This is a genomic window from Streptomyces sp. NPDC005576 (assembly GCF_042871745.1).
In the GTDB taxonomy this organism is placed as follows: Bacteria; Actinomycetota; Actinomycetes; order Streptomycetales; family Streptomycetaceae; genus Streptomyces.
In genome coordinates this window covers 397834-513176 of sequence record NZ_JBIAJC010000001.1, presented here as the reverse complement: position 1 = coordinate 513176, position 115343 = coordinate 397834, and the positions used below count along the sequence as shown (strand labels likewise).

General features: G+C 72.3%; 93 protein-coding genes, 1 tRNA gene and 1 pseudogene (1 of these 95 running past the window's edge). 39 read left to right on the top strand and 56 right to left on the bottom strand.

Going from position 1 to position 115343, the window contains the following annotated elements:
- Nucleotides 1–10: 10 nt before the first annotated feature.
- Nucleotides 11–1534, bottom strand: coding sequence for a flavin monoamine oxidase family protein (locus tag ACFYPN_RS02235; protein WP_358759980.1), 1524 nt, complete (start codon nt 1532–1534; stop codon nt 11–13).
- 518 nt (nt 1535–2052) lie between these two features.
- On the opposite strand from ACFYPN_RS02235, the gene ACFYPN_RS02230 reads away from it, so the two are divergent.
- A complete protein-coding gene (locus ACFYPN_RS02230; RefSeq protein ID WP_389296456.1) occupies nt 2053–3063 on the top strand; it encodes a right-handed parallel beta-helix repeat-containing protein in 1011 nt (336 codons plus the stop codon).
- Nucleotides 3064–3268: 205 nt separating this feature from the next.
- Here ACFYPN_RS02230 and rpsA read toward each other — a convergent pair whose 3' ends face one another.
- Nucleotides 3269–4783 (bottom strand): 30S ribosomal protein S1, encoded by a 1515-nt coding sequence (gene rpsA, locus ACFYPN_RS02225; RefSeq protein WP_358759920.1) that lies wholly within the window; start codon nt 4781–4783, stop codon nt 3269–3271.
- A 430-nt stretch (nt 4784–5213) separates the two neighbouring features.
- Here rpsA and ACFYPN_RS02220 point away from each other — a divergent pair, with 430 nt between their 5' ends.
- Together ACFYPN_RS02220 and ACFYPN_RS02215 are read left to right on the top strand one after the other, a co-directional pair.
- Complete coding sequence (locus ACFYPN_RS02220; protein ID WP_389296455.1) at nt 5214–6026, top strand: class I SAM-dependent methyltransferase; 813 nt, start codon at nt 5214–5216, stop codon at nt 6024–6026.
- 304 nt (nt 6027–6330) lie between these two features.
- Nucleotides 6331–8955 (top strand): ATP-dependent RNA helicase, encoded by a 2625-nt coding sequence (locus ACFYPN_RS02215; protein WP_389296454.1) that lies wholly within the window; start codon nt 6331–6333, stop codon nt 8953–8955.
- Nucleotides 8956–9084: 129 nt separating this feature from the next.
- Here the strand turns inward: ACFYPN_RS02215 and ACFYPN_RS02210 are convergent, their stop codons facing one another.
- Nucleotides 9085–10812, bottom strand: a complete 1728-nt coding sequence (locus ACFYPN_RS02210; protein ID WP_389296453.1) for a lytic transglycosylase domain-containing protein — start codon at nt 10810–10812, stop codon at nt 9085–9087.
- Between the two features lie 270 nt (nt 10813–11082).
- Here ACFYPN_RS02210 and ACFYPN_RS02205 point away from each other — a divergent pair, with 270 nt between their 5' ends.
- Nucleotides 11083–12033, top strand: a complete 951-nt coding sequence (locus tag ACFYPN_RS02205) for a DUF4184 family protein (RefSeq protein WP_358759927.1) — start codon at nt 11083–11085, stop codon at nt 12031–12033.
- 78 nt (nt 12034–12111) lie between these two features.
- Here the strand turns inward: ACFYPN_RS02205 and polA are convergent, their stop codons facing one another.
- A complete protein-coding gene (gene polA / locus ACFYPN_RS02200; RefSeq protein ID WP_358759929.1) occupies nt 12112–14823 on the bottom strand; it encodes a DNA polymerase I in 2712 nt (903 codons plus the stop codon).
- Nucleotides 14824–14957: 134 nt separating this feature from the next.
- On the opposite strand from polA, the gene ACFYPN_RS02195 reads away from it, so the two are divergent.
- Nucleotides 14958–17231: an FdhF/YdeP family oxidoreductase gene (locus ACFYPN_RS02195; RefSeq protein WP_358759931.1), complete on the top strand. Its 2274-nt coding sequence runs from the start codon at nt 14958–14960 to the stop codon at nt 17229–17231.
- Nucleotides 17232–17321: 90 nt separating this feature from the next.
- Here the strand turns inward: ACFYPN_RS02195 and mptB are convergent, their stop codons facing one another.
- On the bottom strand, nt 17322–18818 hold the full coding sequence (gene mptB / locus ACFYPN_RS02190) for a polyprenol phosphomannose-dependent alpha 1,6 mannosyltransferase MptB (RefSeq protein ID WP_358759933.1): 1497 nt from the start codon (nt 18816–18818) through the stop codon (nt 17322–17324).
- A 285-nt stretch (nt 18819–19103) separates the two neighbouring features.
- Here mptB and ACFYPN_RS02185 point away from each other — a divergent pair, with 285 nt between their 5' ends.
- The 6 genes from ACFYPN_RS02185 to ACFYPN_RS02160 all read left to right on the top strand — a co-directional run bounded on the left by ACFYPN_RS02185 (nt 19104) and on the right by ACFYPN_RS02160 (nt 25887).
- Nucleotides 19104–19568, top strand: coding sequence for a hotdog fold thioesterase (locus tag ACFYPN_RS02185; RefSeq protein ID WP_358759935.1), 465 nt, complete (start codon nt 19104–19106; stop codon nt 19566–19568).
- A 600-nt stretch (nt 19569–20168) separates the two neighbouring features.
- Complete coding sequence (locus ACFYPN_RS02180) at nt 20169–21395, top strand: branched-chain amino acid ABC transporter substrate-binding protein (protein WP_358759982.1); 1227 nt, start codon at nt 20169–20171, stop codon at nt 21393–21395.
- 109 nt (nt 21396–21504) lie between these two features.
- Complete coding sequence (locus ACFYPN_RS02175; protein ID WP_358759937.1) at nt 21505–22434, top strand: branched-chain amino acid ABC transporter permease; 930 nt, start codon at nt 21505–21507, stop codon at nt 22432–22434.
- 5 nt (nt 22435–22439) lie between these two features.
- On the top strand, nt 22440–24236 hold the full coding sequence (locus ACFYPN_RS02170; protein ID WP_358759939.1) for a branched-chain amino acid ABC transporter permease: 1797 nt from the start codon (nt 22440–22442) through the stop codon (nt 24234–24236).
- Nucleotides 24237–24241: 5 nt separating this feature from the next.
- The gene (locus ACFYPN_RS02165; protein WP_358759984.1) at nt 24242–25174 is read left to right on the top strand and encodes an ABC transporter ATP-binding protein; all 933 of its coding nucleotides are present in this window, start codon (nt 24242–24244) and stop codon (nt 25172–25174) included.
- On the top strand, nt 25171–25887 hold the full coding sequence (locus tag ACFYPN_RS02160; protein WP_358759941.1) for an ABC transporter ATP-binding protein: 717 nt from the start codon (nt 25171–25173) through the stop codon (nt 25885–25887). Before ACFYPN_RS02165 ends, ACFYPN_RS02160 begins: the two co-directional genes overlap by 4 nt.
- Nucleotides 25888–25977: 90 nt before the next feature.
- On the opposite strand, the gene ACFYPN_RS02155 is transcribed toward ACFYPN_RS02160, so the two are convergent.
- Nucleotides 25978–26634 (bottom strand): response regulator, encoded by a 657-nt coding sequence (locus ACFYPN_RS02155; protein WP_358759943.1) that lies wholly within the window; start codon nt 26632–26634, stop codon nt 25978–25980.
- Nucleotides 26635–26734: 100 nt separating this feature from the next.
- Here ACFYPN_RS02155 and ACFYPN_RS02150 point away from each other — a divergent pair.
- A tRNA-Leu gene (locus ACFYPN_RS02150) sits at nt 26735–26809 on the top strand.
- Nucleotides 26810–26918: 109 nt separating this feature from the next.
- A complete protein-coding gene (locus ACFYPN_RS02145; protein WP_389296452.1) occupies nt 26919–27701 on the top strand; it encodes a transcriptional regulator in 783 nt (260 codons plus the stop codon).
- A 47-nt stretch (nt 27702–27748) separates the two neighbouring features.
- Here ACFYPN_RS02145 and pyk read toward each other — a convergent pair whose 3' ends face one another.
- Entirely contained in the window at nt 27749–29185 is a 1437-nt protein-coding gene (pyk, locus tag ACFYPN_RS02140) for a pyruvate kinase (RefSeq protein ID WP_358759946.1), read from the bottom strand.
- Nucleotides 29186–29540: 355 nt separating this feature from the next.
- Here pyk and ACFYPN_RS02135 point away from each other — a divergent pair, with 355 nt between their 5' ends.
- Complete coding sequence (locus ACFYPN_RS02135) at nt 29541–31367, top strand: bifunctional metallophosphatase/5'-nucleotidase (protein ID WP_389296451.1); 1827 nt, start codon at nt 29541–29543, stop codon at nt 31365–31367.
- A gap of 95 nt (nt 31368–31462) precedes the next feature.
- Here the strand turns inward: ACFYPN_RS02135 and ACFYPN_RS02130 are convergent, their stop codons facing one another.
- The 3 genes from ACFYPN_RS02130 to pepN all read right to left on the bottom strand — a co-directional run bounded on the left by ACFYPN_RS02130 (nt 31463) and on the right by pepN (nt 37217).
- Nucleotides 31463–32896 (bottom strand): lysine N(6)-hydroxylase/L-ornithine N(5)-oxygenase family protein, encoded by a 1434-nt coding sequence (locus ACFYPN_RS02130; RefSeq protein WP_389296450.1) that lies wholly within the window; start codon nt 32894–32896, stop codon nt 31463–31465.
- Nucleotides 32893–34293 carry a pyridoxal phosphate-dependent decarboxylase family protein gene (locus ACFYPN_RS02125; protein WP_389296449.1) on the bottom strand — a complete coding sequence of 467 codons (1401 nt, stop codon included), beginning with the start codon at nt 34291–34293 and terminating at the stop codon, nt 32893–32895. The genes ACFYPN_RS02130 and ACFYPN_RS02125 overlap by 4 nt, the downstream gene beginning before the upstream one ends.
- Before the next feature lie 422 nt (nt 34294–34715).
- Entirely contained in the window at nt 34716–37217 is a 2502-nt protein-coding gene (pepN, locus tag ACFYPN_RS02120) for an aminopeptidase N (RefSeq protein WP_389296448.1), read from the bottom strand.
- Nucleotides 37218–37363: 146 nt separating this feature from the next.
- Here pepN and ACFYPN_RS02115 point away from each other — a divergent pair, with 146 nt between their 5' ends.
- Nucleotides 37364–37804: a hypothetical protein gene (locus ACFYPN_RS02115; RefSeq protein ID WP_358759956.1), complete on the top strand. Its 441-nt coding sequence runs from the start codon at nt 37364–37366 to the stop codon at nt 37802–37804.
- A gap of 119 nt (nt 37805–37923) precedes the next feature.
- Here the strand turns inward: ACFYPN_RS02115 and ACFYPN_RS02110 are convergent, their stop codons facing one another.
- On the bottom strand, nt 37924–38271 hold the full coding sequence (locus tag ACFYPN_RS02110; RefSeq protein WP_358759958.1) for a chorismate mutase: 348 nt from the start codon (nt 38269–38271) through the stop codon (nt 37924–37926).
- A gap of 178 nt (nt 38272–38449) precedes the next feature.
- Here ACFYPN_RS02110 and ACFYPN_RS02105 point away from each other — a divergent pair, with 178 nt between their 5' ends.
- Complete coding sequence (locus ACFYPN_RS02105) at nt 38450–39340, top strand: hypothetical protein (RefSeq protein ID WP_358759960.1); 891 nt, start codon at nt 38450–38452, stop codon at nt 39338–39340.
- A 122-nt stretch (nt 39341–39462) separates the two neighbouring features.
- Here the strand turns inward: ACFYPN_RS02105 and ACFYPN_RS02100 are convergent, their stop codons facing one another.
- The 6 genes from ACFYPN_RS02100 to ACFYPN_RS02075 form a co-directional block, all read right to left on the bottom strand.
- Nucleotides 39463–40599: an oxygenase MpaB family protein gene (locus ACFYPN_RS02100; protein ID WP_389296582.1), complete on the bottom strand. Its 1137-nt coding sequence runs from the start codon at nt 40597–40599 to the stop codon at nt 39463–39465.
- Between the two features lie 83 nt (nt 40600–40682).
- Nucleotides 40683–41708 carry a polyprenyl synthetase family protein gene (locus tag ACFYPN_RS02095; RefSeq protein ID WP_358759986.1) on the bottom strand — a complete coding sequence of 342 codons (1026 nt, stop codon included), beginning with the start codon at nt 41706–41708 and terminating at the stop codon, nt 40683–40685.
- Nucleotides 41709–41847: 139 nt separating this feature from the next.
- Nucleotides 41848–42120: a polyprenyl synthetase gene (locus ACFYPN_RS02090; protein WP_358759964.1), complete on the bottom strand. Its 273-nt coding sequence runs from the start codon at nt 42118–42120 to the stop codon at nt 41848–41850.
- 326 nt (nt 42121–42446) lie between these two features.
- Nucleotides 42447–44198, bottom strand: coding sequence for a DEAD/DEAH box helicase (locus ACFYPN_RS02085; protein WP_358759966.1), 1752 nt, complete (start codon nt 44196–44198; stop codon nt 42447–42449).
- 184 nt (nt 44199–44382) lie between these two features.
- Complete coding sequence (locus tag ACFYPN_RS02080) at nt 44383–44586, bottom strand: cold-shock protein (RefSeq protein ID WP_003969786.1); 204 nt, start codon at nt 44584–44586, stop codon at nt 44383–44385.
- Nucleotides 44587–44935: 349 nt separating this feature from the next.
- Entirely contained in the window at nt 44936–45577 is a 642-nt protein-coding gene (locus ACFYPN_RS02075) for a helix-turn-helix domain-containing protein (protein WP_358759988.1), read from the bottom strand.
- Nucleotides 45578–45788: 211 nt separating this feature from the next.
- On the opposite strand from ACFYPN_RS02075, the gene def reads away from it, so the two are divergent.
- Nucleotides 45789–46478, top strand: a complete 690-nt coding sequence (gene def, locus ACFYPN_RS02070) for a peptide deformylase (RefSeq protein ID WP_358759968.1) — start codon at nt 45789–45791, stop codon at nt 46476–46478.
- A 160-nt stretch (nt 46479–46638) separates the two neighbouring features.
- On the opposite strand, the gene ACFYPN_RS02065 is transcribed toward def, so the two are convergent.
- Both ACFYPN_RS02065 and ACFYPN_RS02060 read right to left on the bottom strand, forming a co-directional pair.
- The gene (locus ACFYPN_RS02065) at nt 46639–47157 is read right to left on the bottom strand and encodes a pyridoxamine 5'-phosphate oxidase family protein (protein WP_358759970.1); all 519 of its coding nucleotides are present in this window, start codon (nt 47155–47157) and stop codon (nt 46639–46641) included.
- Nucleotides 47158–47338: 181 nt separating this feature from the next.
- Nucleotides 47339–48100 (bottom strand): VWA domain-containing protein, encoded by a 762-nt coding sequence (locus ACFYPN_RS02060; protein WP_358759972.1) that lies wholly within the window; start codon nt 48098–48100, stop codon nt 47339–47341.
- Between the two features lie 238 nt (nt 48101–48338).
- Here ACFYPN_RS02060 and ACFYPN_RS02055 point away from each other — a divergent pair, with 238 nt between their 5' ends.
- Nucleotides 48339–49250, top strand: coding sequence for a rhomboid family intramembrane serine protease (locus ACFYPN_RS02055; protein WP_358759974.1), 912 nt, complete (start codon nt 48339–48341; stop codon nt 49248–49250).
- A 214-nt stretch (nt 49251–49464) separates the two neighbouring features.
- Here ACFYPN_RS02055 and ACFYPN_RS02050 read toward each other — a convergent pair whose 3' ends face one another.
- The 3 genes from ACFYPN_RS02050 to ACFYPN_RS02040 all read right to left on the bottom strand — a co-directional run bounded on the left by ACFYPN_RS02050 (nt 49465) and on the right by ACFYPN_RS02040 (nt 56748).
- A complete protein-coding gene (locus ACFYPN_RS02050) occupies nt 49465–50925 on the bottom strand; it encodes a glutamate synthase subunit beta (RefSeq protein ID WP_358759976.1) in 1461 nt (486 codons plus the stop codon).
- Nucleotides 50918–55477: a glutamate synthase large subunit gene (gltB, locus tag ACFYPN_RS02045; RefSeq protein WP_358759978.1), complete on the bottom strand. Its 4560-nt coding sequence runs from the start codon at nt 55475–55477 to the stop codon at nt 50918–50920. Before gltB ends, ACFYPN_RS02050 begins: the two co-directional genes overlap by 8 nt.
- Nucleotides 55478–56013: 536 nt before the next feature.
- Nucleotides 56014–56748, bottom strand: a complete 735-nt coding sequence (locus tag ACFYPN_RS02040; RefSeq protein ID WP_358761101.1) for a VIT1/CCC1 transporter family protein — start codon at nt 56746–56748, stop codon at nt 56014–56016.
- A gap of 419 nt (nt 56749–57167) precedes the next feature.
- On the opposite strand from ACFYPN_RS02040, the gene ACFYPN_RS02035 reads away from it, so the two are divergent.
- Genes ACFYPN_RS02035 through ACFYPN_RS02005 form a run of 7 tightly spaced genes read left to right on the top strand, consistent with a single transcriptional unit; the run spans nt 57168 to nt 65086 of the window.
- The gene (locus tag ACFYPN_RS02035; protein ID WP_358761100.1) at nt 57168–58280 is read left to right on the top strand and encodes an ADP-ribosylglycohydrolase family protein; all 1113 of its coding nucleotides are present in this window, start codon (nt 57168–57170) and stop codon (nt 58278–58280) included.
- Nucleotides 58277–59563 carry an ADP-ribosylglycohydrolase family protein gene (locus ACFYPN_RS02030; protein ID WP_358761099.1) on the top strand — a complete coding sequence of 429 codons (1287 nt, stop codon included), beginning with the start codon at nt 58277–58279 and terminating at the stop codon, nt 59561–59563. Before ACFYPN_RS02035 ends, ACFYPN_RS02030 begins: the two co-directional genes overlap by 4 nt.
- Entirely contained in the window at nt 59508–60692 is a 1185-nt protein-coding gene (locus ACFYPN_RS02025) for an ADP-ribosylglycohydrolase family protein (RefSeq protein WP_389296447.1), read from the top strand. Before ACFYPN_RS02030 ends, ACFYPN_RS02025 begins: the two co-directional genes overlap by 56 nt.
- Complete coding sequence (locus ACFYPN_RS02020) at nt 60689–62089, top strand: ADP-ribosylglycohydrolase family protein (RefSeq protein ID WP_358761097.1); 1401 nt, start codon at nt 60689–60691, stop codon at nt 62087–62089. The genes ACFYPN_RS02025 and ACFYPN_RS02020 overlap by 4 nt, the downstream gene beginning before the upstream one ends.
- Nucleotides 62086–62970 carry a ribokinase gene (rbsK, locus tag ACFYPN_RS02015; protein WP_358761096.1) on the top strand — a complete coding sequence of 295 codons (885 nt, stop codon included), beginning with the start codon at nt 62086–62088 and terminating at the stop codon, nt 62968–62970. The genes ACFYPN_RS02020 and rbsK overlap by 4 nt, the downstream gene beginning before the upstream one ends.
- Nucleotides 62967–64178 carry a CaiB/BaiF CoA transferase family protein gene (locus ACFYPN_RS02010; RefSeq protein WP_389296446.1) on the top strand — a complete coding sequence of 404 codons (1212 nt, stop codon included), beginning with the start codon at nt 62967–62969 and terminating at the stop codon, nt 64176–64178. The genes rbsK and ACFYPN_RS02010 overlap by 4 nt, the downstream gene beginning before the upstream one ends.
- Nucleotides 64179–64228: 50 nt before the next feature.
- A complete protein-coding gene (locus ACFYPN_RS02005; RefSeq protein ID WP_389296581.1) occupies nt 64229–65086 on the top strand; it encodes an HpcH/HpaI aldolase/citrate lyase family protein in 858 nt (285 codons plus the stop codon).
- A 101-nt stretch (nt 65087–65187) separates the two neighbouring features.
- Here ACFYPN_RS02005 and lgt read toward each other — a convergent pair whose 3' ends face one another.
- From lgt to hisI, 11 genes are all read right to left on the bottom strand, one after another.
- Nucleotides 65188–66276 (bottom strand): prolipoprotein diacylglyceryl transferase, encoded by a 1089-nt coding sequence (gene lgt, locus ACFYPN_RS02000; RefSeq protein WP_389296445.1) that lies wholly within the window; start codon nt 66274–66276, stop codon nt 65188–65190.
- Nucleotides 66277–66376: 100 nt separating this feature from the next.
- Complete coding sequence (locus tag ACFYPN_RS01995) at nt 66377–67195, bottom strand: thioredoxin domain-containing protein (RefSeq protein WP_389296444.1); 819 nt, start codon at nt 67193–67195, stop codon at nt 66377–66379.
- Nucleotides 67196–67270: 75 nt separating this feature from the next.
- Nucleotides 67271–68134: a tryptophan synthase subunit alpha gene (trpA, locus tag ACFYPN_RS01990; RefSeq protein WP_358761092.1), complete on the bottom strand. Its 864-nt coding sequence runs from the start codon at nt 68132–68134 to the stop codon at nt 67271–67273.
- Nucleotides 68131–69417 carry a tryptophan synthase subunit beta gene (gene trpB, locus ACFYPN_RS01985; protein WP_358761091.1) on the bottom strand — a complete coding sequence of 429 codons (1287 nt, stop codon included), beginning with the start codon at nt 69415–69417 and terminating at the stop codon, nt 68131–68133. Before trpB ends, trpA begins: the two co-directional genes overlap by 4 nt.
- 165 nt (nt 69418–69582) lie before the next feature.
- Complete coding sequence (gene trpM / locus ACFYPN_RS01980; RefSeq protein WP_358761090.1) at nt 69583–69867, bottom strand: tryptophan biosynthesis modulator TrpM; 285 nt, start codon at nt 69865–69867, stop codon at nt 69583–69585.
- A 9-nt stretch (nt 69868–69876) separates the two neighbouring features.
- The gene (gene trpC, locus ACFYPN_RS01975; RefSeq protein WP_358761089.1) at nt 69877–70686 is read right to left on the bottom strand and encodes an indole-3-glycerol phosphate synthase TrpC; all 810 of its coding nucleotides are present in this window, start codon (nt 70684–70686) and stop codon (nt 69877–69879) included.
- Between the two features lie 129 nt (nt 70687–70815).
- The gene (locus ACFYPN_RS01970; RefSeq protein ID WP_358761088.1) at nt 70816–71367 is read right to left on the bottom strand and encodes a DUF2752 domain-containing protein; all 552 of its coding nucleotides are present in this window, start codon (nt 71365–71367) and stop codon (nt 70816–70818) included.
- Nucleotides 71368–71562: 195 nt separating this feature from the next.
- Complete coding sequence (locus ACFYPN_RS01965; RefSeq protein ID WP_358761087.1) at nt 71563–71814, bottom strand: HGxxPAAW family protein; 252 nt, start codon at nt 71812–71814, stop codon at nt 71563–71565.
- 196 nt (nt 71815–72010) lie between these two features.
- Nucleotides 72011–72661 (bottom strand): TIGR02234 family membrane protein, encoded by a 651-nt coding sequence (locus tag ACFYPN_RS01960; protein WP_389296443.1) that lies wholly within the window; start codon nt 72659–72661, stop codon nt 72011–72013.
- Nucleotides 72662–72728: 67 nt separating this feature from the next.
- Nucleotides 72729–74237 (bottom strand): anthranilate synthase component I, encoded by a 1509-nt coding sequence (locus tag ACFYPN_RS01955; protein ID WP_358761085.1) that lies wholly within the window; start codon nt 74235–74237, stop codon nt 72729–72731.
- Nucleotides 74238–74248: 11 nt separating this feature from the next.
- Nucleotides 74249–74644: a phosphoribosyl-AMP cyclohydrolase gene (gene hisI, locus ACFYPN_RS01950; RefSeq protein ID WP_358761084.1), complete on the bottom strand. Its 396-nt coding sequence runs from the start codon at nt 74642–74644 to the stop codon at nt 74249–74251.
- 85 nt (nt 74645–74729) lie between these two features.
- Here hisI and ACFYPN_RS01945 point away from each other — a divergent pair, with 85 nt between their 5' ends.
- Nucleotides 74730–75362, top strand: coding sequence for a TIGR03085 family metal-binding protein (locus ACFYPN_RS01945; RefSeq protein ID WP_358761083.1), 633 nt, complete (start codon nt 74730–74732; stop codon nt 75360–75362).
- A gap of 68 nt (nt 75363–75430) precedes the next feature.
- Here ACFYPN_RS01945 and ACFYPN_RS01940 read toward each other — a convergent pair whose 3' ends face one another.
- The 3 genes from ACFYPN_RS01940 to ACFYPN_RS01930 form a co-directional block, all read right to left on the bottom strand.
- Nucleotides 75431–77059: a cation acetate symporter gene (locus ACFYPN_RS01940; protein ID WP_358761082.1), complete on the bottom strand. Its 1629-nt coding sequence runs from the start codon at nt 77057–77059 to the stop codon at nt 75431–75433.
- 141 nt (nt 77060–77200) lie between these two features.
- The gene (locus ACFYPN_RS01935) at nt 77201–78535 is read right to left on the bottom strand and encodes a helix-turn-helix domain-containing protein (RefSeq protein WP_358761081.1); all 1335 of its coding nucleotides are present in this window, start codon (nt 78533–78535) and stop codon (nt 77201–77203) included.
- 206 nt (nt 78536–78741) lie between these two features.
- Complete coding sequence (locus ACFYPN_RS01930; RefSeq protein ID WP_389296442.1) at nt 78742–81522, bottom strand: LuxR C-terminal-related transcriptional regulator; 2781 nt, start codon at nt 81520–81522, stop codon at nt 78742–78744.
- A gap of 160 nt (nt 81523–81682) precedes the next feature.
- On the opposite strand from ACFYPN_RS01930, the gene ACFYPN_RS01925 reads away from it, so the two are divergent.
- Together ACFYPN_RS01925 and ACFYPN_RS01920 are read left to right on the top strand one after the other, a co-directional pair.
- On the top strand, nt 81683–82480 hold the full coding sequence (locus ACFYPN_RS01925; protein WP_358761080.1) for an alpha/beta hydrolase: 798 nt from the start codon (nt 81683–81685) through the stop codon (nt 82478–82480).
- 225 nt (nt 82481–82705) lie between these two features.
- Nucleotides 82706–83140 (top strand): hypothetical protein, encoded by a 435-nt coding sequence (locus tag ACFYPN_RS01920; RefSeq protein WP_389296441.1) that lies wholly within the window; start codon nt 82706–82708, stop codon nt 83138–83140.
- A gap of 92 nt (nt 83141–83232) precedes the next feature.
- Here ACFYPN_RS01920 and ACFYPN_RS01915 read toward each other — a convergent pair whose 3' ends face one another.
- The 9 genes from ACFYPN_RS01915 to hisD form a co-directional block, all read right to left on the bottom strand.
- Nucleotides 83233–84165, bottom strand: coding sequence for an alpha/beta hydrolase family protein (locus tag ACFYPN_RS01915; protein WP_389296440.1), 933 nt, complete (start codon nt 84163–84165; stop codon nt 83233–83235).
- 185 nt (nt 84166–84350) lie between these two features.
- Nucleotides 84351–85106: an imidazole glycerol phosphate synthase subunit HisF gene (gene hisF / locus ACFYPN_RS01910; protein ID WP_358761078.1), complete on the bottom strand. Its 756-nt coding sequence runs from the start codon at nt 85104–85106 to the stop codon at nt 84351–84353.
- Nucleotides 85103–85543, bottom strand: coding sequence for a RidA family protein (locus tag ACFYPN_RS01905; RefSeq protein ID WP_389296439.1), 441 nt, complete (start codon nt 85541–85543; stop codon nt 85103–85105). Before ACFYPN_RS01905 ends, hisF begins: the two co-directional genes overlap by 4 nt.
- Nucleotides 85540–86265: a bifunctional 1-(5-phosphoribosyl)-5-((5-phosphoribosylamino)methylideneamino)imidazole-4-carboxamide isomerase/phosphoribosylanthranilate isomerase PriA gene (gene priA, locus ACFYPN_RS01900; protein WP_358761076.1), complete on the bottom strand. Its 726-nt coding sequence runs from the start codon at nt 86263–86265 to the stop codon at nt 85540–85542. The genes ACFYPN_RS01905 and priA overlap by 4 nt, the downstream gene beginning before the upstream one ends.
- Nucleotides 86265–86906, bottom strand: a complete 642-nt coding sequence (hisH, locus tag ACFYPN_RS01895) for an imidazole glycerol phosphate synthase subunit HisH (protein WP_358761075.1) — start codon at nt 86904–86906, stop codon at nt 86265–86267. The genes priA and hisH overlap by 1 nt, the downstream gene beginning before the upstream one ends.
- Before the next feature lie 16 nt (nt 86907–86922).
- Entirely contained in the window at nt 86923–87090 is a 168-nt protein-coding gene (locus ACFYPN_RS01890) for a hypothetical protein (RefSeq protein WP_358761074.1), read from the bottom strand.
- Nucleotides 87087–87689 (bottom strand): imidazoleglycerol-phosphate dehydratase HisB, encoded by a 603-nt coding sequence (gene hisB, locus ACFYPN_RS01885; RefSeq protein ID WP_266710430.1) that lies wholly within the window; start codon nt 87687–87689, stop codon nt 87087–87089. The genes ACFYPN_RS01890 and hisB overlap by 4 nt, the downstream gene beginning before the upstream one ends.
- Complete coding sequence (locus ACFYPN_RS01880; protein ID WP_389296438.1) at nt 87686–88825, bottom strand: histidinol-phosphate transaminase; 1140 nt, start codon at nt 88823–88825, stop codon at nt 87686–87688. Before ACFYPN_RS01880 ends, hisB begins: the two co-directional genes overlap by 4 nt.
- Nucleotides 88822–90153, bottom strand: a complete 1332-nt coding sequence (gene hisD, locus ACFYPN_RS01875) for a histidinol dehydrogenase (protein ID WP_358761072.1) — start codon at nt 90151–90153, stop codon at nt 88822–88824. Before hisD ends, ACFYPN_RS01880 begins: the two co-directional genes overlap by 4 nt.
- Before the next feature lie 148 nt (nt 90154–90301).
- Here hisD and ACFYPN_RS01870 point away from each other — a divergent pair, with 148 nt between their 5' ends.
- The 4 genes from ACFYPN_RS01870 to ybaK all read left to right on the top strand — a co-directional run bounded on the left by ACFYPN_RS01870 (nt 90302) and on the right by ybaK (nt 94563).
- Nucleotides 90302–91915: an oxidoreductase gene (locus ACFYPN_RS01870; protein ID WP_358761071.1), complete on the top strand. Its 1614-nt coding sequence runs from the start codon at nt 90302–90304 to the stop codon at nt 91913–91915.
- Between the two features lie 200 nt (nt 91916–92115).
- Nucleotides 92116–93261: a hypothetical protein gene (locus ACFYPN_RS01865; RefSeq protein ID WP_389296437.1), complete on the top strand. Its 1146-nt coding sequence runs from the start codon at nt 92116–92118 to the stop codon at nt 93259–93261.
- A 5-nt stretch (nt 93262–93266) separates the two neighbouring features.
- A complete protein-coding gene (locus ACFYPN_RS01860) occupies nt 93267–94013 on the top strand; it encodes an LON peptidase substrate-binding domain-containing protein (protein ID WP_358761069.1) in 747 nt (248 codons plus the stop codon).
- Between the two features lie 49 nt (nt 94014–94062).
- Entirely contained in the window at nt 94063–94563 is a 501-nt protein-coding gene (gene ybaK / locus ACFYPN_RS01855; RefSeq protein WP_358761068.1) for a Cys-tRNA(Pro) deacylase, read from the top strand.
- A 57-nt stretch (nt 94564–94620) separates the two neighbouring features.
- On the opposite strand, the gene ACFYPN_RS01850 is transcribed toward ybaK, so the two are convergent.
- From ACFYPN_RS01850 to ACFYPN_RS01835, 4 genes are all read right to left on the bottom strand, one after another.
- The gene (locus ACFYPN_RS01850; protein WP_389296436.1) at nt 94621–95415 is read right to left on the bottom strand and encodes an ABC transporter permease; all 795 of its coding nucleotides are present in this window, start codon (nt 95413–95415) and stop codon (nt 94621–94623) included.
- Between the two features lie 100 nt (nt 95416–95515).
- On the bottom strand, nt 95516–96262 hold the full coding sequence (locus ACFYPN_RS01845) for an ABC transporter permease (protein ID WP_358761106.1): 747 nt from the start codon (nt 96260–96262) through the stop codon (nt 95516–95518).
- A 238-nt stretch (nt 96263–96500) separates the two neighbouring features.
- Entirely contained in the window at nt 96501–97484 is a 984-nt protein-coding gene (locus tag ACFYPN_RS01840; RefSeq protein WP_389296580.1) for an ABC transporter ATP-binding protein, read from the bottom strand.
- Between the two features lie 142 nt (nt 97485–97626).
- Complete coding sequence (locus ACFYPN_RS01835; RefSeq protein WP_389296435.1) at nt 97627–98886, bottom strand: NYN domain-containing protein; 1260 nt, start codon at nt 98884–98886, stop codon at nt 97627–97629.
- 236 nt (nt 98887–99122) lie between these two features.
- Here ACFYPN_RS01835 and ACFYPN_RS01830 point away from each other — a divergent pair, with 236 nt between their 5' ends.
- Complete coding sequence (locus ACFYPN_RS01830; protein ID WP_358761065.1) at nt 99123–99302, top strand: hypothetical protein; 180 nt, start codon at nt 99123–99125, stop codon at nt 99300–99302.
- A gap of 161 nt (nt 99303–99463) precedes the next feature.
- Here the strand turns inward: ACFYPN_RS01830 and dnaE are convergent, their stop codons facing one another.
- Nucleotides 99464–103003 carry a DNA polymerase III subunit alpha gene (dnaE, locus tag ACFYPN_RS01825; RefSeq protein ID WP_389296434.1) on the bottom strand — a complete coding sequence of 1180 codons (3540 nt, stop codon included), beginning with the start codon at nt 103001–103003 and terminating at the stop codon, nt 99464–99466.
- Between the two features lie 262 nt (nt 103004–103265).
- Between dnaE and ACFYPN_RS01820 the strand changes: the two genes are divergently transcribed.
- The 4 genes from ACFYPN_RS01820 to ACFYPN_RS01805 all read left to right on the top strand — a co-directional run bounded on the left by ACFYPN_RS01820 (nt 103266) and on the right by ACFYPN_RS01805 (nt 107625).
- The gene (locus tag ACFYPN_RS01820) at nt 103266–104603 is read left to right on the top strand and encodes a DUF2252 domain-containing protein (RefSeq protein WP_389296433.1); all 1338 of its coding nucleotides are present in this window, start codon (nt 103266–103268) and stop codon (nt 104601–104603) included.
- Nucleotides 104604–104675: 72 nt separating this feature from the next.
- Nucleotides 104676–105359, top strand: a complete 684-nt coding sequence (locus ACFYPN_RS01815; protein WP_389296432.1) for a hypothetical protein — start codon at nt 104676–104678, stop codon at nt 105357–105359.
- 78 nt (nt 105360–105437) lie between these two features.
- Nucleotides 105438–106253, top strand: coding sequence for a thioredoxin domain-containing protein (locus tag ACFYPN_RS01810; protein WP_358761061.1), 816 nt, complete (start codon nt 105438–105440; stop codon nt 106251–106253).
- Nucleotides 106254–106635: 382 nt separating this feature from the next.
- On the top strand, nt 106636–107625 hold the full coding sequence (locus ACFYPN_RS01805) for a zinc metalloprotease (RefSeq protein WP_389296431.1): 990 nt from the start codon (nt 106636–106638) through the stop codon (nt 107623–107625).
- Nucleotides 107626–107693: 68 nt separating this feature from the next.
- Here the strand turns inward: ACFYPN_RS01805 and ACFYPN_RS01800 are convergent, their stop codons facing one another.
- A complete protein-coding gene (locus tag ACFYPN_RS01800) occupies nt 107694–108272 on the bottom strand; it encodes a dienelactone hydrolase family protein (protein ID WP_358761104.1) in 579 nt (192 codons plus the stop codon).
- Between the two features lie 37 nt (nt 108273–108309).
- Between ACFYPN_RS01800 and ACFYPN_RS01795 the strand changes: the two are divergent.
- Nucleotides 108310–109451, top strand: a pseudogene (locus tag ACFYPN_RS01795) (mechanosensitive ion channel family protein).
- A gap of 52 nt (nt 109452–109503) precedes the next feature.
- Here the strand turns inward: ACFYPN_RS01795 and ACFYPN_RS01790 are convergent.
- From ACFYPN_RS01790 to ACFYPN_RS01770, 5 genes are all read right to left on the bottom strand, one after another.
- Nucleotides 109504–111090, bottom strand: coding sequence for a Na+/H+ antiporter (locus tag ACFYPN_RS01790; protein ID WP_389296430.1), 1587 nt, complete (start codon nt 111088–111090; stop codon nt 109504–109506).
- Between the two features lie 200 nt (nt 111091–111290).
- Nucleotides 111291–111782, bottom strand: coding sequence for a GNAT family N-acetyltransferase (locus ACFYPN_RS01785; RefSeq protein ID WP_358761058.1), 492 nt, complete (start codon nt 111780–111782; stop codon nt 111291–111293).
- Nucleotides 111779–112720, bottom strand: coding sequence for an RluA family pseudouridine synthase (locus ACFYPN_RS01780; protein ID WP_358761057.1), 942 nt, complete (start codon nt 112718–112720; stop codon nt 111779–111781). The genes ACFYPN_RS01785 and ACFYPN_RS01780 overlap by 4 nt, the downstream gene beginning before the upstream one ends.
- A gap of 103 nt (nt 112721–112823) precedes the next feature.
- Entirely contained in the window at nt 112824–113483 is a 660-nt protein-coding gene (lspA, locus tag ACFYPN_RS01775) for a signal peptidase II (protein ID WP_389296429.1), read from the bottom strand.
- 167 nt (nt 113484–113650) lie between these two features.
- Nucleotides 113651–114445: a TraR/DksA C4-type zinc finger protein gene (locus ACFYPN_RS01770; protein WP_358761055.1), complete on the bottom strand. Its 795-nt coding sequence runs from the start codon at nt 114443–114445 to the stop codon at nt 113651–113653.
- Between the two features lie 550 nt (nt 114446–114995).
- On the opposite strand from ACFYPN_RS01770, the gene ileS reads away from it, so the two are divergent.
- A protein-coding gene (gene ileS / locus ACFYPN_RS01765; protein WP_389296428.1) for an isoleucine--tRNA ligase crosses the window boundary here: on the top strand, nt 114996–115343 show its 5' end (the start). 2796 nt of this gene lie beyond the right edge of the window; 348 of the gene's 3144 nt are visible here — the first part of the coding sequence; it begins with the start codon at nt 114996–114998; its stop codon lies beyond the right edge, outside the window.

The following is a 115343-nucleotide window of genomic DNA, read 5'->3' as shown; positions in this document are numbered from 1 at the left end:
GGTGCGGAGGTCACGCGAGCACGCGGCTGTGCAGCGCGGTCACGGCCTTGCGGGCCGAGGTGAACGCCCCGTGCTGCCAGGCGTCGGTGTTGCTGAGGTAGTCGCCCGCGAAGTAGACGCGGCCGGCCGCCTTGTTGAGCGGGGCGAACGCCGCGGCCTCCGGACCCCCGGACAGCGAGTGCCAGGCGGCCTCCAGGTAGGGGGTCTGGCGCCAGTGGTGCGAGAAGGAGGAGGCCAGCTCCGTACGGTACTTCTCGCCGTGGATCTTGACGCCCTGGGCGAGGGCGCGGGCCTCCCGGTCCTTCGGGGCGAGGGCGGCGTAGGAGTCGGCGTTGGTACCGGTGTTGTAGTAGCCGATGATCAGACCGCGGTCGCCGTTGTGACCGTAGGACGGGTACCAGATGTGGGAGAGGTCCATGTCGGTCTCGGTGATGCCGCCGTAGATCCGGTGGTCGGTCTCCCACCAGCGGTTCTTGTACTCCAGGCCGATCTTTCCGGCCGAGGAGGGCCTGCATCCCTCCAGCGCGGTCTGGACGGAGGAGCCGAGGTTGTGCGAGGTCTTGGCCAGGATGTTCGGGGGCAGCGCGGCAATGCAGTAGTCGGCGTCGATGGTGCGGGTGCGGCCGTCCTGGGTGTAGGTGACGGTGACACCGTGCGGGGTGTCCCTGATGTCGGTGACGGCCGCGCCGGTTCGGATGTGGCGGCTGCCTATCGCCCGGGTCAGGGCTGCGGGTATCTGGTCCATCCCGCCGACGGGCTGGAACATCAGCATGGCCTGGTCGTACTCGAACTCGAAGGAGAAGTAGCGGCCCACGTTGGTCGAGAAGACCTCGGAGGCGGTCGGTACGCCCCCGAGCACCTCGCCCGGTGTACCGACGGCTGCGGGGTCGATGCTGTAGCCCCGCCGCGGGCTGCCGGTGTACTCGAAGGTGTCGCCGATGTCCCCGAAGTCCTTCAGGAACTCCAGGAGCTTCTCCTGGTCGTCGGCGGAGATCTGACGGTCCAGGGCTCCCATGTCGGTCGCCTTGGCGAGGAGTTCGGAGACATAGCCGTACATGTCGGCCTTGGCGGTGCGGTAGCGCATCGGGGCCTTCATCCCGGTGCGCTCGTTGAAGATGTAGGCGTTGGCGTTCACGTTGGTGAACACCTCCACCGGTACGCCGAGTTCGCGACAGTAGTCCAGCGTGACCATCCACTGGGGGATCCGGCCGGGGCCTGCGTTCATGTACTGCCCCTCGTGGAACTTCGCGGTCTGCGTGTTCCCGTAGAGGTCGGTGGTCGTGTCGCCGCCCCGGATGGTGGTGTTGCGGCCACCGGTGCGGCCCCGGGCCTCCAGGATCGTGCAGTCGTAGCCCGCCTTGCGCAGCTCGTAGGCCGAAGCGAGGCCGGCGATGCCGCCGCCGACGATGACGACCTTCGCGGCCGCCTTGCCCTTCAGGTTGAAATCGCCCTTGGTGGGCGCCGTGAAGGAGGGCTCACGGCTCGCGGCCTGGGCCGTGGGGGCCAGACCGAGGGCCCCCATGGTGGCGAACATGGCGCCCGCGCCACTGGTGAGGCCGACTTGGCGCAGGAAGTTGCGACGGCTCGAACCGGCTGCTGCACCGTTCGGCGTGCTGGATGTAGAGGTCATGTCCCGGCTCCTCGGTGGATCTTGGTGATGCCGGGATCCTGGCAAGTGCGTGTTACGGGTCGTCATTTACTCGTGTATCCCACACGTTTCTCTCTCAGGAGAATGCGAACCGATATTCGGGCAATGGTCCAGACCTTGACGCTCCTCGGAGCGCGCCCCTAACGTCTCTCGTCGGGATGAGGCTGGACCGGACCGGACCCGCCGGCTGGGCCGGAGAACGAGCCCGAGGCCGTGTGCCGCAGGGCGGAGGAGGGAGTCGACCGGAAGCGTCGTCGACCGACGGCACCGCCGCGAGGCGCGACACCGGGGCACGCGAGCCAGCGCGATCCGGACGAACGGCCCCGGCATCCCGGGGCAGCACGTACAGATCCTCGCCCCCGATTCACGTACGAGAAGACTGGACTCTCCGGGAAGGCACCTCCATGCGCACCCGCACCTCCACGCGAACCCGCACCTCCCTCGCACCGTTGCTCGCCGCCGCCCTCGTCACCTGCGGCCTCACGCTCGTCCCGGCCGGACCCGCCGGGGCCGCCACCACCGTCGGAGCCACCAGCGTCGACGCCCGCACCGTCGACGTCAGCACCGCGAAGCAGCTCAAGGCGGCGCTCGTGGCAGCCCTGCCCGGCGACACGATCCGCCTCGCCGACGGCGTCTACACCGGCAACTTCAAGGCGGCCCTCCCGGGCACGGCCGACGCCCGCATCACCCTGACCGGCTCGGCCGCGGCCGTACTCACCTCGAGCGGCGGCTACGGGCTGTACCTGAACGGCGCCTCCTACTGGACCGTGCGGGGCGTCACCGTGACCGGCGGCCAGAAGGGCATCGTGACCGACTCCGCGAACGGCGTGGTCATCGATTCGGTGACCGTCCACGACCTCGACATGGAGGGCGTGCACTTCCGGACGTCCAGCAAGGACGGGGTCATCCGGAACTCCTGGATCTACGACACCGGTCACGACGGGCGCGGCATGGGTGAGGGCGTCTACGTCGGCACCGCGGGCGACCTCACCGACAACAGCGACCGGGTCCTGATCGCCGAGAACGTCATCGGTCCGGGGGTCGGGGGCGAGAACGTCGACATCAAGGAGGGCACCACCGGCGCCCGGATCATCGGCAACACCTTCGACGGCAGCGGGCTCACCGGGGCGAACTACGACGACTCATGGGTCGACGTGAAGGGCAACGGCGTCCTCGTCCAGGGCAACACCGGCTCCCGGACGACCAATACCGGCTACGAGACCCACACCCAGCAGCCGGGCTGGGGCTGCGGCACGGTGTTCCGGGGCAACCACTCGGACCTCACCGGCGCCGTCGGCACCCCCCGGCTGGCGATCAACGTCACCGCGAACACGGCGGGCTGCACCACGACCGTGTACGCCGACAACACGGTGACCGGCGGCCTGGGCCTGACGAACATCGCCGTCACTCCCTGAGTCGTACGGACGGGCCTCGCGCGGACGGCCTCGCACGGAGGGCGCTCGTACAGCGGCCCTCGTACCGGCGGGTCTCGTACCGGCGGGTCTCGCACCGGCGGGCCTCCCGCGGAAACGCGTGAGGCCCGCCCCCCCGAAGGGGACGGGCCTCGTGCGTACCTACTACCGCTACCGCTGTCCGTCAGCGGCTGCCAGGGTCAGAGCTTCAGCTCTGGCCACCGGCCAGCTTCTCGCGCAGGGCGGCGAGCGCCTCGTCCGACGCCAGGGCGCCGGAGTTGTCGGCCGACTCCGAGGAGTACGAGCCGCCGCCACCACCGCTGCCGCCGGAGGCAGCCGGGGCGCCGGCCGGGGCAGCAGCGCCCTCGGCAGCGGCGGCCTCGTCGGCCTCGCGGGACTTGATGACCTGGGCCTGGTGCTGCTCGAAGCGCTGCTGCGCCTCGGCGTACTGCGTCTCCCAGACCTCACGCTGCGACTCGAAGCCCTCGAGCCAGTCGTTGGTCTCGGGGTCGAAGCCCTCGGGGTAGATGTAGTTGCCCTGGTCGTCGTAGGACGCGGCCATGCCGTACAGGGTCGGGTCGAACTCGACCGAGGCCGGGTCGCTGCCGAAGGACTCGTTGGCCTGCTTCAGCGAGAGGCTGATCCGACGACGCTCGAGGTCGATGTCGATGACCTTGACGAAGATCTCGTCGTTGACCTGGACGACCTGCTCCGGGATCTCCACGTGGCGCTCGGCCAGCTCGGAGATGTGGACCAGGCCCTCGATGCCCTCGTCGACGCGCACGAACGCACCGAACGGAACGAGCTTGGTGACCTTACCGGGGACGACCTGACCGATCTGGTGCGTCCGGGCGAACTGCTGCCACGGGTCTTCCTGCGTCGCCTTCAGCGACAGGGAGACACGCTCGCGGTCCATGTCGACGTCGAGAACCTCGACGGTGACTTCCTGGCCGACCTCGACAACCTCGGACGGGTGGTCGATGTGCTTCCAGGACAGCTCGGAGACGTGGACGAGACCGTCGACGCCACCCAGGTCCACGAAGGCACCGAAGTTGACGATCGAGGAGACGACGCCGGAGCGGACCTGACCCTTCTGCAGGGTGGTGAGGAACGTCTGGCGAACCTCGGACTGGGTCTGCTCCAGCCAGGCACGGCGGGACAGGACCACGTTGTTGCGGTTCTTGTCCAGCTCGATGATCTTGGCCTCGAGCTCCTTGCCCACGTAGGGCTGGAGGTCGCGAACGCGACGCATCTCGACGAGCGACGCCGGCAGGAAGCCACGGAGGCCGATGTCGAGGATGAGACCACCCTTGACCACCTCGATGACGGTACCGGTGACGATGCCGTCCTCTTCCTTGATCTTCTCGATGGTGCCCCAAGCACGCTCGTACTGCGCGCGCTTCTTCGAGAGGATCAGGCGGCCTTCCTTGTCCTCCTTCTGGAGAACCAGGGCCTCGATCTCGTCGCCGACCTTGACGACCTCGTTGGGGTCGACGTCGTGCTTGATCGAGAGCTCGCGGCTCGGGATGACACCTTCGGTCTTGTAACCGATGTCGAGGAGAACCTCGTCGCGGTCGACCTTGACGATGACACCTTCAACGATGTCGCCGTCGTTGAAGTACTTGATCGTCTCGTCGATCGCCGCGAGGAACGCGTCCGCGTCGCCGATGTCGTTGACCGCAACCTGCGGAGTGGTGGCGGTGGTCTCGGTGCTGCTCGTCATGTGGGAAAGGGCTCCGGTACGGACAGTGAGTCGTAGGTACTGCTACGCCGTGAGCCCGTATCGCCTCTGCAGAAGCCGGACAGCCGGGAAAGTGCCCGACCCGTCTCCGGGAGACACCTCGACAACCGAGGGGACATGCAACAGACGCGAGCGCGGCCTGCTAGGTCTGAGGCGCGCAGGCTCGCAGCGCAACTTGTAGCATACGGGGGCAGCCGGACACGGTCAATGCGCGAAGGCGCACACGCGGGGCACAAGGTGCCATATCCGGCACAACTCGGCCGCGTCGAGGTCCTGTCGGGCCCGTGTACGGTCCGGGAATTGCTCGCACACGCGTCGCCGGAAGCCGGCGCCCACGGCGGACACCCACACGGACCCTCCCCGCGCCCCGCCACGCGCGGCGGGGTAAAGGCAAACTACAACGACGGACACGATGAGCCAAGAGACCTACGGAACCGAACCCGAAGCGACCCGCCGCGCGGCGGACGACACGGAGAGCAGCCGGGCCAGTCGCGGCTGGTGGGACCGGAACGCGGACGAGTACCAGAGCGACCACGGGGCGTTTCTCAGCGACGACCGGTTCGTCTGGGGGCCGGAAGGGCTCGACGAGGCGGAGGCCGGGCTGCTCGGCCCCACCTCCGCACTCGCGGGCCGCGACGTCCTGGAGATCGGCGCGGGGGCGGCGCAGTGCTCCCGCTGGCTGGCGGCCCAGGGAGCCCGTCCGGTGGCCCTGGACCTCTCCCACCGGCAGCTCCAGCACGCCCTGCGGATCGGGGACGAGGTGCCGCTGGTGGAGGCGGACGCCGGGGCGCTGCCCTTCCTGGACGGCTCCTTCGACCTCGCCTGCTCGGCCTACGGGGCCGTCCCCTTCGTCGCCGACCCGGTCCGCGTCTTCCGCGAGGTGCGGCGGGTGCTGCGGCCCGGCGGGCGCTGGGTCTTCTCGGTGACCCACCCGATCCGCTGGGCCTTTCCCGACGAGCCGGGACCGGAGGGCCTCTCCGTCGCCGCGTCCTACTTCGACCGCGTCCCCTACGTGGAACAGGACGAGTCGGGCGAGGCCGTCTACGTGGAACACCACCGGACGCTGGGCGACCGGGTCCGCGACGTGGTCACGGCCGGCTTCCGCCTCGTCGACCTGGTGGAACCGGAGTGGCCGGAGTGGAACCACCAGGAGTGGGGCGGCTGGTCGCCGCTGCGCGGAAACCTCATCCCCGGCACGGCGATCTTCGTCTGTGAGCGGGACTGAGGCGATCTTCGTCGGTGAGCGGGACCGACCGGGCCGGTGTCGCACTTCTGCCCGACTGCGATCGCCGGCCACCACCTGCTGCTGCCGTGTCTGCGGGTAGCCGGAAGACACGGGCATGCACGGACTTACACGGACTTACACGGACAGACACTGACAGACAGCGGACAGCGGGCAGCGGGCAGCGGGCAGCGGGCATGGACCGACGCTGCTGGGGACTGCCCGGGACGCCCTCCCCCGCGTGGGGGAAGTGGCTCCCCCGTGCGGGGGTGGGGGGGCGCACGGGCGGCCGTACGACACTGGGTGCGTGATCCGAACCGATGCGCTGGCCGACCTGCCCGTCCGCACCGCCGTGCCCGCCCTGCGCCGGGCACTCGACGAGCGGGGCGCGGCCGTGCTCTGCGCGCCGCCGGGGACCGGCAAGACCACCCTCGTGCCGCTCGCCCTCGCCGGGCTGACCGGCGAGGGGCCCCCGCGCCGGGTCGTGGTCGCCGAGCCCCGCAGGATCGCCGCCCGCGCCGCGGCCCGCCGCATGGCCTGGCTCCTCGGCGAGCGGCCCGGGGGCCGCGTCGGCTTCACCGTGCGCGGTGAGCGGGTGGTCGGCCCGGACACGGTGATCGAGGTCGTCACCACCGGGGTGCTGCTCCAGCGCCTCCAGCGCGACCAGGAGCTTTCCGGCACCGACGTGGTGATCCTCGACGAGTGCCACGAACGCCATCTCGACGCGGACACCGCCGCCGCCTTCCTGCTGGACGTACGGGAGACGCTCCGCCCCGATCTGCGGCTGGTCGCCGCCTCCGCGACGACCGACGCGGAGGGCTGGGCCCGGCTGCTCGGCGACGCCCCGGTGGTCGGGGCGACCGGGATCTCCCACCCGGTGGAGGTCGTCTGGTCGCCGCCCACCACCCCGGTCCGGCCTCCGCACGGGATGCGGGTCGATCCGGCGCTGCTGGCGCACGTCGCCTCGGTGGTGCGCCGGGCACTCGCGGAGCGGGACGGCGACGTGCTCTGCTTCCTGCCCGGTGTCGGCGAGATCGCCCGGGTCGCCGGACAGTTGGCGGGCGCCGGGGCGGAGGTGCTCCAGGTGCACGGGCGGGCCCCCGCCGCCGTGCAGGACGCGGTCCTGGCGGGAGGCACCGGCGCGGGCCGGCGGGTGGTGCTGGCGACCTCGGTCGCGGAGTCCTCGCTGACCGTGCCCGGGGTGCGGGTCGTGGTCGACAGCGGCCTCGCCCGGGAGCCCAGGACCGATCACGCCCGGGGGCTGAGTGCCCTGACGACCGTGCGGGCATCGCAGGCGACCGGACGCCAGCGGGCCGGCCGTGCCGGACGGGAGGCTCCCGGTGCGGTGTACCGGTGCTGGACCGAGGCGGAGGACGGGTGGCTCGCCCGGTTCCCGGCCCCGGAGATCCGGGTCGCGGACCTGGCGGCGTTCGCCCTCCGGGCCGCGTGCTGGGGCGACCCCGGGGGCGTGCACCTCGCACTGCTCGACCCGCCGCCCGCAGGGGCGATGGGCGCGGCGCGCGAGGTGCTGACGGCCGTCGGGGCGGTGGACGCGGACGGGCGGGTGACCCGGCGCGGTACGCGGATGTCCCGCCTCGGTGTCCATCCCCGGCTGGCGCGGGCCCTGGTCGACGGAGCCCGGGAGGTCGGGGGGCGTCGGGCGGCCGAGGTGGTGGCCCTGCTGAGCGAGGAGCCGCCCCGCGAGTACGGGGACGATCTGGCGGCGGCCCTGCGTACCGCGCGCCGGGGTGGCGACGGATACGCCGCACGGTGGCGCCAGGAGGTGCGGCGGCTGTCGTCCTCGCTGGGCGGCGGGACCGAGGCCGGGGACGGGCCGGCGGGCGGTTCGGCAGGAAGCGGTTCGGCGGGGAGCGGTTCGTCAGGAAGCGGTTCGTCGGGGAGCGGTTCGTCGGGGAGCGGTTCGTCGGGCGGGGCCGCTCCGGTCACGGACGACGCCGCCGCCGGACTGGTGGCCGCACTGGCGTTCCCCGAACGGGTGGCGCGGGGCCGGGGCGGTGAGGCGTTCCTGATGGCTTCGGGGACCGGGGCGGAACTCCGTGACGGATCGGGCCTGCGCGGCTCGCCGTGGCTCGCGGTCGCGGTGGCGGACCGGCCCTCGCATGCCGCGTCCGCCCGGGTGCGGCTGGCCGCGGTGATCGACGAGGAGACCGCGGTGCTGGCCGCGGGGCATCTGCGGTTCCGGGGCGAGGAGGTCCGCTGGAGCGACGGCGACGTGGTGGCGCGCGTGGTGGACCGGCTGGGGGCGGTGGAGCTGGCGGTGCGTCCGTTGAAGCAGCCTCCCCCGGAGCTGGTACGGACCGCGCTCCTGGAGGGGCTGCGCCGGGAGGGCACCGGGCTGTTGCGGTGGACCCGGGACAGCGAGCAGTTGCGGGCCAGGCTGGCGTTCCTGCACGGGGCGCTGGGTGCGCCGTGGCCCGCGATGACGGACGAGGCGCTGCTGTCGCGCGCGCCGGAGTGGCTGGAGCCGGAGCTGTCGCGCGCGCGACGCCGTGCGGATCTGGGGCGGATCGACGCGGGACAGGCGCTGCGCCGACTGCTGCCGTGGGCGACCGGCGAGGCGTCCCGGCTGGACGAGCTGGCCCCTGAGCGCATCGAGGTGCCGAGCGGCTCGCGTATCCGGGTGGAGTACGGCGGTGAGCAGCCGGTCCTCGCGGTGAAGCTCCAGGAGCTGTTCGGACTGGCCGAGACGCCCTCGGTGGCCGGGGTGCCCGTGCTGGTGCACCTGTTGTCCCCGGCGGGGCGACCGGCGGCGGTGACCGCGGATCTGGCCTCGTTCTGGCGGGAGGGGTATCGCGCCGTCCGGGCGGAGCTGCGCGGTCGCTACCCCCGTCACCCGTGGCCGGAGGATCCGACGACGGTGGCCGCCACCCGGTTCACCTCGGCGCGGCTGAAGCGGGAGCAGCGGCCGTGACCGGGCAGGGCGGTCGGCAACGGTACGGCACGGAGGCCGGGTAGCGGTACGGCACGGAGGCCGGTACGGCCGCGCGCCCGTACCGGGAGTGCCTGCCCGGTACGGGCGCGCTGGGCGTGCTGAGCGGCGTCAGGCGGCCGGGGCCGCCTCCACGGTGAGCTCGATGTCGAGGACGGCGCCGCCCTCGGTGGTGATCCGCAGCTTGTACGTTCCCGCCGTACCGCCCGCGTGGATCTGCGGGAGGGAGAGCAGGCCGTCCGTGTCGGTCGTCAGGCCGGTGAGCGTGCTGACGACGGAGTCACCCTCACCCGTGAAGTGGGGGCCCTGGCCGTCCTGGACGGCTTCCCCGCCGCTGGTGAGGATCGTGGCGGTGGCGGCGACGCCGGAAGCGACGGCCCCGTCGAGGGTCGCCCTGACCTGGACACCGGCGAAGTCACCGTCCGGGGCGGCGGTCAGCTCGGTGCTGGTCGTCCGGGTGACCGTGTCGGCCCGGCGGGCGGTGACGGTCGCCGTGACGTCGAGGCTGAACCGCGTGGTGGTGCCTGCGACGGCGTGGATCCGGAAGTCGCCCGTGGTTTCGCCCGCGACGAGCGCCGGGGCGCCGGCGGTGCCGTCCGCCGCGGTGACGGCCTCGGCGGTCGTGGCCCCGCCGGCGAAGTGGGCGTCGGTGTCACCGCTGATCGTGAAGGTGACGGGGGCCTTGGCGAAGCCGTTGCCCTGGCCGTCGACGGCCCGCACGGTGACGCTCCCGGCGAACTCCTGGCCCGTCACGGCGGTCAGCGTGCCGGTGCCCGCGTCCTTGATGCCGGAGAGCTTGAGCGCCTGGGAGGGCGGGGGAGGCGTGGTGGTCGTGGGCGGCTTGGCGGGCAGGGTGCCCGCAGGGTTGCCGCTCGGCGGTGTGGTGGGGCTCGGGGAGGGCGAGGCGCTTCCCGGCTTCCCGTCCGTGGAGGGGGTGGGCGAGGGGGAGGACGGGTGGGAAGGCGGGGTCGAGGGCGACGGGGAGGCGGAGACCGGGCGGGTGGCGGGGGTGGTCGCCGGGCCGGGAGTGGTCGGCAGGACTCCGGTTCCGTCGGGCACCGGGTGCGCCCCGTCGTTGTAGTACTCGAACCAGGAACGCACGGTCGACAGGTAGGCGGAGGAGTGGTTGTAACTCAGCACCGCCCGGTCGATGTCGCTGCCGGTGGACAGGTCCCGGGAACCGGCGCAGAGGTAACGTCCGGCGGCGAGCGCCGCGTCGTAGACGTTGTTGGGGTCCTTGCGTCCGTCACCGTTGGCGTCCTGGCCCCAGGTGGCCCAGGTGGACGGGATGAACTGCATCGGCCCGACCGCGCGGTCGTGGACCGCGTCGCTGTCGTACGCGCCGTCGTCCGTGTCCTGGATGAGCGCGAAGCCGTTGCCGTCGAGGGCGGGGCCGAGGATCGGGGTGAGCGTCGTACCACTCGCGTCGACCTTGCCGCCCCGCGCCTGACCCGACTCCACCTTGCCGATGGCGGCGAGGAGTTGCCAGGGCAGCCGACAGGCCGGGTCGGTGCCGGCGATGGTCGACTGGGCCTGCTTGTACGCGCCGAGCACCGAGGCCGGAATGCCCGATTCGGCACTGCCGACGGGCAGACCGACCGAGACGGTCGGGGCGTTGGGAGTGGTCAGCGGCGGCAGGTCCGTGTGGTAGCCGTCGTTGCCGGTGGCGGCGCCCTGTTCGGGTTCGGCCGCGGTCGGCATGTCGGTCCCGCCGGGGGGCGTGGCCTGGGCCAGGGGGGCGCCGGGCGCCTGGGAGGCGGAGAGTGCCGCGACGACAGCGGCGGCCACCGCGGTGCTGGTGGCCCCTCTGCGCAGGCGACGGCCGAATTGTGCTGCCATATGGTCTGGTCCCTCCCCGATGACGGCTGTTCGCGCTCCCCAGCGCGAGGACTCCCGTGACCCTACGGCAACTTCTGATACTTCAACACAGACGATTGACCGGTTCTCACGCGTTTTTCACGATGTTCAGCACACGTTGTCCTGCCTCTCTCTACCCGAACGGGACAGCCTTTCCGCCGAACGGGCCTTCTTCAACCAGGAGATGCGTGGGCGGGCTCCCCGTGGGCAGGGGGTGCGTGGTCCGCACCGGCCCGTAAGCATACTGCCGTCATGCCGTTCACCCTCAGCCACGCCGCCGCCGTCCTGCCCCTCATCCGCCGGAGCGGCACCGCGCGCGGACCGCTGCTCGCATCGGCGCTCGTCGCGGGCTCGTTCGCCCCCGACGTCACCTACTTCGCGGACAGCGTGGTTCCCGGGGCCATGGAGTTCGGCAGCTTCACCCACTCCGCAGCCGGTGTGGTGACGGTCGACGTGCTGATCACAGGCGCCCTGCTCGCCCTCTGGCTGCTGCTGCGTGAACCCCTCGTCGCGCTGCTCCCCCCGTCCCGGCAGCCCCGGGTGTACGGGTGGGTGCGCGGTCGCCGGATGAAGGGCGGGCTCGGGGTCCGGGAGGCGGGGGCGTTCCTGCTCTCCGCCGTGGTGGGTTCGGCCACGCACGTCGTGTGGGACGCCTTCACCCACCACGACCGCTGGGGCAGCGAACTCCTGCCGTTCCTGGGCGGAAGCCTCGCCGGGCAACCCGTCTACCGGCTCGTCCAGTACGGCTCGTCGGCTCTGGCGCTCATCGCCCTCGCGCTCTTCTCCGTATCGGCGGTCTCCGCACCAGCACTGCCCGAATCGGCGCTCTCCGCACCGGCGCTCACCGAATCGGCCCGGCGGCGTACCGGCTCCGGGTCCGGGTCCGCGCCGGAGTGCGCGGCATCCGCCCTACCGGAGCTCGACCGGCGGGACCGCCGGGTGGCCGGGGCGGTCCTCGCGGGGGGCGTGCTGCTGGGCGGCGTGCACCGCTGCGCCCGTCAGTACGCGCACTCCGGGCACTCCTGGCGTCCCGGGTACCCGGGGTTCATCGACGCCGCGCTCGACTTCGTCCCCGCCGCCTGCTTCGGGGCCGGTTCCGGGCTCGCCGCAGGACTGGTGGTGTACGCGACGTGGGTGCGGCTGCGGGGGCGTGGACGGACGGGCACCCCGGACCTCCGCCGCCGCGCCCCGACGCGGACATGACGGAGGCCGGGCACGTCGTGCCCGGCCTCCGTCCCGCGAGAGGGCGCGCCCGGTCGGAGCGCGCTTCCTCGGATGCCGTCAGTGCGCTGCGGACTCCCAGTCGGTTCCCACGCCGACCGACACGTCCAGCGGCGCCCGCAGCGACACGGCCGACGCCATCTCGTGGCGCAGGATCCGCTCCACCTCGGCGCTCTCACCCGGTGCGATCTCCAGCACGATTTCGTCGTGGACCTGGAGCAGCATGCGCGATTTCAGCTCGGCCGCGGTCAGCGCACTGTCCACCTTGAGCATCGCGACCTTGACGATGTCCGCGGCGGTGCCCTGGATCGGGGCGTTGAGCGCCATCCGCTCCGCCGTCTCGCGCCGCTGGCGGTTGTCGCTGTTGAGGTCGGGGAGGTACCGGCGGCGGCCGAAGACCGTCTCGGTGTACCCGGTGGACCTCGCCTCCTCCACGACCCGGTGGAGGTAGTCGCGTACTCCGCCGAAGCGCTCGAAGTACGTGTCCATCAGGCCACGTGCCTCGCCCGCCTCGATGTTGAGCTGCTGGGAGAGCCCGAACGCGGAGAGACCGTAGGCGAGTCCGTACGACATGGCCTTGATCTTGCGCCGCATCTCCGGGTCGACGGCCGACTTGTCCACGCCGAACACCTGGGAGGCGACGGTGGTGTGCAGGTCCTCGCCGGAGGTGAACGCCTCGATCAGGCCGGCGTCCTCGGAGAGGTGGGCCATCACCCGGAGCTCGATCTGGCTGTAGTCCGCCGTCATCAGCGTCTCGAAGCCCTCGCCGACGACGAAGCCCCGGCGGATCGCGCGCCCCTCGTCCGTACGGACCGGGATGTTCTGGAGGTTGGGGTCGGTGGAGGAGAGACGGCCGGTCGCCGCCACCGTCTGGTTGAAGGTGGTGTGGATGCGTCCGTCCGCCGCGATCGTCTTGACCAGGCCCTCGACGGTGACCCGCAGCTTCGCCTGCTCGCGGTGGCGCAGCATGATCACCGGCAGCTCGTGCTCGGTCTGTGCGGCGAGCCAGGCCAGGGCGTCGGCGTCGGTGGTGTAACCGGTCTTCGTCTTCTTCGTCCTGGGCAGGCCCAGTTCGCCGAAGAGGACCTCCTGGAGCTGCTTGGGCGAGCCGAGGTTGAACTCCCGGCCCACCGCCGCGTGCGCTTCCTTTGTGGCCTGCTGCACGGCGCCCGCGAACTGCTGCTCCATCGACTCCAGATGGGCGCGGTCGGCGGCGATGCCGTGCCGCTCCAGCCGGGCCAGCAGGATCGAGGTGGGGAGTTCCATGTCGTGCAGCAGGTCGAGCGCGCCGACCTCACGGAGCCGGACGGAGAACGCGGCTCCGAGGTCGAGGACCGCGCGGGCCTGCGTCATCAGGGCGTCCGCCTCGGCGCGGTCGTCCGCGCCGAACGCCAGCTGCCCGTCCGCCGCGGCGGCCGGGGCCAGCTCGCGGTGGAGGTACTCGACCGCGAGGGCGTCCAGCGCGAACGACCGGCGTCCCGGCTTCACCAGGTACGCCGCGAGCGCGGTGTCCATGGTGACGCCCTCGATGTGCCAGCCGAGTTCGGGGAAGACCCGCATGGCCGCCTTGGCGTTGTGCAGGACCTTCGGCCGCGCCGGGTCGGCGAGCCAGGCGGTGAACGCCGCCTCGTCCGAGGGGTCCAGCTCCGTGGGGTCGAGCCAGGCCGCGGCCCCGCCGACCGCCGCGAGGGCGATCTCGGTGACGGTGCCGGTGCCGAGCGCCCAGGTGTCCACGGTGGCCATGCCCAGCGGCTGGGCGCCGTGCTCGGCCAGCCATGCGGCGACCTGTCCGGTGCCCAGCACCGTGCCGTCGAGCTCCACCCCGGCGGCGGGGGCGGGTGCTTCCTCCTCGGCCGCGCCGGGGTCGACGGCGAGCAGCCGCTCCCGCAGGCTCGGATTGCGGATCTCCAGGACGTCCAGCACGCCGGTGACGGCGTTGCGGTCGTAGGGGGCGCGCTCCAGCTCGGCGGGGCCCTTCGGGAGCTCCACGTCGCGCACCATCTCGGTCAGCCGGCGGTTCATCCGCACCGAGTCCAGGTGGTCGCGGAAGTTCTGTCCCGCGACGCCCTTCACCTCGTCGGCGCGCGCCACCAGCTCGTCGAAGGACCCGAACTGGTTGATCCACTTCGCGGCGGTCTTCTCGCCCACCTTGGGGATGCCGGGGAGGTTGTCCGACGGGTCGCCGCGCAGCGCGGCGAAGTCCGGGTACTGGGCGGGGGTGAGGCCGTACTTCTCCTCGACCTTCTCCGGGGTGAAGCGGGTCAGCTCGGAGACACCCTTGGTGGGGTAGAGGACCGTGACGTTCTCGGTGATGAGCTGGAAGGAGTCGCGGTCGCCCGTGACGATCAGCACCTCGAACCCGGCGGCCTCCGCCTGGGTGGCGAGGGTGGCGATCACGTCGTCGGCCTCGAAGCCGTCGACGGCGAACCGGTCGGCGTGCATCGCGTCCAGCAGCTCGCCGATCAGCTCGACCTGCCCCTTGAACTCGTCGGGCGTCTTCGAGCGGTTCGCCTTGTACTCGGGGAACTCCTGGGAGCGCCAGGTCTTGCGGGACACGTCGAACGCCACCGCGAAGTGGGTGGGCGCCTCGTCGCGCAGCGTGTTCGCCAGCATCGAGGCGAAGCCGTACACGGCGTTCGTCGGCTGCCCCGTCCCGGTCGTGAAATTCTCCGCGGGCAGGGCGAAGAACGCCCGGTACGCCAGGGAGTGCCCGTCCATGAGGAGCAGGCGCGGTCGGTTGTCTGCCGTCTTCTTCGATGCTGTCTCAGCCACATACCCGATCCTGCCACGGCCCGCCGACATCGAGGACCGCCCGCGGCTCCCGTCGCCCCCTCCTTCCGGGGGCGCCCTCCGACGCCATGACAGGATCGAACGGGAGAGACCCACGCGCTCGAAGGGGAGAGACCATGGCCACGAAGCCCCCGACCGGAGACCCGGTCCAGGACGCCCCGCAGGTGCGCGAGGCCCAGCACGCCGCCGCCGGACTGCCCGCCGTCGCCCACTCGCTGCTCATGGCCCAGCAGCAGATGGGGGTGGCCCGTACCGCCCGGACCCTCCTCAGGGTCAATCAGAAGAACGGCTTCGACTGCCCCGGCTGCGCCTGGCCGGAGGGCGACGAACGCCACACCGCGGAGTTCTGCGAGAACGGTGCCAAGGCCGTCGCCGAGGAGGCGACGCTGCGCCGCGTCACCCCGGAGTTCTTCGCCGCGCACCCGGTCTCCGACCTGGCCGGCCGCAGCGGGTACTGGCTCGGCCAGCAGGGCAGGATCACGCATCCGATGTACCTCCCCGAGGGCGCGGACACCTACGAGGCGATCGGCTGGGACGACGCCTTCGCCATCATTGCCGAAGAACTCCGTGCGCTCGGCTCCCCCGACGAGGCCCTCTTCTACACCTCCGGCCGCACCAGCAACGAGGCGGCGTTCCTCCTCCAGCTCTTCGCCCGCGAGTACGGCACGAACAACCTCCCGGACTGCTCCAACATGTGCCACGAGTCGTCCGGCTCGGCGCTCGCGGAGACCATCGGCATAGGCAAGGGCAGCGTCTCCCTGGAGGATCTCCACCACGCCGATCTGATCATCGTCGCCGGGCAGAACCCCGGCACCAACCACCCGCGCATGCTCTCCGCCCTGGAGAAGGCGAAGAACGCCGGGGCGAAGATCATCTCGGTGAACCCGCTGCCCGAGGCGGGACTGGAACGCTTCAAGAACCCGCAGACCCCGCTCGGCATGATCAAGGGCACCGCTCTCACCGACCTCTTCCTCCAGATCCGTCTCGGCGGCGACCAGGCTCTCTTCCGCCTCCTCAACAAGCTGGTCCTGGAGACCGAGGGCGCCGTCGACACCGCGTTCGTCGACGAACACACCCACGGGTACGAGGAGTTCGCCCGCACCGCCCGGGAAGCCGACTGGGAATCCACGCTCACCGCCACCGGGCTGGAGCAGGCCGACATCGAGAAGGCCCTCGCCCTGGTCCTCGCCTCCGAGCGCACCATCGTCTGCTGGGCGATGGGCCTCACCCAGCACAAGCACTCGGTGCCCACCATCCGCGAGGTAGTCAACTTCCTCCTGCTGCGCGGGAACATCGGCCGCCCCGGAGCCGGGGTCTGCCCGGTGCGCGGCCACTCCAACGTCCAGGGCGACCGCACCATGGGCATCTACGAGCGCCCCGCACCCGCCTTCCTCGACGCCCTCGACCGGGAGTTCGGCATCACCTCGCCCCGCCACCACGGGTACGACGTGGTCCGCGCCATCCGCGCCCTGCGCGACGGCGACGCCAAGGTCTTCTTCGCTATGGGCGGCAACTTCGTCGCCGCCACCCCCGACACCGAGGTCACCGAGGCCGCGATGCGCCGCGCCCGCCTCACCGTGCACGTGTCGACCAAGCTCAACCGCTCCCACGCGGTCACCGGCAGCCGCGCCCTGATCCTGCCGACCCTCGGCCGCACCGACAAGGACGTCCAGGCCGGCGGCAAGCAGTTCGTCACCGTCGAGGACTCCATGAGCATGGTGCACGCCTCCCGCGGCAACCTCGCCCCGGCGAGCCCGCACCTGCTCTCCGAACCCGCCATCGTCGCCCGCATGGCGCGCGCCGTACTCGGGCCCGGTTCGAGGACCCCCTGGGAGGAGTTCGAGAAGGACTACGGCACGATCCGCGACCGCATCGCCCGCGTGGTTCCCGGCTTCGAGGACTTCAACGCACGCGTCGCCCGCCCCGGCGGATTCACCCTCCCGCACGGCCCGCGCGACGCCCGCCGCTTCCCGACCGCGACCGGCAAGGCCAACTTCACCGCCGCACCCGTCGAGTACCCGGAACTCCCGGCGGGCCGACTGCTGTTGCAGACCCTGCGCTCCCACGACCAGTACAACACCACGATCTACGGACTCGACGACCGCTACCGCGGCATCAAGGACGGCCGCCGCGTCGTCCTCGTCAACCCCGACGACGCCCGCGAACTCGGCCTCGACGACGGCGCCCACACCGACCTCGTCAGCGAGTGGAAGGACGGCACCGAACGCCGCGCCCCCGGCTTCCGGATCGTCCACTACCCCACCGCCCGGGGCTGCGCCGCCGCCTACTACCCCGAGACGAACGTCCTGGTCCCGCTCGACTCGACCGCCGACACCAGCAACACCCCCGCCAGCAAGTCGGTCGTGGTGCGCTTCGAGAACTCCGGCTGACCCGGACCCACGGGCGGCCCGGCGGCTCCTCACCGGGGCCGCCGGCTACGGACCGGAACGGGCGGGCCGCCCCGTACCGGCCCGGCGGCCTCAGACCGGGGCGGCGCCGGTGGGAAGGCCGTCGCGCACCGGGTCCGCGCGGCGGGGACCCGGCACTCCGAACCCACCGTCGCCCCCACCCCCGGCCCGGTCCGCCACGGCCTCCCGGCGCAGCAGCAACAGGCCCACCACCGCGACGGCCCCCATCACCGCGAAGCCGGCCCACGGCGTCGAGCCCGAGGGGTGCGTCTCGTACACCAGCGCCGCCGAGAGGACCGCCAGCCTCCGGCCTGCGACCCCCCGGCACGCCCGTACGGCGATGAACGGCACCCCCCACAGGACGTACCACGGCTGCACCATCGGGGAGAGCACCACCAGTGCCGTCAGTGCCAGGCCCAGCGCCAGTACGGGGTCCAGGCGGCCGACGGCCGCGCGGCGTCCGAGACGTACGACGAGGACGGCCGCCACGGCGAGTCCGAGGAACCGTACGAGCGACTGCACCGCGTCCTGGTCCGCCACGGTCGTCAGGCGGGCGAGCGCGCCGAGGCCGGCCCCGAGGTCGCTGGAGAGGGAGAGCCAGGTGTGGATGCCCGCCGCGACGCCCTGCGTGCGCAGCCAGCCGAAGCCGGTGCCGCTCACCGCGGAGACCGCGAGCACCGTCGCGGCGGCGACCAGGCCCGGCCCGAAAAGTCCGGTCACGATCCGACGGGCGGGCGAACCGGCGGACCCCCTCCCCACCACCACGCCGACGAACAACAGGGCCAGCGCGGCCGGTGACTTGACCATCATCGCCAGTCCGATCAGTACCGCGCCGAACACCCAGCGCCCCCGCAGCGCGCAGACCGCGCCGGCCAGCGCGAGGCCGGCCATCAGCCCGTCGTTGTGCGCTCCGCCCACCACGTGGACGAGAAGCAGGGGGTTGAGCGCCGCGAGCCACAACGCGCCGCTCTCGTCGGCCCCGTACTCCCGCGCCAGGCGCCGTACCGACCACACGATCAGCAGCAGCGCCGCCACCGCGACCAGTCTCAGCGCGAGGACCGCGGGGACCAGGGTGCCACCGGTGAGCGCCACCGCGCCCCGTGCCAGCAGCAGGAAGAAGGGGCCGTACGGAGCGGGGGTGTCGGTCCAGTTCCGGCCCACGCTCGCCGCCGCGTCCCCGGCGGGTCCCGCCGGGTCGAGGACCGCGGGACCCTGGCTGTACACGTCGTGCCCTTCGAGGACCATCGCCCCCTGCGCGACGTAGCTGTACACGTCCGCGCTGTACAGGGGCGGCACCAGCAGCAGCGGCGCCACCCACCAGGCGAGCGTCACCAGCGTGTGCCGTACGCCGGCCCCGGTCCGGCCGTACGCCCACCAGGCGACGAGAAGGACGGTGAGTCCCGCGTAGGCGAGGGCGGCTCCGGCCGTCGTCACCGCCGGGCCCCGGTCCGTCCACCAGCCCCAAGGGTCGTGCGCCGGAAGGCTTCCGGCGACCCAGCCGCCCGCACCGACCGCCAGCGAACCGGCCAGTCCCAGCCGACGACATCCCACGACACCCAGTCCCCGCATCGGGCCAACCTATCGAACCGACGTGAACGCCCACATCCCCCAGCGGCCGGCCGGGGACGACCGGCGGACCGGAATCCGGCCGGAATCAGCTGTCCCGTTCCGTCATGTGCGTCATGTGCCGTCACGTGCCGTCACGTGCCGTCACGTGCCGTCATCGACCGGAACCGTCGGGAATCGTCCGGAACCGTCCGGGACGGCGGACCGTCGCCTAAGCACGCGCTCAGTGGTCTCTGATAAGAACGGAGCGCACAGCGAAGACACCACCGGACGAACGGAGCCGAACCCATGGGCGACCAGAGCGCACCCGTCTTCCCGCAGGACGTCATCGAGGAGTACGCCGCCCTCGGTATCGACCTGCCCGCCCTCTTCTCCGCCGGCCATCTCGGCGAACGGATGGGTGTGCGGATCACCGAGGCGTCCGCGGACCGCGTCGTCGGCACCATGCCGGTCGAGGGCAACACCCAGCCCTACGGGCTCCTGCACGGCGGGGCTTCCGCGGTGCTCGCCGAGACCCTCGGCTCCGTCGGCTCCATGCTCCACGGCGGCGCGGGGAGGATCGCGGTCGGCGTCGACCTCAACTGCACCCACCACCGGGGCGCCCGCAGCGGACTGGTGACCGGAGTCGCCACCCCCGTACACCGCGGACGCTCCACCGCCACCTACGAGATCGTCATCACCGACGACCACGACCGGCGCGTCTGCACCGCCCGCCTCACCTGCCTGCTGCGCGAGGCGCCGACCGTGGGCTGACCCACCGCACCCCCGCTCCCACCTGCCCGGCCGGGCCCCCGAACGATCCGGCCGGGCATCTCCATGCGCACTACACGTAACGCCGGTTGACCATGAGACCCGGCCAACTACCTTTGCATCGGACGGGGTTCGACACACCGCTTCACGCCACCCCGGGAGCACGACGGAGCAGCGAACTGCCCGGCGTAACACTGCGTAACAGGCGCGCAATGAACGCCGCCCCCGCCCCACACCTCACTCCGCGCCCCTCACGCCCCTCGCTCCCGAGCGCCGCACACTCCCGCCCGTCAGCACCAAGATCACCCCAAGCCCCTTAGCAGAGCTGCGCGTTCTCACCATGCGAGAGGAATCCGCCAGGCCCTAACCGGCACGGGCCCCCACGTCACCTCAAGCCTTGCTCAAGTCATAACAAGACAGTCACATCCTTGCCCACACCCGTCCACACCCCCACCACCTGCGCCTAGAGTCACCGCCAGTCACCGCGCCGCCGGGCGCGGCAGCAGCACGCCCCTGTACCCAGTACGTACGGCTTGGCGGACGACAGGCACCTCAACGGAGGAGGCCGCGCCAGGGAAAGGACTTTTCGTGCGACACCGTTCCATGCTCATACTCACCGCAGTGCTCACCACCGGAGCACTCACCCTCACCGCCTGCGGGTCGCGCGACGACGACAAGGGCAGCGACGGCGCAAGCGGCAGCGGTGAGACCCAGACCGTCGTCATCGGCCTCGACGCCCCCCTGAGCGGCGACCTCTCCGCCCTCGGCCTCGGCATCAAGAACTCCGCCGACCTCGCCGTCAAGACGGCGAACAAGGAGAACACGGTCCCGGGCATCAAGTTCGAGCTCCAGCCGCTCGACGACCAGGCCCAGCCCTCCGTCGGTGGCCAGAACGCCCAGAAGTTCATCGGCAACAAGGACCTCGTCGGCGTCGTCGGCCCGCTGAACTCCAGCGTCGCCCAGTCGATGCAGAAGCCCTTCGAGGACGCCAGCCTCACCCAGGTCTCGCCCGCCAACACCGGCACCGAGCTGACCCAGGGCGACAACTGGAAGGACGGCGACAGCGCCAAGAAGCGCCCGTTCAAGACGTACTTCCGCACCGCCACCACCGACGCCATCCAGGGCGCCTTCGCGGCGAAGTACCTGTTCAAGGACGCGGGCATCAAGGCCGTCTACCTGATCGACGACCAGAAGACGTACGGCGCCGGCCTCGCCGCCTCCTTCAAGACGACCTTCACCGGACTCGGTGGAAAGATCGTCGGCAGCGACCACGTCAACCCCGACGACCGCGACTTCAACTCCGTCGTCACCAAGGTGAAGAGCTCCGGCGCCAAGGCCGTCTACTACGGCGGTGAGTACCCCGCCGGCGCACCCCTGAGCCAGCAGCTCAAGGACAGCGTCAACATCCCGCTCATGGGCGGCGACGGCATGTACAGCGCCGACTTCATCAGCCTGAACAAGAAGGCCCAGGGCGACATCGCCACCTCGGTCGGCAAGCCCGTCGAGGAGCTCGACTCCGCCAAGAAGTTCATCGCGGACTACAAGACGGCCGGCTACAAGGACGCCTACGAGGCGTACGGCGGCGGCACCTACGACGCCACCTGGTCCATCATCGAGGCCGTCAAGATCGTGGCCGCCGCCAACGACGGCAAGATCCCCGCGGACAGCCGCACCAAGGTCCTCGACGCCATGGCCAAGGTCCAGTTCGACGGCGTGACCGGCCCGGTCGCCTTCGACGAGTTCGGTGACACCACCAACACCATGATGACCGCCTACCAGGTCGACGGTGGCAAGTGGGTCTCCAAGCTCAGCGAGGCCGTCACCAAGTAAGCACCCCACCACCCCACTTCGGTCGCCACCAGGCAGCCAAACCGCGCGGGAGCGCCATCAGCGCTCCCGCGCGGTGCCATATCCGAACCACTCCAACGGAGGCCCTGCGGTGCACGAACTGCCGCAACAGCTGGCCAACGGACTCATCCTCGGCGCGATGTACGGTCTCATCGCGATCGGTTACACGATGGTCTACGGAATCATCCAGCTCATCAACTTCGCACACGGCGAAATCTTCATGATCGGAGGCTTCGGGGCGCTCACCGTGTACCTCTGGATGCCCTCCGGTTCGAACCTCCTCGCCATCGTCCCCCTCATGATCCTCGGCGGCGTGATCTGCTCCGTCGCCGTCAGCGTCGCCGCCGAACGCTTCGCCTACCGGCCACTGCGCAACGCGCCCCGCCTCGCCCCCCTGATCACCGCGATCGGCCTCTCCCTCGCCCTCCAGCAGGCCGTCTGGATGTGGTACCCGGACGCCAAGGCCGACCGCTCCTTCCCCCAGTTCAAGGGAAGCGCCTTCGACCTCCTCGGCGCCCACGTCCAGCGCGGCGACCTCTTCGTCCTCATCGCCGCACCCGTCTGCATGCTCGCCCTCGGCCTCTTCGTCTCCAAGACCCGCGCCGGCCGCGGCATGCAGGCCACCTCGCAGGACCCCGACACCGCCAAGCTCATGGGCATCAACACCGACCGCATCATCGTCATGGCCTTCGCCATCGGCGCCGCGTTCGCCGCCGTCGCCGCCGTCGCCTACGGGCTCAAGAACGGCCAGATCGGCTTCAAAATGGGCTTCCTCATGGGCCTCAAAGCGTTCACCGCCGCCGTACTCGGCGGTATCGGCAACATCTACGGCGCCATGCTCGGCGGCGTCGTCCTCGGCCTCGCCGAGGCACTCGCCACCGGCTACATGAGCGACGTCCCCGGCATGGAACTCTTCGGTGGCGGCGCCTGGAAGGACGTGTGGGCCTTCGTGCTCCTCATCGTCGTCCTGCTGCTGCGGCCACAAGGGCTGCTCGGCGAACGCGTCGCGGATCGGGCGTGACAGCGATGACCACACACACCACCCGCGCACCCCTCGGCCTGCCCCCCGCGACCGCCCGCGCCCTCACCACCGCCGGCACGGCCATCGCCCTCGCGGGCACCTTCCTCGCCTGGACCTGGACCGACGAGTTCCCCGGCGACCTCACTGTCACCGGCTACCCCGGCGGCCTCCAGGTCCTCACCCTCGTCGGCTCCCTCATCACCCTCCTCCTCATCCTCTCCGGATACGGCGTCCGGGGACTCCGCTGGCTCACCCCCGGCGGCCCCAACGCCTCCGTGCGCTACGCCGCACTCGCCGTCCTCGCCACCACCGGCTACGCCGTCGGCGCCATCACCGTCGACCTCGGCGGCGTCGTCAACCTCGAACCCGGCGCCTGGGTCAGCCTCGCCGGCGCACTCATCGCCGTGCTCGCCGCCTTCGGCCTCCCCGCCGACCAAGCGCTCACCGACGAGAACCCCAGTGGCCTCGCCGTCCTCGGCAACAGCCTGACCGCCCCCGCTCCGCCCCGCGCCCGCGAACTCCCCGCCTGGGCCGAAATCCTCATCATCGCCGCCACCTTCGGCGTCGCCCTGTACCTCTTCTCGTTCATCATCGACACCGAGTACACCGAACTCTTCATCGGGTCGCTGCTCAGCTTCGGCTTCGGCTTCACCGCCCTCCACCGTGCCGGCCTCCTCGCCCGCATGACCGCACTGACGGTGAAACACCGCAACGTCACCCTCACCGCCGCCCTCGTCGCCGCCTTCTGCTTCCCCTTCACGCAGTCCACCGGCGAATTCACGCTCATCGGCACGAACATCCTCATCTTCGCGGCCGTCGCCCTGGGCCTCAACGTCGTCGTCGGCCTGGCCGGCCTCCTCGACCTCGGATACGTCGCCTTCCTCGGCGTCGGCGCCTACACCTCCGCCCTCCTCTCCGGCGCCTCCGCCTCCGCGATCGGCATCCACTTCCCCTTCTGGGCAGCGGCCCTCACCGGAGCAGGCGTCTCCCTGATCTTCGGCGTCTTCATCGGCGCCCCCACCCTGCGGCTGCGCGGCGACTACCTCGCCATCGTCACCCTCGGTTTCGGAGAGATCTTCCGCGTCACCGTCAACAACCTCAACGGCAACAGCGGACCCGACCTCACCAACGGATCCCAGGGCATCCCCTCCATCCCCGACCTCGACATCCTCGGATTCGCCTTCGGGGAGAGCCACGACATCGGCCCCTTCAGCCTCAGCAGGTCCGCCAACTACTTCCTGCTGATGCTCCTCGTCACCGCCGTCGTCGTCCTCGTCTTCCGCCGCTCCGGCGACTCCCGCATCGGCCGCGCCTGGGTCGCCATCCGCGAGGACGAGACCGCCGCCACCGCCATGGGCATCAACGCCTTCCGGCTCAAGCTGCTCGCCTTCGCCCTCGGCGCCACCCTCGCCGGCCTCGCCGGGACCGTCCAGGCCCACGTCAACTACACCGTGACGCCCGAGCAGTACCAGTTCGCCGGCGCCGTACCCCCGAACTCCGCCTTCCTCCTCGCCGCTGTCATCCTCGGCGGCATGGGCACCCTCAGCGGACCCTTCGTCGGCGCCGCACTGCTCTACCTCATCCCGGCAAAGCTCCAGTTCATGCAGGACTACCAGCTCCTCCTCTTCGGCATCGCACTCATCCTGCTGATGCGCTTCCGCCCCGAAGGCCTCATCGCCGACCGCCGGAAGCAGCTCGAATTCCACGAGTCCGACGCCGACGACCCGAGCAACCAGCCCGACGTACCCGAACCACGGCAGTCCGAGGACACCGGCGCCGGCATCGCCAAGGCGGGGGCGTGACCACCATGACCACCACCACGAACACCACCGACAACCCCGGCGCCCCCACGACCGGCACCACCGTCCTCGACGCCACCGGTGTGACCATGCGCTTCGGCGGCCTCACCGCCGTCCGCGACGTCTCCCTCACCGTCGACAGCGGCGAGATCGTCGGCCTCATCGGCCCGAACGGCGCCGGAAAGACCACCTTCTTCAACTGCCTCACCGGCCTCTACGTCCCCACCGAGGGCAAGGTCAGCTACAAAGGCACCGTCCTGCCGCCCAAACCCCACCTCGTCACCCAGGCAGGCATCGCCCGCACCTTCCAGAACATCCGGCTCTTCGCCAACATGACCGTCCTGGAAAACGTCCTCGTCGGCCGCCACACCCGCACCAACGACGGACTCTGGTCCGCCCTGCTGCGCCTGCCCAGCCACACCCGCGCCGAGAAGGCCAGCCGCGAACGGGCCATGGAACTCCTGGAGTTCATCGGCCTCGCCCACAAAGCCGACCACCTCTCGCGCAACCTCCCCTACGGAGAACAGCGCAAACTGGAAATCGCGCGCGCCCTCGCCAGCGACCCCGGACTCCTCCTCCTCGACGAGCCCACCGCCGGCATGAACCCGCAGGAAACCCGCGTCACCGAAGAACTCATCTTCGCCATCCGCGACCAGGGCATCGCCGTACTCGTCATCGAGCACGACATGCGCTTCATCTTCAACCTCTGCGACCGCGTCGCCTGCCTCGTCCAGGGCGAGAAACTCGTCGAGGGCACGCCCAGCACCGTCCAGAGCGACGAACGCGTCATCGCCGCCTACCTCGGCACCCCCTTCGAAGGAGCCCCCGGCGCCGACGAGGTCGCCGAGGTCGAAGCGGCCGAAGCCGGCCACTCCGCGGCTGCGGAGACCACCGCCGCGGAAAGCACCACCGGCACCACCGCCGAGGAGGAAACCTCATGACCGCACTCCTGGAAGTCGAGGACCTCCGCGTCGCCTACGGCAAGATCGAAGCCGTCAAGGGCATCTCGTTCAGCGTCGAAGCCGGCCAGGTCGTCACCCTCATCGGCACCAATGGCGCCGGAAAGACGACGACGCTGCGCACCCTCTCCGGGCTCCTCAAGCCCGCCGGCGGCCGCATCGTCTTCGACGGAAAGCCCCTCTCCGACGTCCCCGCCCACAAGATCGTCGCCCTGGGCCTCGCCCACTCCCCCGAGGGACGCCACATCTTCCCCCGGCTGACGATCGCCGAGAACCTCCTCCTCGGCGCCTACCTGCGCAGCGACAAGGCGGGCATCGAGCAGGACGTCCAGCGCGCCTACGACCTCTTCCCCATCCTCGGGGAACGCCGTAAGCAGTCCGCCGGGACCCTTTCGGGCGGCGAACAGCAGATGCTCGCCATGGGACGGGCCATGATGTCGCGGCCCAAGCTGCTCATGCTGGACGAGCCCTCGATGGGCCTCTCCCCGATCATGATGCAGAAGATCATGGAGACCATCGTCGAACTCCGGTCCTCCGGAACGACGATCCTCCTGGTCGAGCAGAACGCCCAGGCGGCCCTCTCCCTCGCGGACCAGGGCCACGTCATGGAGATAGGCAAGATCGTCCTCTCCGGTACCGGAGCCGACCTCCTGCACGACGAGTCGGTCCGCAAGGCCTACCTCGGCGAGGACTGACCCCCGCACGCATGGCACAGGGCCCGCACACCGAGCGATCGGGTGTGCGGGCCCTGTGGCGTACGGGCGTACGGAAGGGGAGGCGAGCCGTTACTCGGCCGCTTTCTTCTTCTCCTCGGCGTCCGCGATCAGCGCCTCGGCCAGCTGCTGCATGGAGAGCCGCCGGTCCATCGAGGTCTTCTGGATCCAGCGGAACGCGGCCGGCTCGGAGAGACCGTAGTCGGTCTGCAGAATGCTCTTCGCCCGGTCGACCAGCTTCCGCGTCTCCAGCCGCTGGGCCAGGTCCGCGACCTCGTTCTCCAGTGCCCGCAGCTCGGCGAAGCGGGACACCGCCATCTCGATCGCGGGCACGACGTCGCTCTTGCTGAACGGCTTCACGAGGTACGCCATGGCCCCGGCGTCGCGGGCCCGCTCCACGAGGTCGCGCTGCGAGAACGCGGTGAGCATGAGGACCGGCGCGATGGACTCCTCGGCGATCTTCTCGGCCGCGGAGATCCCGTCGAGCACCGGCATCTTGACGTCGAGGATGACCAGGTCGGGCTTGTGCTCCCGGGCCAGCTCGACGGCCTGCTGACCGTCACCGGCCTCACCGACGACCGCGTACCCCTCTTCCTCCAGCATCTCCTTGAGGTCCAGGCGGATGAGCGCTTCGTCCTCGGCGATGACGACGCGGGTCGTCAGCGGCGGAACGTGCGACTTGTCGTCGTCGACGGCGTCTGCGGGCTCGGGCGACTCGGGCGTGGTCACGGGGGCTCCTCGGTAAGGACAGGGGTACTGCTCCCAAGAGCCTACCTAGCTACGGTATGGTGGATCATCAGCGGGTCGAGGTTAACCTTCGATTCCGCGAGCCCCGGTAGTCCAATTGGTTAGAGACAATGGATTCAAAACCCATACAGTGTCGGTTCGAGTCCGACTCGGGGTACTTTTCCTTCGTTTCAAAGGCGCGCGCGCATTGATCGAACTTCACTGGATCTGAGTACGGCCTGCCGACTCGCGCCCCCGCCCCGCATCTTCCGGCAAAGCTCGGTCCCATGTACGACCTGGGAACCCGCAAGCATGCCCTCGCGCTGGTGGCGCAGGGCCGGAGTCTCAACTCCGTGAGCAGGCTCACCGGCGTCTCCCGTTCCGCCATCCGCTCCTGGCAGATTCGTCTCGAACCGCTCGACGCGTCCCGCGCGGGACCCTGCCCCCGATGCGCCGACACCCCCACCCCGATCGAGCCCGCAGACGCCTACGCGTACCTGCTCGGGCTCTATCTGGGCGACGGCTGCATCAGCGCGGCGCCGCGCGGACGGGGGGTGCACGCCTTGCGCATCGCGTGCGCCGACGCCTGGCCGGGTCTCATCGACGCCTGCGCCGAGGCCGTGCGGCAGGTCCGCCCAGCGAACAAGGTCATGCGGGTGCGGGCCGCCGGATGCCAGTACGTCACCGCGTACAGCAAGCACTGGCCCTGCCTCTTCCCCCAGCACGGCCCCGGCAAGAAGCACGAGCGCCGCATCGTCCTCGAACCCTGGCAGCGGGAGATCGTCGCCGCGTACCCCTGGGAGCTCGTGCGCGGGCTGGTCCATTCGGACGGCTGCCGCGCCACGAACTGGACCACGCGACTCGTCGGCGGAGTGCCGAAGCGGTACGAGTATCCGAGGTACTGGTTCACCAACGTCTCGGACGACATCCGGCGGCTCTACACGGACACGCTGGACGTGCTCGGTGTGGAGTGGAGGCACTGCGACAGGGCGGGGCGGCGGTACAACGTCTCCGTCGCCCGACGGGCATCCGTCGCGCTGATGGACGCGCACGTCGGGCCGAAGTACTGAGAGCCCCGGGTGCGGGAGGCCAGAGCCTCGGGAGAGCCGGGAGCGGACTACTTGGGGCTGTCGTCCTCGCCGACGTGGTGGACGCGGACCAGGTTGGTGGAGCCCGCGAGGCCGGGCGGGGAGCCGGCGGTGATGACGATGACGTCGCCCTTGGCGCAGCGGCCGATGCGCAGGAGCTCCTCGTCGACCTGGGCGACCATCGCGTCGGTGGATTCGACGTGCGGGCCGAGGAAGGTTTCGACGCCCCAGGTGAGGTTGAGCTGGGCGCGGGTGGCGGTGTCGGGGGTGAAGGCGAGGAGCGGGATGGGTGAGCGGTAGCGGGAGAGCCGTTTGGCGGTGTCGCCGCTCTGGGTGAAGGCGACGAGGAACTTGGCTCCGAGGAAGTCGCCCATCTCGGCTGCGGCGCGTGCGACGGCACCGCCCTGGGTGCGGGGCTTGCTCCGGTCGGTGAGCGGGGGCAAGCCCTTGGCGAGGATGTCCTCCTCGGCGGCTTCGACGATGCGGGACATGGTGCGTACGGTCTCGATGGGGTAGCGGCCGACGCTGGTCTCGCCGGAGAGCATCACGGCGTCGGTGCCGTCGATGATGGCGTTGGCGACGTCGGAGGCTTCGGCGCGGGTGGGGCGGGAGTTCTCGATCATCGAGTCGAGCATCTGGGTGGCGACGATGACGGGTTTGGCGTTGCGTTTGGCCAGTTTGACGGCGCGTTTCTGGACGATGGGGACCTGTTCCAGGGGCATTTCGACGCCGAGGTCACCGCGGGCGACCATGATGCCGTCGAAGGCGGCGACGATGTCGTCGATGTTCTCGACGGCCTGGGGCTTTTCGACTTTGGCGATGACGGGGAGGCGGCGGCCTTCCTCGGTCATGACGCGGTGGACGTCGACGATGTCCTTTCCGCTGCGGACGAAGGAGAGGGCGATGACGTCGGCGCCGATGCGCAGGGCCCAGCGGAGGTCGTCGATGTCCTTGTCGGAGAGGGCGGGGACGGAGACGGCGACGCCGGGGAGGTTGAGGCCTTTGTTGTCGGAGACCAGTCCGCCTTCGATGACGGTGGTCCGGATGCGGGGGCCGTCGACGGCGGTCACCTGGAGTGCGACGCGGCCGTCGTCGACGAGGATGCGCTCGCCGGGGGTGACGTCGGCGGCGAGGCCGTCGTAGGTGGTGCCGCAGGTGTTCTTGTCGCCGTCGGTGAGGGGTTCGACGGTGATGGTGAAGGTGTCTCCGCGTTCAAGGAGTACGGGGCCTTCGCGGAAACGCCCGAGGCGGATCTTCGGGCCTTGGAGGTCGGCGAGGATGCCGACGCTGCGGCCGGTCTCCTCGGAGGCTTTGCGGACGTGGTGGTACCGCTGTTCGTGCTCGGCGTAGCTTCCGTGGCTGAGGTTGAAGCGGGCGATGTCCATTCCCGCTTCGACCAGGGCTTTGATCTGGTCGTACGAGTCGGTCGCGGGTCCCAGGGTGCAGACGATTTTCGCTCGGCGCATGTTTCGAGCCTAGACCTTACCTACGGGTAGGCAATTGGCTCCGCATGACCGTCCAACATCCTTTCGGTTAAGGGATGTTGACAGGTGTTGAATTGCGCGGACGGTCGCTCCGATGAGCGTTTCGGGGGCGCCGGTCGGGCGTGCGAGGGGCGCCGGAGAGCTTCCGGAGCCCGGACGATCGAGCAGATGTTCCGTCAGGAACAGTCGTTCGTGCGCTGACGGTCACCAGATCGAAATCTGGACAGGGTGTTCTGCATGCGCCGACTGCGTCAGAATCTACGCGCGTCATGAACGTGGAACGGCCTGGCCGCGTGCCGGTCGCACACGTCGTCCGACTGAACGAGGAGTACGAAGAATGCCGTTGAACCGCAGAACGTTTCTGGGCCGTTCGGCAGCCGCGGGCGCGGGTGTCGCACTCGCGGGCGGGGTTGTCGCGGGAGAGGCCCAGGCCGCCGCGCCGTCGAGCCACGGGCACGGGCACGGGCATGGCGAGAGCCACGAGAAGCGGTACTCGTTCACCGTCATGGGGACGACGGACATGCACGGCAACGTCTTCAACTGGGACTACTTCACGGACAAGGAGTACGACGACGCCGCGCACAACGACGTCGGCCTGGCGAAGATCTCGACACTGGTGGAGAAGATCCGGGCGGAGCGGGGGCGCGGCAACACGCTCCTGATCGACGCCGGTGACACGATCCAGGGCACTCAGCTTTCGTATTACTACGCGAAGATCGACCCGATCACCGCGAAGCGTGGTCCGGTGCACCCGATGGCGCAGGCGATGAACGCGATCGGTTACGACGCGGCGGCGCTCGGAAATCACGAGTTCAACTACGGGATTCCGGTGCTGCGGAAGTTCGAGGAGCAGCTGGACTTCCCGCTGCTCGGTGCGAACGCGCTGGACGCGAAGACGCTGAAGCCGGCGTTCGCCCCGTATGTGATCAAGCACCTGCGGACGCCGCACGGCAGGGACGTGCGGGTGGCGGTGCTGGGTCTGACGAACCCGGGGATCGCGATCTGGGACAAGGCGAACGTGAGCGGGAAGATGGTGTTCCCGGGTCTGGAGGAGCAGGCGGCCCACTGGGTGCCGAAGCTGCGTTCGATGGGTGCGGACGTCGTGATCGTTTCGGCGCACTCGGGCACGTCGGGCACGTCGTCGTACGGTGACCAGGTCCCGTACGTGGAGAACGCGGCCGGTCTGGTGGCGGAGCAGGTTCCGGGGATCGACGCGATCCTGGTGGGTCACGCGCACGCGGAGATCCCCGAGTACTTCGTGACGAACAAGGAGACGGGCAAGCAGGTCGTGCTCTCGGAGCCGGCGAAGTGGGGCCAGCGTCTGACGTTGTTCGACTTCGACCTGGTGTGGGAGAAGGGCCGCTGGACGGTCGAGAAGGTCGGCGCCCAGGTGCTGAACTCCAACACGGTGGCCGAGGACAAGAAGATCACCCGTCTCCTGGAGGACGAGCACACGAAGGTGGTGGCCTATGTGAACCAGGTCATCGGTACCTCGGTCTCGGCGATGACCACGTCGGACGCGCCGTGGAAGGACGAGCCGATCATCGACCTGATCAACCACGTCCAGGCGGAGACCGTGAAGGCGGCGCTGGCGGGCGGGGAGTTCGCGTCGCTGCCGGTGCTCTCGCAGGCGTCGTGCTTCTCGCGTACGGCCTCGATCCCGGCGGGCAACGTCACGATCAAGGACGCGGCGGGCCTGTACCCGTTCGAGAACACGCTGGAGGCGCGGGTCGTCACGGGTGCCCAGGTGAAGGACTACCTGGAGTTCTCGGCCCGGTACTACGTGCAGACGGCTGCGGGCACCGCGGTGGACACCTCGAAGCTGACGAACGCGGACAACACGCCGGACTACAACTACGACGCGCTGTCGGGCGTGACGTACGACATCGACATCGCGAAGCCCGCGGGTTCGCGGATCGTGGGGTTGTCGTTCGAGGGTGCGGCGATCGACCCGGCCGCGAAGTTCGTGCTGGCGGTGAACAACTACCGGGCGAGCGGCGGCGGCAACTTCCCGCACGTTCCGGGGGCGCAGCAGGTGTGGGCGAATTCGGACGAGATCCGGAACACGATCATCGCGTGGGTGACGGCGAAGGGTGAGGTCGACCCGGCGGAGTTCGCTTCGGTGGGGTGGCGTCTGACGCGGGACGGCGTGCCGGTGTTCTGAGGGCTGTCGCGTACTCGGTGTGCGCGGGTGTGGTGGGGCGGTCGCTCCGGCTTTCGGGTCGGGGTGGCCGCCCTTTCGTGTGGGGTGCGGGTGGGTCAGGTGTTCTGGTGGTGGGGGGCGCGGGGGGTGTGCTGCGGGGGGACGGCGGGGTGGGGCGTGAGGCCGAAGGTGGTGAAGGCGGTGCGGTCGGGGAGGGGGTAGGGGGTGGTGCCGGTGAGGTGGTTGAGGATGGTGGCGCTGCGGTGGGCGGCGAGGCCGAGGTCGGGGGCGCCGACGCCGTGGGTGTGGCGTTCGGCGTTCTGGACGTAGATGTTGCCGGTGATGGCGGGGTCGAGTTCGAGGCGGTGGTGGAGGTCGACCCGGGGGCGGCCGGCGGTGTCGCGGCGGATGTGCGGGGCGAGGGCGGTGAGGAGGGTGTCGAGGGGGCGTTCGCGGTAGCCGGTGGCGAGGACGACTGCGTCGGTGGTGTGGCGGGTGCGGGTGCCCTGCTCGGTGTGTTCGAGGTGGAGTTCGAGGCGGTTTCCGGCGAGGCGGCCCGCGGTGCGTACCCGGACGCCGGGGGTGAGGGTGGCGTCGGGCCAGCCGCCGTGGAGGGTGCGCCGGTAGAGCTCGTCGTGGATGGCGGCGATGGTGTCGGTGTCGATGCCCTTGTGGAGTTGCCACTGCCGGGTGACGAGGTGGTCGCGGGTCTCTTCGGGGAGGCCGTGGAAGTAGCGGGTGTAGTCGGGGGTGAAGTGTTCGAGGCCGAGCTTGGAGTATTCCATCGGGGCGAACGCGGGGGTGCGGGCGAGCCAGTGGAGTTTCTCGTGGCCGTGGGGGCGGGCGCGCAGCAGGTCGAGGAAGATCTCGGCGCCGGATTGTCCTGAGCCGATGACGGTGATGTGTCCGGCGCGCAGGAGTTCTTCGCGGTGGCCGAGGTAGTCGCCGGAGTGGATGACGGGGATGTCCTCGGCGTCGGCGAAGGGCTGGAGGGGGGCGGGGACGTGGGGTTCGGTGCCGATGCCGAGGGCGATGTGGCGGGCGTGGGCGCGGCCGAGGGCTTCGGCCTCTCCGTCGGGGTCGAGTTGGGTGAAGTCGACTTCGAAGAGGGCGCGTTCGGGGTTCCAGCGGATGGCGTCGACCTGGTGGCCGAAGTGGAGGCCGGGGAGTTGGTGGGTGACCCAGCGGCAGTAGGCGTCGTATTCGGCGCGTTGGATGTGGAAGCGCTCGGCGAAGTAGAAGGGGTAGAGGCGGTCGCGGGTGCGGAGGTAGTTGAGGAAGGTCCAGGGGCTGGTGGGGTCGGCGAGGGTGACCAGGTCGGCGATGAAGGGGACTTGGAGGGTGGCACCGTCGATGAGGAGGCCGGGGTGCCAGTGGAACGCGGGGCGTTGTTCGTAGAAGGCGGTGGTCAGCGCGGCTTGGGGGGCGCGGGGTCGGCGGCCCTCGTGGGCGAGGGCGGCGAGGGCGGCGAGGGAGAGGTTGAAGGGGCCGATGCCGATGCCGACGAGGTCGTGGGGTTGGTCGGCGGTGGGGGTGGGGCGGTCGGTCATCGGTGGGTGCGGCCTTCCGTGAGTTCGGCGTCGAGGCGGGTGACGTGGGTGAGGAGGGCGGTGAGGTCGGCGGGGGTGGTGTGGGGGTTGAGGAGGGTGGCTTTGAGCCAGAGCCGGTCGTCGGCGTGGGCGCGGCCGAGGACGGCGTGGCCGCGGTCGAGGAGGGTGCGGCGGAGGGTGGCGACGGTGCGGTCGTCGGCGTCGGTGGGGCGGAAGAGGACGGTGCTGATGGTGGGGGGTGCGTGGAGTTCGAGGCCGGGGGTGCGGGTGATGAGGTCGGCGAGGTCGTGTGCGGTGGCGAGGGTGCGGTCGATGAGGTCGGCGAGTCCGTCGCGGCCGAGGGCTTGGAGGGTGACGGCGATTTTGAGGGCGTCGGGCCGTCGGGTGGTGCGCAGGGAGCGGCCGAGGGTGTCGGGGATGCCGGCTTCGGTGTCGTCGTCGGCGTTGAGGTAGGGGGCGAGGTGGTGGAGGGGGGCGAGGTGGTGGTGGCGGGGGACGGCGAGGAGGCCGGCGGGGGCGGGTTGCCAGCCGAGTTTGTGGAGGTCGAGGGTGACGCTGTCGGCCCGGTGGAGGCCGTGGATCTTGGTGCGGTGGGTGGGGCTGAAGAGGAGGGTTCCGCCGTAGGCGGCGTCGATGTGGAGGTCGGCGCCGTGGGTGTCGCAGAGGTCGGCGATGTCGGCGAGTGGGTCGATGGCGCCGGTGTCGGTGGTGCCGGCGGTGGCGGTGACGAGGTGGGGGCCGGGGGTGGTGGTGAGGGCGTGGTGGAGGGCGGCGACGTCCATGACGCCGGTGGGGGCGGGGAGGACGTGGGGTTCGGGGAGGCCGAGGAGCCAGGCGGCGCGGGTGATGCTGTGGTGGGCGCTGGTGGCGTGGATGGTCTGTACGGGGCCGTGGCGTTCGCGGGCCAGGAGGAGGGCGAGCTGGTTGGCTTCGGTGCCGCCGGTGGTGATGACGGCGTCGGGGTGGGGGTGGCGGGGGTAGATCTCGCGGGCGAGCGTGGTGGTGAGTTCGGCTTCGAGGGTGGTGGCGGCGGGCGCCTGGTCCCAGGAGTCCATGGAGGGGTTGAGGGCGGAGGCGGCGAGGTCGGCGGCTGCGGCGAGGGCCAGCGGCGGGGTGTGGAGGTGGGCCGTGCAGTGGGGGTGCGCGGGGTCCGCGGCGCCTTCGGCGAGGGCGGTGACGAGGGTGAGCAGGGCGTGGTGGGCGCCGGTGCCCCGGTCGGGGAGGAGGGGGCCGATGGCGTGGCGGGTTCGGGCGGTGGTGGCGGCGGGGCCGCCGGCGGGGAGGGGGCCGGCGCGGCGGGTGGCGCCTTCGTGGAGGGCGGCGAGGACGGTGTCGAGCAGGGGGCGGAGGTGGTCGGGGCCCGCGGTGCCGCCGGCGAGGGGTGGGGTGGTGGACATGGGTGTGGGCTGCCCCTTCGGTGGTGTGGTGGCGTGGACGTGCGGGCGCCGCTCTGTTCGGGTGTGCGGGACACCCCCTGGGCCGCACGGTCCAACGATGCCGACCCTAAAGGGGTATGGGCGTGTGGCGCGGCGCACGCGAACGAATTACCCACGCCTGTACGGCAGTTCGAGCCGAGCCGCACCGGACGGACGGGGTGACGGAGATACGTACCGCGTGCCCCGCCGGCCCCAGGTGTTCTGTCCACGGAGGTTCGGGAGAGCGGCCGGACACGGCCGCGCCCGGCGCCCCTCGGGTGGAGGGACGCCGGGCGCGGAGGGTGACGGCGGCCGGCGCGTGGGCCGACCCGTGGGTGGGCCGACCCGTGGGTGGATCGGCGCGCGAGTGGATGGACCAGTGGGTGGATCTTCGCGCGAGTGGGTCAGTGCGCGTCGCGTACGGCCAGGGCGCGGCGCAGGTCGTCGAGTTCGTCGACGAGCTTGCGCCGGAGGGCGGGGGTGAGGGTGTCGTCTTCGAGGGCGCGGCTGCCGAGTGCGAGCGAGTCGGCGTCGACGTCGTACGCGGGGAAGGCGGCCCGGCCGGCGGCGGTGGCGATGGCCGGGCCCCGGCGGGCGGCGAGGGCCGCGGCGTCGGGGTAGTAGCGGGCGACGTAACTGCGGGTGAGTCCGGTCTGCTCGGGCTGCCAGAAGCCCTGGGCGGTGGCGGTGAAGAGGTAGTTCGACAGGGTGTCGTCGTGGAACAGGGACTGCCAGGCTGCGGCCTTGGCCTCCGGGTCGGGCAGGGCGGCGCGGCAGCGGGCGGCGCCTTCCTGGCCGGTGGCGCTGGGGTCCTGGGTGAGTTCGGCGGCGATGGCGGCCTCGTCGGTGGCGCCGAGAACGGCGAGGCGGGTGAGGACGCGCCAGCGCAGTTCCAGGTCGAGTTCGGGGCCGCCGGGTGCGGTGCCGTCGGTGAGCCACTCCTGGAGGGTGGCCGCCTGGGTGGCGGCGTCGATGAAGTGGCGTACGGCGACGAGGCGCAGCCCGGGGTTGCTGCCGTCCTCGGTGCGGCGGAGGAGGTCGCGGCAGAGGTCGGCGAGGGTGGCGAGCGCGGCGGGGCGTTCTTCGGGGGTGAAGTAGCGGTCGGTGAGGAAGGCGGCGAAGCCGAGGACGCCCTGGACGAGGGCGAGGTCGGTCTCGTGCGGGAGGTGGGTGCGCGCGAGGGTGAGGTGGGTGGTGGGGTGGAGGTCGCCGTCGCGGACCATGTCGCGGGCGGTGTTCCAGATGACGGCGCGGGTGAGCGGGTCCGGGATGCCGGAGAGTCCGCGTTCGACGGCCTTCCAGGACTCGGGGTCGAACCGGACTTTGGCGTAGGTGAGGTCCTGGTCGTTGGGGACGACGAGGACGGGGCGCCGGCCGGAGAGGCTGAGGGGTTCGCCGGGGCCCGGGACGTCGGTCTCGACGCGGTCGCGCAGGACGAGGCGCCCGACGCCCGACTGGACGCCGAGTTCGTGGTCGTAGAGGCCGACGGCGATGCGGTGGGGGCGGCTGCCGAGGTGGTCGACGGTGAGGGTGAACTCGTTGCCCAGGTCCTCGACGCGGGTGGTGAGGGTGTCGGGGCCGGTGGTGCGCAGCCAGGTGTCGGCCCAGCCGTGGACGTCGCGGTCGGTGGCGGAGGCGAGGTTGTCGATGAAGTCGGCGAGGCTGGCGTTGGCGAACTTGTGGCGGGCGAAGTGGGCGTTGATGCCGGCCAGGAAGTCCTTCTCGCCGATCCAGGCGACGAGTTGGCGGAGCGCGGAGGCGCCCTTGGCGTAGGAGATGCCGTCGAAGTTGACGAGTGCGGAGGCGGTGTCGGGGACGGCGGCGGGGTCGGGGGCGACCGGGTGGGTGGAGGGGCGCTGGTCGGCGTCGTATCCCCACCCCTTGCGGGCGACGCCGAAGTCGACCCAGGTGTCGGTGAAGCGGGTGGCTTCGGCGAGGGTCTGGTAGCCCATGTACTCGGCGAAGGACTCGTTGAGCCAGATGTCGTCCCACCAGCTGAGGGTGACGAGGTCGCCGAACCACATGTGGGCCATCTCGTGGGAGATGACCATGGCGCGGGTCTGGCGTTCGGTGTCGGTGACGGCGGAGCGGTAGACGAATTCGTCGCGGAAGGTGACGAGTCCGGGGTTCTCCATGGCGCCGGCGTTGAACTCGGGGACGAAGGCCTGGTCGTACGAGTCGAACGGGTAGGGCTCGTCGAACTTCTCGTGGTAGCGGTCGAAGCAGGCGCGGGTGACGTCGAGGATCTCGTCGGCGTCGGCGTCGAGGTGGGGGGCGAGCGAGCGCCGGCAGTGGATGCCGAAGGGGATTCCGGCGTGCTCGGTGGTCACGGAGTGCCAGGGGCCGGCGGCGACGGCGACGAGGTAGGTGGAGATCAGCGGGGTGGGGGCGATGGTCCAGCGGCCGTCGCCGGTGTGGGTGGCGATGCCGTTGCCGAGGACGTTCCAGCCGTCCGGGGCGGTGACGGTGAGTTCGAAGACGGACTTGAGGTCGGGCTGGTCGAAGGCGGCGAAGACGCGCTGCAGGTCGTCGAGGAAGAGCTGGGTGTAGACGTAGCTCTCGCCGTCGGTGGGGTCGGTGAAGCGGTGCATGCCCTCGCCGGTGCGCGAGTAGCGCATGGTGGCGTCGACACTCAGTTCGTGGGAGCCGGCCGCGAGCCCGGTGAGCGGGTAGCGGCCGTCGGCGAGGAGCGCGGGGTCGAGCGGCTGTCCGTCGAGGGTGATCGAGCGCAGCACGGCCGGTTTGACCTCGACGAAGGTGTCGGTGGCGGTGCGGGCGGTGAACCGGATGACGGTGCTCGACCGGAAGGTCTCGTCGCCGGTGGTGAGGTCGAGGTCGATCGTGTATCGCTGGACGTCGAGGGCGGTGGCACGGGTCTGCGCTTCTTCGCGCGTCAGTACGGACATCGCTCCATGCTGCCGTACGGCTCCGGGACGTGCGACGGGGCTCCCCGGGGGCGAGCGGACGAGGCGGGCGTCCGGGGCGGTCCCGGCTCGCCGGCCGCGCTTTTATCGGCTGTCGTGGACTCCCCGGCGGATGCGAGGGTGTGGACATGTCACTGACGAGCGTCGTCCTCTCCTCCGGCCGTTCGATCGACCTGACCGAGCTGCACCTCTCCTCGACGTACGGCAACATGCTGGCGGGCTACCCGTGCGAGCGGGTCAACGACATGAAGATCGAGGGGCTGCTGCGGAGGACCGAACGCGACCTTCCCGGCCGTCGGGTCCATCTGGTTCCGCCCGTCCGCACCTACCCGGAGGGGTCGGACGGCTCGCCGGGTCCGTGGGGGCCGGTCGAGGTGCTGCCCCGGGTGACGTGTAAGGGCACCTTCCGGTCGGCGGCGATCGACCCCGGCCACGATGCGGTGCTGTACCGCTCGGCTCTCACCGTGATCTGGTTCCAGGACACCCCGCAGGCGCCCGCCGCCGAGACCGCCGCCCCCGGTCTCCGTGACGTCCGCTGGGAGGAGCTCGCCCTGGACCATGAGCTCTGAGCGCCGGCAACCGGGCGGGACGAACGGCGCGCGCGTGGCCTCTGCGGGCACGGCCCGAGCCTCCTGCGACGGGGCACGGACGGCCCCTTCCGCATGGCCGTCCGTACCCCGCGGGGCCGCTACGCGCCGGCCGGTTCGGCGCCGTCGGCCGGCCGGTCGCCGCTGGTCGTCTCCTCGGCGATCCGCTCGTGGTGGCGGATCACCTCGGCGACGATGAAGTTGAGGAGCTTCTCGGCGAAGGCCGGGTCGAGCTTGGCGTTGCCGGCGAGCTGGCGGAGCCGCTCGATCTGCCGGGCCTCGCGCGCCGGGTCGGCGGGCGGGAGCTGGTGGGCGGCCTTCAGGTGGCCCACCTGCTGGGTGCACTTGAACCGTTCGGCGAGCATGTGGACAACGGCGGCGTCGATGTTGTCGATGCTCTCGCGCAGCCGGTTCAGTTCCGCGCGTACGGACGGATCGATGTCGTTCATGGTGGACGAGCTTAGACGTTGCACGGCGGCCGTCGACCGTCGGCGGGTGGTCCCCGGCCGGGGCCGCCGGTGCGCGGTCCCGGAAACCACTTCGTACGGGCCGATCACCACACGGCCCGCTCGCACGCCCCGTACCGTGGGAGGCGAGCGGTGTGAGCCGCCGGCCGGGGGTGGGGACATGGCGGAGAGCAGTCGGACCGGAAGCCCCGTGACGCATGGCTTCCCGCATCTGGGCACCGTCAGGGCCGCGATCACCGAGCTGTACCGGCGGCTCGGCGGCGCGGGGGTGCGCGCCTACACGTCGAGCCTGCCCGCGGCGGAGGTCGCGTTCCCGGACACCGAGGAGCTGTACGCCGGTGTGCAGCGGGTCGCCCGGGCGACCGTGCTGCACCTGCGGCTGCCCGACGCCCGGGTGATCGTCGGTTTCCGCCGGATGGAGCATGCCGCGAGTGTCGAACTCGCCGCCGGGCCGGAGTACTTCGTCGAGCTGAACGACCGCTTCCGGCACCATCGGCGCGACGTGGGAGCGGCGTTGGCGCACGAGGTCACCCATGTCCTGTTGCACCGGCTGGGGTTGGAGTTCTCCGGCGAGCTGGAGAACGAGATCCTCACCGACACGGTGGCGGTGTACCTCGGCGCCGGCTGGTTGCTGCTGGACGCCTTCCGCGAGGACGCGCTGAGCCGCCAGAAGCTGGGCTATCTGACTCCGGAGGAGTTCGGGTACGTCTTGGCGAAGAGGTCGCTGGCGTTCGGCGAGGACCCCTCGCCGTGGTTCACCGGCCCGCAGGCATACCAGGCGTACACCGAGGGCCGGTCCAGGTCACTGCGGGATCTACGGGTGCCGCCGCTGCGGGCAGCGGGCGCGATGGGCCGGATGCGGTACGCCCGGGACCGGCACCGGGGGGTGGCGGCGCCCGGTGCCCCGTACGCCTTCGAGGGCGGCGGCGGGCCGGGTGCGCGGGTGCTCTTCGACTGCCCGACGTGCCATCAGCGGCTGCGGGTACCGGTCCGCGGCCCGGTCAGGGCGCGCTGCGGGGTGTGCGGGACGGAGTGGGAGTGCGACACGTGAGCCGGGCCGCCTTTCCCCCGGCCGGCCGGAGGCGCAGTGCCTGAATCTGCCGCGCCTGCCTCCCACCGGCCGCAGGCACGCCCCCCGTGACACGGGCACGGCGCGCCCCTCCCCCGCCCGGCTCAGACGACCGGGGCGGGCGGGGTCCACCGGCGGGTGCGGGGGACGGTGGTGCTGAGGCCGTACTCCTTCTTGAGGTGTTCGGGGATCGCGTAGTGCATGACCCGGCCCCGGGTGAGCGAGGAGAGCTCGAACAGGGTGGTGAAGTGGCCGAGGCGGTCCAGGGCCCGCGCGGCCAGGGGCGAGCGGTCTTCGATCGTCTCCAGTACGTTCATCAGTGCGGGGGCGGCCTTGACGAGGGTGTCCCAGGGGGTGCGGGCCACACCGAGCCAGTCGGCGCAGGTGTCGCCGATCAGGTGGCGGATCAGGGCGGAGACGACCGGGTCGAGCAGGGTCCCGGGGACCACCTCCTCGTACAGCTCGACCAACTGCCTGGTGAGGGCGACCCCTTCGTCGCTGGGGCCCATGTGCCGGGTCATGTAGAGGTCGGAGAAGGCGCGGGCCTCGTCCAGGTCCTTCGGGGCGTGCTCCTGGTCGACGCCGAGCATCGCCCCGACGACGCGCCAGGCGTAGTGGTACGCCTCCGCGCCCTCGACGCTCATGTGGATACCGAGCCGGTGCAGGGCGTCCAGCACCTGGATCGAGAACATCATCTGCCCGCCGATCATGTCCTCCTGGCAGATCGGCGTGCCGAGGGCCGCCGTGTCCCAACGGTCCGCGCGCCGCAGGTGGTAGCGGATGGAGGCGTGCAGGAGGCGTACTTTCTGGGCGGCCGGGAGGAAGCGTCCGCCGGCTTCGAAGGCGTCGGGCTGCATGAGGTGGACGGTGAACTGCCCCGTCTCCGCCATGCGTGTGGAGGGGTAGTCGAGCGAGTGCGTCGCGGAGAGGAGTTTCGCGACGTGCGGGACGACGTAACAGGCGGGCATCGCGGCGAACGAAAGGGCGGTGGAGATGTGCACGTTGTTGTCGATGAAGAACAGCCGCGCCCGCTCCATCTCCTCCCAGTCGACCCAGGAGGGCGGACTGCCGGTCTCGTGCAGGTACTCGCGGGCGACGTCCGGCAGCCCGTCCGGGAGGGGCTGTCCGGCCACCGAGACGTACCGCATCAGGGTGTTGAACTTCCCCGTCTCGCCACGCTCGAAGAGGGTCGCCACCGTGGCGTCGGCGAGTTCGTCACCGCTGAGGCGCAGGGCGTTCATGGACTGCTCGGTCGGGTGCACGGGCGGTTCCTCCGGGCGGGGTAGGGGGTGGACGGCGGGGTGGAGCGGCGCCGGGGCGGCCGTCAGGCGGGGCGGGCGGTGACGGCCGTGGCCAGGTGGGTGAGGGCGGCGTGCGCGGGTGCGGGCAGGCCGGTTCCGGCGAGCGCCCGGGTGGCGAGGGAGACCCGGTCGCCGATCATGCGCTCGACGTGGGCGCGCGCTCCGGTGGACTCCACGACCTCGCGCACGAGGTGCAGTTGGGCGGCGGTGAGGCTGCCGCGTCCCAGCAGGCGGGAGAGTTCGCGGCGCTCGGCGGGGGTGGCTCCGGCGAGGGCGTGGGCGATCAGCGCGGTGGGCCGGGCGCCGGTGATGTCGTCGGTGTTCGCCTTGCCGGTGCGCTCGGTCTCGCCGAACAGGCCGAGGAGGTCGTCGCGGAGCTGGAACGCCTCGCCCAGCGGCAGCCCGTAGTCGGTGAAGGCGTCGCGCAGGGCGGTGTCGCCACCGGCGAGTGCGGCACCGATGTGCAGCGGGTGCTCCACGGTGTACTTGGCGGTCTTGTACCGGATCACCTTCAGCGACTGCTGCACGTCGGGCGGGCCGGCGGTGCGCAGGATCTCCAGGGCCTCGCCCGCGACGAGTTCGCGCGCCAGCACGCCCCAGAGAGGGCGGCCCCGGGCCAGGTAGGCGCCGGGCAGCCCGCAGCCGGTGAAGAGCTGCCCGGCCCAGGACATCAGCAGGTCACCGGCGAGCATGGCGAGGGAGGCGGCGCGGAGGTTGACCCGGGTGCCCCGGGTCAGGGACGAGCGCAGGGCGACGTGGGCGGTCGGCAGGCCGTGCCGCAGCCGGCTGTCGTCGATGATGTCGTCGTGGACGACGGCCGCCGCGTGGACGAGTTCCATGCTGGCCGCCGCCCGGACCATCGCCTCGCTGTCCGGCTGCCGCGCCGCCCGCCAGCCCCAGTAGCAGAAGGCCGAACGCAGCCGCTTGCCGTGGGCGGTGGCGTCCGCCAGGACGGCCGCGAGCGGGGCGAGGTCCTCGTCTACGGCGAGCAGCGCCGCGGTCTCCGCGTCCACGAACCGCCGCAGCTCGTGGTCCACCCGGGCCCGCAGCGCGGCGAGCTCCGCCGGCTCGGGCGCGGGGTGCCCCTCTGGGCCGGGTGCGGGATGACGGGCCGCGGCGGGGCGGGAGGGCTGCCCCGGTACGCGGAGTACACCCGGTACCGAGGGTCCCGGTGCGAGGCGTACGGGCTCAGGCACCGGACCTGCCCGCGCCCCGGGTACGGGCGTGGCGCGCCAGGATCTCCAGGTGTGCGGGGGCGGTGCCCAGCCGGTCGAGCGCCAGCCTGCCGCGTGCCCGGAGATCCTCCTCCCCCTGCTGCGCGAGGTCGTGGAGATCCGAGCGGCCGAACAGCCCGCGCGCGGCCGACCACGCGGTTCCGCAGGTGGCCAGGGCCAGGTCGGCCAGACCGGCGGCGATGAGGAGCGGCCCGTCACCGCCGTTCCCCCGGGTGTCCGATGTCATGTGTGCCCGCCCCTCCCCGTACGGCGCGCCGCCGCTCCGGCGCCGCTTCGGTGGGCAGACTGCCCCGGTGGAGGGGCGGGGAAGCGCCGGGCCACCCGATGTGATGATCACTCGTTCGCCCGTACTACCTCCGGGCCGTGGCCGGCGCCCGGGTCCGGCGTCCGGGTCCGGCGTCCGGGTCCGGCGTCCGGCTCCGGCGTCCGGCTCCGGCGGCCGGCTCCGGGCCCGCGCAGCACGACGCCCGGTCCGGAGAACCGGACCGGGCGTCGCCCTTCGTTCGTACACACGCCCACCCTGGTGCCTCAGGGCACCGGAGACGCTGAGCCCTACGCGGCCCGGCGGGTCCGGGGTGCGCCCCCGCCGTTGCCGCCGTTGCCGCGGCCGGCGCCGGCGGGACGGCCGGAGCCGGTGCCCGTACGGCCGGAGCCGGTGCGGCCCGCGCTCGTGCCCGTGCGCCCGGCGCCCGCACCGCGGGCCTCGCCGCGCTGCGCCCCGGCGGAGGCTCCGCCGCGACCGCCGCCGTTGCCCGTACCGCGTGCGCCGCCACCGGTGCCGCGTGCGCCGGCGGTGCTGCCCGTGCCGCTCGCGGCACCCGTACCGGCCGCGCCGCCTCGGCGGCCCCGGCCCCTGCTGCCCGAGCGGGTCGCGGTGCCGGTACCGGCCGGGCCGCCCGAGCGGGTGCGCTGCTTCGGCGGGGTCGGCTGGGGCACCTCGATGACGACCGCGATGCCGGAGGGCTCGCGGGCGCCGGTGATCCGGCCGAGCTCCGGGTCGCTGGAGGTGATGCGGGTGGTGTGCGGGGCGATGCCCGCGTCCTGCATGAGGCGGGTCATCTCCCGCTTCTCCTCGGGCAGCACCAGGGTGACGACGCTGCCGGACTCGCCGGCGCGCGCGGTACGGCCGCCCCGGTGGAGGTAGTCCTTGTGGTCGGTGGGCGGGTCCACGTTGACGACGAGGTCGAGGTCGTCGACGTGGATGCCGCGGGCCGCCACGTTGGTCGCGACGAGTGCCGTGACCTGGCCGTCCTTGAACTGGTCCAGGGTGCGGTTGCGCTGCGGCTGCGACCGGCCGCCGTGCAGGGCGGCGGCGCGGACACCGGCGGCGAGCAGGCGCTTGGCGAAGCGGTCGGCGGCACGCTTGGTGTCCACGAACATGATCACACGCCCCTCGCGGGCGGCGATCTTCGTGGCGACGGCCTTCTTGTCGGTGTCGTCCAGCACGTGCAGCACGTGGTGCTCCATCGTGGTGACGGCGCCGGCCGACGGGTCGACGGAGTGCACGACCGGGTCGGTCAGGAACATCTTGACCAGCCGGTCGATGTTCTTGTCCAGGGTCGCGGAGAAGAGCATCCGCTGACCGTCCGCCTCGACCTGCTTGAGCAGGGCGGTGACCTGCGGCATGAAGCCCATGTCGGCCATCTGGTCGGCCTCGTCGAGGACCGTGATGGAGACCTCGTCCAGGCGGCAGTCACCGCGCTCGATGAGGTCCTTCAGCCGGCCCGGAGTGGCGACGAGCACCTCGGCGCCGCGCCGGAGCGTGGCGGCCTGCTTGGTGAGCGACATCCCGCCGACCACGGTGGCGAGACGCAGGTTCACGGAGGTGGCGTACGGCGTGAGCGCGTCGGTCACCTGCTGGGCGAGCTCGCGGGTCGGGACGAGGACCATGGCCAGCGGGGCACGGGGCTCGCTGCGACGTCCGGCGGTACGGGCCAGCAGCGCGAGGCCGAAGGCCAGCGTCTTGCCGGAACCGGTACGGCCGCGGCCCAGGATGTCCCGGCCGGCGAGTGAGTTCGGCAGGGTGGCGCCCTGGATCGGGAAGGGGTCGGTGACACCCTGCGCGGCCAGCGTCTTCAGCAGGGCCGCGGGCATGTCCAGCTCGGCGAACGCCTCGACGGCGGGCAGAGCGGGGGTGAGGGTCTCCGGCAGGGCGAACTCGCCCTGCGCAGCGGCGGCGGGACGGCGGCGAGCGGGAGCCTTGCCGGCTCCCCGGCGGGCGGGGGCGGCCTGGGACTGGCCACGGCCCCGTCCACTCGGCTGACGGCTGCCGGTCGGGCGGTCCTGGCGTTCGAAGCGGGTCATACGGAAATTCCCTCCTGGGGGATTCCTGGGTCGCTGCGACATGCTCTACGGACCGCTTTCATGTGCGCCCCAGGATGCGGCACATGGCGGGTGCTCCGGCGACAGGATGTCCCGGAGACAGCGCAAACCGGGGCCCGCACCGTGAAGGTGCGAGCCCCGGCTGCGAGGTACGCGTCCGGCCGAATTAGGCGGGGACGATGTTCTCCGCCTGCGGGCCCTTCTGGCCCTGCGTGACGTCGAAGGAGACCTTCTGGCCCTCCTGGAGCTCACGGAAGCCCGAGGTGGCGATGTTGGAGTAGTGGGCGAAGACGTCGGCGCCGCCGCCGTCCTGCTCGATGAAGCCGAAGCCCTTTTCCGAGTTGAACCACTTCACGGTTCCAGTAGCCATGTCATTCTCCTAAAAGAGGTGCAGTGCCGAGAATCCGCACTTTACGAATTCCAAGTCGCCGCATTGAGCCCCATCCGGAGAAAGCCGGAAAACAATAATGCGCCTGAGGAAGCATTCCCGTCAGGCGCACATAAAGTTCATGGGTACCAAAACTGCAACTGGAACACCGTAGCACGTCCTTCCGGCCCGTGGTGGATCTTGAGGCCACGGATCGCGAAAAGATCTACGGGAGGGGGTCGGCGGAGCGCCCGTCCCGACCGGGCCGGAGCACCCCGCACGCCCGTCACCAGGGCGTTCGCGCCGGGAGGGCGAGCCAGGCCCCCGGCCTCCGCCCCCTCCGTGGCCCCGCTCACGCACCCCGGGGATCGTCCGCCGCGCCGTCCGGCAGCAGCGGGAAGAGGCGGGTGACGACCGCCACGGGAAGCGCGCCCTCGGGCCGGGTGGCGGGGTCCCGGTCGCGTTCCCGGTAGCCGGCCAGCAGCCTGCTGACGAAGCCGGCGATCTCGGCGGCCTCGCCGGCAGTGAGGTGGACGACAGCGCTGAAGGAGGGGTCGCCCCTCCAGGCGTCCGGAGCATCGTTCCGCCGGGCGAGCCAGTGCTGGTGACTCTCGTCCTCCAGGTCGCGGGCGAGCACGTCGAAGGACTCCGGGGCGGGCGGACCGGACGGCCGGGCCGCCGCGACCCCTCCACCGGCCTCCTCGTTCCGTACCGCTTCCCTCCGCACCGGCCGCCGCGCCCGCGGCCGGGACGGGCCGTCTCCCTCCCACCGCAGCCGCCAGGGCCTGGCCCGGCCGCGACTCTCCGGAACTTCCTCGATGAGGCCGTGCCGGGCGAGCTGTCGCAGATGGAAGGAGCAGAGGCCGGAGCTGTGACCGAGACGTTCGGCGGCCTCGGTCGCGGTGAGCGTCCCCGCCTCGGCGAGCAGGTCCAGCAGCGCGACGCGCAACGGGTGGTCCGGCAGTGCGCGGTCCGGCAGTGCGTGATCAGGCAGCGCACGGTCGGGAGGTACCCGCCCGGGCAGGGGGCGGGAGGCGCCATCGGCCGGGCCGGCCGGGAGCTTCGGGGGAATGCCCTCGTCTTCGTCGATCACTTTGCAAAGTCTGCTACTTTGCAAAGCTCTGGGTCAAGTGTGCCCTGCCCCACACCTGCCTCCCGACAGGAGCGGGCGCGGGCGTCGGCGGATGCGAAAGGCGTTGATCTCCATGGCCGGTGTGCCGGACGGAACCCCCGGAAGCGGCGGGGTGAGCGTGCTCGGAGTGCCCGTCACCTCGTACCCCCAGCGAGTTCCCGAGGCCGTACGGGGCGAGGTGCGCCGCATCACCGTCGTCGGCGAAGAGGTGCTGCACCGCCCGTGCCGGAAGGTCACCTCGTTCGGTACGCCCGAGCTTTCCCGGCTGATCGACGATCTGTTCGCCACCAACGAAGTGGCCGAGGGCGCGGGGCTGGCCGCCAATCAGGTGGGTGTGGACCTCCGGCTCTTCGTGTGGGACATCACCGACGACTGGGGCGTGCGGCACGTCGGCCACATCGCCAACCCGGTACTCGACGAACTGCCCTTTCAACAGCGCCATTTGGCGGAGGAGGCGGAGGGCTGCCTCTCCGTGCCAGGGCCGTACCGGACCGTCCCGCGCCCCGATCGGGCCGTCGTGCGCGGGACGGACGAGGAGGGGGCCCCGCTGGTGATCGAGGGCCGTGGGTACTTCGCGCGCTGTCTCCAGCACGAGACCGACCACCTGGAGGGCCGCCTCTATCTCGACCGGCTCGCCGGGCGGGAGCGCCGGTCGGCCCTGCGGGAGATGGCCGAGTCGGCCGACGCGGTGCACGCGCGCCGTGCCGCCCGTGCGGCCGCGCGTGTCGGCCGGCAACATCAGCCCCTCTCGAACAGGCTCTAGTGCCGCGCCCGGCAAGCTTTGCCCCGTCGCGGTGGTCGGCACGCGCACTCGCTGCGTTGACCGGAAGCCCTGGTAGCTCCGCTACCAGGACTTCCGGCCGCCTGGCGATCGCACGCACCGACCACCGCTCCTCATGGGGCGAACATTGCCGGGCGCGGCACTAGTTGCCCCGGCGGACCGTGCGCAGGGTGCCGCCCGGGGCCCAGGAGCGGACGACGAGTTCCTCGCCGTCCATGCCGGTGTGGACCACCTCGGTGATCTCGACCCGGAAGAGGTGGAACGGCTCCGGGGGTGTGGCCTCCTCGATGAAGCGGGCGAGCAGGGCCGGGTCGGTGATCTCGACGGCGCGGCCGCCGACCCGTACGTCCCCGTCGGCCATCTCGGCGTCCGGGCCCGGGTTCGCCTGGATCGCGAAGCGCGGGTCGCGCAACAGGTCGAGGGCCTTGCGGGAGCGGGGCATCATGCCGAGCAGCATCTCGCCGAAGCGGAAGTCGGTTTCGAGTCCGGAGACGCGGGGCGACCCGTCCTGGCGCAGGGTGGCCAGGACCTGGTGGCGGTAGAGGCGGAACCGCTTCTCGACGGTGGCGGCGAAGGCGGGTTCCGCCGCGTGGAAGTCCGCCCAGGTGGCGGGGGCCGTGGCAGGGGCCGTGACGGCGGGAGCTGGGGTGTCCGGTGTCATGCCTCCCATCGAACCGCCTCATCACGACATCCTCTGTCAGGATTTCCGGCGGGTCGCCGCGATGAATGCCCGGTGCTCGTTCCCGGGCTCCCCCGCTCCCTCCGCCACGGCCCCCGCCTCCCCGCTCACCCCCTCACCCCGTCACCCCGTCACCCCGTCACCCCGTCACCCCGTCACCCCGTCACCCGACGATGCCGCGCGCCCGTGCCGCCGCGAGCCAGTGCGGGAGCTCCGCCACGAGCCGGTCGTAGAGCTGGTCGTCGGGGACGGTGCGCGGGTCGGGCCCGGCGTGGAAGTAGCCGGCGTTGTCGACCACGCGCTTGGCGGGAACGGCGAGTTCGTCGAGCTTGCGCAGGAAGTCGAACTGGGTGCTGCGGGTGTTGCCGAAGCCGACGAACTGCCAGAAGAGCGGAAGTTCCGCGGCCTTGCAGAGGTAGCGTTCGGCCGCCAGCTTGCTGACCGGGCCGCCGTCGGTCTGGAAGACGACGAGGGCGGGGGCCGTGGAGCCGCTGTCGAGGTAGTGGTCGATGACCGCGTCCATCGCCAGGTGGTAGCTGGTTTTCCCCATGTGTCCGAGGCCCGCCACGATCTCGTCGACGCGGCCACGGTGGTTGTCGAGCGCGATGTCGGTGACGGCGTCGATGTCGGTGGAGAAGAAGACGACGGGGACACGTCCGTCGTCGTCGAGGTGGGCCGACAGCCCGAGGACCTGGTCCGCGAGCGCCTGCACGCTGCCGTCCTTGTAGTACTCCCTCATCGAGCCCGAGTAGTCGAGCACGAGGTAGACCGCCACCCGGGCGCCGTCCAGCCCGTTCTTCCGCAGGGAAGCCCCGGCCGTCTTGTAGAGGCTGACGAGGCCGGGGGCGCGCGCCGCCACCTTGTCGAGGCTGAGCGCGGACCCGGTGGCCGGGGGCGTCGGGGGTGCTGCGGGTGATCCGATCATGACTGTCTCCGTTCCTGTCCGGTCCGGTCCCAGTCGATCCGATCCGGTGGTGCCGGCACCGCGTTCTCGCCGCCGCACCCGCACTCCGAACCTGTCCGGTACGGGTGTCGGCGTCTCGGTGCCGGTCCCAGGCTGCCATCCGCCACCCGGGCATATGGTCCGATTCCTGGGTTCGCTATCTTGATCGCCGCCGTCACATCGGCCCCGTGCGTCATCTCGCCCAGTGAAGGAGCCGGTCATGGAGGCCGACACCCCCGCCTGCTACCGCCATCCGTCTTTCGAGACGCATGTGCGCTGCACCCGATGCGACCGCCGGATATGCCCGGACTGCATGCGTGAGGCCGCGGTCGGTCATCAGTGCCCGGAGTGCGTGCGGGAGGGCAATCGCTCGGTCCGTCAGGCGCGGAGTCTCTTCGGCGGTCTGGGCCCGTCCGGGACGAAGCCCCTGGTCACCTACGCACTCATAGCCCTGAACGTCCTCGCGTACGTCGCCGAGGTCGTGAAGCCGGAGATCCTGGACCGGTTCGGGATGCTCGGGTCCGCGCTCGTCGGTCCCGACGGCAGCCTCTACCTGTACGAGGGCTGGACGCCGCCCGGGTTCGAGGCGACCGGAGTGGTCGACGGCGAGTGGTACCGGTTGCTGACGGGGTCGTTCCTGCATCTGCCGCCGGACTCGTCGATCGGCGTGATGCACCTGGTCTTCAACATGCTGGCCCTCTGGAACCTGGGCCGGGACGTGGAGACCCAGCTCGGGAAGGTCCGGTACACGGCGCTCTACCTGCTGTCCGCGGTGGGCGGCTCGGTACTGGTGTACGTGCTGGCGCCGGACACCGACGCCGTGGGCGCCTCGGGAGCGATCTTCGGTCTGGCGGCCGCGCTCTACGTCATCGGCCGGCGGCTGGGGCGAGACGTGGGCGCCCTGAACCGCTTCATGGCCGGGTTCCTGCTGTGGATGGTGCTCTCGGCCTTCTTCACCTCCTGGCAGGGCCACCTCGGCGGCCTGCTGACCGGTGCGCTGGTGATGTGCGGACTCGCGTACGCCCCCGCCAAGCTGCGCAACGGTCTCGCGCAGAGCGTCGCCGCGGTGGTGCTGCTGGCCCTGCTGGTGCTCGTGGTGGTGCTGAAGACGAACGCGCTGACCGGCGGCTGAGGGCCGGGGCCCGGGGCCCGGACATGGGCGTGCCCGGCACGGACGATTCCGTGCCGGGCACACGCATGTCCCGGCGGCCTGCCCCGGACGCGCCACGGCGCCCACCCAAGTCCGGTCGGGGACGAGGCAGGCGCCGCGTTCAGTTCCGTACGCCTTTGTACGGGACGTCTGCTCCGGGGCCGGCCGCGGAAGCGGCAGGTCCCGGCAGTCCGGGTCAGACCATCAGAGAACGGTCCGTCGGGCGGATCGGGGCCGGCAGTGCGCTGGTCCCGGTCAGGAAGCGGTCCACCCCGCGTGCCGCGGAGCGGCCCTCGGCGATGGCCCACACGATGAGCGACTGGCCGCGGCCCGCGTCACCGGCGACGAAGACGCCTTCGACGTTGGTGGCGTAGTCGGCGTCGCGGGCGATGTTACCGCGCTCGTCGAGGCCGAGACCGAACTGCTCGACGAGGCCGTTGGCCTGGTCGGTGCCGGTGAAGCCCATGGCGAGGGTGACGAGCTGGGCCGGGATGCGGCGCTCGGTGCCGGACTTCTGCTCCAGCTTGCCGTCCTTGAACTCCACCTCGATGAGGTGGAGTGCCTGGACGTTGCCGTCCTCGTCGCCCTCGAAGTGGGTGGTGGAGACGGAGTAGAGCCGCTCGCCGCCCTCCTCGTGCGCGGAGGTGACCTTGTACAGCATGGGGAAGGTCGGCCAGGGCTGGTTGGCGTTCCGGTCCTCGCCCGGCTGCGGCATGATCTCCAGCTGGGTGACGGAGAGCGCGCCCTGGCGGTGGGCGGTGCCCACGCAGTCGGCTCCGGTGTCGCCGCCGCCGATGACCACGACGTGCTTGCCCTCGGCGCTGATCGGGGAGACCGTCAGGTCGCCCTCCTGCACCTTGTTGGCGAGGGGCAGGTACTCCATGGCGAAGTGGACACCGTTGAACTCACGGCCCGGGACGGGAAGGTCGCGGGAGACCGTGGCGCCGGCCGCGACGACGACCGCGTCGTAGCGGCGGCGGAGAGCGTCGGCCGGCATGTCGGCGCCGATCTCCACCTCGGTGCGGAACTTGGTGCCCTCCGCGCGCATCTGCTCGATGCGGCGGTTGATGTGCGACTTCTCCATCTTGAACTCGGGGATGCCGTAGCGCAGCAGGCCGCCGATGCGGTCGGCGCGCTCGTACACGACGACCGTGTGGCCGGCCCGGGTCAGCTGCTGGGCGGCAGCCAGTCCGGCGGGGCCTGAGCCGATAACGGCGACGGTCTTGCCGGAGAGGCGCTCGGGCGGCTGCGGGGTGACGTCGCCGCTGTCCCACGCCTTGTCGATGATGGAGACTTCGACGTTCTTGATGGTGACGGCCGGCTGGTTGATGCCGAGCACGCACGCCGACTCGCAGGGAGCCGGGCAGAGCCGCCCGGTGAACTCCGGGAAGTTGTTCGTGGCGTGCAGGCGCTCGGACGCGGCGGTCCAGTCCTCGCGGTAGGCGTAGTCGTTCCACTCGGGGATGAGGTTTCCGAGCGGACAGCCGTTGTGGCAGAACGGGATGCCGCAGTCCATGCAGCGGCCGGCCTGCTTGCTGATGATGGGGAGCAGGGAGCCCGGAACGTAGACCTCGTTCCAGTCCTTGACGCGCTCTCCGACGGGGCGGGTCTTCGCGACCTCGCGCCCGGTGGTCAGGAAGCCCTTGGGGTCAGCCATTGGTCGCCGCCTCCATCATCTTCTCGGTGGTCTCCTGCTCGGAGAGACCGGCGAGCTCAGCGGCGTCCTTGGCGGCGAGCACTGCCTTGTAGGTGGACGGGATGATCTTGCTGAAGCGGGTCACCGACGTGGCCCACTCGGCGAGGAGCTTCTCGGCGACGGTCGAACCGGTCTCCTCCTGGTGGCGGCGCACGACGTCGTGCAGCCACTGGCCGTCGGCCTCGGAGAGCTCCTCGATCGCGTCCCGGCTGCCCGGGTTGACGTTGGGCCGGTCCAGGTCGATGACGTACGCGACCCCGCCGGACATGCCGGCGGCGAAGTTGCGGCCGGTCTCGCCGAGGACGACCGCGTAACCACCGGTCATGTACTCGCAGCCGTGGTCGCCCACGCCTTCGGAGACGACGGTGGCGCCGGAGTTGCGGACGCAGAAGCGTTCGCCGGTGCGGCCCCGCAGGAACAGCTCGCCGCCGGTGGCGCCGTAGCCGATCGTGTTGCCCGCGATGGTGGAGTACTCGGCGAGGTGGTCGGCGCCGCGGTCCGGGCGGACCACGACACGGCCGCCGGAGAGGCCCTTGCCGACGTAGTCGTTGGCGTCGCCCTCCAGGCGGAGGGTGACTCCGGCCGGGAGGAAGGCGCCGAAGGACTGGCCGGCGGAGCCGGTGAAGGTGATGTCGATGGTGTTCTCGGGCAGGCCCGCACCGCCGAACTTCTTGGTGACCTCGTGGCCGAGCATCGTACCGACGGTGCGGTTGATGTTGCGGATGGCGACCTGGGCGCGGACCGGCTGGGCGGCTTCCGCGCTGTCGGCGCCGAGCGCGTCGGCGGCGAGCTTGATCAGCTCGTTGTCGAGCGCCTTGGCGAGGCCGTGGTCCTGGGCGTTGATCCGGTGACGGACCGCGCCCTCGGGAAGCTCGGGCACGTGGAACAGCGGCGCCAGGTCGAGGCCCTGGGCCTTCCAGTGGGTGATCGCCCGGTCGGTGTCGAGGAGTTCGGCGTGGCCGACCGCCTCTTCGATCGTGCGGAAGCCCAGCTCGGCGAGGATCTCGCGGACCTCCTCGGCGATGAACTGGAAGAAGTTCACCACGTACTCGGCCTTGCCGGAGAAACGGTCGCGCAGCACCGGGTTCTGCGTGGCGATGCCGACCGGGCAGGTGTCGAGGTGGCAGACGCGCATCATGACGCAGCCGGAGACGACGAGCGGCGCGGTCGCGAAACCGAACTCCTCGGCGCCCAGCAGTGCGGCGATGACGACGTCGCGGCCGGTCTTGAGCTGGCCGTCGGTCTGCACCACGATGCGGTCGCGCAGGCCGTTGAGGAGCAGCGTCTGCTGGGTCTCGGCGAGGCCGAGTTCCCAGGGGCCGCCCGCGTGCTTGAGCGACGTGAGCGGGGAGGCGCCCGTTCCGCCGTCGTGGCCGGAGATGAGGACGACGTCCGCGTGGGCCTTGGACACACCGGCCGCGACCGTGCCGACGCCGACTTCGGAGACCAGCTTCACGTGGATGCGGGCCGCCGGGTTGGCGTTCTTGAGGTCGTGGATCAGCTGAGCCAGGTCCTCGATGGAGTAGATGTCGTGGTGCGGCGGCGGCGAGATGAGGCCGACGCCCGGGGTGGAGTGCCGGGTCTTGGCGACCCAGGGGTAGACCTTGTGGCCGGGCAGCTGGCCGCCCTCGCCGGGCTTGGCGCCCTGCGCCATCTTGATCTGGATGTCGTCGGCGTGGACGAGGTACTCGCTGGTGACACCGAAGCGGCCGGAGGCGACCTGCTTGATGGCGGAGCGGCGTGCCGGGTCGTGCAGACGGTCGGCGTCCTCGCCGCCCTCGCCGGTGTTGGACTTGCCGCCGAGCTGGTTCATCGCGATGGCGAGCGTCTCGTGCGCCTCGCGGGAGATCGAGCCGTACGACATGGCGCCGGTGGAGAAGCGCTGGACGATGTCGGCGACCGACTCGACCTCGTCGACGGAGATCGGGGCGCGGTCGGACTTGAAGCCGAACAGGCCGCGGAGCGTCATCAGCCGCTCGGACTGCTCGTTCACCCGGTCCGTGTACTTCTTGAAGATGTCGTACCGGCGGTTACGGGTGGCGTGCTGGAGGCGGAAGACCGTCTCCGGGTCGAACAGGTGCGGTTCGCCCTCGCGGCGCCACTGGTACTCGCCGCCGATCTCCAGCGCGCGGTGCGAGGCCGCGATGCCGGAGGCGGGGTACGCCTTGGTGTGCCGGGCGGCGACCTCCTTGGCGACGACGTCGAGTCCGGCGCCGCCGATCTTGGTGGCGGTGCCGTTGAAGTACGTCGCGACGAAGCCCTCGTCGAGGCCGACGGCCTCGAAGACCTGGGCGCCGCGGTAGGAGGCGACGGTGGAGATGCCCATCTTCGACATGACCTTGAGGACGCCCTTGCCGAGGGCGTAGATCAGGTTGCGGATGGCCTGCTCGGGCTCGATGCCCTCGATGAACGTGCCGGCGCGGACGAGGTCCTCGACGGACTCCATGGCGAGGTACGGGTTGACGGCGGCGGCGCCGTAACCGATCAGCAGGGCGACGTGGTGGACCTCGCGGACGTCACCGGCCTCGACCAGCAGGCCCACCTGGGTGCGCTGCTTGGTGCGGATGAGGTGGTGGTGGACGGCGGAGGTGAGCAGCAGCGACGGGATCGGCGCGTGCTCGGCGTCGGAGTGCCGGTCGGAGAGGACGATGAGGCGGGCGCCGTCCTCGATGGCGGTGTCGACCTCGGTGCAGATGGCCTCGATGCGGGCGGCGAGCGCCTCGCCGCCACCGCTGACGCGGTAGAGGCCGGCGAGGGTGGCGGCCTTCATGCCCGGCATGTCGCCGTCGGCGTTGATGTGTATCAGCTTGGCGAGCTCGTCGTTGTCGATCACCGGGAACGGCAGCGTGACGCTGCGGCACGTGGCGGCGGCCGGCTCCAGGATGTTGCCCTGGGGGCCGAGCGAGGAGCGCAGCGAGGTGACGAGCTCCTCGCGGATGGCGTCCAGCGGCGGGTTGGTGACCTGGGCGAAGAGCTGGGTGAAGTAGTCGAAGAGGAGCCGGGGCCGGGCGGAGAGCGCGGCGATCGGCGAGTCCGTGCCCATGGAGCCGAGCGGTTCGCCGGCGGTGCGGGCCATCGGGGCGAGGATGACGCGGAGCTCTTCCTCGGTGTAGCCGAAGGTCTGCTGGCGGCGGGTGACCGAGGCGTGGGTGTGCACGATGTGCTCGCGCTCGGGGAGGTCGCCGAGTTCGATCTCGCCGGTCTCCAGCCACTCCTCGTAGGGCTGCTCGCCCGCGAGGCCGGCCTTGATCTCGTCGTCCTCGATGATGCGGTGCTCGGCGGTGTCGACGAGGAACATCTTGCCGGGCTGGAGGCGGCCCTTGCGGACGACCTTGGCGGGGTCGATGTCGAGGACGCCGACCTCGGAGGAGAGGACGACGAGGCCCTCGTCGGTGACCCAGTAGCGGCCGGGGCGCAGTCCGTTGCGGTCGAGGACCGCGCCGACCTGGGTGCCGTCGGTGAAGGTGACGCAGGCCGGGCCGTCCCAGGGCTCCATCATCGTGGAGTGGTACTGGTAGAACGCGCGGCGGGCCGGGTCCATGGAGTCGTGGTTCTCCCACGCCTCGGGGACCATCATCAGCACCGAGTGCGGCAGCGAGCGTCCGCCGAGGTGGAGCAGCTCCAGGACCTCGTCGAAGGAGGCCGAGTCGGAGGCGTCCGGGGTGCAGACGGGGAAGATGCGGTCGAGCGCGGCGTCGCCGAAGAGTCCGGAGGCGAGCTGCGACTCGCGGGCCTTCATCCAGTTGCGGTTGCCCTTGACCGTGTTGATCTCGCCGTTGTGGGCAACGAAACGGTACGGGTGTGCAAGCGGCCAGCTGGGGAAGGTGTTGGTGGAGAAACGGGAGTGGACGAGTGCGACGGCCGTGGCGAACCGGCGGTCGGACAGGTCGGGGAAGAAGGGTTCCAGCTGCCCGGTGGTGAGCATGCCCTTGTAGACGAGGGTGCGGGCGGAGAGCGACGGGAAGTAGACACCGGCCTCCCGCTCGGCACGCTTGCGCAGGACGAACGCCTTGCGGTCGAGGGCGATGCCGGTGCTGGTGCCGTCGGCCACGAAGAGCTGACGGAACTCGGGCATGGTGGCGCGGGCGCCCTTGCCGAGGAGGGCGGGGGCGACCGGGACCTCTCGCCAGCCGAGGACGTCGAGGCCCTCTTCGCCGGCGATCTTCTCGATCTCCTCGACGGCGTCGGTGGAGCCGTCGGCGGGGAGGAAGGCGATGCCGACGGCGTACGCGCCGGCTTCCGGGAGGTCGAAGCCGGTCTCTTCGCGGAGGAAGGCGTCGGGGACCTGGAGGAGAATGCCGGCGCCGTCGCCGGAGTCGGGCTCGGAGCCGGTGGCACCGCGGTGTTCGAGGTTGCGCAGTACGGTCAGCGCCTGCTCGACCAGCGCGTGGCTGGCCACACCGGTCAGGGTGGCGACGAACCCGACACCGCAGGCGTCGTGCTCGTTACGGGGGTCGTACATCCCCTGCTGGGCGGGGCGACCGTCCATGGGCGACCAGGCGTGGATGCGCATCGGCTCTCCCGTCGTCGTCGTGGCATATGCATGGCCGAGGGACGACGTTGGCCCTCTGCGAAATTTCGTGCAGGTTACATGATGGGGCGCTTCTCGCTAACCGGAAGGTCCGTTCCAACATGCGGACATCGCATCGCGAGGACGGGGTCGCAGTCGGAGAGATCAGCGCCCGGGGAGCCACGGAGAGCAGGCGTCGTTGCCTGCGGTGTCCAAGGCTCATGCCCGGCGGCCATGCGGTCGAAACCAGGAAGTAACGATTACTTATGTGGTGTCGTGCATAGGCTCTCATTTTACGTCGTGCAAGCCCCTTCCGCCCAGTGAGGGAAACCAGGACGTACGTCACACGTGTTTCCGGGGTATTGCGGGTTGCTTTCCGGACGGGCGTGTGAACGGGCCGGGCGCACCTCCGGGAGCGCACCGACCCACCGGGCGGTCCGAGCAGCCGCCCTCCCGTGCGGTCAGGGCGGCCCCGGACGCCCACGGAACCCCCCGCGCGGCCGGCCGCGCGGGGGGTTCCGTTCGGACGGACCCCGGGGTCAGCCGCCGACCGCCACCCCGAAGAGTCCGCCGAGGCCGTAGGTGAGCGCCGCGGCGGCACCGCCCAGCGCCAGCTGCCGCAGCCCGCTGAACCACCAGCTGCGGGCCGTCACCCGGGCCACCACCGCGCCGCAGCCGAAGAGGCCGACGAGGGCGAGCAGCACGGCGGGCCAGAGCGCGGTCGCGCCGAGCAGGAACGGAAGGAGCGGCAGGAGGGCGCCGAGCGCGAAGGCCGCGAACGAGGAACCGGCGGCGACGAGAGGTGACGGAAGGTCACCGGGGTCGATGCCGAGTTCCTCGCGGGCATGTATCTCCAGGGCCTGCTCCGGGTCCCGGGACAGTTGCCGGGCGACCTCGGTGGCCAGGTGCGGCTCCACGCCCCGGGAGATGTAGAGGTCCGCGAGCTCGCGCATCTCGTCGTCCGGATGCTTGCGCAACTCGCGCCGCTCGACGTCGAGTTCGGCCTCCACCAGCTCCCGCTGGGAGGCGACCGAGGTGTATTCGCCCGCAGCCATGGAGAAGGCGCCGGCCGCGAGGCCGGCCAGACCCGTGATGACGATGGTCCGGTGCGAGACGTCGCCACCCGCGACACCCGTCATCAGCGCGAGGTTCGAGACCAGGCCGTCCATGGCGCCGAAGACGGCGGGGCGCAGCCAGCCGCCGTTGACGTCCCGGTGGGTGTGGTTGTCGCGGTGCGCCTCGTGCAGTGCGGCGTCGGTCTCGATGATGGACACAGTGCTCCCCTATCCGCCGACGGCTCCGCAGCCCCTCCGCCGCCGCCCGACATCCTCGAAAGTACGCACGAAATGTGCCGGCCGCCAGCAAGGCAGGCCGTACTTACCACCGCCCTGACCAGGCAGGACAGGTATGGCTCACCTTCCTTTCCGGGCTCTGGCGCACACCGTGCGCGAGGGTCCGCCCCCGTTCACCCGTACGGCTGTCACGCCGACAGTGCCCGTCATCCTTTCGGGTGGGACTTCCGGAGGCGGTGGCCTTGTCCTGCCGGGATTCGCCGTTCCTCCGTCCAGCTCCTCACTCCGTTTCGTCTAGGTTCATCCGCATGGCCCTTTTATTCCGGTTGTCAGCCTTCCCGCCCGCCGGGCGTGGCACAGATCGGGGAGGGGGAAATCGTGTACGGACGAAGGGTCGACCGATGGAACCGATCACGGGTAAGGACCGGGCCCGGGGAGCATTGCTCGGGCTGGCCGTCGGGGACGCGCTGGGTGCCCCGGCGGAGAACCTGAGACCGTCGGAGATCCGCGCCCGCTGGGGCCGGATCGAGGGCTTCGTCAGCGAGGACCCCGCAGGTACGGACGACACCGAGTACGCGATCTTCTCCGGGCTGTTGCTGGCCCGCCACGGTTCGGCGCTCACCGTCGCCGACGTGGACCGGGCCTGGCACCACTGGATCGCCGATCTGGACGAAGGGCCCTTCCGGGGCGCGGGGTTCAGCGAGCGCGGCACCCTGGAGAACCTCCGCCGGGGGCTGGCCGCGCCGATCTCCGCGCAGCACCGGCACGCGTGGAGCGACGGGCTGGCGATGCGGGCGGCCCCGTTCGGGGTGTTCGCGGCCGGGCGGCCCGCCGAGGCGGCCCGGCTGGTGGCGATCGACGGCCAGGTCAGCCACGACGGCGAGGGCATCTACGGCGGCCAGGCGGTCGCGGCCGGGGTCGCGGCGGCGATGGTCGGGGCGAGTACGTCCTCCGTCGTCGCGGCGGCGCTGTCGGTGGTGCCGATGGACTCGTGGACCGCGCGTTCGCTGCGGCGGGCGGTGACCGCCGCACAGCGCACGTACCCGGACCGGTTGACGGCCGAGCGGGCGGTGCGGTCGGCGGTGGTGATCGGCGGGTACCCGTGGACGGACCTGGCGCCGGAGGCGGTGGGCCTGGCGTTCGGCGCCTTCACGGCCGCGCGCGGCGACTTCCGTACGGCCGTGCTGACGGCGGTCAACATGGGGCGGGACGCGGACACCACGGCGGCGGTGGCGGGCGCTCTGGCCGGGGCCTGGCAGGGGGCGGCGGCGATCCCCTCGGAGTGGGCCACCGCGATCGGCCCGGTGCGCGGCAGCTGCCTGCCCTCGATGCGGGGCTACCACGTGCTGGACGTCGCGGAGTTGCTGACCGCGGGCGATCCTGCGGGTGCGCCGCAGGCACCGGCTGCGGCCGGGGCGGCGCCGCCCCCGGACGGGCCCGGCGAGGCCGTGCGCGAGCCCCTGGACGCTCCGGTGCCGGCGGTCCTGCTGCACGCGGAAGGAGCGCTCCGATGAGCCTGCCTGCCGCGGAAGCTGCACTCCCCGACAGCCCTGACGGCACCGACAGCGCCGCCGGCACCCGCCCCGGGACGGAGCAGCCGGAGACCACCCGGCGCGCGCGGATCGAGGGCCTGCTGCTGGGGCTCGCCGCCGGGGACGCGGCCGGCTGGCCCGCCGCCCGGCACCGGGCGGCCCGGATGCCCGAGTGGACCCGGCGGCTCACCCGGGAGCTGGACACCTTCGCCGAGCAGAACGCGACGACCACGCTGCCGGTGCCGATCGCGCTGAACCAGCCGCCGGAGCCGCTGCGGCTGGGCCCCTCGGACGACGCCGAGTGGGCCGCGTTCGCCGCGGGGACGGTGCTCGCCGCCGCGGCCGACGAAGCGCACGGGCTCGCCCCCTCGCGCCGGATGCGGGACGCCGTGGACCGCGCGTGGAACGCGCTGGCCGCCAAGGTCGCGGCGGCCAGTGAGCGGGCACCCGAGGTGGAGGCCGCGGTGCTGCCGCTGCGAGCCCGGATCTCGGTGCGCGCCGGGCTCGGCAATCTCGCCGCCGGGCTGCGGCCCCCCGCCACCGGTCACGACAACCCGCACTACTTCGACGACGCCGCCTGCGTGCGGGCCGCGGTGCTCGCGGTGGTGCACCCGGGCGACCCGGCCGCGGCCGCCGCGCTCGCCGAGTTCGACGCCCGGTACACCCAGGACGGCGACGGGGTGCACGGGGCGCGGGCCATCGCCGCCGCGATCGCCGAGGCGCTCGCCGGGGCGGACGTGGGAACGGTGGTGGACGCGGCGCTCGCACAGCTCCCCGAGGGCACCGAGATCGCGCGCAACGCGGAGCACGCGGTGCGGCTCGCGCGGGAGTTCGCGGACGAGCCCGCCGGGGCATTCTCCCTCGTCCCGGTGCTGGAGCACCAGATCGTGGACCACGTCTACAGCTACGGGATCGCGGCCGCCGAGACGGTGCCGGTGGCGCTCGCGCTGACCACCGCGGCGCGGGGCGAGATCGCCCAGGCGGTCCCGGCGGCCGCCTGCCTCTCCCGGGTCGCGGACTCGGCGCCCGCCCTCGCAGGGGCGCTGACCGGGACGCTCGGCGGCATCCGGACCGTACCGTCCGGGTGGCGGGAAGCGTGCCGGACGCTCGCCGGGTGCGCGCTGCCCCGGCTCGCGGGCACGGATCTGATCGAACTCGCCGGGCTGCTCGCAGCCACGGAACAGGCCGCCACGGGTGGACAATTCAGCCATGATCACCACAGCGAGTACACAACACCCCGTATCGGACACGCTTTCCCTCGATGAACGTGTGAGCGGAGCCCTCGTCGGCGCCGCCGTCGGCGACGCTCTCGGGGGGCCGGTCGAGGGCTGGACCTCCGAGCAGATCGCGGAGCGGCACGGCGGGCGGGTGCACGGGATCGTCGGTCCCTGGTACGGCGACGACTGGCGCACCGCCCGCCCGATCGCCCCGTACCACAAGGGCGATGGTCACGTCACCGACGACACCTTGATGACCCACGCGCTGGTGCGGGTGTACGACGCGGTCCGCGACCACCTGGACGCGTACGCGGTCGCCACGCACCTGGTCCCGGACCTGATCTCCACCCCGCGCTGGATCCCGGAGCTGGAGGCGGAGGCGCTGCCGCTCCAGCGGATCTTCCTCGCCGAGAAGTGGCTCGTGGCGCGGGTGCACTACGGGCACGTCGACCCGCGCGAGGCCGGCAGCGGAAACATCGTCAACTGCGGGGCGGCGATGTACATGGCACCGGTCGGACTGGTCAACGCGGCGCATCCGGAGGCGGCGTACGCGGAGGCGCTGGAGGTCGCGGCGCCGCACCAGTCCAGTTACGGCCGGGAGGCGGCCGGGGTGTTCGCGGCGGCGGTCGCCGCGGCCTGCACGCCGGGCGCCACCCCGGCCTCGGTGGTGGAGGCGTGCCTGGCCCTCGCCAAGGACGGAACCCGCGCGGCGATCGAGGCGGTGTGCGAGGAGGCGGCCCGTCACGGCGACCCCGAGTCGGCGCTCGTGCCGCTGCGGGAGGCGGTCGCCCCCTTCGACACGGTCGGCCCCGACTACCGCTCCCCCTCGCTCGGCGCCCGCCGGCCGTCGCGGCTGCACTCCATCGAGGAACTGCCCGTCGCCCTGGGCATGCTGCTGGCAGGGGGCGGTGACTACCGCCGCACAGTGCTGGGTTCGGTGAACTACGGGCGCGACTGCGACTCGATCGCCACCATGAGCGGGGCGATCGCCGGCGCGCTCCACGGGGAGGCGGCGGTGCCGAAGGAGTGGGCGAAGACGGTCGCCGAGGCGAGCCGGCTCGACCTGCACGCCCCGGCGCGCACCCTGACGGCGGTGGCCCGCGAGGTGTTCGCGGCCGACACCGCCCGCCGCCGCGCCCACGAGGCGGCCTTCGCGGTACTGGTGGGTGAGCGGTGAACGTACGGCTGACCTGGGTCCAGCCCGAGGACCTGATCGGGCACGAACTGCGCCAGGCCGAGCAGGACGGCCGGGACGCCTCGGAGATCGCCGGCCGGTGGTACGCGGCCGGGGGCCCGCCCGCACCGGACCGGGCCGGCGCCTCCGAGCCGCCCGCGCCGCCCCGGCTGCGCGCCCTCGCCGAGCGGTTGCTCGACGAACTCGCGCTGCTGGAAAGCCCGTTGGAGCACGAGGAACCCACCGGGCTCGCGGACATCCGGGCGCGCTGCCCGCGGTGGCCGGCCCCGCCGGCGGTCCGCCCGGCGCCGGACCGGGCCCGGCTGCACGCCGGCTGGCTGGGCCGGGCGGCGGGCTGCCTGCTCGGCAAGCCGGTGGAGAAGCTGCCGCTGGAAGGCATCCGCGCGCTCGGCCGGGCCACCGGCAACTGGCCGCTCACCGACTGGTTCACCGCCCGGGGCGTCTCGGCCGAGCTGCTCGCCGCGTACCCCTGGAACCGCCGCTCCGGGCCGACCTCGCTGGCGGAGAACATCGACGGGATGCCGGAGGACGACGACCTCAACTTCCCGCTCCTGACGGTGCTGTTGCTCCGGCGTCACGGCCGGGGCTTCACCACCGGCGACCTCGCTCGGCTCTGGCTCGACGAACTGCCGGCCGGCCGGGTCTTCACCGCCGAACGGATCGCGTACCGCAATCTGCTGGACGGGGTGGAGCCGCCGCGCACGGCCCGGTACCGCAACCCGTTCCGGGAGTGGATCGGCGCCCAGATCCGCGCCGACGTGCACGGCTGGACCTGCCCGGGCGATCCGGGCGCGGCGGCGGAACAGGCGCACCGCGACGCGGTGCTCACCCACACGGCGAACGGCGTCTACGGGGCGATGTTCACCGCGGCGGCGCTGGCCCAGGCGGCCGGCGGGGCCAGCGACGTGCACGGGTGCCTGGCCGCCGGGCTGCGCGTGGTGCCGCCCGGGTCCCGGTACGCGCGCGCGGTGCGCCTGGGCATCGCCACGGCCGAGGCGGCGCGGACGGGGCGGGCCGCGCAACCCACGGGCCCGGGCGGCTTCGACGCGGTCGTGGACCGGCTGCACGAGGTCTACGCCGCCACCCACCACTGGGTGCACGTGCTGCCCAACGCGGCGCTGCTCGCCGCCGCTCTCACGCACGCCGACGGCGACTTCACCCGCTCGATCGGCAACGCCGTGATGGGCGGCTGGGACACCGACTCGAACGGGGCGACCGCCGGGTCCCTCGCCGGACTGCTGGCGGGGGGCCCGGACGCGCTGCCCGGACACTGGACCGCCCCGCTGAAGAACCGGCTCGCCACCTCGGTGTCCGGCTTCGACGGAACCGGCTTCGACACCCTCGCCGAACAGACCTACCAGGAGGCACTGACCCCATGACCCGCATCACGGTGCTCGGCAGCATCAACATGGATCTGGTCGCCTACGTCGCACGGGCGCCCGCCCTCGGCGAAACCGTCGCAGGGAAGGAGTTCCGGACCGTGCCCGGTGGCAAGGGCGCCAATCAGGCGGTCGCCGCCGCCCGTGCAGGCGGGGAGGTCACGATGGTCGGCGCGGTCGGCGCCGACGCGTACGGCTCGCAGCTGCGGGGCGGCCTGGAGAGCGCGGGGATCGACACCGCTCTGGTGCGCACGGCCCCGGGCGCGAGCGGCACCGCGCACATCGTGGTCGACGGCACCGGCGCCAACGCGATCGTGGTGGTCCCCGGAGCGAACGGCACGTTCACCGCGCTCGGACCGGCCGAAAGCGAGGCCGTGGCCTCGGCCGATCTCCTGTTGCTCCAGCTGGAACTGCCGCTGTCCGCCGTGATCGAGGGGGCACGGGCCGCCCACGCGCGGGGCGTGCGCACCATCCTCACCCCGGCCCCCGTCCAGCCGCTGCCCGACGAGCTCCTGGCCCACGTGGGCCTGCTGGTCCCCAACGAGCACGAGGCGGCGCAGCTCTCCGGGTACGAGGACCCGTACGCCGCCGCCGAGATCCTGCTCCGCAAGGTGCCGGAGGTCGTCATCACCCTCGGCGCCGAGGGATGCCTCTACGCGCCCCGGGGTGGCGAACCCGTGCACTTCGCCGCCCCCGAGGTGACCACGGTCGACACGACGGGCGCGGGCGACACTTTCGTCGGAACGCTGGCCGTGGCCCTCGGCGAGGGCCGGCCGGTCGCCGAGGCGGTCGCCTGGGCGTCCTCCGCCGCCGCCCTCTGCGTCCAGAAGCCCGGCGCGTCCACCTCCATGCCCTACCGAAGCGAGATCGATGCCTCATGACCGAATCCGCGACCACCTCCGCGCCCACTCCCCTGTCGGGCCTGCGGGTCCTCGATCTCGCCACCCTCTTCGCCGGTCCGCTCGCGGCGACCATGCTCGGTGACTTCGGTGCCGAGGTGATCAAGATCGAGCATCCGCGCAAGCCCGACCCCTCGCGCGGCCACGGCCCGGCGAAGGACGGGATCGGACTCTGGTGGAAGCTCCTCGGCCGCAACAAGCGCAACCTCACCCTGGACCTGTCCAGCCCCGGAGGGCGCGAGGTGCTGCTGCGGCTGGCGGCCGGGACCGACGTGATCATCGAGAACTTCCGGCCCGGCACCCTGGAGCGCTGGGGCCTCGGCTGGGAGGAGCTGGAGGCGGTCAACCCCCGGCTGGTCCTGACCCGGGTGACGGCCTTCGGCCAGTTCGGCCCCTACTCGCACCGGCCCGGGTTCGGGACGCTCGCCGAGGCGATGAGCGGTTTCGCGGCGATCACCGGGGAGCCGGAGGGGCCGCCGACGCTGCCGCCGTTCGGCCTGGCCGACTCGATCGCGGCGCTCGCCACCGCGTACGCCGTGATGACCGCGCTCGCCGGGCGCGACCGCACGGGGCGGGGGCAGGTGGTCGACATGGCGATCATCGAACCGATCCTGACGGTGCTGGGCCCCCAGCCCCTCTGGTTCGACCAGCTCGGCCACGTCCAGCAGCGCACCGGCAACCGTTCCCGCAACAACGCGCCGCGCAACACCTACCGCACCGCCGACGGCCAGTGGGTCGCGGTCTCGACCTCGGCGCAGTCGATCGCCGAGCGGGTCATGCGGCTGGTCGGGCGCCCCGAGCTGATCGAGGAGCCGTGGTTCGCGTCGGGGGCCACCCGTGCGGAGCACGCGGACGAGCTGGACGGGGCGGTCGGGTCGTGGATCGCCCGGCACACCCGGGACGACGCGCTCGCCGAGTTCGAGAAGGCGGAGGCGGCCATCGCCCCCGTCTACGACGTGCGGGACGTGATGGAGGACCCGCAGTACCGGGCGCTGGACAGCGTCACCGAGGTGGACGACCCGGAGCTGGGGCCGCTGCGGATGCAGAACGTCCTCTTCCGGCTCTCCGGGACACCGGGCGGAATCCGGTGGGCGGGGCGCCCGCACGGGGCCGACACCGAGGAGATCCTCAGGGAGCTGGGCCTCTCCGGCGAGCGGATCGCCGCGCTGCGCTCCGAGGGGGCGCTGTGACGGCGGCCGAGGCGCGTCCCCGTGCCGCGGCGGCCGTACCGCCCGGCGGCATCCCTCCGTACGACACCAGTCCGGTGCCGCTGACCTGGCTCTACGCCCCCGGAGACCGGCCGGAGGTGGTGCTCAAGGCGCTGCGGGCCGGGGCGGACGTGGTGATCGTGGACCTGGAGGACGCGGTCGCGCCCGGCCGCAAGGAGTACGCCCGTTCCGCCACCGCCGAGTTGCTCACCGATCCGGTGACCACGGCCGAGGACGCCGTACCGGTCCATGTGCGGGTGCACGGGGAGGACGACGTGAGGGCCCTGGCGGGTCTGCCCGGACTGTCCGGGATACGGCTCCCCAAGATCACACACGCGGTCTCCGTGCACCACGTGGCGGCCCTCGCCCCCGGCGTCGCGCTCTATCCGCTGCTCGAATCGGCGCTCGCGATCGAGCACGCGTACTCCATCGCCTCCGCCCACCACGACGTGCGGGGCATCGCGCTCGGGGAGTCGGACCTCCGCGCCGATCTGGGTGTACGGGACGATGTCGGGCTCGACTGGTCGCGGAGCCGGATCGTGGTGGCGGCGCGGGCGGCCGGGCTAGAGCCTCCGACACAGTCGGTCTTCCCCGACGTGCGCGATCTGGACGGGCTGTGGGCCTCGTGCGGCCGGGGGCGGGCGCTGGGGATGCTGGGGCGGGCGGCGATCCACCCCCGGCAGCTGCCGGTGATCGAACGGGCCTACCGGCCGACCGATCAGGAGCTGGAGGCCGCCGAGGAGATCGTGGCGGCTGCCCGTACGGACGCCGGCGCGCTCGCGCTGCCGGACGGCCGGTTCGTGGACGCGGCGGTGGCCGCCGCCGCGCACCGCACCCTCGCCCTCGGGCGGCGGACGGCCGCGTCGGGTTCGGCGGCGCCCGTCGGCTGACGGCCCACCGCCCGGCCGCGGGCGGCCCCGGACACGAGGAAGGCCGCCGCACCCGGTCCGGGTGCGGCGGCCTCGTGCTGTGCCTCGTGCTGTCCTGGGAGTCAGCTCGTACCGGCGGTACGGGTGGCGCCGTCGCTCTCCGGCCGGTCCACGGCCCCGGCCCCGGCGGCTGCGTCGTCCGCGGTGCGGGCGTCCGTCGCTCCGGCCTTCACCATGCCGGCCTTCGTCGAGTCGGCCTTCGTCGGGTCGGCCTTCGTCGGGTCGGGCTTCGTCGGGTCGCTCGCGGCACTCTCGTCGGTCGTACCGTCCTCCGTCGCCTCCGCCCCGGCGCCGGTTCCGGTGTCACCGTCCGTGTCCGCACCGGTGTCGGCGTCCTGGGCCCCGGGTTCCACGATCTCCTCGCGGCCGGGACGCACCTTGTACGAGATCACGATGTACGTGACGGCCAGGATGAAGACGATGATGGCGGTCCAGACGTTCAGCCGCAGGCCGAGCACGTGGTGGGCCTCGTCGACCCGCATGTACTCGATCCAGGCCCGCCCGGTGCAGTACGCGGCGACGTACAGCGCGAACGCCCGGCCGTGTCCGAGCCGGAAGCGGCGGTCCGCCCAGATGACCAGCAGGGCGACACCGACGCACCAGAGCGACTCGTAGAGGAACGTCGGGTGGTAGATGCCGGCCACGCGGTTCGGGGCCTCACTAATCTTCAGCCCCCACGGCAGGGTGGTCTCCCGGCCGTAGAGCTCCTGGTTGAACCAGTTGCCCCAGCGCCCGATGGCCTGGGCGAAGGCGATACCGGGGGCGAGGGCGTCGGCCCATGCGGGCAGCGGGATGCCCCGGCGGCGGCAGCCGATCCACGCACCGACCGCGCCGAGGGAGATGGCGCCCCAGATGCCGAGGCCGCCCTCCCACACCTTGAAGGCGTCCACCCAGTCCTCACCGTCACCGAAGTACAGCTGGTAGTCGGTGATGACGTGGTAGAGACGGCCGCCCACGAGGCCGAAGGGCACCGCCCAGACGGCGATGTCGGCCACGGTGCCGGCGGTGCCGCCCCGGGCGATCCAGCGCTTGTTGCCGAACCAGACGGCGACGAAGACACCGATGATGATGCAGAACGCGTAGCCGCGGAGCGGGATCGGTCCAAGATCGATCACGCCGGTCGACGGGCTGGGAATGAAGGCAAGGTTCATGACGGAACCGACGCTACCCTGCCGGGCCGCACCGACGGCACGTCACCCGGCAACGTATGGGTAACAGGGCCGGATTCCCCCGCCCGCGGCGGCACCGTGATCAAGACGCCGGAGGCGTGGGAGTGAGGGTGCCGGCCGGCTTGCCCTTGTTGGCCTCCTCCACCCACTTCTTGAGGTTGGCGACCGAGATCTGCTCGTCGCCCTTCTTCGGGAAGATGGACTCGCCGTTCAGCAGCGCGGTCGGGGTCCCCTGGAAGCCGCCCGCGCTGAACGCGGCGTTCGACTTCGCGACCCAGGCGTTGTGCTTGCCGTTCTCCACGCAGCTGCGGAAGGCCGGGGTGTCCAGTCCGGAGACCTTCTTGGAGAGGTCGATCAGGGTGCTGTCCTTGCCGAAGGCGTCATCGGTCTCGGCGGGCTGGTTGGTGTACAGGACGTCGTGGTACGCCACGAACTTGCCGGCGTCCTGGGCGCAGGCAGCGGCGTTCGCGGCGCGCACCGAGCCCGTACCGCCCATGTTTCCGTCGATGATCGTGGCCAGGTGGTACTCCACCCGGAGCTGTCCGCTCTTCGTGAGGTCCTCGATGGTGCCGCGGAACGCGTTCTCGAACTGGGCGCAGACCGGGCAGCGGAAGTCCTCCCAGATGGTGAGCGTGGACGGGGCGTCGCTCGCTCCCACCGGGATGGCGAGATCGTCCTTCCCGGTGGCGCCGGACGGGGCGACGACGGGGGCGGCGGTGCTGTCGTCGTCGCCCCCGGCGTTGGCCGCGATCAGGCCGATCACGGCGGCCAGCGCCAGTACGCCGATCACGGCACCGGCGACGATCAGGGTGCGGCGGCGGCGCTCGCGCGCCTTCTCCTGCTCACGCTGCTGGACGAGCCGGTCACGCGCGGCCCTTCTTCCTTCATGGTTCTCGCTCACACCCGCAGCAACGAACCGGGGAGGCACTCGCGTGCCTCCCCGGTCCCACTCCACCCGTACGGGTGACGCGAGGCGTCAGCGCTTTCGAACACCTTCCGCGAGTTCGCTCGCGAGGGCCTTCACCGCGGCCGTCCCGGCGGCGGCGTCGGGCGCGTCCAGGATCGCCTTGACGAAGGCCGTACCGACGATGACGCCGTCCGCGAAGCCGGCGACCTCGGCCGCCTGCGCCGCGTTGGAGACGCCGAGACCGACACAGACCGGCAGGGAGGTGGTGGCGCGGGTACGGGCCACCAGCCCCTGGGCCTGGTCGCCGACCGACTCGCGGGTGCCGGTGACACCCATGAGGGAGGCGGCGTAGACGAAGCCGGAGCCCGCCGCCGTGATGGTGGCGAGGCGCTCGTCGCGGCTGCTGGGGGCGACGACGAAGACGGTGGCGAGACCGTGCTTCTCCGCGCTCTCGCGCCACACCGCCGACTCCTGGACCGGCAGGTCGGGCAGGATGCAGCCGGCGCCGCCCGCGGCGGCCAGCTCGGCGGCGAACCGCTCCGCGCCGTAGCGGTCGATGGGGTTCCAGTAGGTCATGACGAGGATCGGGGCGCCGGTCGCCTCGTACGCCTCGCGGACCGTGCGCATCACGTCGGCGATCCGGACGCCGCCGCGCAGCGCGATGTCGTCGGCGGTCTGGATGACCGGGCCGTCGAGCACCGGGTCGCTGTGCGGCAGGCCCACCTCGACGACGTCCGCGCCACCGGCGACGGCTGCCTTGACCGCCTCGATGCCGCCGTCCACGGTCGGGAAGCCGGCCGGGAGGTAGGCGATGAGGGCCGCGCGGTCCTCGGCCTTCGCCGCGGCGAGGGTGGTGTCCAGCAGTGCGATGTTGCCGGTGTGTCCGGTGCTGCCGGTGCTGCCGGTGCGGCCCGTGGTGCTGTCGCTGCTCACTTGACGTCCCCCTCGATCTCCGCGCCGTGGCCGGCCGCGTTCGCGTCGACGGTCGCGTCGGCCTCGTACAGCCCGAAGTAGCGGGCCGCCGTGTCCATGTCCTTGTCGCCGCGCCCGGAGAGGTTGATGACGATCAGCCCGTCCTCGCCCAGCTCCTTGCCGATCTCCAGGGCACCGGCCAGCGCGTGCGCGCTCTCGATGGCCGGAATGATGCCCTCCGTGCGCGAGAGCAGCCGCAGGGCCGACATCGCGGCGGCGTCGGTCACCGCGACGTACTCGCCGCGGCCGATGTCCTTGAGGTACGAGTGCTCCGGGCCGATGCCCGGGTAGTCCAGGCCGGCCGAGATGGAGTACGGCTCGGTGATCTGGCCCTCGTCGTCCTGGAGGACGTAGCTGCGCGAGCCGTGCAGGATGCCGGGCTCGCCCTCGGTGAGGGTCGCCGCGTGCTCGCCGGTCTCGATGCCGTGCCCGGCGGGCTCGCAGCCGATGAGACGGACGGAGGCGTCCGGGATGAAGGCGTGGAAGAGGCCGATGGCGTTGGACCCACCGCCGACACAGGCGATCGCGGCGTCCGGCAGCCGGCCGGTGCGCTCCAGGATCTGGCGGCGGGCCTCCACCCCGATGACGCGGTGGAAGTCGCGGACCATGGCGGGGAAGGGGTGCGGGCCGGCGACCGTGCCGAAGAGGTAGTGGGTGCGGTCGACGTTGGCGACCCAGTCGCGGAACGCCTCGTTGATGGCGTCCTTGAGGGTGCGCGAGCCGGACTTCACGGCGACGACCTCGGCACCGAGCATCCGCATGCGGGCGACGTTGAGCGCCTGGCGCTCGGTGTCGATCTCGCCCATGTAGATGGTGCACTCCAGGCCGAACAGCGCGCAGGCGGTCGCGGTGGCGACGCCGTGCTGACCGGCTCCGGTCTCGGCGATGACCCGGGTCTTGCCCATGCGCCTGGTGAGGAGCGCCTGGCCGAGGACGTTGTTGATCTTGTGCGAGCCGGTGTGGTTGAGGTCCTCGCGCTTGAGGAAGACACGGGCACCGCCCGCGTGCTCGGCGAAGCGGGAGACCTCGGTCAGGGGGCTGGGGCGGCCCGTGTAGTGGACCATCAGCTCGTTGAGCTCGGCGGCGAAGGCCGGATCCGCCTTGGCCTTGTCGTACTCGACGGCGACCTCGTCCACGGCGGCGACGAGCGCCTCCGGGATGAACTTGCCGCCGTAGGCGCCGAAATAGCCTTCGGCGCTGGGGATCAGACCCTCGGGGTCCGGAAGGAAGAAGTCAGAGGACATCCGACATGGCTCCTGGTCACTGGCAACGGGTGGGTTCACCGTATGCGCCGGGTGGAGCTGGGGCCGCCACGACCGGGGTCGGGGCGGTACGGCGCGCGTCGACGCGGCACGGCCCCCGGTGGGGGTGCGTGCGCGGGGCGCGGACGGCCTGGCTCGCTGCGGCGCTCAGGCCGCGCGCCATCGCATGCCGTTGACCTGTCCGGGCTCGTCGCCGATGACGTAACGCACCCGGCGGCCGTGCACCCGGCGTGCCGGGGCGCGGCATCCCCGCTGCCACAACGGCGGGGCGCAGCGCCGGGGCTGCGGGTGGCCGGGCAGGAGGAGCGGGGGCCGGCCGCCGCCGCGCGCCAGGGGTACGCGCGGCTCCCGCACCGGCGACCCGGCAGGGCGGGTGCCCTGCGGGGACGGCGGTGCGGAGCGCGGGTGCCCCGGCGGCACGGAGAGCGTCATGGCGGTGGTTCAGCCCCGTCCGTGGCGGAGCGCGGGGTGGGTGCCGGCGGCGACCAGGTCGGCCACGGCGGCGCGCGGGTCGCGGCCGGTGACGAGCGACTCGCCGACGAGCACGGCGTCCGCGCCGGCGTTGGCGTACGCGATCAGGTCGTGCGGACCCCGGACGCCGGATTCGGCGATCTTGACGATGTGGTCGGGGATCTCGGGGGCGACCCGCTCGAAGGTGGAGCGGTCGACCTTGAGGTCCTTGAGGTTGCGGGCGTTGACGCCGATGACGCGGGCGCCGGCGGCGACCGCACGCTCGGCCTCCTCCTCGTCGTGGGCCTCCACGAGCGGGGTGAGGCCGATGGACTCGGCGCGTTCGATCAGGGAGACGAGGGCTTCCTGGTCGAGGGCGGCGACGATCAGCAGGGCGAGATCGGCGCCGTAGGCGCGGGCTTCCCACAGCTGGTAGGAGGTGACGATGAAGTCCTTGCGCAGGACCGGGATGTCGACCTTGGCGCGGACCGCCTCCAGGTCCGCGAGCGAACCGCCGAAGCGGCGCTGCTCGGTGAGGACGGAGATGACGGACGCGCCGCCGGCCTCGTAGTCCGCGGCGAGCGCGGCCGGGTCGGCGATGGCGGCCAAGGCGCCCTTGGAGGGGCTGGAGCGCTTGACTTCGCAGATGACGTTGACGCCCTCGCCGCGCAGTGCGGCGACTCCGTCCTTGGCCCGGGGAGCGCGTGCGGCGCGTTCCTTGAGCTCATCGAGGCTGACGCGCGCCTGCCGCTCCGCGAGGTCCGCACGGACGCCGTCAATGATCTCGTCGAGCACACTCACGCGAGCGGCCCCCTTCCGGAGCGAACGAATGATGGAACAACATCAGCCATCTCGATGGTATCCGCAGCGGGGCGAAGGGCTCGCATCCGGCCGGTCACCGTCCCAGCAGGTGGTCCGACCGGCGCTCGCTCAGGGTGCCAGAGCGGCGCCGATGGGCAGGTTCCGTACGACGGTGAAGGCCACCAGCACCGCGCCGATCCCCCAGCCCCACAGGGGCGGGACACCCAGCCGCAGGGGCTCGCGGCGGGCGGTCCGTACGAGCCAGAGCGACCAGAGCGCGGCGAAGAGCACGTATCCGGTGACGGCCAGGGCGTTGTCGCCGAGGGCTGCGAGGAAGTCGCCGTGGGCGAAGGCGTGGGCGCTGCGCAGTCCGCCGCAGCCGGGGCAGAGCAGGCCGGTCAGGCGGAAGAGCGGGCAGACCGGGTAGTGGCCGGGTTCACCCGGGTCGACGGTGGCGACGTACCCGAACGCTCCGGCGACGGCGGCCAGGGCGCCGGCCGGCGCCGCGAAGCGCCGAGCGCCGGGAGCCGGGCGCGGTCGCGCGTACGGGGGCCGGTACCTGTCCGGTGGGTACGGACCGGCGTACGCGTCCGGGGGGTACGGACCGGCCCGGACGGGCCCGGCGGAGGGCCCGGGCTCCGGGGGCGGGGTCGCGGCGGGGAGGGGCGGGGCGTCGTCCACCCGCCGATTGTGCCCCCGGTACGCGGAAAGGCGCAGCCCGGGACGGGCTGCGCCTCGCGTGTCGCGGGACAGGTGGTGCCGTGCGGTGGTGCCGTGCCGGGCGTCGCGCCCCCGGCCGTGGTCCGCCGGACACCACCTCACGCCTGGCGGGACGGGGCCGGTGCCCGTGCGGGCGGGCCTCCGCTCCCGTTGGCGTCAGTGGCTGAGCTGGGCCTCGCCGGCGCGGGCGCGGGCGGCGGCGTACTCCGGCGACTCCTTCGGCGTACCGAGTCCGGCCATCTTCATCGCCAGGCCCACGAGCGCGCCCACGAGGATCACGCCCATGCCGGCCCAGAATCCGGCCGGGTTGGCCGCGACCATGAAGACGCCTGCGACGCAGAAGCCGATGAACGAGATGATGACACCGGTCCAGGCGGCCGGGGTGTGTCCGTGGCTGCTGCCCGCCATGAGTTGCTCCTCGTTGGTGTTGCGCGGTGTGTGCGGTGTGTGTCGGGGATTCACGTGGGAAGACCCGCCCCCATTGTCCCGTACGCGGAGGCGGGACGTGAGCCGGGGTCGGTCGTCCCGGCCGTGTCCGGGGGCCTTCCGGGTGGCCGGCCCGCCGGTCTCCAGTGCCGCGCCCGGCATGCTGTGCCCGGCGGCACTAACCCGTGGGGTCCTCGCCCCGGTCCAGGGCCTTCCACAGCTCCTCGGGCCGGTCGGGGTCCCGGGGGGTGGCGGGGGCCTTGCGGGGGCGGGGGGTGCCGTCGCGCTCGTAGCGGCCGGACATGGTGGGCCAGCGGCTCCCGAAGCGCAGCGCGAGCACCCCGGCGATCAGGATGAAGAGGCCGCCCAGGGCGGTGACGTAGGGCCACGCGGTGTGGCTGAGGGCGTCGATGGTGGAGGCCGCGTCACCGGTGGTGGCGGCGGCCTTCTCGTCCAGGGCGGAACTGTCCGAGGCGCCGGACCAGGCGCTGAGGCCGGCGCCGAGGCCGCTGACGGCGAGCAGGCCGGCGACGACGTAGCGCCCGGTGCCCCGGACGGCGAAGACGGCGACCAGGGCGGCGAGGCCGACGATCGCCAGCGCGGCGGGGACGCCGGTGACGTCCTGTCCGTCGGCGGTCAGCGGAAGGCTGCCGCCTGCGACGAGGGCGTCGCCCCGGGCCCAGGTCTGCCCGGAGGCGAGCAGGACGACGGCGGCCCCGACCGCGCCGAGGAGCAGCCCGAGGGCCAGGCTCCGGCGGCTGCCGGGGGCGTCGGACGCGGTGGTACGGGCACGGGGCTGGGGTACGGGGACGGCGCTCACGCCTTCCACTATCCCCTACCGCCCCGGCGCCCGTCGGGGCGGTAGGGGCCTGATGGGCCGGCGGCCGGCCGGAGGTTCAGCCGGTGGGCGCCCGGTGGGCGCCGAGCCGGTTGGCCGTGTGGACGGCGCGGAGCACCGCGGCCGCCTTGTTGCGGCACTCGTCGTCCTCCGCCACCGGGTCGGAGTCGGCGACCACGCCCGCACCGGCCTGGACGTAGGCGGTGCCGTCGCGGAGCAGCGCGGTGCGGATGGCGATGGCGGTGTCGGAGTCGCCCGCGAAGTCGAGGTAACCGACGCAGCCTCCGTAGAGGCCCCTGCGGTTGGGTTCGAGCTCCTCGATGATCTGCATGGCGCGCGGCTTGGGCGCTCCGGAGAGGGTGCCGGCGGGGAAGCAGGCGGTGAGGACGTCGAAGGCGGTGCGGCCCTCGGCGACGCGGCCGGTGACGGTCGAGACGATGTGCATCACGTGGGAGTACTTCTCGACGGACATGAAGTCGACCACCTCCACGCTGCCGGGTTCGCAGACGCGTCCGAGGTCGTTGCGGCCGAGGTCGACGAGCATGAGGTGCTCGGCGCGCTCCTTGGGGTCGGCGAGGAGTTCCTCGGCGAGTGCCTGGTCCTCCTGCGGGGTGGCGCCCCGGTGCCGGGTCCCGGCGATGGGGTGGACCATGGCGCGGCCGTCCTCGACCTTGACGAGGGCCTCGGGGCTGGAGCCGACGACGTCGAAGCCGTCGAACCGGAAGAGGTACATGTACGGGGACGGGTTGGTGGCCCGCAGCACCCGGTAGACGTCGAGCGCGCTCGCGGTGCAGGGGGTCTCGAAGCGCTGGGAGGGCACGACCTGGAAGGCCTCGCCGGCCCGGATGCGTTCCTTGATGTCCTCGACCGCCTCCTGGTAGGCCGGGCCGCCCCAGAGGGCGGTGTACGGCGGCAGCTCGGAGGGGGGCAGGGCGGCGGGGGCGTTCTCGACGGGGCGTCGGAGGTCCTGCTCCATGGCGTCGAGACGGGCGACGGCGTCGGTGTGAGCCTCCTCGACGCCGCTCTCCAGGTCGTTGTGGTTGATCGCGTTGGCGATCAGCAGGACGGTGCCGTCCCAGTGGTCGAGTACGGCGAGGTCGGAGGTGAGCATCATCGTCAGCTCGGGCAGACCGAGGTCGTCGCCGCCGTGGTCGCCGATGCGTTCCAGGCGGCGCACGATGTCGTATCCGAGGTAGCCGACCATGCCGCCGGTGAAGGGGGGCAGGCCCTCGGTGTCCGCGAGATCGCGGGGGGTGTGCAGCGCCTCGGTGGTGGCGCGGAGCGCCTGGAGCGGGTCGCCGTCGAGCGGGACGCCCACGGGCGGAGTGCCGATCCAGTGGGCCTGGCCGTCGCGGGCGGTGAGGGTGGCGTGGCTGCGGACCCCGATGAAGGAGTACCGCGACCAGGTGCGGCCGTTCTCCGCGGATTCCAGCAGGAAGGTGCCGGGGCGTTCGGCGGCGAGTTTCCGGTAGAGCCCGACCGGGGTGTCGCCGTCCGCGAGGAGCCGCCGGACGACGGGGATGACGCGCCGGGCGGCGGCCAGCTTGCGGAAGGTGTCGAGATCCATGTCGGCCGGCCTCACGGGGTGTCGGTGCTGAGCAGGACGTCGCGGTCGAAGCAGGTGCGCGCGCCGGTGTGGCAGGCGGCGCCCGTCTGGTCGACCTTGACGAGGACGGTGTCGGCGTCGCAGTCGAGGGCGACGGAGACGACGCGCTGGGTGTGGCCGGACGTGTCGCCCTTGACCCAGTACTCCTGGCGGCTGCGGGACCAGTAGGTGCAGCGGCCGGTGGTCAGGGTGCGGTGCAGGGCCTCGTCGTCCATCCAGCCGAGCATGAGCACCTCACCGGTGTCGTACTGCTGGGCGATGGCGGGGACGAGTCCGTCCGCGCCGCGCTTGAGGCGCGCGGCCACGGCGGGATCGAGGGTGCCTGCGGGCGGGGTACCGGGGGTGCCGGACGGGGGCGTGCTGCTCATGCGGCCCATTGTGCCGCGAGCACCGGTGCCGGAAGGTGCCCGGTCCACTGGGCGGACCGTGTGCCGCGGTCGTAGGCTGGCTGGCATGTCGACCCATGCGAAGCGTGAACGTCTACTGCTGGCCGACCTGTTGGAGGCGGCGGGCCCCGGGGCGCCGACCCTGTGCGACGGCTGGCTGACCCGCGACCTGGCCGCTCACGTGGTGGTGCGCGAGCGCCGGGCGGACGCGGCTGCCGGGATCGTGGTGGGCCCGTTGAAGGGCCGTATGGAGCGGGTGCGGCAGGAGTACGCGGAGAAGCCGTACGAGGAGCTGATCCAGCTCATCCGCACGGGTCCGCCGCGCTTCTCGCCGTTCGCCGTGAAGCAGGTGGACGAGGCGGCCAACACCGTGGAGTTCTACGTGCACGCCGAGGACGTCCGCCGGGCGCAGCCCGAGTGGTCGCGGCGGGAGCTGGACCCGGTGTTCGCCGACGTCCTGTGGTCGCGCATGGAGCGGACCGCCCGGATGCTGGGGCACCGCTCCCCGGTGGGGCTGGTGCTGCGCCGCCCGGACGGACGGACGGCGGTCGCGCGCAAGGGCACGCCGGTGGTGACGGTGACCGGGGAGCCGGGCGAGCTGCTGCTCTTCGCGTTCGGGCGGCAGTCGGCGACGACGGTGGGCCTGGAGGGCGAGGAGGACGCGGTGGAGCAGCTCCAGCTGTCCCAGCTGGGGATGTGACGGGCGCGGTCCCCGGCACCGGGGGCCGCGGGGGGCCTCTCCCCCGGGGCGCGCCGAGGCCGCCGTTCTCAGGCCCGGGGTGCGCCGTGGGCGACGGCGGCCCGGGCCCGGTGACGTGCCGGTGGGGTGGCGCCGTCCGGGCGGGTGCGGGCGGGGCGGGTGCGGGCGGGGATGCGGGAGCCGAGGAAGGCCAGCAGGAAACCGGCCGGGACGGTGACGAGCCCCGGGGTCTGCAGCGGGAACCAGTGGAAGTCACGGTCCGGGAAGAGGGCGATCGGGGTCCCCGAGACCGCCGGTGAGAACGCCATCAGCAGCACGATCAGCGGCAGGGTCCCGTAAACGGCCCGGCGCACCCCGCGCGCGGTGAAGCCGGGCCGGAAGAGGGCGTTCAGCAGGACCGGTGGCAGGACGGACGCGGCGGACGCGAAGGAGAGCGAGAGCAGGACCTGCGGGTTGCGTTCGTGGGTGTACGCGGAGACGAGGACGGCGAGCGCGCCGATCGCGACGACCGCCCAGCGGGCCCGGCGGATCTCCCGGGCCGACGCCCGGCCCTCGCCCTGGGCGCCCGAGTGCGCGGCGAAGTCCCGGGCGACGCTGGAGGCGGCGGCCAGGGTGATGCCGGCCACCGCGGCGAGGGTGGTGGCGAAGGCGGCGCAGGCGACGAGGGCGAAGAGCACGCTCTGGCGGGGACCGGCCGCCGCGGGGTCGAGCGCGCCGGTCACCATCAGCAGGGCGGTGTTGCCGCCCGGGTCCCCGGCCCGCAGCGCGTCCGCGCCGAGCAGGGCCGAGGCACCGAGGCCCACGACGACGATCCCGGCGCAGAGGACGGCGACCGGGGCGACGGCCCAGACCCGCACCCGGCGCGCGGTACGGGCGTCGCGCAGGGGGTGCAGCCGCATCGTGAGGTGCGGCATGCAGGCCGCCCCCAGGACGAGGGTGATCTGGAACCCGATCAGGTCCAGCGCCCCCGTGCCGGTGCGGCCGAACTGGGCGCCGGGCGAGGCGTAGGGGGAGCCGGCCCCGCTGCCTTCGCGCGCGGCGTCGAAGAGGGCGAAGGGCGACCAGTCGTACCGGGCGAGGACGAGTCCCGCGAGGAGCGTCACGACCCCCACCACCACGCCGACCTTGAGGATCTGGATGTATCCGGTGCCGCGCATCCCGCCGAAGGCGGAGTAACCGGCCATCAGGACCCCGCTGGCGACGGTGCATCCGGTCACCGCTCCTTCCGGCAGGCCGAACATGGCCGCCATCACCTTGCCCGCGGTGGTGAGCTGGACGAGCAGGAGGGGGACCAGCACGGCCAGGGTGGCGACGCCCAGCGCCTTGCGGACCGAGGGGTCGCCGAGCCGCTTCGCGAGGAAGTCGCCGAGGGTGAAGACCCCGGCGACGCGCAGTCGTTCGGAGAAGACGCGCATGACGAGCACCAGCGAGACGACGGTCGCCAGTGCGAAGGTCACGCCGTCGAACCCGGCGAGCGCCACGGAGCCGGTGGTGGAGAGCAGGGTGGCGGCGGAGATGTAGTCCCCGGCGATGGCGAGTCCCCCGCCCACGGGCCCGAGGGCCGCGCCGCCGCCCGCGTAGAAGTGTTCCGGGTCGTCCTGGTCGGCGGCGGCGAGGCCGCAGAGCAGCAGGGAGAGGGCGACGAATCCGAGGAAGATCACGACTGCGAGGGAGCGCGCGTCGGCGAAGGAGGACATGGCGTGTACGGCACCAGAGCGTCCGTCCGGCGTACAGGGCGCGGGCGTTCGGGGATGCGCCGGAACAGGGGGCGGGCCCGCGCCTTGTGCGCCGTCACACCCGCCCCGCCCGAACTCTCCGTGCTGACGGGGTGGTGGGCGTCAGCCGCCGAGCAGCCGCCGGGCCGCGAGCGCCAGGCAGATCTCCACCGCGTCCGCCGGGCGGGTCAGACAGCGTCCGGAGAGCTGCTCGAACCGTCGCAGCCGGTTCAGCACGGTGTTGCGGTGGCAGTAGAGCCGTGCCCCGGCGCGCTGGGCCGAGCCGTCGGCTTCGAGCCAGGCGGTGAGCGTCTCGATCAGGACGTCCCGGTCCGCCGGGTCGATGCCGTCGAGGGGGCCCAGCACCCGGTCGGCGAGCGCGGCCCCGAGGGCGGGTGAGGAGACGACCAGCGCGGCCGGTAGGTGCTCGTCGAGCAGCACGATGCCGCCGGACGCCGGGCAGGCCCGCAGGGCCGTTTCGGCGAGCCGCCGGGCCTCGCCGAGCGCCGCGAGACCCTCGACCGCGGAGCTGACCCCGACCGCCGTACCGGGCGGGACGGCCGTCTCTCCGGCGAGGCGGGCCAGCCCGCTTCCCGCGTTCGCCTCGGCGTCCCCGTCCGCGCCCGCCCCCGCATCCGCGACCGCGTCGGTGACCGCGGATTCCAGTGCCACGATAGCCAGTTCGGCGTCGGGGCCGGTGTGCCAGAGCGCCACCACCCCCTTGGGGAGGACCACGGGCGGGGAGGTCGCGGCGTGCGGGGCGCGGTGGGCCGTACGGACGGCGAGGACCGCGTACCGGCCGTCCTCCCGCAGTCCCAGCATCGTCGCGGCGTCGGGCAGGTCGGCGATGCGGGCGGTGCCGTCCAGCAGGGCGCCGGTCATGAGCCGCTGCCGGTTCTCGCGGCGCCAGTCGATGCGCCGCTCCGCCTGGCGGTAGGCGTCGGTGAGGACTCCGCAGTGCTCGTCCACGAAGTTCCACACGTCGGCGGCGACATGGACGAGGAGGCGGACGTCCTCGGGGTCGCGGCGGGCCGTCTCGTCCACGAGCCCCTGCCACACCATCGCGCCGCCGAGGCGGAACGCGTGCAGGACGGCGTCGAGCGGCACGCCCTGCTCGGCCCTGATCTCGCCGATCCAGCGGGTCGTGCGGTGGGCCGGCTCGCGGAACTCGCGGGGCTGGATCAGCGAGCCGATGTTGTGGCGGAGGGAGTGGTGGACCTCCTGCCAGATGTCGGCGCGGGTGGACTCGATCGCCGTCCGGTAGCCGGGCTCCTGTGCGTACAACACCTCGACCAGCCGTTCCGTCAGCTCCGGCAGCTCTTCGAGCAGCACTCTGGCCGAGCGGTGCAGCACCTCGACCGATTCCCGGTCGGCGAGCGAGCGGAAACGCTGGGGCAGCGGCGATACGGGGGGCGTCGTGTGCAGCGCCCTGATCCGAGGACGTACGACGTGCGGCATGGGGGCCTCCACCGGGAATCGGCCGGGCCCATGGGCGCCGGCCCGGGCACCCGGCCCGGTTGGGGCGCGAGCGCGACCGAACGATCCTGACGCCCGCAGAATGACATACCGGCCAGTCGGTACCTAGGGGTCTGCGCGGTTCCCGTCATCACGGTCCGGCAACCTGCCGGACACCTGCGGCTCGTGAGACGGGTAGGAAGCCCGCTTCACGGCCGACGGTCCATCACCCGGGCCAGCTCGGTGCGGGAGCGGATTCCCAGGACGGCGAAGATGTTGCGCAGATGGTGATCGACCGTCCGGGGGCTGACCGAGAGCCGCCGGGCCACCTCCCGGTTGGTGGCTCCCTCCGCGACACAGCGGGCGATCCGCTGCTGCTGGGGGGTGAGCGCGGCCGTGGGCCCGCTGTCGGCGGCCGGAGCCTCCACCGCCTCGCCGGCGGCGCGCAGTTCGCCGGCGGCCCGGTCCACCCAGGCGCGGGCGGAGCAGCGCTCGAAGCCGACCAGCGCGTCCCGGAGCGGGCCGCGCGCCTCCCGGGTGCGCCGCCGTCTGCGCAGCCACTGGCCGTACAGGAGTTGGGTACGGGCGCGCTCGAAGTCGCCGCCGGCCCGGTCGTGGTGGGCGAGCGCTTCCGCGTACCGCGCTTCGGCCTCGTCGGCGGGGCCCAGCAGCGCACGGCAGCGGGCGAGTTGGGCGGGGGCGTGCGGATCGACGGTGCGGCCGGTCCAGATCGCGAACTCGCGTACGGCGTCGGTCAGCTCGTCCGCCCACTCGCCGGCGTGGCCGGCCAGTACGGCGGCTTCGACGTAGCACGGGAGCGCGAGCATCCGGATGCCGAAGTGGCCGTGGCGGGGTCCGGGGCGTACCAGTGGGGCGAGCCGCGCGGCCGCCTCTTCGGTGCGGCCCGCCGCCAGGTCGGCGCGGGCCACCGCCCAGGTGGCCAGGGTGGCGGCCTGGGCGAGGCCGTGCGGCCCGGCCCCGGCGAGCGCGGTGTCCGCGTGGGCCGCGCATGCCTCGGCGGGCCCCTCCACCGACGCGGTGAGCGCGAGCACCGCGTGGAGATGGGTGGTGGCGTTGGGCTGCCCGGTACGGCGGGCCGCGTGCAGGCCCTCCAGTGCGTGGGCCCGCGCCCTGGCGTGCCGGCCGGCCCGGAGTTCGGCGTAGGCGAGCTGTTCGAGGGCGTGCGCGAGGAGGGCGTCGGGGCCTCTGCCCCGTACGGCGGCCAGCGCGCGGGCCCCGGCCCGGCAGGCGCTCTCCGCCTCGCCGACCACCAGCGCGCAGGCGCCCGCCCGGAGGAGCGCCTGGGGGTCCTCGTCGGCTTCGGCGGCGCGCAGGCACTGCGCCAGCAGTTCGTGGCCCTCGGCCATCCGTCCCGCGAACACGGCCCGTACACCGGCGAGGTAGGGCGCGACGGCCGGGTCGTGCGGGTGGGCGCCGACGCGGTCCAGGGCGTCGAGGTAGGCGATGGCGTCGCCGCCCGCCCAGGCGGCCTCGGCCGCAGCGAGCAGGGCGGCGACGGCGCGCGCCGGATCGTGGGGCGTGAGCCCGGCCGCGGCGGCGAGGAGCGCCTCGTGGGCGTCGGTCGCCGGGCCGTCCCGCAGGGCGAGCATCCCGCGCGTGAACCGCGTGAGCGCGCTCGCCGGTACGGGCCGGATCGTGCGGGTTCCCGGGTCGGCGGCGACCCGGGTGAGGAGGGCGCGGGCGCGGCCGGTGTCGCCCGCGAGGCGGGCGTGTTCGGCGGCCTCGGCGAACCGGGCGGCACGGTCCGCCTCGTCCGTGGAGAGCAGGGCGGCGCGGGTGAGGGCGGCCGCGCGTTCGGCGTGCGGCCGGGGCGCGGTGGCCGCACGCTCCAGCGCGCCGGCGAGGGCCGCGTCCGGCCCAGGCGCGGCGCAGGCGCGCTGCACCAGGGCGGGCAGCGGATGGGCGGAGACCCGGCCGAGCAGCGCCGCGAGGAGGTCGTGAGCGGCGCGCCGGTGCGCGGGCGGGGCGTGCCGCAGCACCGCGCGGCCCAGCAGGGGATGGCTGAAATGGACGCGGCTGCCGGCTCGTTCCACGACTCCGGGGATACCGCCGGGCCCGAAGAGCACCCGGTCGAGCAGAGTGGCGCCGAGTCCGGCCCGGGTGCCGGCCCGCAGCAGCAGCCCGGCGTCGGCCCCGGTGCCCTCCGGCTCGTGCTCCTGGGCGGCGGCGGCCAGCAGCAGCAGGGTCCGGGTCTCGGCGGAGAGGCCGTCGAGCCGGGCGGCGTGCGCGTCGAGCACGCTCTCGCCACCGGGCAGCGGGAAGGGCAGCACCGTGCGGCCGGCCAGCTGGTCCGCGGTGAGGTGCCCGACGAGCCCGGCGAGCAGCCGCGGGTTGCCCGCCGCCTCCCGCAGCAGCTCGGCGCGGACCACCGGGTCGATGTCGGGGACCTTGCCGGTGCAGCGCTCCAGCAGGCAGGCGGCCGCCTCGTCGTCGAGCGGGCCGAGGCGCAGGGCGGGGAGTCCGGCGAAGCTGGTCTCGTCGGCCGACGAGACCAGCACGGCGGCCCGGCTGCCCGCCCCGAGCCGACGGGCAGCGAAGCCGAGTGCCTCCCGGGACGCGGGGTCCCAGGCGTGCGCGTCGTCCACACAGACCAGCACCGGCTGGCAGGCGCCGGTCTCCCGCAGCAGGGTGAGCAGCGTCTCGGGGGTGAGGCCGGAGCGCAGCACACGCTCGGGCGGTACGGAGAGCGGGCCGGGGGCCGAGCAGAGCAGGGCGTGCAGCCCGCTGTGCGGGAGGCGGCGCTCGGCGGGGACGGCCGTCACGTGCAGCACGGGCCCCCGGTTCCGGGCGCGGTGTGTCTCGGCTGCCGCGTCCAGCAGGGCGCTGCGGCCGAGGCCGGGCGGCGCGGTCACCACGAGCGCACCGCCGTCGCCCTGCGCGAGGCGGCCGAGGAGGGTTTCCACCATGGCGAGTTCGCCGCTGCGGCCGTACAGCCGGAGCGGACTGTGCACGGTCGTCGAGGGGGTCACACCCGCACGTTACGTCCGCGTAAACAGGGCCGGAAGACACCCGTCCGCTCCTTGTCCCGGAACAGCCGGGTGCGGGGCGCCGTCCCAGGGGAACGGCCTGCCGGCTGTGCGCGCGCACAGATTCCGGTGCGCTCCCCGGCCTGCGGCGTACTTTCGTGCGATGACGAACCGCCTCCGCACCGAAGCGCACACCGGGTTCCGCACCGAGGACGGCCTGACCCTGCGGTACTGGTCCTGGTCCCGCGACCCCCACCTGGCTCTGCCTCCGGTGGTGCTGCTGCACGGTTTCGCCGCGCACGCCCGGCTGAACTGGGACGGCCCCGGGGTGGTGGAGGCCCTTCTCGCGGCCGGCCGCCGGGTGTACGCGCTGGACGCCCGGGGCCACGGCACCTCCGACCGGCCGCACGACGAGGCCCACTACGGCGAGGAGTTGATGGCGGGCGACGTCCGGCTCCTCGCCGACCTGCTGGGCGCGGACGAGTACCACCTCGCCGGGTACTCGATGGGCGCGATCGTCGCGCTGCTCACCGCGGCGGCCGACCCCCGGGTCACCCGGCTGGTCATCGGAGGCGTCGGCGCGGGTGTGGTGGAGGTCGGCGGCCTGGACACCCGGGCGATGCCGCCCGAGCTGGTGTGGGCCGCGCTGACCGCGGAGGACCTGACGACCGTTCCCGAACAGGCGCGCGCGTTCCGGGCCTTGGCCGACGCCACCGGTTCCGACCGGCACGCCCTGGCCGCCCAGGTACGCGCGGCGTTCCGGGGACCGGTACCGCTGGACCGGATCACGGCACCCTCCCTCGTACTGGCCGGGGACGCCGACCCGCTGGCGGTCCGCCCCGAGGTGCTGGCGGGCGCGATCCGGGGCGCCCGGCTGACGGTGCTCCCCGGCGACCACCTGACGGTGGTGCGCGAGCCCGGATTCGCCGCAACGATCACGGAGTTCCTCGCGGCGGGGTGAGCGGCGGGGTGAGCCGGACTCCCCGGGGGTGAGCCGGAGACCGCGTGTGGCAGAGTGAGCCGCCGCCCCAGGGGGGCCGCCCGACGAGGCCCCTGCGGGCCCTGCGGGTCGCAGACGGAAGCGGACGGCCGGCGACGGGCGGGCTTCCCGCGCCTCCCGCGCCTCCCGCCCCTCGCCCCGCATCCCGCATCCCGCATCCCGCACCACCCGTTCCAGGAGTACGTCATGAACGCCAAGCGCCACCGCCTGCTGCTCGCCGCCGTCACCCCCCTGCTCGCACCCGGAGAGCGGGTCGAGGTATCGACCATCGTGAACCTGAGGACGGTCTCCGTACGCAGGACGGCGGCCTTCGCGGCTGCCTCGGCGATCCTCAGCGCGGGCGCCGTGAGCGTGATCCCCGTACCGGTACCGATGTACCTGGTGATGACAGACCGTCACTTCTTCGTCTTCCGGGCCAACCCGAACTTCGCCCGGCCCGAGGAGCATCTGATGACGTTCGCGCGGGCCGGACTCGTCCGCACCGAGATCAGGGAGCGTCTGCTCAACTCGTCCTTCGTCGTTTCCTCGCCCGACGACGTGCAGGGCCTGCGGATCGTCTTCCCGCTGGTCGGCCGCAAGGACCGGAACGCGATAGCCGCCGCGCTGCCGGTGGCCGACTGAGCCCGGGTACCCGCGGCCCGCGAGCGCGAGGAGCCGGACCGCCGCGTACGGCGATCCGGCTCCCGGGCGTGCGGCCCTGCGGTCATACGGTCCTACGAGGTGTGCGGGCAGGTGCCCCGGTACTCGGAGATGGTCAGGCTCGCCGAGGGGACCGGGCAGAGGAACTGCTCGTAGCGGGTGTCATTGTCGATGAAGCGCTTCAGCCACGAGAGGCTGTACTTCGCGATCGTCGTGTTCGACGAGTTCGGTGTGAAGTGGGTGGCGCCGCGCAGCTCCAGGTAGGCCTTGTCCAGCGTGCCCGGCAGCGTGTTGTAGAACGGCTTGGAGTGGGTGAGCACGGGGGCGATGGTGTCGCCGTCGGCGCCGATCACCAGGGTGGGTGTGCGCACCTCGGGCCAGGTGGTGTCGGTGTTCCAGCCGGTCAGCGGGATGGCGGCCTTGAGCGAGGTACGGCTCTTCGCGGCCTCCAGGGTGCCACCGCCGCCCATGGAGTGGCCCATGACGCCGAGGCGGGAGGAGTCGATCCGGGTGCGCACCGAGCTGCTCTGCGTGAGGTAGTCGAGCGCGGCCAGGAGCTGGCGGCCCCGGCTGTCGGGCTGGTCGAGCGTGGTGTTGGTGTCGATGGTGAAGACGACGAAGCCCTGCGAGGCGAGGCGCGGGCCGAGCCACGCGATGCTCGACTGGTAGGCGGTGAATCCGGGCGCGATGACGACCGCTCCGAAGGTGCCGTCCGCCGTGGAGGTCGGGTAGTAGATCGTGCCGCCGCCGAAGCCGGTGACGCCGAGCGAGGAGACGGAGGTCTGCGAGGTGGCGTACGAGCCGCGCAGCGCCTCGATGCTGGAGGAGGTCGGCGCGGGGCCGCGCTCGTAGGGGTTGGTGGCGGCCTGCGCTCCGGCCGGGTCGAAGGCGGTGAGGAGACCGGCGGTGACCGCCGCCGCGGCGAACAGGCCCTTGGCGGCACGGAAGCGGCTCGTGGGCGTCCCGCGGTGCGATGCGGTGGAGCCGGGGGTGAGGAGATGCTGCACGGGGGTCCTCTCGGTGGGGGCGTACCCCGCCGGGCATCTCCCGGGGACCGTCGTGCGAGGCCCGGGGTGCACCGCGTGGTACCGCCGCGTCGTTTCGCTGGCGGTGGCCACTCTGGCGGTGCTCCCCGGGGTCGCGCATCGGCGAGATCGCCGGTCTCGGGAACCGTGGGCTCCCCGTACGGGATTCAGCGGACGGGGTGTCCGGCTTCCCGCAGGGCGCCCTTGACCTCGGAGATCCGCAGGTCGCCGAAGTGGAAGACGGACGCGGCGAGGACGGCGTCGGCCCCGGCGCCCACGGCGGGCGCGAAGTCGGCGAGCCGGCCGGCACCGCCGGAGGCGATGACGGGGACGGTGACCCGGGCGCGTACCGCCTGGATCATCTCGGTGTCGTAGCCGTCCTTGGTGCCGTCGGCGTCCATCGAGTTGAGCAGGATCTCGCCCGCGCCCAGTTCGGCGGCCCGGTGCGCCCACTCGACGGCGTCGATGCCGGTGCCCCGGCGGCCGCCGTGCGTGGTGACCTCGAAGGTGCCTTCCGGGGTGCGGCGGGCGTCGACGGAGAGCACGAGGACCTGGCTGCCGAAGCGCTGGGCGATCTCGCGGATCAGCTCCGGGCGGGCGATGGCGGCGGTGTTGACGCCGACCTTGTCCGCACCGGCGCGCAGCAGCTTGTCGACGTCCTCGGTGGTGCGGACGCCGCCGCCCACCGTGAGCGGGATGAAGACCTGCTCGGCGGTGCGGCGGACCACGTCGTAGGTGGTCTCCCGGTCACCGCTGGAGGCGGTGATGTCCAGGAAGGTCAACTCGTCGGCGCCCTCGGCGTCGTACAACTTGGCCATCTCGACGGGGTCGCCCGCGTCGCGCAGGTTCTGGAAGTTGACGCCCTTGACGACCCGGCCGTTGTCGACGTCCAGGCAGGGGATCACACGTACGGCGAGGCTCATCGGTCGCCTCCGCGGAAGGCCTCGATCTCGACCTCGACGACCAGGCTGGGGTCGACGAGGCCCGAGACGACGACCATCGTGGCGACCGGCCGGACGTCGTCGAAGAGTTCCTTGTGGGCGCGGCCCACGTCGTCGGCGTCCCGGGCGTGGGTGAGGTACATGCGGGTGCGCACGACGTCCTCACGGCCGAGGCCGGCCTGCGCCAGAGCCGCGAAGGCCACCTCGAAAGCGGTGACGGCCTGCTCGTACGGAGAGCCGGCCGAGATCTCGCCCTTGACGACGGAGGTGCAGCCCGCCACCAGGACGAGGCCGCCGGGGAGTTCGACGGCGCGGGCGTAGCCGAACTTCTCCTCCCAGGGCGCCCCGGACTGGATCCGGCGCACGCCTGCCGCCGCCCCGGAAGCCGCGGGTGCAGGTGTGGGTGCGGAGTCCGTCATGCGGCGACCGCCTTGAGCGCCTCTTCCAGGGTGAACGCCTTGGCGTAGAGCGCCTTGCCGACGATCGCGCCCTCGACGCCTTCCGGCACCAGCAGCGAGATCGCGCGCAGGTCGTCCAGCGAGGAGACGCCGCCGGAGGCGACGACCGGGCGGTCGGTGGCGGCGCAGACGTCGCGGAGCAGGCCGAGGTTGGGGCCCTGGAGGGTGCCGTCCTTGGCGATGTCGGTGACGACGTAGCGGGCGCAGCCCTCGGAGTCGAGGCGGGCGAGCGTCTCGTAGAGGTCGCCGCCGTCGCGGGTCCAGCCGCGGCCGCGCAGGGTGGTGCCGCGGACGTCGAGGCCGACCGCGATCTTGTCGCCGTACTCGGCGATGACCTTGGCGACCCACTCGGGGGTCTCCAGGGCGGCGGTACCGAGGTTGACGCGGCGGCAGCCGGTGGCGAGGGCGGCCTCCAGCGAGGCGTCGTCGCGGATGCCTCCGGAGAGCTCGACCTTGATGTCCATGGCTCCGGCGACCTCGGCGATCAGCGCGCGGTTGTCGCCGGTGCCGAAGGCGGCGTCGAGGTCGACGAGGTGGAGCCACTCGGCGCCGGCGGACTGCCAGGCGAGGGCCGCCTCCAGCGGGGAGCCGTAGGAGGTCTCGGAGCCGGACTCGCCGTGCACGAGACGGACGGCCTGTCCGTCGCGGACGTCGACGGCGGGAAGGAGTTCAAGCTTCGGCATTACAGCGTCTCGATCCAGTTGGTCAGCAGCTCTGCGCCGGCGTCGCCGGACTTCTCGGGGTGGAACTGGGTGGCCCACAGCGCGCCGTTCTCCACGGCCGCCACGAACCGCTCGCCGTGCGTGGCCCAGGTGACGCGGGGGACGCGGATCTTGGCGTTGGTGACTTCGAGGGTCCAGTCGTGCGCCGCGTAGGAGTGCACGAAGTAGTAGCGGGCCTCGGGGTCGAGTCCGGCGAAGAGCCGGCTGTCCTCGGGTGCCTCGACGGTGTTCCAGCCCATGTGCGGGACGACGTCCGCCTTGAGCGGGCCGACGGTGCCGGGCCACTCGTCCAGGCCCTCGGTCTCCACGCCGTGCTCGATGCCCCGCTCGAAGAGGACCTGCATTCCGACGCAGATGCCCATCACGGGGCGGCCTCCGGAGAGCCGGCGGCCGATGATCCAGTCGCCGCGGGCGGCCTTGAGGCCGCCCATGCAGGCGGAGAAGGCACCGACGCCGGGGACCAGGAGTCCTTCGGCGTTCATCGCCTTGTCGTAGTCACGTGTGATCTCGACGTCCGCGCCGACCCGGGCGAGTGCCCGCTCGGCGGACCGGACGTTGCCGAAGCCGTAGTCGAAGACGACGACCTTCTTCTTGTCGCTCATCGCTCTCCCCAGCCCCTCAGTCCCACAGTCCCTGGATCCGCAGCACTCCTGCGACCAGGCAGAACGCGGCGGCGATTCCGAGCAGCACGATGACGCCCCTGGGCATCCCCTGCTTGGCGAAGGAGTAGACGCCGCCGGCCAGGAAGAGGCCGACGACGATCAGGATGGTGTTGAGGCCGGTCACAGGGCGCCCTTCGTGGAAGGCAGGATTCCGGCCGCGCGCGGGTCGCGCTCGCTGGCGTAGCGCAGGGCCCGGGCGAGGGCCTTGAACTGGCACTCCACGATGTGGTGGGCGTTGCGGCCGTAGGGGACGTGGACGTGCAGGGCGATCTGGGCCTGCGCGACGAAGGACTCCAGGATGTGCCGGGTCATCGTGGTGTCGTACTCGCCGATCATCGGCGCCATCTTCTCCGGCTCGGTGTGCACCAGGTACGGGCGGCCGGAGAGGTCGACGGTGACCTGGGCGAGCGATTCGTCCAGCGGGACGGTGCAGTTGCCGAAGCGGTAGATGCCGACCTTGTCGCCGAGGGCCTGCTTGAAGGCGGCGCCGAGCGCGAGGGCGGTGTCCTCGATGGTGTGGTGGGAGTCGATGTGCAGGTCGCCCTCGGTCTTGACCGTGAGGTCGAAGAGGCCGTGGCGGCCGAGCTGGTCGAGCATGTGGTCGTAGAAGCCGACGCCGGTGGCGACATCGACCTTTCCGCTGCCGTCGAGGTTGATCTCGACCAGCACGGAGGTTTCCTTGGTGGTGCGTTCCACGCGGCCCACCCGGCTCTCGCCCGTCATGCGTCGTGCTCCTTCTTGATGTCGCGTACCGCGTCGAGGAACGCGTCGTTCTCTGCCGGGGTCCCGGCGGTGACCCGCAGCCACCCCGGTACGCCGTTGTCCCGGACCAGGACGCCCCGGTCGAGGATCGCCCGCCACACGGCGTGGCTGTCCTCGAAGCGGCCGAACTGGACGAAGTTGGCGTCCGAGTCGGTGACCTCGTACTCCAGGGCGCGGAGTTCGGCGACGATCCGGTCCCGCTCGCTCTTGAGCCGCTCGACGTACCCGAGGAGCGTATCGGTGTGCTCCAGGGCGGCCAGCGCGGTGGCCTGGGTGACGGAGGACAGGTGGTACGGCAGGCGCACCAGCTGGACGGCGTCGACCACGGCGGCGTCGGCCGCGAGATAGCCGAGGCGCAGCCCGGCGGCGCCGAACGCCTTCGACATGGTGCGGGAGAGCACCATGTTCGGCCGGCCCTCGATCAGCGGGAGCAGCGAGGGGCGGTGGCTGAACTCGCCGTACGCCTCGTCGACGACGACGAGGGACGGCCGGGCCGCCTGCGCCGCGCCGTACAGCGCGAGGACGGTGCCGGCGTCGACGGCGGTGCCGGTGGGGTTGTTCGGGGAGGTGATGAAGACGACGTGGGGGCGGTGCTCGGCGATGGCCTTCCTCGCCGCGTCGACGTCGATGGTGAAGTCCTCGTTGCGCGGGCCGGAGATCCAGCCGGTGCCGGTGCCGCGTGCGATGAGGGCGTGCATGGAGTACGAGGGTTCAAAGCCGATGGCGGTGCGGCCGGGGCCGGCGAAGGCCTGCATCAGCTGCTGGAGGACCTCGTTGGAGCCGTTGGCCGCCCAGACCTGTGCGGTGGTGACCCGGTGGCCGGCGGTGCGGCTGAGGTAGTCGGCGAGGCCGGTGCGCAGCTCGACGGCGTCCCGGTCGGGGTAGCGGTTGAGGTCGCGGGCGGCCGCGCGGACGCGTTCGGCGATCCGGTCGACGAGGGCGTCGGGCAGCGGGTAGGGGTTCTCGTTGGTGTTCAGCCGGACGGGTACGTCGAGCTGGGGGGCACCGTAGGGGGACTGGCCGCGCAGTTCCTCCCGGATCGGGAGGTCGTCGAGGCGGACCCGGCCGGTGGGGCCGTTGGTGCTGTCGTCGCTCACGCCTGGGGAACCTTCCAGCCGAACCGGGCCTTGAGTGCGGCGCCGTGGGCGGGGAGGTCCTCCGCCTCGGCGAGGGTCACCACGTGGTGGGTCACCTCGGCCAGTGCGTCGCGGGTGTAGTCGACGATGTGGATGCCGCGCAGGAAGGACTGCACGGAGAGGCCCGAGGAGTGGCAGGCGCAGCCGCCGGTGGGCAGCACGTGGTTGGAGCCCGCGCAGTAGTCGCCGAGGGAGACCGGCGACCAGGGGCCGACGAAGATCGCGCCGGCGTTGCGGACGCGGTCGGCGACGGCGGCGGCGTCGGTGGTCTGGATCTCCAGGTGTTCGGCGCCGTACGCGTCGACCACCTTCAGCCCGTCCGCCAGGTCGCGGACGAGGACGATCGCGGACTGCCGGCCGGCGAGGGCCGGCGCGATGCGGTCGGCGACGTGCTTGGAGGCGGCGACCTGGGGGGCGAGTTCGGCCTCGGTGGCGGCGGCGAGTTCCTCGGAGTCGGTGACGAGGACGGCGGCGGCCATCGGGTCGTGCTCGGCCTGGCTGATCAGGTCGGCGGCGATGTGGACCGGGTCGGCGGTGGAGTCCGCGAGGATCGCGATCTCGGTGGGTCCGGCCTCGGCGTCGATGCCGATGCGCCCCTTGAGGAGGCGCTTGGCGGCGGCGACGTAGATGTTGCCGGGGCCTGTGACGAGGTTCACCGGGCGGCAGCCGTCCTCGCCCTCGGTGCCGTAGGCGAAGAGGGCGATGGCCTGGGCGCCGCCGGCGGCGTACACCTCGTCCACGCCGAGCAGGGCGCAGGCGGCCAGGATGGTGGGGTGCGGCAGGCCGCCGAACTCCTTCTGCGGCGGGGAGGACACGGCGATGCCCTCGACGCCGGCCTCCTGGGCCGGGACGACGTTCATGACGACGGAGGACGGGTAGACCGAACGGCCGCCGGGCACGTAGAGGCCGACGCGCTCGACGGGCACCCACTTCTCGGTGACCGTGCCGCCGGGGACGACCTGGGTGGTGTGGGTGGTGCGGCGCTGTTCGCGGTGGACGAGGCGGGCGCGGCGGATCGACTCCTCGAGGGCGGCGCGGACGGCGGGGTCGAGCTCCCGCAGCGCGTCCGCGAGGGCGCCGGCCGGCACCCGGAGCGAATCCGGCCGTACGCCGTCGAATTTCTCCCCCCACTCGATCACTGCCGCGGAGCCACGATGGCGGACGTCCTCGCAGATGGGCCGCACCGTCTCCAGGGCGGCTTCCACGTCGAACTCGGCACGGGGCAGCAGGTCGCGCAGGGGGGCGCCCTCGGGGAGGACGTCGCCGCGCAGATCGATTCGAGTGATCACACCACCAATTCTCTCAGACCGCCCGAGCCGTCCGGTCGGCCGTATCAGTGGCTGATACACATCCGCGTCACTCTGTGTTCCTTTTTCTGTTCATACGGTCACACAGGGGGAAGAACGGCAGTAGGGCGTGTGCACAGGGAGGTCGCAAGTGACGGAGCCGCACGAGAGCGACATCCCGGAGGGACTCAGCGCCGCGGAGCTGGGCATGTGGCAGTCCTTCCGGAACGGAACCACCTTCGACCTGCGTACCCACGACCCCGCACGCGACGATCCGTTCGGCCCGCACATGTGGGGCCCGGGGCGCAGCGTCGGGGCGCGGGTCGTGGCCCGCCTGCTGCTGAGCGGCCCGCCGGCCAGACCGGGGCGGGTGGCGGCGCTGAAGCTCAGGGGTGTGCGCGTCACCGGCAAGCTGGATCTTGCGGGCGGCCGGGTCTCGCCGTACGTCGAGCTGACCGGCTGCCGGTTCGAGCAGGAGGTGATCTTCCCCGAGTGCCACTTCACGACGCTGCGGATGGTCGGCTGCGCGATGCCCCGGCTGGAGGCGGCCCGGCTGCACACCGAGGGCGACCTCCATCTGCCGCGCTGCCGGGTGGACCGGGGCGTGCGGCTGACGGACGCCCAGATCGGTACGGACCTGCTGATCAGCCAGATCAGCGTCGGCTGCGACCGGCGGGGCCGGGCGTTCGCCGCCGACGGGCTCAACGTGGCGCAGGACCTCCAGGCGGAGATGATCGAGACGTACGGCGAAGTCAGCCTGCGCGGGGCGACGGTGGGCGGTTCGCTGAGCCTGCGCGGCAGCAGGCTGCGGGCTGCGGAGGGGCGCAAGGCGCTGAACGCGCCGCAGTTGAGGGTGGAGCGGACGCTCTACCTGACCGAGGCGTGGGTGAGCACCGAGACGGGGTACCAGAGCACCACTCCCCCGTACGGCATCGTGCACGGCCCGACTTCGGACCTCACGCCCGCCCGCGGTTCGCGCTCGCAGATCTTCGAGTGCCGGGGCGGGGTCCGGCTGGACGACGGGCGGTTCGGGGACGTGCTGGACCTGCACCTGGCGCGGTTCGTGCTGGAGCCGCACGAGGAGCTGTCGCTGCGCCGGATCGTGGTGCCCGAGCTGCGGTTCAGCCTGGAGCGCCCCGACGAGGGCCGGGTCGTGCTGAACGGCGCGCGGGTAGTGACCCTGATCGACCTGTCCAGCAGCTGGCCGGGACCGGGCGGCCTCGCGATGGGCGGGTTCGTCTACGAGAACCTCGTCCCGTACGGCCACTTCCCGCTCTCCCGGCGCCTGGAGTGGGTGCTCGCCGCCACCCCGGAGTACGTCCCCGAGCCGTACGAGCGGCTGGCGACCGTGCTCCGCAACTGCGGTGAGGACGCGGACGCCCGGGAGGTGCTGCTCGCCAAGCAGCGCAGGCGCCGGGAGACGCTGCCGATCGCCGGGAAGCTGTGGGGGTTCCTCCAGGACTGGACGGTGGCGTACGGCTACCGGCCGGGGCGGGCGGCGGTGTGGATGGCCGTGCTCTGGGCGGCGAGCACCCTGGTCTTCTCCCGGCACGAACCGGCCTCGATCAAGGGCGACGAGCACCCGGAGTGGAATCCGGCGCTCTACGCCCTCGATCTGCTGATCCCGGTGATCGGTCTCGGCCAGGACGGCTACTGGCGGATGACGGGCGGCTGGCAGTGGATTTCCGCCGGACTGGTGCTGGTGGGGTGGGTTCTGGCCACCACGGTGGCCGCCGGAGCCTCCCGGCTGCTGCGTCGGGGGTGAGGGCAAGGGAGGTTGGGCGGGGCCCGGTCCCGCCTCCGGCACGGGAAGCCGGAGGCCGGACGGGGCCGGGACCGGCCTCCCCCGGAGGGTCGAATTCCAGCCAACCGCCGTCAGGTCCTCCACTCACTCCCAGAATCCCCCCGCGTCGGCACCAAAACTTCACAGCGCACCCCTGGTGCCACCCCCACCAGCGTTTTTCAATGGTCTGCACCATGCCCTCGCTCCGCGCTCTGCTCCGTACCGCGCGCAGGGTCCGGCACAGCCCCAGGCTGTCCGCCGGACTTCCCCCGGCCGACGCGGTCATGCTCGACGCCCCCGACCGCCGGCTCTCCCCCGCGCTGGTGGCCGCCGCCGAGGGCGCGTACGGGCCGGCCGCCGAGCTCCTCGCCGCCACCCGTGACGCCGCCGAATGGGAGTTGCGCGACCGCTACCTCGGCCGGCTGGTCGCCTTCGCCCGCAGCCGGGACGGCTGGCTGGACGACTGGCTGTCCGCCGCCCCCGGCGACCCGGACGCGCTGCTCGTCCGGGCCGGGCTCGCCGCGCGCAGGGCGTGGGAGTCTCCCGCGGCGGCGGAGCGGCTGCGCGAGATCGCCCCGCTGATCGGCGCGGCGGCCGAGGCCGACCCGCGCGACCCGGTCCCCTGGCACCTCGCCCTGGACCAGGCGCGGGGCACCCGTGCCCCGCACACCGTGTTCGAGTCGGTCTGGGAGGAGGCGGTCCGGCGCGCCCCGCACCACTACGGCTGCCACGTGGCGGCGCTGTACTACCTCTCCGCCGCCCGGCGGGGGTCGCACCGCTCGTGCTTCGACTTCGCCGAGCGGGCCGCCGAGGACGCCGCCCCGGACTCCCTGGTGCAGGGTCTGCCGGTGCGGGCCGCCGCCGCCCTGCTGCTCGACCCGGCGGCGGGTCGCACCGCCCCCGTACCGGACCGCCGGATCGACGATGCCGCCGACCTGGCGATCGGCCTCTCCGCCGCGTACGGCGCCGGGGACCCGTGGCCCGCCGAGATCCGCAACCTGCTCGCGTACGTCCTGGTGGTGCGGGGCCGCTGGAACGAGGCGCTGGAGCAGTTCCGGCTGATCGGGCCGTACGCCCAGTCGTTCCCGTGGTCCCGGTCCCTCCCGTGGGTCCAGCCCGTTCCCCGGGTCCGGTCCGTCCCGTGGTCCCGGGGGGTCCCGTCGCCCCCGCCCGTGCCGTCGTCCCGGGCCGTCCCGCGGTCGTCGGTCGCCGAGGACGCGCTGGCCCGCTTCCTGGACGCCAGGGACGCGGCGCGGCTCCAGGTGGCCTCGGCGACCCCCCTGTGGAACCGGGCCGCCCACGGCGGGCCCCTCGGCCATTACGCTTGAGCGTTGTGACCACAGCGCACCTGCCCCTCTTCCCGCTCAACGCGGTTCTGTTCCCCGGCCTCGTGCTGCCGTTGAACGTCTTCGAGGAGCGCTATCGCGCCCTGATGCGCGAGCTGCTGAAGACCGACGACGACGAGCCCCGCCGCTTCGTCGTGGTGGCCGTCCGCGACGGCCGGGAGACGGCGGTGACCGGCACCGGGATGCCCACGGGCGCGGCGGTCCCTGCCGATCTCGCGCCCGCCGACGGCTTCGGCGCCGACCCGATCCAGTCCTTCCACCGCGTCGGCTGCGTGGCGGACGCCGCCAAGATCCGTGAGCGCGCCGACGGCACCTTCGAGGTGCTGGCCACCGGCACCACCCGGGTCCGGCTGCTCTCCGTGGACGCGAGCGGCCCGTATCTGACCGCCGAGGTGGAGCACCTCGCCGAGGACGAGGAGGCCGGCGAGGCCCGGACCCTCGCCGAGGGCGTGATGCGGGCCTTCCGCACGTACCAGAAGCGACTGGCCGGGGCGAGCGAGCGGTCGCTGACCACGGGCGGCGACCTGCCGGACGAACCGTCCGTCGTCTCCTACCTGGTGGCCGCCGCCACCGTGCTGGACGTGGGCACGAAGCAGCGGCTGCTGCAGGCCCCGGACACCGCGACCCGGCTGCGGGAGGAACTCACCCTGCTCCGCAAGGAGACGGCGGTCATCCGCCATCTCCCCTCGCTGCCGGCCGTGGACCTCACCCGCGCCCCCACGCACCTGAACTGAACCGACCCCGATCCCGCCCCCGTCCGTACGGGTCGAGTACCTTCCGCCCGTGGCGAAGAAGACGAAGAAGCAGCAGCAGGGCGGTACCCCGGCAACGGTCGCGCTGACCGCGGCCGGGGCCGCCTTCACGGTTCACTCGTACGAGCACGACCCGGCGGCGCCCAGTTACGGCGAGGAGGCGGCCGAGGCCCTGGGCGTCTCCCCCGACCGGGTCTTCAAGACCCTGGTCGCCGACGTGGACGGCGAACTCACGGTGGCGGTGGTCCCGGTCGCGGGTTCACTGGACCTGAAGGCGCTCGCGTCGGCGGTCGGCGGCAAGCGGGCCGCCATGGCCGATCCGGCGGCGGCCGAGCGCACCACGGGGTACGTACGCGGCGGGATCTCCCCGCTGGGCCAGCGCAAGCGGCTCCGTACGGTCCTCGACGACACGGCCGGATCGCACCCGACCATCTGCGTCTCGGCCGGCCGCCGGGGCCTGGAGGTCGAACTCGCGGCGGCGGACCTGGCGCGGCTCACCGGTGCGGTGTTCGCGCCGATCGGGCGCGCGTAGCGGCGGACCGGGTCGACGGGCCGGGGGAGGCGCACCAGGGACCCGGAGGCCGGCCCCTCAGGCGGGCGGCTGCGGTCCGGCGGGGCCCTCCGGCTCGCTCTGCGCCCGGGCCCTCGTGACGGGCGCGTCGGGGGCGCCGGGCGCCTCGGGGGTGGCGTGCACCTCGGGGGTGGCGTGGGCCGGCCGCTCTTCCGTGCCGTACGGCGCCTCGGCGCCGCGCATCGACCAGTCGGCGTGCGTCCACTGCGCATCGGGGTCGGGGTCCCGGGGCGTGAAGGCCGCCGTGAGGATCAGGTGCACGACCATCGCGGCCACCGGCCAGGCGAGCAGCGCGCCCTTCGCGTTCAGCTTCAGCGGCGCGTCGAAGGTCGCCCCCTGGCCGGCCGCCTTGGCGTGGGCCACGACGTCCGAGGTCGGGCCGAGGGCGGCACCCAGCCACCAGGCGAGCAGCCCTCCCAGCAGCCCGCCGAGCGCCAGCGCGGCCACCGCCGGGATTCCGCCGTCGCGCCGCAGCAGGTAGACCACGACGGCCGAGACGACGCCGAAGCCGGCGCCGAGAAGGGCGAACGTGCCGTCCGCTCCGATCGCCTCCTCGCCCTCGCTGTCCTTGAGGTAGACGGCGGTGGCGTCCGAGACCAATGGGATGCGCGGGGAGAGCCAGAGCCAGAGCAGGCCCAGGGCGACACCCGCGACGGCCAGCACCACGGTGACGGCCGTGGCCCGGACGACCTCGGCCCGTGCCTCGGCGCGGGCGGGCGGCGACTGACCGGGGGCGAGGTGCGAACCCGTCGGACGAGCCGGCCAGGGATCGTAGGGCGTCGGCGGGTCGGGCGGCGTCAAGGGTGCGGTCACCGTGCCATCGTGCCAGGCGGCCACGCGTGGCGCCGCACCGGACCGGGTCACCGGGGCGGCTCACCGGCGCCGCACCGCCGCACGGCGGGCGACCGGCAGGTCAGCGCACGGCGGCCCGGCGGTAGGCCCAGGTCGCCACAGCGAGCGAGAGGACACCCACCGCCGCGCAGACCCCGAGGTCCAGGGCGACGACCGTCCAGTCCGGGTGCGCGTCGAAGGAGCGGGCCAGCGCCTCCACCCCGTACGTCGACGGCAGCAGGTCGCGCGCCCAGCGCACCACCTCCGGCAGCCGCTCGGCGGGCAGTACGCCCAGCAGCAGCGCCGCCGACATGCCGAGCTGTCCCAGCAGGGTGGCCAGTTCCTGGCGCGGCGCGAGGAGCCCCAGCGCGGCCCCCAGCCCGGCCAGCGCCGCCCCGGCCAGCGGGACCACGGCGACCAGCACCCACAGGTGCGACATCGGCAGCTGGAAGAGCGCGCTGCCCGCCACGGCGGTGAAGACGGTGCCCGGCACGGTGAAGGAGGCGTACGCGCCCGCCGCGCCCAGCACCACGGCCGCCGGCGGGACCGGCAGGGTGGCGTAGTGGTCGAGGCCGCCGTTGGCCCTCAGCTGGCCGAAGTACTGGGCGAGCAGATTGAGGGCGACGAAGGCGACCACCAGCACGCTGGAACCCGCGACCACGGACCGCGCCTCGGTGCCGCCGTCGACGACCCCGCGCATCATGACCATGATGCCGACGGACTGGAAGGTCGCCACGAACAGCAGCGGGATGCGGGCCACCCTGGCCCGGGAGAGCTGGGCCCGGTAGACGGCGGCGAGCGCCGGCAGCAGCCGGGCGCGCGGCGCCAGCGGGGCCGGTTCCCCCGCCCAGGACCCCGAGGCCGCCCCGGAGGACGTGTCCGGGGCGCCGGAAGCCTGCCCGCGACGCGGGGACACCGCCTCGGCGGGAACGATGCTCGTCACCTGGCGCTGCTCCCGTTCGATGCCATTCTTCGTCCGCACACGTCTCGTCCGCACACGTCTCGTCCGTCCACCCGGCCCCCGCCCGCCGGGGCCTCGGACTCCGCGGCAGCCCCCGCCGTCGCCCTCACGCCTTCACCAGTCCCTTGCGCGCGTCCGCCGCGTCCCCGCCGAGCGCCAGGTAGACGTCCTCCAGGCTGGGCGTCGCCAGGGTGAAGTCGTCCAGAGCCGCGAAGGCCGCGCCGCCGGTCACCGCGGCGACGGCGGCCCGTGCCTCGTCCGGTCCCAGGCGAAGCACCCAGCGCCGCCCGGACTCCTGCGCCGAAGGACGCAGGGCGGCGACCTCGGGGACGTCGAGCGGGGCGCGCTCGCGCCACATCAGCTCGACCCTGACCTCGCCGGCCACCTGCTCCTTGAGGCCCTTCGGGGTGTCGCAGGCGATGATCTTGCCGCGTTCGACGACGGCGACCCGGTCGAGGACCGTCTCCGCCTCGATGACGTTGTGGGTGACGAGCAGGACGGTCGCGCCGTGTTCGGCCCTGCGCCGGTCCACCGCGGCCCAGACGGAGCGCCGGGCGACGGGGTCCATGCCGGTGGTCGGCTCGTCCAGGATCAGCACCGGGCGCTGTCCGACGAGGACGGCGGCGAAGCAGGCGAGCCTGCGCTGGCCGCCCGAGAGCTTCTTCAGGGGGCGCCCGGCGAGTTCGGTGAGGCCGAGTTCCTCCAGTACGGCGTCGCGCTCGGCGCGGGCGTCGCGCGCGGAGAGGCCGCGCAGCCGCCCGGTGGTCTCGGCGGCGAGGGACACCGTGAGCTCGTCGAGGGCGGTGGACTCCTGGCCGAGGTAGCCGATGAGGCGGGAGGCGCGTTCGGGGTGGCGCACAAGGTCGTGGCCGAGCACCTCGACGCTGCCGGAGTCGGGGCGCATCAGGCCGGTGAGCTGGCGCACCAGGGTGGACTTGCCGGCGCCGTTGGGGCCGAGCAGCCCGAAGATCTCGCCGCCCCGCACCTCCAGGGTGACGCCGTCGGTGGCCCGTACCTCGGGCGCGGCGGGCGTGCCGCGGCGGCTCCGGACGGCCGGGTAGGTCTTCACCAGATCACGCACCGCGCACACGGTCCCGGTGGCCCTCAGTGCCTGTGCTGTGCCCGTACTCACGAGGTACGAGAGTACGGGGTCGGAGGGTCCGGATCGCGCCGGGGGCCGGTCCCGGGGGTTCCCGGCCGTTCACCGGGGGTCTCCGCGGGGGCCCGCCCGGTCATTCCGGGGCGGGGGCGTGCTCCACGGCAGCCGTGATGTCGATCTCGCGCCAGAAACCGGCCCGGATGGCGTAGCGGTCGTGCTCGTCGATCTGGTCGTCCTTGTGGGCGAGGAGTCCGAAGCGTGCCGCGTACCGCAGGAGCTCGCCGTCGATCCGGTGCGGGATGCGCGGGTACATGGTGGAGAGCTTCTGGAGGGGGACGGTCTCCGGCAGCCGTTCCATCCAGCGGCGGGCGAAGACCTGGCCGACCTCGAAGGGGTCGCCGCCCACGGTGGTGATGTCCTCCTCGCGGTCGGCCCAGCGCTGTTCGGCGGTGGTGACCTGGGCGAGGGTGGGCAGCGAGGCGGTCTCCGGGGGTTCCCCGAGCGGGCTCCGGTCGGCCCAGCCACGGTCCGAGGACCAGCGCAGCGTGGCGCTGGGGACCGGGGCGGACTGCGTCGCTGCGGCCGCGGGCGCACCGGCGGCGGCGCGGAGGGCGGCGAGGTCCTTCGGGGTGGGGACGCCCTTGGGGCCGTGGGCCGGCGCGGGCTCGTCCGGGGCGGTGTCCGGGCGGGGCGGGGCGGGGGCGCGGGCCGCCGCGGCCTGGGCCTCGGAGGCCCGTTCGGCCGAGGCCGCCAGGGCGGCCTCGGGCAGGGGCGCGGAGAGGATCGCGGCGATCTCGGGGCGCGGCCGGGGCTGCGGGGCGCAGATCCCGCCGTTCTCCTTGGCGCGGACGGCCTTGGTGATCCAGGCGCGGTCGAGCACGCGGCGCTCGTCGGCCTCGGCCACCAGGTCCTCGGACTGGTTGTAGTCCCCGTCCGCGGCCTGGACGGCCCAGAGGTGGACGGCGACGCCGTGTTCCTTGGCGGACATCAGTCCGGGCAGCAGATCGCCGTCGCCGGTCACCAGGACCACGTCGGAACAGGCGCGGTTGCGGGCCAGTTCGGTCAGTTCGGCGTGCATGGCCGCGTCGACGCCCTTCTGGGCCCACCGGCCGTCGCTGCGGGTGAGCGCCCCGAGCCGGACGGTGACGCGCGACATGACCCGCAGCCGACGGTGCTCGGGCTGCGGTACGCGGTCGGGGGCGCCGTCGAACCAGTAGATGCGCAGGAGGCGTTGCTCGGTGTCGGCCTCGGCCCGCTCGCGCAGACCCTGGATCAGGGCGGCGTGGTCGACGGTGATGCGCGAACGGGCGGGTTCGCCCGCCAGCAGACTCGCGGCTGCGCCCAGCAGGTATCCGGCGTCCACCAGGACGACGCAACGGTCCACGCGTTCCACCCTCTTCCGGAATTCGGCGAACGGCCGTTCAGGGTTTCCGTCGAGTCTGCCCGACCGCGCGTAAGGAGACGGCCGGAACTCGATCTTCGGCGTGGCGGATGCGGTGGAGGTTTCCCGTGAGAGGCCCGCCGGGCTGTCCACTACGGAAGGTAATGATCCAACATGCGTGCTCTGTGGGGCTATGTGAGTCTGACATCGGTCCTGGCAACCAGGACTCCCCACAGGAGGCATTCACCATGGCCAAGAACAAGAACCGTAAGCAGGGCAGCGAGCAGGACCGCGCGTCCGCGGCGGAGCGCGGAGCCGAGCAGGCGAAGTCGACGTCCTTCGAGGACCGGAACGCGTCGCAGTCGCAGGCCCAGGGCAGCCCCTCGGACGTGGCCCGCAAGCACCAGCGCCGTTTCGGCCACAACTGACGGCCGTACCAAGGCAGTAGGGCCTGTACTGGGTTGTCGCGCCGAGGATGGGGCGGGGCACCCCATACAGGCCCGAAGGGGCGCCCCCGCCGTCGTCGGCGGGGGCGCCCCTTCGCTCGTCGTTCACGGGCGCCGGGTCACGTGTCCGGGCGCCGCTGCGCTCAGCCGGCCAGGCAGGACGGGCCGAGCAGCACCTTGAGGTCGCCGAAGAGCGCCGGGTCGGGCTTGACGCGGTGCCGGTCGAGCCGCAGGACGGTGGTCTTGCGCGGGCCCTGGAGCTTGATGCGGACCTCGGTGTCGCCCCGGTGGCTGGCGAGCACTTCGCCGAGGCGGCTGACCATCGGGGGCGTGATCCGCACGGTGGGGATGGTGAGGACCACCGGCGCGTTGGTGCCCGCGTTCGAGATGTCGGGGACCTGCATCTCCATGGCGACGAGCCGGGGCACGTCCTCGCGCTTGTCGAGCCGCCCCTTGACGAAGACGACGGTGTCCTCCACCAGCTGGGTGGAGACCAGTTGGTAGGTGGCCGGGAAGAACATGCACTCGATGGCACCGGCGAGGTCCTCGACGGTGGCGATGGCCCAGGCGTTGCCCTGCTTGGTCATCTTCCGCTGGAGACCGGAGATGATGCCGCCGACGGTGACGACCGCGCCGTCGCTGTAGTCACCGCCGGTGAGTTGGGAGATCGAGGCGTCCGCCTTGTCGGAGAGGACGTGCTCCAGTCCGAAGAGCGGGTGGTCGGAGACGTAGAGGCCGAGCATCTCGCGTTCCTGGGCGAGCAGGTAGGACTTCTCCCACTCGATGTCCGAGAACTCGACGTCGAGACCGAAGCCCGGCTCGTCGCTCTCTTCCTCGCCCATGCCGCCGAAGAGGTCGAACTGCCCCTCGGCCTCCTTGCGCTTGACCTGGACCACGTTGTCGATCATCGGCTCGTGGTGGGCGACGAGTCCCTTGCGGGTGTGGCCCATCTCGTCGAAGGCACCGGCCTTGATGAGCGATTCCACGGTGCGCTTGTTGCAGACGACCGCTTCGACCTTGTCGAGGAAGTCGGGGAACGAGCTGTACTTCCCCTTCGCCTTGCGGCACCGGATGATCGAGTCCACCACGTTGGTACCGACGTTGCGCACGGCGGTGAGGCCGAAGAGGATCACGTCGTCACCCTGGGCGGCGAAGTTGGCCTCGGACTCGTTGACGTTCGGCGGGAGCACCTTGATGCCCATGCGCCGGCACTCGTTGAGGTAGATCGCCGACTTGTCCTTGTCGTCCTTGACCGAGGTCAGCAGGGCGGCCATGTACTCGGCGGGGTAGTTCGCCTTGAGGTAGGCGGTCCAGTAGGTGACGAGCCCGTACGCGGACGAGTGCGCCTTGTTGAACGCGTATCCGGCGAACGGCACCAGGACGTCCCAGAGCGCCTTGATCGCCGCGTCGGAGAAGCCGTTCTTCTTGGCGCCGGCCTCGAAGAGGACGAAGTTCTTCGCCAGCTCGTCGGCCTTCTTCTTGCCCATCACGCGGCGCAGGATGTCGGCCTCGCCGAGGGAGTACCCGGCGACGATCTGGGCCGCCTTCTGCACCTGCTCCTGGTAGACGATCAGACCGTAGGTGAGGCCGAGGACCTCCTTGAGGGGCTCCTCCAGCTCCGGGTGGATCGGGGTGATCTCCTGGCGGGCGTTCTTCCGCTCGGCGTAGTTCGTGTGCGAGTTCATGCCCATCGGGCCCGGCCGGTAGAGGGCCGAGACGGCGGAGATGTCCTCGAAGTTGTCGGGCTGCATCTGGCGGAGCAGCGAACGCATCGGCCCGCCGTCGAACTGGAAGACGCCGAGCGTGTCGCCCCGGCAGAGGAGTTCGTACGTCTTGGGGTCGTCCAGCGGCAGGGCGAGCATCTCCAGCTCGACGCCCTTGTTCGCCTTCACCATCTTGACGGCGTCGTCCATGATGGTGAGGTTGCGCAGGCCGAGGAAGTCCATCTTGAGCAGGCCGAGCGACTCGCACTGGGGGTAGTCCCACTGCGTGATGGTGACGCCGTCGGTGTGCCGGACCCAGACCGGGGCGTGGTCCACGATCGGTTCGCTGGACATGATCACGCCGGCCGCGTGCACGCCCATCTGCCGGACGAGGCCCTCGACGCCCTTGGCGGTGTCGATGACCTTCCTGACGTCCGGCTCGTTCTCGTACATCCCCCGGATCTCGCCGGCCTCGCTGTAGCGCGGGTGCTTGGGGTCGGTGATGCCGTTGAGGTCGATGCCCTTGCCGAGGACGTCGGCGGGCATGGCCTTGGTGAGGCGGTCGCCCATCGCGTACGGGTAGCCGAGGACGCGGGCGGAGTCCTTGATCGCGTTCTTCGCCTTGATCTTGCCGTACGTGCCGATCATGGCGACCTTGTCGGCGCCGTACTTCTCGGTGACGTAGCGGATCACCTCGACGCGCCGGCGTTCGTCGAAGTCGATGTCGACGTCGGGCATGGAGACGCGCTCGGGGTTGAGGAACCGCTCGAAGATCAGTCCGTGCTCGATCGGGTCGAGGTCGGTGATGCCCATGGCGTACGAGACGATCGAGCCGGCCGCGGAGCCTCGGCCGGGGCCGACCGCGATGCCGTTGTTCTTGGCCCACATGATGAAGTCGGCGACGACGAGGAAGTACCCCGGGAACCCCATCTGGATGATGATGTCCATCTCGTACTCGACCTGCTTCTGCCGGTCGTCGGGGATCCCGCCGGGGAAGCGGCGTTCCATGCCGACCCGGACCTCCTCCCGGAACCAGGTGACCTCCGTGTAGCCGTCCGGGATGTCGAACTTCGGCATGAGGTTCTTCGCCTCGAACATGCCGGCGGTGTCGATCTGCTGCGCGACCAGGAAGGTGTTGTCGCACCCCTGCTGCCAGGCGTCGGAGGAGTCGACCGCGTACATCTCCTCCGCGGTCTTGAGGTAGTAGCCGGTGCCGTCGAAGCGGAAGCGGTCCGGGTCGGAGAGGTTCTTGCCGGTCTGGATGCAGAGCAGGGCGTCGTGGGCGGTCGCCTCGTGCGCGTAGGTGTAGTGCGAGTCGTTCGTCACCAGCGGCGGGATGTTCAGCTTCTTGCCGATTTCGAGGAGCCCGTCGCGGACCCGGCGCTCGATCTCGATGCCGTGGTCCATGAGCTCCAGGAAGTACCTGCCCTCGCCGAAGATGTCCTTGTAGTCGGAGGCGGCCTGGACCGCCTCGTCGAACTGGCCGAGCCGCAGCCGGGTCTGCACCTCCCCGGAGGGGCACCCGGTGGAGGCGATCAGGCCCTCCGACCACTGGGAGATGGTCTCCCGGTCCATGCGCGGCCACTTCTGCAGCCAGCCCTCCGCGTACGCGTCCGAGGAGAGCTTGAAGAGGTTGTGCAGCCCGGTGGCGTTGGCGGCCCAGATCGTCTTGTGGGTGTAACCACCGGAACCGGAGACGTCGTCCCGCTTCTGGTGCGGCTGTCCCCACTGGATCTTCCGCTTGTGCTTCCGCGACTCGGGCGCGACGTACGCCTCGATGCCGATGATCGGCGTCACACCGGCCTTCTTCGCCGAGTGGAAGAAGTCGTACGCCCCGTGGAGGTTGCCGTGGTCCGTCATCGCGATGTGCGACATCCCCATGGTGTTGCACGCCTCGAACATGTCCTTGAGCCGCGCGGCACCGTCGAGCAGGGAGTACTGGGTGTGGACGTGCAGGTGCGTGAAGGGCGGCTTGGTCACGGCGCTGTGCCTCCGGGGGTTGACGGATGTGGCCCCGCCGCTCTCGGCCCGGGATGACGGGCGGGCGACGGGCGGCCAGCAAAGGGGAAGTGGGTCTCAGGGGGACAGCCCGGAAGTCTACGTCTCCGCGCTGACGAACGACGGGCACTTGCGAGTACGGTCACGCGTTGGAGGGGCGAGGACGCCTGTCCGATTTGTCATGAACGCCATGTTCGACGGTGCTCGACGGAGTTCGACGCCCTGTACCAGGAGGCACCCAGCGATGTCGGAACAGCTGAGCGGCGCGGAAGACCGCGGGGAGCGCATCCTCGCCGTCTTCGAGACCGCCTTCGGTGAGCTGCTGGCGGCCGACCCGGCCGCCTTCCAGGTCAAGTTCCGGAAGATGGCGGGCTCTGCCTTCGCCTTCTACCGGGGCACCGCCTGCCTGTTCTACGACGACCTGTCCCGGGAGCGGCTCGGCGGCCCGTACCTCGACGAGCGGACCGGCCGGGTCTGGATCCACGGGGACCTCCACGCGGAGAACTTCGGCACCTACATGGACGCCAACGGCCGCCTGGTCTTCAACGTCAACGACTTCGACGAGGCGTACATCGGCCCGTTCACCTGGGACCTCAAGCGCTTCGCCGCCTCCGTCGCCCTGATCGGTTACGCCAAGGCGCTCAGCGACGACCAGATCACCGAGCTGGTCCGCGTCTACGCCGCCGCGTACCGCGAGCGCATCCACGCGCTCGCGACCGGTGCGAAGAACGACGAGGTGCCGCCCTTCACCCTGGACACCGCCGACGGCCCGCTGCTCGGCGCGCTCCGGACGGCCCGGTCGCTCACCCGCTTCTCGCTGCTGGACTCCATGACGGAGATCCGCGACTTCGAGCGCAGGTTCGCGCCGGACGGTGGCGCCATCGACCTGGACGCGGCGACCCGCTACAAGGTCCTCGCCGCGTTCGACGGCTATCTGGAGACCCTGCCCGAGTCGAGCCTGACCCGCCCGGACTCCTACCGGGTGAAGGACGTGGTGGGCCGGCGGGGCATCGGCATCGGCTCGGCCGGCCTGCCCTCGTACAACATCCTGCTGGAGGGGAACAGCGACGCCCTGGAGAACGACGTCGTGATCTACCTCAAGCAGGCCCAGACGCCTGCCGTCTCCCGGCACATCACGGACCCCTCGGCGCGCGACTACTTCCAGCACGAGGGCCACCGCACGGTGATCTCGCAGCGGGCGCTCCAGGCCCACGCCGACCCGTGGCTGGGCTGGACCGAGCTGGACGGCACCGGTCAGCTGGTGGCCGAGGTCTCGCCGTACGCGGTGGACCTGGACTGGTCCGACATCGACGAGCCCGGCGAGATCGCGGCCGTCGTCGCCGACCTGGGCCGGGCGACGGCCACCATGCACGCGGCGGCCGACGACGAGAGCGGCCACTCGCTGGTGCCGTTCTCCACCGAGCGGGCCATCGACGCCGCCATCGAGGCCGACGAGGACGGCTTCGGCGATCTTCTCGTCGACTTCGCCCACAGCTACGGCGCACGGGCCCGCCGGGACCACCGGATCTTCGTGGACCTCTTCCGCAACGGCCGCATCCCGGGTCTCCGACCGGGCTCGTGACAGCCGCTCCGCCGGCCCTTCACCGGGGCCTTTAGCGGTCGCTTACAGGGACGCGTGCGAGACTCTCCGGCGATGGACATATCAGGGACGGGACCCAGGACCGCGCGCGCGGCGCTCTTCACCGCGCTCGTCGTCACGCTGTCCTCGGCGTCCCACGTCCTGCTCTCCCGGGAAGCCCTGCCGGTGTCCGCGCTGGCGCTGGTGGGGGGCCTGGTGTTCGCCGCCGCGTACGCGCTGGCGGGCCGGGAGCGCGGCTTCGGGGCGATAGCGGGGCTGCTGGTCCCGCTGGAGCTCGCCGCCGACACGGTCTTCACCACGGGGCAGCAGCTCTGCTACGGCGCGGCGGGCGGCCCGGTGGCCGGTCCGCTGCGCTCCCTCGGGTTCGACGTGCTCTGCGGCGGCCACGGGGTGGGCGCTCCACTGGCCCGGGTGGCCGGAGTCGGCCACCCCGGCTCCGCCGCCGCACTGCCGCTGCCCGTGGGGCCGGGCGTCCCGTGGCTGCTGCTCGCCGCGCACGTGACCGTCGGGCTGCTGGCTGCGGGCTGGCTGCGGCGCGGCGAGGCCGCCCTGGTGGCCCTGCTGCGGGGCGCGGCGGCCTTCGCCTTCCACCCGCTGCTGGTCGCACCGGCGGTGGCCGGCGCGTCCCGTCGGCCGGTGCGGGGCACCGTACGCACTCCGGGCCCGCGCCCGTTCGTCGCGGCCCGTCCGCTCTTCAGCCACTCCGTGGGCCGGAGAGGACCGCCGCTGCCGGCCTGAGCCGGTACGGCACTCCTCCCCCTTTTCCAGCCTTTGACGTCTTCCACGTCATCACGCCCCTCCCACGGAGAACCCCTCATGAGCAACCGCAACAACCAGGCGAACAAGGCAGCCGCCCGCGAGCGACTGCGCGCGGAGCGCGAGCGCCAGGCGAAGAAGGACAAGGCCCGCAAGCAGGTCATCGTCGGCGTCTCGATCGTCGCGGTGCTGGCCATCGCGGGCGGCGTCGCCTACGGCGTCAACGAGCTGAACAAGCCGGACGCCTGGGAGGCCGCCGGCGACGCCAAGTCGGTGACCGCCCCGAAGAACACCACCGGCACCAACGGCACGACCGTCGTGATCGGCAAGTCCTCCGCGAAGAAGACGCTGGAGATGTACGAGGACTCCCGCTGCCCGATCTGCGCGCAGTTCGAGCAGACCGTCGGCTCCACGGTCACCAAGGACGTCGCGGACGGCAAGTACAAGATCAAGTACGTCGGTGCCACCTTCCTCGACAACAGTGACAACGGCGAGGGCTCCAAGAACGCCCTCAGCGCCCTGGGCGCGGCCCTGAACGTCAGCCCCGAGGCGTTCCTCCAGTACAAGGCGGCGCTGTACTCGGCGAAGTACCACCCCGACGAGACCGAGGACAAGTTCGCCAAGGACAGCTACCTCATCGAGGTCGCCGACACGGTGGACGCGCTCAAGGGCAACAAGGCGTTCCAGAAGAACGTCAACGACGGCACCTACGACTCGTGGGCCGTCAAGATGTCCAAGACCTTCGACTCCAGCGGGGTGAAGGGCACGCCGACCCTGAAGATGGACGGCAAGACCGTGACCGGCGAGGGCAGCGACAGCGCGCCCATGACGGTGGCCGACTACACCAAGGCCGTCGACGCGGCGCTCAAGGGCTGACGCCGCGCGGGATTTCCCCGGGCAGGACTCCCCGGCGGGGGCGGTGGGACGCGGCCACACGGCCCGGATCCCACCGCCCCCGCCCGTCTTCTCCCGTCGCCGACCGGTTCCGGCCAGGGCCCGTGCGGCGGCCGTGTGTCCCGGGGGTCACGGCCGCGCCTCCGGCGGAGTCCCGTATGCGGACACACCACCCCGCAGCGCGAACGGCCGGGTTACGAGGGTGCTTCGGGAGCCGGCGCGTCCGGCGCCCGGACCCTCCCACGAGCCTTTCCGGCGGGGCCGCGAACAGGCCGGAAGAACACTCCCGACAGCCTGACATGCACACGTAATCTCCCGGCGACGGGCGAGGAAATCCCTCCCCCCGCGTCTCCGAGGAGTACCCGTGCGCGCTCTCTTCCCGACCTCCCCCCACGTGCGTCGCCCCCTGCTCGCCGTCGCCGCGCTGGCCGGCACCCTGGCCCTGGCTCCGGTGTCCGCCTCCCCCGTCAACGCCTCCCCCGTCAACGCCGCCGCCCCGACGGCCGCCCCGTGCGCCGACGCCACCGGCGCCGCACTCGCCCGCCAGGCCCGCCCCGGAGCGGGCGCCACGGCGCACGAACCCAACGACGTCAGCAGCGCCACGGCGAAGAACATGGACGCCGACCTGCGCACCAGACTCGCCGAGCGCCGGTCCGCCGGGATCACCGCCGCGGCGGCCGGCGCCTCCATACCGGTGTATTTCCACGTCATCCACTCCGGCACCACCGGAAAACTGTCGTCGAGCGCCATAGCTGCCCAGATGAGCGTCCTCAACAGCGCTTACGCGGGAGCGGGTACGGGCAACACCGCCACCGGCTTCAGCTTCACGCTGGCGGGGACCGACTACACGGACAACGCCACCTGGTACAACGTCGGCTCCGGCTCCAGCGCGGAGAAGTCGATGAAGAGCGCGCTGCGCAAGGGGGGCGCCAACGCCCTCAACATCTACACCGCCAATCTCGGCGGCGGTCTGCTCGGCTGGGCCACGTTCCCGAGCTCCTACACGTCGAGCCCGAGCATGGACGGGGTGGTGATCCTCGACACCTCGCTGCCGGGCGGCGCCGCCACCCACTACGACGAGGGCGACACCGCCACCCACGAGGTCGGCCACTGGCTCGGGCTCTACCACACCTTCCAGGGCGGCTGCAACGGAAACGGCGACTACGTCGACGACACCCCGGCCGAGAAGACCGCGGCCTACGAGTGCCCGACCGGACGGGACAGCTGCACCAACAAGACCGGGGTCGACCCGATCCACAACTTCATGGACTACACGTACGACGCCTGCATGTACCAGTTCACCCCGGGCCAGGTGCAGCGCATGAGCGACAGCTGGACCGCCTACCGCGCCTGACGGCCCCCGCCGCACATCCGCGGGCCGCGCACCGGCTCACCACCGCCGTGCGCGGCCCGCGCCGGGGTTCACAGGGTCGCCAGGAAGCCCAGCGCGATCTTCCACGCCAGCTCGGCCGACTTCTCGTCGTAGTCGGGCAGCCCGTCGTCGGTGAAGAGGTGTCCGGCGCCTGGGTAGCGGTAGATCTCCACGTCCGCCCCGGCCCGCCGCATCTCCAGATACCAGCTGTTCAGCCAGTCGGGCGTCTCCGAGGCGTCCGGATCGGCGACGTGCAGCTGGACGGGGAGCTCGTCGGTGCTCGCGTTCGCGGCGAGGTCGGAGGTGCCGTGGAAGAGCAGCAGTCCGCGTGCCTTCTCGTCGCCGAGGGCGAGGGTCTGCGCCACGGCCGCGCCCAGCGAGAAGCCCACGTACACGAGACCCTGCTCCGAGTAGGGCGCCGCGGCCAGTACCGCCCGCTTGAGGAGCTCGTCCTTGCCCAGCTCCTCCCGGTACGCCTGCGCCTCCGCCTGCGTTTCAAAGGTGTGCCCCTCGAACAGATCGGGCACGCGCACCTCATGGCCGGCTGCTCGGAGCCGGTCGGCAGCGGCGTGCACCGCGGGCCGGAGCCCGTAGGTCGAGTGGAAGAGCATGATGTTCATGCCGCCCATGGTGCCAGCTGCCACCCTGACCCCGGAGGACACCAGGATGGAGAACGTGCTGCGCCCGCTGCTGATCGTCGGAGGCTCGGTGGCGGTCACCCTGCTGGTCGGGTGGCTCGTGGACCTACTGCTGCGGAGGGCGGACGTCCGGCATCCCGACACCCCGCTGTGGGACCTGCTGAGGCGCTGCCGGCCACCCCTCCAGGTGGTGATCTGGACGGCCCTGCTGCGTGGCACCTTCGCCCAGCTGCGGGTGGAGCTGGTGCGCGACCACCGGGAGGCGATCGGCCAGGTGCTGAGCCTGGTGCTGATCGGCGCCTCGGCCTGGCTGGTGGTCCGTGCGGCGGCGACCGTCGTGGAGTCCTCGTACGCCCGGTACGCCACCTCCACCCGCGACCCGGCCCGGGTCCGGCGGGTGCGCACCCAGGTGACGCTGATCCAGCGGGTGGTGATCGCCGTGGTGACCACGGTGGCGGTCGCCGCGATGCTGCTCACCTTCCCGGCGATGCGGACCGTCGGCACCTCGATGCTCGCCTCGGCCGGCGTGCTCGGCATCGTCGCCGGTGTCGCCGCCCAGTCCACCCTCGGCAACCTCTTCGCCGGGTTCCAGATCGCCTTCGGCGACATGGTGCGGCTCGGCGACACCGTGGTGGTGGACGGCGAGTGGGGCATCGTGGAGGAGATCACCCTGACCTTCCTCGCCGTACGCACCTGGGACGAGCGCCGGATCACCATGCCGGTGTCGTACTTCACCAGCCGCCCGTTCGAGAACTGGTCGCGCGGCGGGGTCCAGATGACCGGCACGGTCTACTTCCACCTGGACCACGCCGCGCCCATGGGTGCGATGCGCGACAAGATGCGCGACATCCTCGGCGAGTGCGGCGCCTGGGACGGCCGTGACTGGTCACTCGCGGTGACGGACACCACGCCGAACACCATCCAGGTGCGGGCCGTGGTCACCGCGAAGGACGCGGACGACGTCTGGACGGTCCGGTGCGCGGTGCGGGAGCAGCTGATCGCCTGGCTCCGGGACCACCATCCGTACGCCCTGCCCCGGGTCGCCACGGCCCCGCCACGCTCGTCGCGGCCGACCAGTGGCCGGAGCTGACCTCCCGTACCGCCGCGTCCGTCCGCCGGGACGGCAGGAAATCGGCCCTGCACGGGACCCCGCGCACCGGCCGCGGCTGACGCCTCCCGGCTGGTGGTTGACGGCGGCTCGCGGCGGGGCGCCCGGTGACGCTCAGCGCAGGCTGCGCACGTCCAGGAAGCGCAGCACCCGGTCGACCACCTCGGGATCGGAGCCGGCCTCGCTGCGGGCCGAGAGAACCTCGTGGCGGGCGGCCGACAGCAGCTCCCGCTGGATGCGGCTGACCTCCTTGAAGCGCTTCGCGCGCTGGGCGTAGGCGTCCCGCCGCTCCTCGTCCACCATGTCGGGGCTGATGCGCGCCCCGATGTCGTAGGCGGCGCGCTGGAGCCGCTCCAGCACCTCCTCGGGGAACTCCTCCACCTGCTGGATCTCCTTGAGCCGCGCCCTGGCCGCTTGGGCGGCACGGATCGCGAGGTTCCTCTCCAGCTCCCGTTCGGCGTCGGTGTCGGCACGTACGCCGAGCCGGCGCACCAGCCACGGCAGGGTCAGCCCCTGGAACACCAGGGTCGCCATGATGACCGCGAAGGCGATGAAGACGATCTCGTCGCGGCCCGGGAAAGGCTCGCCGTCGTCCGTCTTCAGCGGGACGGCGAGGGCCAGCGCGACTGACGCCACCCCGCGCATCCCCGCCCACCACATGACGACGGTCTCGCGCCAGCTGGTCGGGATCTCCTCGCTCACGTCGCGCCGGGTGTGCAGCCGCTTGGCCAGCCAGGTCGCCGGCAGCAGCCAGAGCAGGCGTACGCCGACGACCACGGCGACGATCGCGAGCCCCCACCCCACCATCCGCAGCTCCCGCCCGTCCGCGGTGCCGAAGACGTTGTGGAGCTCCAGCCCGATGAGCCCGAAGGCGATCCCGGTGACCAGGGTGTCCACGATGTTCCAGAAGGTCGCCCCGGTCAGCCTGCCCAGCACGTCGTCGGCGTCGGCGGTGTGCTCGGCGAGGAAGAGCGCGGTGGTGAGGACGGCGAGGACGCCGGAGCCCATCAGCTCCTCGGAGAGGACGTAGGAGACGAACGGTACGAGGAGGGTGAGGCCGACCTGGAGCGTGGCGTCCCCGAGGAGCCCCATCAGCTTGATGGTGAGCCAGCCGAGCGCGAGCCCGACCGCTATGGCCACCACGGCCGACAGGATCAGCAGCCCGAAGGCCTCCGGGAGCGAGAAGGTGCCGCTCACCGCCGCGGCGATGGCCACGTGGTAGAGCACGATCGCGGTCACGTCGTTGAAGAGGCCCTCGCCCTCCAGGATGGAGATCAGCCGGCGGGGCAGTCCGAGCGAGCCGGCCACGGCCGTGGCGGCCACCGGGTCGGGCGGCGCGACGAGCGCGCCCAGGGCCACGGCGGCGGCGAGGGGCAGTCCGGGCACGACGGCGTCGGCGACCGCCGCGACCGCCGCCGTCGTCACGAAGACCAGGGCCACCGCGAGCAGGAAGATCGGCCGTTTGTTGGCCGCGAACTGCCGCCAGGAAGTGCGCTGGACGGAGGCGTAGAGGAGCGGCGGCAGCAACGCGGGGAGGATGATCTCCGGCGGCACGTCGACGTTGGGCACGAAGGGGAGGAACGCCATCCCCACCCCGATGAGCGTCATCAGCACCGGGGCCGGAAGCCCCAGCCGCTCCCCCACCGGCACCGTGATCACCGCTCCCAGCAGGAGCAGCAGGAGCAGTGCCATCTGGTCCACGAGGAGAGCCTTCCGCGGCGTGGGGTCTTCCGTTCGGACCGGGCTGCGTCAGGGGGCGGCTCAGGGGCACGCGCGCCCAGCCCGCTCCGGACGGAAGAGGAGGGAGGCCGCCCGGCGCGGGGCCGGGCGGCGGCTCCACCCTGTCACGCCGGGTCCGCGACGTGCGCGGACTCCCCCGCGGCGCGGCTCGGCGAAGGCTTCTACGGGGCGAACGTGCGGCGCATGGCGCGGTGCGGCATCCCCGCGTCCTGGAACTCGGGTCCGTACGCCTGGTAGCCGAGGCGCTCGTAGAAGCCGAGGGCATGGGTCTGGGCGTGCAGGTCGACCGCGGCCAGTCCGAGCGTCCGCGCCTCGTCCTCGGCGGCCCGGACCAGCGCGGCCCCGACGCCGAGGCCGCGGGCCGACTCGGTCACGGCGAGCCGGCCCAGCGAGCCGACGGTGAGGTCGCCGCCGGTCCTCCCGGCCGCCGCCTCACCGTGCAGCAGCCGGCCGGTACCGAGCGGCGTGCCGTCCTCGCCGACCGCGAGGACGTGCACCGTGGTGGCCCCGGGCCGGTCGTGCGCGTCGTACTCCAGCTCCTCCGGCACACCCTGCTCGCCGACGAAGACCTCCTTGCGGACCTGGAAGCAGGCCGCGCGGTCCATCTCGTCGCGCGTCCGCCGGGTGGTGTACGAGGTGGTGCGGGTGGTCATTCGCTCTCCGCGGCGATCGTGTCGAGGGCATTCTGAAGGTCGGCCGGGTAGCCGCTGGCGAACTCGACCCAGCTGCCGTCCGAGGGGTGTTCGAAGCCGAGCCGGACGGCGTGCAGCCACTGCCGGGTCAGGCCGAGGCGCTTGGCCATGGTCGGGTCCGCGCCGTAGGTGAGGTCGCCGACGCAGGGGTGACGGTGGGCGGACATGTGCACCCGGATCTGGTGCGTACGGCCCGTCTCCAGCTTGATGTCGAGGAGGCTCGCGGCACGGTACGCCTCGACGAGGTCGTAGTGCGTGACGGAGGGCTTGCCCTCCTGGACCACGGCCCACTTGTAGTCGTGGTTCGGGTGGCGGCCGATGGGGGCGTCGATGGTGCCGCTCATCGGGTCCGGGTGGCCCTGCACCAGCGCGTGGTACTTCTTCTCCACGACGCGGTCGCGGAACTGCGCCTTGAGCAGGGTGTACGCGCGCTCCGACTTGGCCACGACCATCAGCCCGGAGGTGCCCACGTCGAGCCGGTGCACGATGCCCTGGCGCTCGGCGGCCCCGGAGGTGGAGATGCGGTAGCCGGCCGCGGCGAGGCCGCCGATGACGGTGGTGCCGGTCCAGCCGGGGCTGGGGTGGGCGGCGACGCCGACCGGCTTCACGATGACGACGATGTCGTCGTCGTCGTGCACGATCTCCATGCCCTCGACGGGCTCGGCGACGATCTGGACCGGAGGAGCCGCCTGCGGCATCTCGACCTCCATCCAGGCACCGCCCTGCACCCGGTCGGACTTCCCGGCCACCGAGCCGTCCACCTGCACCTTTCCGGCGGCGGCCAGCTCGGCGGCCTTGGTGCGGGAGAACCCGAACATCCGGGAGATGGCGGCGTCGACACGCTCGCCCTCCAGGCCGTCGGGCACGGGCAGGGTTCGGATCTCGGGGTACGTACTCACCTGGTCGAGTATGCCTTGCGGCCACCGGTGCTGTGACCGGTGATCTTCCACGGCCGTCCCCGGGCCCCGGTGGGCGGGGAGCGGACGGTGTTCCCCGCCGGGCTCAGTCCTTGTGGACGGTGCCGTCCGGGTCCAGTCCCCGGAAGGAGAGGATCACGATGAGGATGCCTCCACAGACGATCGCGGAGTCGGCCAGGTTGAAGACCGCGAAGTGCGCCGGTGAGATGAAGTCCACCACCGCGCCCTTGAAGACGCCCGGCGCGCGGAAGAGGCGGTCGGTCAGGTTGCCGAGCGCCCCTCCGAGCAGGAGGCCGAGGGCGATGGCCCACGGCAGGCTGCGGAGCTTGCGGGCGAGCCGGATGATGACGACGATCACCGCCGCGGCGATGACCGTGAAGACCACCGTGAACGCCTCGCCCATGCTGAACGCGGCGCCGGGGTTGCGCACCGCCTCCAGTCTCAGCCAGTCGCCGATGATCTCGACGGGGTCGTGGTGCTCCAGCTTCGCGACGACGAGCGTCTTGCTGATCAGGTCGAGGAGGTACGCCACGACGGCCACGGTGAAGAGCGCGACGAGCCGCCGCCCGCCCTTGCCCGTGACGGCGGTGGCGCCGTCCCCCCGCGCCGCCGTGTCCCCGGCCGCCGCCGTGTCCCCGGCACCGTCCGGGACGGTGGAGTCGGCGGGCGTCGGGGACCCGGACTCGCCGGCTCCCGGGGCGTCGGGGGTGTCCGGCGTTTCGATGGTGCGCTCCGCCTCTGCCACGTGAATCCTCAACCTGGTCGTGTCCGGTACCGCACGCCCCGGCCGCCCGGCGGGGGCGACCGGACACGGCCGTGGTGCCGATTGAGGACGAGAGTACGACACGGAGCGCCCCGGACGGTCAGGTGTGTCCGGCGGATCATGGCCGGACACCGCCTGCGGGAAAGCCCTCAGCCGCGTCTCTCCTGCTTCTGCTTGTCCTCGACGCAGAGGGTGGCCCGGGGGAACGCCTGCATGCGGGCCTTGCCGATGGGCTTGCCGCACACCTCGCAGAGGCCGTAGGTCCCGGCGTCCATACGGGCCAGGGCGCGTTCGGTCTGCTCCAGCGTCTCCTGGGCGTGGGCGGCGAGCGACAGTTCGTGCTCCCGGGTGATGTTCTTCGTGCCGGTGTCCGCCTCGTCGTCGCCGGCCCCGTCGCCGGAGTCGCGCATCAGCCCCGCGAGGGCCGCCCCGGATGCCTCCAGCTCGGCGCGGAGCCGGGTGGCCTCACCGGTGAGTTCGGCCCGTGCCCCGGCGACCTCCTCCGGCGTCCAGGGGTCCTCACCGGGCCGGACGGCCAGCTCCCCCGGTGCGGTCGCCACGCGTGCCTGGGGCACCGCGCTCGCACTCGGTCCGCCGGACGCGGCCTCGGCCGCGGTCTTCTTGGCTGCCACCGTCTGCTCTCCTGTCTGCTGGGCGGCGTCCGCCGCCTCCGTCGCCGCTGATGTGGCCTTCTTCGCCGTGCTCGTGCGGGCCGCACTCTTCTTCGCGGGGGTCTTCCCGGCGGCGGTCTTCCTCGCGGCCGTCCTCTTGGCAGCCGTCTTCCCTGCGGCGGCCTTCTTCGCGGGTTTCGCCGCGGCCGCCTCCGGTTCCGTCGCGCCGTGACCGTCCCCGGCTTCCGCGCCGCTTCCGGCGTCCGTCCCGTCGTCCGCCGCGTCCGCGGACGGAGCCGATGCGGCCCGTCCGACGGTCTTCTTCGCCACCATGGGCGCGACCCCTTCACCTAGGGCGATCCTGCTCGCGGATCGTGCTGGGACGATAAATCGACCTATGACCCGCGGCAACGGGGCACGCCGCCCTGCCACCCCTCCCCGCACCCGTACACGGCCCGCCTGCATCCGTTGTGCCCAGCTCCCCGCCGGGTATTCCGCCGCGCCGCGGAGCCGGGAGACCCGTGGGCGGCCGACGCGCCATTCGGGTCAGTGCGGGGGCCGCCCGGCACCCCGTGGGAAACCGGTCGGCCGTCCGGCTCCCGGCCCCGTACACTGGGCGCAGCGAGAGGCATGGATGGGACGAGTAGCGTCGTACGCAGCCCAGAGCGACCCGGGGTCGGTGGAAGCCCGGGGGCGAGCGCGTCGTGAAGATCACCCCGGAGCCGCCGGAAGAACGCCGCAGGCAGGCAAGTAGACCCGGCATCGCACCCCAATGAGGGGGCCACGGGCATGCGCCCGGGCCAAGGAGGGTGGTACCGCGGGAGCCCAGTGCTCTCGTCCCTCCGACGGAAGTGGGAAGACGTCCGCCGGAGGAAGCCCGAACATGACATCGCCGCAGTACCGCCCGGTCCCCGCTCAGGTCGACCTGCCCGCGCTGGAGCACTCCGTGCTCGATTTCTGGCGCGAGGGCAAGGTCTTCGCCAAGAGCCTCGAACAGTCCGAGGGCCGCCCCGAGTGGGTCTTCTACGAAGGTCCGCCGACCGCCAACGGCATGCCCGGCGCCCACCACATCGAAGCCCGCGTCTTCAAGGACGTCTTTCCGCGCTTCCGCACGATGCAGGGCTACCACGTCGGCCGGAAGGCGGGCTGGGACTGCCACGGTCTGCCCGTCGAGCTCGCGGTCGAGAAGGAGCTGGGCTTCAACGGCAAGAAGGACATCGAGGCGTACGGC

Excerpts from the sequence above, each read along its gene's own strand:
- ACFYPN_RS02235 (WP_358759980.1), bottom strand. The coding sequence starts at position 1,534 with ATGTTCGCCACCATGGGGGCCCTCGGTCTGGCCCCCACGGCCCAGGCC.
- ACFYPN_RS02230 (WP_389296456.1), top strand. The coding sequence starts at position 2,053 with ATGCGCACCCGCACCTCCACGCGAACCCGCACCTCCCTCGCACCGTTG.
- rpsA (WP_358759920.1), bottom strand. The coding sequence starts at position 4,783 with ATGACGAGCAGCACCGAGACCACCGCCACCACTCCGCAGGTTGCGGTC.
- ACFYPN_RS02220 (WP_389296455.1), top strand. The coding sequence starts at position 5,214 with ATGAGCCAAGAGACCTACGGAACCGAACCCGAAGCGACCCGCCGCGCG.
- ACFYPN_RS02210 (WP_389296453.1), bottom strand. The coding sequence starts at position 10,812 with ATGGCAGCACAATTCGGCCGTCGCCTGCGCAGAGGGGCCACCAGCACC.
- ACFYPN_RS02205 (WP_358759927.1), top strand. The coding sequence starts at position 11,083 with ATGCCGTTCACCCTCAGCCACGCCGCCGCCGTCCTGCCCCTCATCCGC.
- ACFYPN_RS02195 (WP_358759931.1), top strand. The coding sequence starts at position 14,958 with ATGGCCACGAAGCCCCCGACCGGAGACCCGGTCCAGGACGCCCCGCAG.
- mptB (WP_358759933.1), bottom strand. The coding sequence starts at position 18,818 with ATGCGGGGACTGGGTGTCGTGGGATGTCGTCGGCTGGGACTGGCCGGT.
- ACFYPN_RS02185 (WP_358759935.1), top strand. The coding sequence starts at position 19,104 with ATGGGCGACCAGAGCGCACCCGTCTTCCCGCAGGACGTCATCGAGGAG.
- ACFYPN_RS02180 (WP_358759982.1), top strand. The coding sequence starts at position 20,169 with ATGCTCATACTCACCGCAGTGCTCACCACCGGAGCACTCACCCTCACC.
- ACFYPN_RS02170 (WP_358759939.1), top strand. The coding sequence starts at position 22,440 with ATGACCACACACACCACCCGCGCACCCCTCGGCCTGCCCCCCGCGACC.
- ACFYPN_RS02165 (WP_358759984.1), top strand. The coding sequence starts at position 24,242 with ATGACCACCACCACGAACACCACCGACAACCCCGGCGCCCCCACGACC.
- ACFYPN_RS02160 (WP_358759941.1), top strand. The coding sequence starts at position 25,171 with ATGACCGCACTCCTGGAAGTCGAGGACCTCCGCGTCGCCTACGGCAAG.
- ACFYPN_RS02145 (WP_389296452.1), top strand. The coding sequence starts at position 26,919 with ATGTACGACCTGGGAACCCGCAAGCATGCCCTCGCGCTGGTGGCGCAG.
- pyk (WP_358759946.1), bottom strand. The coding sequence starts at position 29,185 with ATGCGCCGAGCGAAAATCGTCTGCACCCTGGGACCCGCGACCGACTCG.
- ACFYPN_RS02135 (WP_389296451.1), top strand. The coding sequence starts at position 29,541 with ATGCCGTTGAACCGCAGAACGTTTCTGGGCCGTTCGGCAGCCGCGGGC.
- ACFYPN_RS02130 (WP_389296450.1), bottom strand. The coding sequence starts at position 32,896 with ATGACCGACCGCCCCACCCCCACCGCCGACCAACCCCACGACCTCGTC.
- ACFYPN_RS02125 (WP_389296449.1), bottom strand. The coding sequence starts at position 34,293 with ATGTCCACCACCCCACCCCTCGCCGGCGGCACCGCGGGCCCCGACCAC.
- pepN (WP_389296448.1), bottom strand. The coding sequence starts at position 37,217 with ATGTCCGTACTGACGCGCGAAGAAGCGCAGACCCGTGCCACCGCCCTC.
- ACFYPN_RS02115 (WP_358759956.1), top strand. The coding sequence starts at position 37,364 with ATGTCACTGACGAGCGTCGTCCTCTCCTCCGGCCGTTCGATCGACCTG.
- ACFYPN_RS02110 (WP_358759958.1), bottom strand. The coding sequence starts at position 38,271 with ATGAACGACATCGATCCGTCCGTACGCGCGGAACTGAACCGGCTGCGC.
- ACFYPN_RS02105 (WP_358759960.1), top strand. The coding sequence starts at position 38,450 with ATGGCGGAGAGCAGTCGGACCGGAAGCCCCGTGACGCATGGCTTCCCG.
- ACFYPN_RS02100 (WP_389296582.1), bottom strand. The coding sequence starts at position 40,599 with ATGAACGCCCTGCGCCTCAGCGGTGACGAACTCGCCGACGCCACGGTG.
- ACFYPN_RS02090 (WP_358759964.1), bottom strand. The coding sequence starts at position 42,120 with ATGACATCGGACACCCGGGGGAACGGCGGTGACGGGCCGCTCCTCATC.
- ACFYPN_RS02085 (WP_358759966.1), bottom strand. The coding sequence starts at position 44,198 with ATGACCCGCTTCGAACGCCAGGACCGCCCGACCGGCAGCCGTCAGCCG.
- ACFYPN_RS02080 (WP_003969786.1), bottom strand. The coding sequence starts at position 44,586 with ATGGCTACTGGAACCGTGAAGTGGTTCAACTCGGAAAAGGGCTTCGGC.
- def (WP_358759968.1), top strand. The coding sequence starts at position 45,789 with ATGGCCGGTGTGCCGGACGGAACCCCCGGAAGCGGCGGGGTGAGCGTG.
- ACFYPN_RS02065 (WP_358759970.1), bottom strand. The coding sequence starts at position 47,157 with ATGACACCGGACACCCCAGCTCCCGCCGTCACGGCCCCTGCCACGGCC.
- ACFYPN_RS02060 (WP_358759972.1), bottom strand. The coding sequence starts at position 48,100 with ATGATCGGATCACCCGCAGCACCCCCGACGCCCCCGGCCACCGGGTCC.
- ACFYPN_RS02055 (WP_358759974.1), top strand. The coding sequence starts at position 48,339 with ATGGAGGCCGACACCCCCGCCTGCTACCGCCATCCGTCTTTCGAGACG.
- ACFYPN_RS02050 (WP_358759976.1), bottom strand. The coding sequence starts at position 50,925 with ATGGCTGACCCCAAGGGCTTCCTGACCACCGGGCGCGAGGTCGCGAAG.
- gltB (WP_358759978.1), bottom strand. The coding sequence starts at position 55,477 with ATGCGCATCCACGCCTGGTCGCCCATGGACGGTCGCCCCGCCCAGCAG.
- ACFYPN_RS02035 (WP_358761100.1), top strand. The coding sequence starts at position 57,168 with ATGGAACCGATCACGGGTAAGGACCGGGCCCGGGGAGCATTGCTCGGG.
- ACFYPN_RS02030 (WP_358761099.1), top strand. The coding sequence starts at position 58,277 with ATGAGCCTGCCTGCCGCGGAAGCTGCACTCCCCGACAGCCCTGACGGC.
- ACFYPN_RS02025 (WP_389296447.1), top strand. The coding sequence starts at position 59,508 with ATGATCACCACAGCGAGTACACAACACCCCGTATCGGACACGCTTTCC.
- rbsK (WP_358761096.1), top strand. The coding sequence starts at position 62,086 with ATGACCCGCATCACGGTGCTCGGCAGCATCAACATGGATCTGGTCGCC.
- ACFYPN_RS02010 (WP_389296446.1), top strand. The coding sequence starts at position 62,967 with ATGACCGAATCCGCGACCACCTCCGCGCCCACTCCCCTGTCGGGCCTG.
- lgt (WP_389296445.1), bottom strand. The coding sequence starts at position 66,276 with ATGAACCTTGCCTTCATTCCCAGCCCGTCGACCGGCGTGATCGATCTT.
- trpB (WP_358761091.1), bottom strand. The coding sequence starts at position 69,417 with ATGTCCTCTGACTTCTTCCTTCCGGACCCCGAGGGTCTGATCCCCAGC.
- trpM (WP_358761090.1), bottom strand. The coding sequence starts at position 69,867 with ATGACGCTCTCCGTGCCGCCGGGGCACCCGCGCTCCGCACCGCCGTCC.
- ACFYPN_RS01965 (WP_358761087.1), bottom strand. The coding sequence starts at position 71,814 with ATGGCGGGCAGCAGCCACGGACACACCCCGGCCGCCTGGACCGGTGTC.
- ACFYPN_RS01955 (WP_358761085.1), bottom strand. The coding sequence starts at position 74,237 with ATGGATCTCGACACCTTCCGCAAGCTGGCCGCCGCCCGGCGCGTCATC.
- hisI (WP_358761084.1), bottom strand. The coding sequence starts at position 74,644 with ATGAGCAGCACGCCCCCGTCCGGCACCCCCGGTACCCCGCCCGCAGGC.
- ACFYPN_RS01945 (WP_358761083.1), top strand. The coding sequence starts at position 74,730 with ATGTCGACCCATGCGAAGCGTGAACGTCTACTGCTGGCCGACCTGTTG.
- ACFYPN_RS01940 (WP_358761082.1), bottom strand. The coding sequence starts at position 77,059 with ATGTCCTCCTTCGCCGACGCGCGCTCCCTCGCAGTCGTGATCTTCCTC.
- ACFYPN_RS01935 (WP_358761081.1), bottom strand. The coding sequence starts at position 78,535 with ATGCCGCACGTCGTACGTCCTCGGATCAGGGCGCTGCACACGACGCCC.
- ACFYPN_RS01925 (WP_358761080.1), top strand. The coding sequence starts at position 81,683 with ATGACGAACCGCCTCCGCACCGAAGCGCACACCGGGTTCCGCACCGAG.
- ACFYPN_RS01920 (WP_389296441.1), top strand. The coding sequence starts at position 82,706 with ATGAACGCCAAGCGCCACCGCCTGCTGCTCGCCGCCGTCACCCCCCTG.
- hisF (WP_358761078.1), bottom strand. The coding sequence starts at position 85,106 with ATGAGCCTCGCCGTACGTGTGATCCCCTGCCTGGACGTCGACAACGGC.
- ACFYPN_RS01905 (WP_389296439.1), bottom strand. The coding sequence starts at position 85,543 with ATGACGGACTCCGCACCCACACCTGCACCCGCGGCTTCCGGGGCGGCG.
- priA (WP_358761076.1), bottom strand. The coding sequence starts at position 86,265 with ATGCCGAAGCTTGAACTCCTTCCCGCCGTCGACGTCCGCGACGGACAG.
- hisH (WP_358761075.1), bottom strand. The coding sequence starts at position 86,906 with ATGAGCGACAAGAAGAAGGTCGTCGTCTTCGACTACGGCTTCGGCAAC.
- hisB (WP_266710430.1), bottom strand. The coding sequence starts at position 87,689 with ATGACGGGCGAGAGCCGGGTGGGCCGCGTGGAACGCACCACCAAGGAA.
- ACFYPN_RS01865 (WP_389296437.1), top strand. The coding sequence starts at position 92,116 with ATGGTCTGCACCATGCCCTCGCTCCGCGCTCTGCTCCGTACCGCGCGC.
- ACFYPN_RS01830 (WP_358761065.1), top strand. The coding sequence starts at position 99,123 with ATGGCCAAGAACAAGAACCGTAAGCAGGGCAGCGAGCAGGACCGCGCG.
- ACFYPN_RS01820 (WP_389296433.1), top strand. The coding sequence starts at position 103,266 with ATGTCGGAACAGCTGAGCGGCGCGGAAGACCGCGGGGAGCGCATCCTC.
- ACFYPN_RS01815 (WP_389296432.1), top strand. The coding sequence starts at position 104,676 with ATGGACATATCAGGGACGGGACCCAGGACCGCGCGCGCGGCGCTCTTC.
- ACFYPN_RS01810 (WP_358761061.1), top strand. The coding sequence starts at position 105,438 with ATGAGCAACCGCAACAACCAGGCGAACAAGGCAGCCGCCCGCGAGCGA.
- ACFYPN_RS01800 (WP_358761104.1), bottom strand. The coding sequence starts at position 108,272 with ATGGGCGGCATGAACATCATGCTCTTCCACTCGACCTACGGGCTCCGG.
- ACFYPN_RS01785 (WP_358761058.1), bottom strand. The coding sequence starts at position 111,782 with ATGACCACCCGCACCACCTCGTACACCACCCGGCGGACGCGCGACGAG.
- ACFYPN_RS01770 (WP_358761055.1), bottom strand. The coding sequence starts at position 114,445 with ATGGTGGCGAAGAAGACCGTCGGACGGGCCGCATCGGCTCCGTCCGCG.